100 protein-coding genes, 1 tRNA gene and 2 riboswitches (2 of these 103 cut by a window edge) are annotated in these 115,343 nt (G+C 44.9%); of the genes, 61 read left to right on the top strand and 40 right to left on the bottom strand.

What is annotated here, in order from left to right; all coding sequences use genetic code 11:
- The 16 genes from GZK95_RS05010 to nadA all read left to right on the top strand — a co-directional run.
- Positions 1–760, top strand: partial view of a glycoside hydrolase family 36 protein gene (locus tag GZK95_RS05010; protein WP_075715402.1) — the 3' portion only. Its footprint begins 980 nt before the window's first position; only the last 760 of its 1,740 coding nucleotides appear in the window; the start codon falls outside the window, past its left edge; its stop codon occupies positions 758–760.
- A 90-nt stretch (positions 761–850) separates the two neighbouring features.
- On the top strand, positions 851–1,372 hold the full coding sequence (gene ruvC, locus GZK95_RS05015; protein ID WP_075709171.1) for a crossover junction endodeoxyribonuclease RuvC: 522 nt from the start codon (positions 851–853) through the stop codon (positions 1,370–1,372).
- Positions 1,373–1,600: 228 nt separating this feature from the next.
- Complete coding sequence (gene ruvA / locus GZK95_RS05020) at positions 1,601–2,218, top strand: Holliday junction branch migration protein RuvA (protein WP_075709172.1); 618 nt, start codon at positions 1,601–1,603, stop codon at positions 2,216–2,218.
- A 21-nt stretch (positions 2,219–2,239) separates the two neighbouring features.
- Positions 2,240–3,244, top strand: coding sequence for a Holliday junction branch migration DNA helicase RuvB (gene ruvB / locus GZK95_RS05025; RefSeq protein WP_075715403.1), 1,005 nt, complete (start codon positions 2,240–2,242; stop codon positions 3,242–3,244).
- 532 nt (positions 3,245–3,776) lie between these two features.
- Complete coding sequence (gene cydA / locus GZK95_RS05030) at positions 3,777–5,363, top strand: cytochrome ubiquinol oxidase subunit I (RefSeq protein ID WP_075709174.1); 1,587 nt, start codon at positions 3,777–3,779, stop codon at positions 5,361–5,363.
- A gap of 11 nt (positions 5,364–5,374) precedes the next feature.
- Positions 5,375–6,511 carry a cytochrome d ubiquinol oxidase subunit II gene (cydB, locus tag GZK95_RS05035; protein ID WP_075709175.1) on the top strand — a complete coding sequence of 379 codons (1,137 nt, stop codon included), beginning with the start codon at positions 5,375–5,377 and terminating at the stop codon, positions 6,509–6,511.
- Between the two features lie 12 nt (positions 6,512–6,523).
- Positions 6,524–6,631 (top strand): cytochrome bd-I oxidase subunit CydX, encoded by a 108-nt coding sequence (cydX, locus tag GZK95_RS05040; protein WP_061781641.1) that lies wholly within the window; start codon positions 6,524–6,526, stop codon positions 6,629–6,631.
- Complete coding sequence (gene ybgE / locus GZK95_RS05045; RefSeq protein ID WP_075715404.1) at positions 6,624–6,926, top strand: cyd operon protein YbgE; 303 nt, start codon at positions 6,624–6,626, stop codon at positions 6,924–6,926. The genes cydX and ybgE overlap by 8 nt, the downstream gene beginning before the upstream one ends.
- A gap of 121 nt (positions 6,927–7,047) precedes the next feature.
- The gene (ybgC, locus tag GZK95_RS05050; protein WP_083626252.1) at positions 7,048–7,512 is read left to right on the top strand and encodes a tol-pal system-associated acyl-CoA thioesterase; all 465 of its coding nucleotides are present in this window, start codon (positions 7,048–7,050) and stop codon (positions 7,510–7,512) included.
- Positions 7,502–8,185 carry a protein TolQ gene (tolQ, locus tag GZK95_RS05055; RefSeq protein ID WP_075709177.1) on the top strand — a complete coding sequence of 228 codons (684 nt, stop codon included), beginning with the start codon at positions 7,502–7,504 and terminating at the stop codon, positions 8,183–8,185. Before ybgC ends, tolQ begins: the two co-directional genes overlap by 11 nt.
- Positions 8,186–8,188: 3 nt before the next feature.
- A complete protein-coding gene (gene tolR / locus GZK95_RS05060) occupies positions 8,189–8,632 on the top strand; it encodes a protein TolR (protein WP_075709178.1) in 444 nt (147 codons plus the stop codon).
- Between the two features lie 13 nt (positions 8,633–8,645).
- On the top strand, positions 8,646–9,704 hold the full coding sequence (gene tolA / locus GZK95_RS05065; RefSeq protein WP_075715405.1) for a cell envelope integrity protein TolA: 1,059 nt from the start codon (positions 8,646–8,648) through the stop codon (positions 9,702–9,704).
- Positions 9,705–9,719: 15 nt separating this feature from the next.
- Complete coding sequence (tolB, locus tag GZK95_RS05070; protein ID WP_075709180.1) at positions 9,720–11,072, top strand: Tol-Pal system beta propeller repeat protein TolB; 1,353 nt, start codon at positions 9,720–9,722, stop codon at positions 11,070–11,072.
- Positions 11,073–11,106: 34 nt separating this feature from the next.
- The gene (gene pal, locus GZK95_RS05075; RefSeq protein WP_075709181.1) at positions 11,107–11,622 is read left to right on the top strand and encodes a peptidoglycan-associated lipoprotein Pal; all 516 of its coding nucleotides are present in this window, start codon (positions 11,107–11,109) and stop codon (positions 11,620–11,622) included.
- A 15-nt stretch (positions 11,623–11,637) separates the two neighbouring features.
- A complete protein-coding gene (gene ybgF / locus GZK95_RS05080) occupies positions 11,638–12,405 on the top strand; it encodes a tol-pal system protein YbgF (protein ID WP_075709182.1) in 768 nt (255 codons plus the stop codon).
- Positions 12,406–12,621: 216 nt separating this feature from the next.
- The gene (nadA, locus tag GZK95_RS05085) at positions 12,622–13,683 is read left to right on the top strand and encodes a quinolinate synthase NadA (RefSeq protein ID WP_075709183.1); all 1,062 of its coding nucleotides are present in this window, start codon (positions 12,622–12,624) and stop codon (positions 13,681–13,683) included.
- Between the two features lie 66 nt (positions 13,684–13,749).
- On the opposite strand, the gene GZK95_RS05090 is transcribed toward nadA, so the two are convergent.
- Together GZK95_RS05090 and GZK95_RS05095 are read right to left on the bottom strand one after the other, a co-directional pair.
- Positions 13,750–14,460, bottom strand: coding sequence for a hypothetical protein (locus GZK95_RS05090; RefSeq protein WP_075715406.1), 711 nt, complete (start codon positions 14,458–14,460; stop codon positions 13,750–13,752).
- An 18-nt stretch (positions 14,461–14,478) separates the two neighbouring features.
- Positions 14,479–16,875, bottom strand: coding sequence for a hypothetical protein (locus GZK95_RS05095; RefSeq protein WP_075715407.1), 2,397 nt, complete (start codon positions 16,873–16,875; stop codon positions 14,479–14,481).
- A 274-nt stretch (positions 16,876–17,149) separates the two neighbouring features.
- Between GZK95_RS05095 and GZK95_RS05100 the strand changes: the two genes are divergently transcribed.
- Positions 17,150–18,184 carry a potassium channel protein gene (locus GZK95_RS05100; RefSeq protein WP_075709186.1) on the top strand — a complete coding sequence of 345 codons (1,035 nt, stop codon included), beginning with the start codon at positions 17,150–17,152 and terminating at the stop codon, positions 18,182–18,184.
- 623 nt (positions 18,185–18,807) lie between these two features.
- On the opposite strand, the gene GZK95_RS05105 is transcribed toward GZK95_RS05100, so the two are convergent.
- The gene (locus GZK95_RS05105) at positions 18,808–19,380 is read right to left on the bottom strand and encodes a UPF0149 family protein (protein ID WP_075709656.1); all 573 of its coding nucleotides are present in this window, start codon (positions 19,378–19,380) and stop codon (positions 18,808–18,810) included.
- A gap of 208 nt (positions 19,381–19,588) precedes the next feature.
- Here GZK95_RS05105 and GZK95_RS05110 point away from each other — a divergent pair, with 208 nt between their 5' ends.
- The 10 genes from GZK95_RS05110 to GZK95_RS05155 all read left to right on the top strand — a co-directional run bounded on the left by GZK95_RS05110 (position 19,589) and on the right by GZK95_RS05155 (position 35,121).
- A complete protein-coding gene (locus GZK95_RS05110) occupies positions 19,589–22,000 on the top strand; it encodes a hybrid sensor histidine kinase/response regulator (protein WP_075715408.1) in 2,412 nt (803 codons plus the stop codon).
- Between the two features lie 233 nt (positions 22,001–22,233).
- Complete coding sequence (locus GZK95_RS05115) at positions 22,234–22,686, top strand: L-alanine exporter AlaE (protein WP_075709188.1); 453 nt, start codon at positions 22,234–22,236, stop codon at positions 22,684–22,686.
- A gap of 144 nt (positions 22,687–22,830) precedes the next feature.
- Positions 22,831–22,918, top strand: a tRNA-Ser gene (locus GZK95_RS05120).
- 633 nt (positions 22,919–23,551) lie between these two features.
- Positions 23,552–23,851 (top strand): hypothetical protein, encoded by a 300-nt coding sequence (locus tag GZK95_RS05125; RefSeq protein ID WP_075715409.1) that lies wholly within the window; start codon positions 23,552–23,554, stop codon positions 23,849–23,851.
- Between the two features lie 334 nt (positions 23,852–24,185).
- Positions 24,186–25,775 carry a DNA phosphorothioation-dependent restriction protein DptF gene (gene dptF / locus GZK95_RS05130; RefSeq protein WP_197740168.1) on the top strand — a complete coding sequence of 530 codons (1,590 nt, stop codon included), beginning with the start codon at positions 24,186–24,188 and terminating at the stop codon, positions 25,773–25,775.
- 260 nt (positions 25,776–26,035) lie between these two features.
- The gene (gene dptG / locus GZK95_RS05135; RefSeq protein WP_232061569.1) at positions 26,036–27,130 is read left to right on the top strand and encodes a DNA phosphorothioation-dependent restriction protein DptG; all 1,095 of its coding nucleotides are present in this window, start codon (positions 26,036–26,038) and stop codon (positions 27,128–27,130) included.
- The gene (dptH, locus tag GZK95_RS05140) at positions 27,111–32,315 is read left to right on the top strand and encodes a DNA phosphorothioation-dependent restriction protein DptH (RefSeq protein ID WP_075715411.1); all 5,205 of its coding nucleotides are present in this window, start codon (positions 27,111–27,113) and stop codon (positions 32,313–32,315) included. The genes dptG and dptH overlap by 20 nt, the downstream gene beginning before the upstream one ends.
- A 105-nt stretch (positions 32,316–32,420) precedes the next feature.
- Positions 32,421–33,290, top strand: a complete 870-nt coding sequence (locus GZK95_RS05145) for a phosphorothioated DNA-binding restriction endonuclease (RefSeq protein ID WP_075715412.1) — start codon at positions 32,421–32,423, stop codon at positions 33,288–33,290.
- A gap of 106 nt (positions 33,291–33,396) precedes the next feature.
- Positions 33,397–33,969, top strand: coding sequence for a hypothetical protein (locus GZK95_RS05150; protein ID WP_075715413.1), 573 nt, complete (start codon positions 33,397–33,399; stop codon positions 33,967–33,969).
- 3 nt (positions 33,970–33,972) lie between these two features.
- On the top strand, positions 33,973–35,121 hold the full coding sequence (locus GZK95_RS05155) for a DGQHR domain-containing protein (protein ID WP_151148863.1): 1,149 nt from the start codon (positions 33,973–33,975) through the stop codon (positions 35,119–35,121).
- 34 nt (positions 35,122–35,155) lie between these two features.
- On the opposite strand, the gene dndE is transcribed toward GZK95_RS05155, so the two are convergent.
- From dndE to GZK95_RS05185, 6 genes are all read right to left on the bottom strand, one after another.
- Entirely contained in the window at positions 35,156–35,503 is a 348-nt protein-coding gene (gene dndE / locus GZK95_RS05160; protein ID WP_075713425.1) for a DNA sulfur modification protein DndE, read from the bottom strand.
- Positions 35,503–37,512, bottom strand: coding sequence for a DNA sulfur modification protein DndD (gene dndD / locus GZK95_RS05165; protein WP_075713423.1), 2,010 nt, complete (start codon positions 37,510–37,512; stop codon positions 35,503–35,505). The genes dndE and dndD overlap by 1 nt, the downstream gene beginning before the upstream one ends.
- An 8-nt stretch (positions 37,513–37,520) precedes the next feature.
- Complete coding sequence (locus GZK95_RS05170) at positions 37,521–39,344, bottom strand: DNA phosphorothioation system sulfurtransferase DndC (RefSeq protein WP_075713421.1); 1,824 nt, start codon at positions 39,342–39,344, stop codon at positions 37,521–37,523.
- A complete protein-coding gene (gene dndB, locus GZK95_RS05175; RefSeq protein ID WP_075713419.1) occupies positions 39,341–40,420 on the bottom strand; it encodes a DNA sulfur modification protein DndB in 1,080 nt (359 codons plus the stop codon). Before dndB ends, GZK95_RS05170 begins: the two co-directional genes overlap by 4 nt.
- A 196-nt stretch (positions 40,421–40,616) precedes the next feature.
- Positions 40,617–42,644 (bottom strand): DNA phosphorothioation-associated putative methyltransferase, encoded by a 2,028-nt coding sequence (locus GZK95_RS05180; protein WP_075713417.1) that lies wholly within the window; start codon positions 42,642–42,644, stop codon positions 40,617–40,619.
- 28 nt (positions 42,645–42,672) lie between these two features.
- Complete coding sequence (locus GZK95_RS05185) at positions 42,673–43,200, bottom strand: hypothetical protein (RefSeq protein ID WP_151148862.1); 528 nt, start codon at positions 43,198–43,200, stop codon at positions 42,673–42,675.
- Between the two features lie 370 nt (positions 43,201–43,570).
- On the opposite strand from GZK95_RS05185, the gene yecR reads away from it, so the two are divergent.
- The 3 genes from yecR to GZK95_RS05200 all read left to right on the top strand — a co-directional run bounded on the left by yecR (position 43,571) and on the right by GZK95_RS05200 (position 46,667).
- Positions 43,571–43,888, top strand: coding sequence for a YecR family lipoprotein (yecR, locus tag GZK95_RS05190; RefSeq protein WP_075714434.1), 318 nt, complete (start codon positions 43,571–43,573; stop codon positions 43,886–43,888).
- Positions 43,889–44,513: 625 nt separating this feature from the next.
- Complete coding sequence (locus GZK95_RS05195; protein WP_075709210.1) at positions 44,514–46,133, top strand: methyl-accepting chemotaxis protein; 1,620 nt, start codon at positions 44,514–44,516, stop codon at positions 46,131–46,133.
- A gap of 114 nt (positions 46,134–46,247) precedes the next feature.
- Positions 46,248–46,667 carry a universal stress protein gene (locus GZK95_RS05200; protein ID WP_075709659.1) on the top strand — a complete coding sequence of 140 codons (420 nt, stop codon included), beginning with the start codon at positions 46,248–46,250 and terminating at the stop codon, positions 46,665–46,667.
- Positions 46,668–46,718: 51 nt separating this feature from the next.
- On the opposite strand, the gene GZK95_RS05205 is transcribed toward GZK95_RS05200, so the two are convergent.
- The 4 genes from GZK95_RS05205 to dsdC all read right to left on the bottom strand — a co-directional run bounded on the left by GZK95_RS05205 (position 46,719) and on the right by dsdC (position 50,877).
- Complete coding sequence (locus GZK95_RS05205; RefSeq protein ID WP_075716195.1) at positions 46,719–48,101, bottom strand: tryptophanase; 1,383 nt, start codon at positions 48,099–48,101, stop codon at positions 46,719–46,721.
- 212 nt (positions 48,102–48,313) lie between these two features.
- Complete coding sequence (locus GZK95_RS05210) at positions 48,314–48,637, bottom strand: hypothetical protein (RefSeq protein WP_075716196.1); 324 nt, start codon at positions 48,635–48,637, stop codon at positions 48,314–48,316.
- A 36-nt stretch (positions 48,638–48,673) separates the two neighbouring features.
- Positions 48,674–49,759 carry a hypothetical protein gene (locus GZK95_RS05215; protein ID WP_075716197.1) on the bottom strand — a complete coding sequence of 362 codons (1,086 nt, stop codon included), beginning with the start codon at positions 49,757–49,759 and terminating at the stop codon, positions 48,674–48,676.
- Positions 49,760–49,920: 161 nt separating this feature from the next.
- Entirely contained in the window at positions 49,921–50,877 is a 957-nt protein-coding gene (gene dsdC, locus GZK95_RS05220; RefSeq protein WP_075709214.1) for a DNA-binding transcriptional regulator DsdC, read from the bottom strand.
- Positions 50,878–51,086: 209 nt separating this feature from the next.
- Between dsdC and dsdX the strand changes: the two genes are divergently transcribed.
- The 8 genes from dsdX (at position 51,087) to GZK95_RS22385 (ending at position 61,675) form a co-directional block, all read left to right on the top strand.
- A complete protein-coding gene (gene dsdX, locus GZK95_RS05225; protein WP_075709215.1) occupies positions 51,087–52,424 on the top strand; it encodes a D-serine transporter DsdX in 1,338 nt (445 codons plus the stop codon).
- Between the two features lie 16 nt (positions 52,425–52,440).
- Positions 52,441–53,772, top strand: coding sequence for a D-serine ammonia-lyase (locus GZK95_RS05230; protein ID WP_075716198.1), 1,332 nt, complete (start codon positions 52,441–52,443; stop codon positions 53,770–53,772).
- A gap of 746 nt (positions 53,773–54,518) precedes the next feature.
- The gene (locus GZK95_RS05235) at positions 54,519–56,102 is read left to right on the top strand and encodes an L-lactate permease (protein ID WP_075716199.1); all 1,584 of its coding nucleotides are present in this window, start codon (positions 54,519–54,521) and stop codon (positions 56,100–56,102) included.
- A 97-nt stretch (positions 56,103–56,199) separates the two neighbouring features.
- Positions 56,200–56,919, top strand: coding sequence for a (Fe-S)-binding protein (locus GZK95_RS05240; RefSeq protein WP_075716200.1), 720 nt, complete (start codon positions 56,200–56,202; stop codon positions 56,917–56,919).
- 13 nt (positions 56,920–56,932) lie between these two features.
- Complete coding sequence (locus tag GZK95_RS05245; protein WP_075709219.1) at positions 56,933–58,348, top strand: LutB/LldF family L-lactate oxidation iron-sulfur protein; 1,416 nt, start codon at positions 56,933–56,935, stop codon at positions 58,346–58,348.
- 11 nt (positions 58,349–58,359) lie between these two features.
- Positions 58,360–59,115 (top strand): LutC/YkgG family protein, encoded by a 756-nt coding sequence (locus tag GZK95_RS05250; RefSeq protein WP_075709220.1) that lies wholly within the window; start codon positions 58,360–58,362, stop codon positions 59,113–59,115.
- 196 nt (positions 59,116–59,311) lie between these two features.
- Entirely contained in the window at positions 59,312–60,214 is a 903-nt protein-coding gene (locus GZK95_RS05255) for a LysR family transcriptional regulator (RefSeq protein WP_075716201.1), read from the top strand.
- A gap of 165 nt (positions 60,215–60,379) precedes the next feature.
- Positions 60,380–61,675, top strand: a complete 1,296-nt coding sequence (locus GZK95_RS22385) for a methyl-accepting chemotaxis protein (protein WP_075716202.1) — start codon at positions 60,380–60,382, stop codon at positions 61,673–61,675.
- Between the two features lie 65 nt (positions 61,676–61,740).
- On the opposite strand, the gene GZK95_RS05265 is transcribed toward GZK95_RS22385, so the two are convergent.
- From GZK95_RS05265 to GZK95_RS05325, 13 genes are all read right to left on the bottom strand, one after another.
- Complete coding sequence (locus GZK95_RS05265; protein WP_075709223.1) at positions 61,741–61,989, bottom strand: hypothetical protein; 249 nt, start codon at positions 61,987–61,989, stop codon at positions 61,741–61,743.
- Positions 61,990–62,137: 148 nt separating this feature from the next.
- Entirely contained in the window at positions 62,138–62,593 is a 456-nt protein-coding gene (locus tag GZK95_RS05270; protein ID WP_075716203.1) for a 4Fe-4S binding protein, read from the bottom strand.
- Positions 62,593–63,183: a TorD/DmsD family molecular chaperone gene (locus GZK95_RS05275; RefSeq protein WP_075709225.1), complete on the bottom strand. Its 591-nt coding sequence runs from the start codon at positions 63,181–63,183 to the stop codon at positions 62,593–62,595. Before GZK95_RS05275 ends, GZK95_RS05270 begins: the two co-directional genes overlap by 1 nt.
- A 41-nt stretch (positions 63,184–63,224) precedes the next feature.
- Positions 63,225–63,992: a dimethyl sulfoxide reductase anchor subunit family protein gene (locus GZK95_RS05280; RefSeq protein WP_075716204.1), complete on the bottom strand. Its 768-nt coding sequence runs from the start codon at positions 63,990–63,992 to the stop codon at positions 63,225–63,227.
- On the bottom strand, positions 63,992–64,615 hold the full coding sequence (locus GZK95_RS05285) for a DMSO/selenate family reductase complex B subunit (RefSeq protein ID WP_075709227.1): 624 nt from the start codon (positions 64,613–64,615) through the stop codon (positions 63,992–63,994). Before GZK95_RS05285 ends, GZK95_RS05280 begins: the two co-directional genes overlap by 1 nt.
- A 4-nt stretch (positions 64,616–64,619) precedes the next feature.
- Positions 64,620–67,034, bottom strand: coding sequence for a DMSO/selenate family reductase complex A subunit (locus GZK95_RS05290; protein WP_075716205.1), 2,415 nt, complete (start codon positions 67,032–67,034; stop codon positions 64,620–64,622).
- A gap of 335 nt (positions 67,035–67,369) precedes the next feature.
- Positions 67,370–69,712 (bottom strand): ATP-binding protein, encoded by a 2,343-nt coding sequence (locus GZK95_RS05295; RefSeq protein WP_075716181.1) that lies wholly within the window; start codon positions 69,710–69,712, stop codon positions 67,370–67,372.
- Positions 69,705–70,559, bottom strand: coding sequence for a cytochrome-c peroxidase (locus GZK95_RS05300; protein ID WP_408646686.1), 855 nt, complete (start codon positions 70,557–70,559; stop codon positions 69,705–69,707). The genes GZK95_RS05295 and GZK95_RS05300 overlap by 8 nt, the downstream gene beginning before the upstream one ends.
- Before the next feature lie 286 nt (positions 70,560–70,845).
- A complete protein-coding gene (locus tag GZK95_RS05305; RefSeq protein ID WP_075709229.1) occupies positions 70,846–71,751 on the bottom strand; it encodes a DMT family transporter in 906 nt (301 codons plus the stop codon).
- A gap of 153 nt (positions 71,752–71,904) precedes the next feature.
- Positions 71,905–72,189 carry a DUF1496 domain-containing protein gene (locus GZK95_RS05310; protein ID WP_083626397.1) on the bottom strand — a complete coding sequence of 95 codons (285 nt, stop codon included), beginning with the start codon at positions 72,187–72,189 and terminating at the stop codon, positions 71,905–71,907.
- Positions 72,190–72,191: 2 nt separating this feature from the next.
- Positions 72,192–73,085 (bottom strand): pyridoxal-phosphate dependent enzyme, encoded by an 894-nt coding sequence (locus GZK95_RS05315; protein WP_075716184.1) that lies wholly within the window; start codon positions 73,083–73,085, stop codon positions 72,192–72,194.
- Positions 73,086–73,122: 37 nt separating this feature from the next.
- Positions 73,123–74,400, bottom strand: coding sequence for a sensor histidine kinase (locus tag GZK95_RS05320; RefSeq protein WP_075716185.1), 1,278 nt, complete (start codon positions 74,398–74,400; stop codon positions 73,123–73,125).
- Entirely contained in the window at positions 74,397–75,074 is a 678-nt protein-coding gene (locus tag GZK95_RS05325) for a response regulator transcription factor (RefSeq protein WP_075709233.1), read from the bottom strand. The genes GZK95_RS05320 and GZK95_RS05325 overlap by 4 nt, the downstream gene beginning before the upstream one ends.
- 188 nt (positions 75,075–75,262) lie before the next feature.
- Between GZK95_RS05325 and GZK95_RS05330 the strand changes: the two genes are divergently transcribed.
- From GZK95_RS05330 to fabV, 6 genes are all read left to right on the top strand, one after another.
- The gene (locus GZK95_RS05330; RefSeq protein ID WP_075716186.1) at positions 75,263–76,267 is read left to right on the top strand and encodes a glycosyltransferase family 2 protein; all 1,005 of its coding nucleotides are present in this window, start codon (positions 75,263–75,265) and stop codon (positions 76,265–76,267) included.
- Positions 76,264–77,676: an ArnT family glycosyltransferase gene (locus GZK95_RS05335; protein WP_075716187.1), complete on the top strand. Its 1,413-nt coding sequence runs from the start codon at positions 76,264–76,266 to the stop codon at positions 77,674–77,676. The genes GZK95_RS05330 and GZK95_RS05335 overlap by 4 nt, the downstream gene beginning before the upstream one ends.
- Positions 77,673–78,110: a GtrA family protein gene (locus GZK95_RS05340; protein ID WP_232061570.1), complete on the top strand. Its 438-nt coding sequence runs from the start codon at positions 77,673–77,675 to the stop codon at positions 78,108–78,110. Before GZK95_RS05335 ends, GZK95_RS05340 begins: the two co-directional genes overlap by 4 nt.
- Positions 78,111–78,468: 358 nt before the next feature.
- Positions 78,469–79,095 carry a TetR/AcrR family transcriptional regulator gene (locus GZK95_RS05345; RefSeq protein ID WP_075709237.1) on the top strand — a complete coding sequence of 209 codons (627 nt, stop codon included), beginning with the start codon at positions 78,469–78,471 and terminating at the stop codon, positions 79,093–79,095.
- Positions 79,096–79,154: 59 nt separating this feature from the next.
- On the top strand, positions 79,155–81,440 hold the full coding sequence (locus tag GZK95_RS05350) for an acyl-CoA dehydrogenase (RefSeq protein ID WP_075716189.1): 2,286 nt from the start codon (positions 79,155–79,157) through the stop codon (positions 81,438–81,440).
- Between the two features lie 186 nt (positions 81,441–81,626).
- Positions 81,627–82,829: an enoyl-ACP reductase FabV gene (gene fabV / locus GZK95_RS05355; RefSeq protein WP_075716190.1), complete on the top strand. Its 1,203-nt coding sequence runs from the start codon at positions 81,627–81,629 to the stop codon at positions 82,827–82,829.
- A gap of 92 nt (positions 82,830–82,921) precedes the next feature.
- Here fabV and GZK95_RS05360 read toward each other — a convergent pair whose 3' ends face one another.
- The 8 genes from GZK95_RS05360 to dinG all read right to left on the bottom strand — a co-directional run bounded on the left by GZK95_RS05360 (position 82,922) and on the right by dinG (position 93,672).
- Complete coding sequence (locus tag GZK95_RS05360; protein WP_075716191.1) at positions 82,922–85,840, bottom strand: hypothetical protein; 2,919 nt, start codon at positions 85,838–85,840, stop codon at positions 82,922–82,924.
- 32 nt (positions 85,841–85,872) lie between these two features.
- Positions 85,873–85,952, bottom strand: a riboswitch (cyclic di-GMP riboswitch).
- Between the two features lie 90 nt (positions 85,953–86,042).
- Positions 86,043–87,392 (bottom strand): HlyD family type I secretion periplasmic adaptor subunit, encoded by a 1,350-nt coding sequence (locus GZK95_RS05365; RefSeq protein ID WP_075709241.1) that lies wholly within the window; start codon positions 87,390–87,392, stop codon positions 86,043–86,045.
- Positions 87,385–88,902, bottom strand: coding sequence for an ATP-binding cassette domain-containing protein (locus GZK95_RS05370; RefSeq protein ID WP_225623994.1), 1,518 nt, complete (start codon positions 88,900–88,902; stop codon positions 87,385–87,387). Before GZK95_RS05370 ends, GZK95_RS05365 begins: the two co-directional genes overlap by 8 nt.
- A gap of 328 nt (positions 88,903–89,230) precedes the next feature.
- Complete coding sequence (xthA, locus tag GZK95_RS05375; RefSeq protein WP_075716193.1) at positions 89,231–90,040, bottom strand: exodeoxyribonuclease III; 810 nt, start codon at positions 90,038–90,040, stop codon at positions 89,231–89,233.
- A gap of 28 nt (positions 90,041–90,068) precedes the next feature.
- A complete protein-coding gene (gene rsmS / locus GZK95_RS05380) occupies positions 90,069–90,230 on the bottom strand; it encodes a pleiotropic regulatory protein RsmS (protein ID WP_075709243.1) in 162 nt (53 codons plus the stop codon).
- Position 90,231: 1 nt separating this feature from the next.
- Positions 90,232–90,780 (bottom strand): primosomal replication protein, encoded by a 549-nt coding sequence (locus tag GZK95_RS05385; protein WP_075709244.1) that lies wholly within the window; start codon positions 90,778–90,780, stop codon positions 90,232–90,234.
- The gene (locus tag GZK95_RS05390; protein WP_075714093.1) at positions 90,777–91,556 is read right to left on the bottom strand and encodes a TSUP family transporter; all 780 of its coding nucleotides are present in this window, start codon (positions 91,554–91,556) and stop codon (positions 90,777–90,779) included. The genes GZK95_RS05385 and GZK95_RS05390 overlap by 4 nt, the downstream gene beginning before the upstream one ends.
- 43 nt (positions 91,557–91,599) lie before the next feature.
- On the bottom strand, positions 91,600–93,672 hold the full coding sequence (gene dinG / locus GZK95_RS05395; RefSeq protein WP_075714095.1) for an ATP-dependent DNA helicase DinG: 2,073 nt from the start codon (positions 93,670–93,672) through the stop codon (positions 91,600–91,602).
- Between the two features lie 512 nt (positions 93,673–94,184).
- On the opposite strand from dinG, the gene GZK95_RS05400 reads away from it, so the two are divergent.
- Positions 94,185–95,186 carry a porin gene (locus tag GZK95_RS05400; RefSeq protein WP_075712913.1) on the top strand — a complete coding sequence of 334 codons (1,002 nt, stop codon included), beginning with the start codon at positions 94,185–94,187 and terminating at the stop codon, positions 95,184–95,186.
- 87 nt (positions 95,187–95,273) lie between these two features.
- Positions 95,274–95,939 (top strand): DUF2057 family protein, encoded by a 666-nt coding sequence (locus GZK95_RS05405; protein ID WP_075712915.1) that lies wholly within the window; start codon positions 95,274–95,276, stop codon positions 95,937–95,939.
- A 48-nt stretch (positions 95,940–95,987) separates the two neighbouring features.
- On the opposite strand, the gene bioA is transcribed toward GZK95_RS05405, so the two are convergent.
- Positions 95,988–97,271, bottom strand: a complete 1,284-nt coding sequence (gene bioA / locus GZK95_RS05410) for an adenosylmethionine--8-amino-7-oxononanoate transaminase (protein ID WP_075712917.1) — start codon at positions 97,269–97,271, stop codon at positions 95,988–95,990.
- A gap of 157 nt (positions 97,272–97,428) precedes the next feature.
- On the opposite strand from bioA, the gene bioB reads away from it, so the two are divergent.
- From bioB to bioD, 4 genes are read left to right on the top strand one after another with little or no spacing between them, the layout of a single operon-like run.
- Positions 97,429–98,481: a biotin synthase BioB gene (bioB, locus tag GZK95_RS05415; protein ID WP_075709250.1), complete on the top strand. Its 1,053-nt coding sequence runs from the start codon at positions 97,429–97,431 to the stop codon at positions 98,479–98,481.
- Positions 98,468–99,607 (top strand): 8-amino-7-oxononanoate synthase, encoded by a 1,140-nt coding sequence (bioF, locus tag GZK95_RS05420; RefSeq protein ID WP_075712931.1) that lies wholly within the window; start codon positions 98,468–98,470, stop codon positions 99,605–99,607. Before bioB ends, bioF begins: the two co-directional genes overlap by 14 nt.
- A gap of 3 nt (positions 99,608–99,610) precedes the next feature.
- Complete coding sequence (bioC, locus tag GZK95_RS05425; protein ID WP_075712919.1) at positions 99,611–100,420, top strand: malonyl-ACP O-methyltransferase BioC; 810 nt, start codon at positions 99,611–99,613, stop codon at positions 100,418–100,420.
- Positions 100,417–101,103: a dethiobiotin synthase gene (gene bioD, locus GZK95_RS05430; protein ID WP_075712921.1), complete on the top strand. Its 687-nt coding sequence runs from the start codon at positions 100,417–100,419 to the stop codon at positions 101,101–101,103. The genes bioC and bioD overlap by 4 nt, the downstream gene beginning before the upstream one ends.
- Before the next feature lie 73 nt (positions 101,104–101,176).
- Here bioD and GZK95_RS22075 read toward each other — a convergent pair whose 3' ends face one another.
- On the bottom strand, positions 101,177–101,344 hold the full coding sequence (locus GZK95_RS22075) for a hypothetical protein (RefSeq protein ID WP_167369926.1): 168 nt from the start codon (positions 101,342–101,344) through the stop codon (positions 101,177–101,179).
- 313 nt (positions 101,345–101,657) lie between these two features.
- On the opposite strand from GZK95_RS22075, the gene htpX reads away from it, so the two are divergent.
- The 9 genes from htpX to GZK95_RS05475 all read left to right on the top strand — a co-directional run bounded on the left by htpX (position 101,658) and on the right by GZK95_RS05475 (position 108,824).
- Entirely contained in the window at positions 101,658–102,530 is an 873-nt protein-coding gene (gene htpX, locus GZK95_RS05435; RefSeq protein ID WP_075709253.1) for a protease HtpX, read from the top strand.
- A gap of 185 nt (positions 102,531–102,715) precedes the next feature.
- Positions 102,716–103,135 carry a nuclear transport factor 2 family protein gene (locus tag GZK95_RS05440; RefSeq protein WP_075709254.1) on the top strand — a complete coding sequence of 140 codons (420 nt, stop codon included), beginning with the start codon at positions 102,716–102,718 and terminating at the stop codon, positions 103,133–103,135.
- Positions 103,132–103,857 carry an SDR family NAD(P)-dependent oxidoreductase gene (locus GZK95_RS05445; protein WP_075712923.1) on the top strand — a complete coding sequence of 242 codons (726 nt, stop codon included), beginning with the start codon at positions 103,132–103,134 and terminating at the stop codon, positions 103,855–103,857. Before GZK95_RS05440 ends, GZK95_RS05445 begins: the two co-directional genes overlap by 4 nt.
- A 55-nt stretch (positions 103,858–103,912) precedes the next feature.
- Entirely contained in the window at positions 103,913–105,199 is a 1,287-nt protein-coding gene (locus tag GZK95_RS05450; RefSeq protein ID WP_075712925.1) for an NAD(P)/FAD-dependent oxidoreductase, read from the top strand.
- Entirely contained in the window at positions 105,200–105,964 is a 765-nt protein-coding gene (locus tag GZK95_RS05455; RefSeq protein WP_075712927.1) for a DUF1365 domain-containing protein, read from the top strand.
- Positions 105,965–105,968: 4 nt separating this feature from the next.
- Positions 105,969–107,210 carry an SAM-dependent methyltransferase gene (locus GZK95_RS05460; RefSeq protein ID WP_151148861.1) on the top strand — a complete coding sequence of 414 codons (1,242 nt, stop codon included), beginning with the start codon at positions 105,969–105,971 and terminating at the stop codon, positions 107,208–107,210.
- Between the two features lie 6 nt (positions 107,211–107,216).
- Positions 107,217–107,744 (top strand): DUF2878 domain-containing protein, encoded by a 528-nt coding sequence (locus GZK95_RS05465; protein WP_075713549.1) that lies wholly within the window; start codon positions 107,217–107,219, stop codon positions 107,742–107,744.
- Complete coding sequence (locus tag GZK95_RS05470; protein ID WP_083626107.1) at positions 107,716–108,300, top strand: chalcone isomerase family protein; 585 nt, start codon at positions 107,716–107,718, stop codon at positions 108,298–108,300. Before GZK95_RS05465 ends, GZK95_RS05470 begins: the two co-directional genes overlap by 29 nt.
- A gap of 20 nt (positions 108,301–108,320) precedes the next feature.
- Positions 108,321–108,824, top strand: a complete 504-nt coding sequence (locus tag GZK95_RS05475; protein ID WP_083626109.1) for a DUF3833 domain-containing protein — start codon at positions 108,321–108,323, stop codon at positions 108,822–108,824.
- Between the two features lie 59 nt (positions 108,825–108,883).
- On the opposite strand, the gene purB is transcribed toward GZK95_RS05475, so the two are convergent.
- The 3 genes from purB to mnmA form a co-directional block, all read right to left on the bottom strand.
- On the bottom strand, positions 108,884–110,254 hold the full coding sequence (purB, locus tag GZK95_RS05480) for an adenylosuccinate lyase (RefSeq protein WP_075709261.1): 1,371 nt from the start codon (positions 110,252–110,254) through the stop codon (positions 108,884–108,886).
- Positions 110,255–110,395: 141 nt separating this feature from the next.
- A complete protein-coding gene (hflD, locus tag GZK95_RS05485) occupies positions 110,396–111,013 on the bottom strand; it encodes a high frequency lysogenization protein HflD (protein ID WP_075709262.1) in 618 nt (205 codons plus the stop codon).
- Positions 111,014–111,041: 28 nt separating this feature from the next.
- Complete coding sequence (gene mnmA, locus GZK95_RS05490; protein WP_075713545.1) at positions 111,042–112,163, bottom strand: tRNA 2-thiouridine(34) synthase MnmA; 1,122 nt, start codon at positions 112,161–112,163, stop codon at positions 111,042–111,044.
- A 223-nt stretch (positions 112,164–112,386) separates the two neighbouring features.
- Between mnmA and GZK95_RS05495 the strand changes: the two genes are divergently transcribed.
- Both GZK95_RS05495 and GZK95_RS05500 read left to right on the top strand, forming a co-directional pair.
- Complete coding sequence (locus GZK95_RS05495) at positions 112,387–112,656, top strand: hypothetical protein (RefSeq protein ID WP_075709264.1); 270 nt, start codon at positions 112,387–112,389, stop codon at positions 112,654–112,656.
- A gap of 93 nt (positions 112,657–112,749) precedes the next feature.
- Positions 112,750–114,054 (top strand): inosine/guanosine kinase, encoded by a 1,305-nt coding sequence (locus GZK95_RS05500; RefSeq protein ID WP_075709265.1) that lies wholly within the window; start codon positions 112,750–112,752, stop codon positions 114,052–114,054.
- Positions 114,055–114,150: 96 nt separating this feature from the next.
- Here the strand turns inward: GZK95_RS05500 and GZK95_RS05505 are convergent, their stop codons facing one another.
- Entirely contained in the window at positions 114,151–114,555 is a 405-nt protein-coding gene (locus GZK95_RS05505; RefSeq protein ID WP_075709266.1) for an H-NS family histone-like protein, read from the bottom strand.
- A 670-nt stretch (positions 114,556–115,225) separates the two neighbouring features.
- Positions 115,226–115,343, top strand: a riboswitch (Lysine riboswitch); it runs 66 nt beyond the window's last position.

A 115,343-nucleotide genomic window follows, 5' to 3' on the forward strand; every position in this document is an offset into this window, starting at 1 on the left:
AGAGCACCTATTTGAGGTTATTCGCTTCTTACGTCGTGAACTGGGTATTGAAATGTTCAAAGTCGATGGCGCTTACAGGGGCTGTGTGCAAGGCGAGCGTCAGATAACGGGTATTTCCACTATTGAGGCATACCGTATTGGCCTAGAGGTGATCAATGAAGCTGCCGAGGGTGCCTTTGTGTTATTGAGTCGTGCACCTTTATGGCCGTCACTTGGGCTAGCCGATGGCATGCGAGTTTGCGATCTCGCGGTTAGAGATGCTCGTCAGTTCGAATCCAATACCTTGATGACGCTATTGCGTAGTTGGCAGCATCGGCGATTGTGGCATATTGACCCCGAAAGGTTAGTGCTGACATCACTTGCCAATCAAGGCTGTGAACGACGTTATTACGACTTTCATCGTACCTGTCTGCTTGCCAGTGGCGGACTACTATTTTCCGGTGACCCATTGGATGACATTACTCCCTATGCGCAAGAGTCGATCAAGCGGCTAATCATGCGTTATCGTCATACCCAAGTCGCGGCCTCTTTTTCATCCCTGACGCTCTCTCATGCCATGTTAGCGCTGACACCGCAAAACGATCTGCATTGCTTGTTTAACTATCATCAAACCACGCGTGATGTCATGTTAACGGCTAATCATCCGGTGGATTGGTATGACTACTGGAGTGGAGAAAAACTCAACCATACCGCCACTCAAGCGTTGGAAGTCACACTAAAAGCTGGGATATTTGCTAGGGCGATTGTGACGGTAGGTTAATTGATCGCCTGCGAGCGGTTGCTAAAATTCGCCTTAACTTGTTGGCTGCTATACACTAAGCAGCGATTAAAGACATTGGTTAGGTTTTATATGTCCATTATCTTGGGAATTGACCCAGGCTCACGTATCACAGGTTATGGTGTGATACGTCAACAAGGACGCCACTTGCACTATTTAGGCAGTGGTTGTATCCGCACTTCAGAAAAAGAACTTCCTGGAAGACTTAAGCAAATTTACGCCGGTGTGACCGAGATCATCACTCAGTTTCAACCAGACGTGTTTGCAATTGAGCAGGTGTTTATGGCGCGTAACGCAGACTCGGCATTGAAGCTGGGACAGGCGCGTGGTAGCGCCATCGTGGCCGCTGTTAATGCGGATCTACCGGTACACGAGTACGCCGCAAGATTAATCAAACAGGCGGTGACTGGAACGGGGGGGGCGGATAAGCAGCAGGTTCAGCATATGGTGCAGCAGATGTTAAAACTGCCGGCATGTCCTCAAGCCGATGCAGCCGATGCTCTTGGGGTGGCGATTTGTCACGCCAATACCAACAAAACGCTGATCGCTCTGGCGGGTAAAGCGACCAGTGCGCGACGCGGGCGTTACCGTTAATGGTGTTTGAACCGATTATTGAACCGCAGGAGGTGCCAGATGAACGCCCACAAGGGTGCACCGATGCGCAGCCGACTATCAGTGTGAACTGTTTGGGTTTTGCGCGCGGGATGGTCTGCCCAGATCATCTCGCCATTTGGCAGGATTAACCCACGATAGTTTTCACTGGCTATCCATCCAGTTATTTATTATTATCGCAACAACTATTTATAACTCTAGGTACCGACCGTGATTGGACGTCTTCGTGGCATCTTGCTAGAAAAGCAACCTCCTGAACTCCTGATTGAAGTCAATGGCATTGGCTATGAAGTGCAAATGCCAATGAGCTGTTTTTATGAACTGCCTAACGTTGGCGAAGAAGCGATCATCTATACCCACTTTGTGGTGCGTGAAGATGCTCAACTTCTATACGGCTTCAATACCGTGAAAGAGCGTGCTTTGTTCCGTGAAGTGATTAAAGCCAATGGTGTGGGGCCTAAACTGGGCTTAGGTATTCTCTCTGGCATGACCGCGACCCAGTTTGTCGCGTGTGTTGAGCGTGAAGATATTTCAACCCTAGTTAAATTGCCTGGCGTGGGTAAAAAGACAGCTGAGCGTTTAGTGGTTGAGATGAAAGACCGCCTTAAAGGTTGGAGCGCAGGTGATCTATTTACGCCATTTACTGATGCTGCACCATTGGATAATGGATTGACCCCATCACAAGGCAATGCGGAAGAAGAAGCGGTGAGTGCACTACTTGCATTGGGTTACAAACCAACCCAAGCTTCTAAAGTGGTCTCTCAGGTGCAAAAACCAGGCATGACCAGTGAAGAGCTTATCCGTGAAGCTCTAAAATCCATGGTGTAACCCAGAGTTAAAGAGAACAAGATGATTGAAGCAGACCGCTTAATTGCGCCGGATAACCCAAGTTTTCGTGATGAGGACGTGATTGATCGAGCGATTCGCCCAAAGAAGTTGGCCGATTACCAAGGTCAAGATCATGTTCGTGATCAGATGGAGATCTTCATTAAAGCGGCGAACCTGCGTAGTGAAGCGCTCGACCACCTGTTGATTTTTGGTCCTCCGGGTTTGGGTAAAACCACGTTGGCGAACATTGTTGCTAACGAGATGGGCGTGAACATCCGTACGACATCGGGCCCGGTGCTTGAGAAAGCAGGGGATCTCGCAGCGTTGCTGACAAACCTTGAAGAAAACGACGTCTTGTTCATTGATGAGATTCATCGCCTCAGTCCCATGGTGGAAGAAGTCCTTTATCCGGCAATGGAAGACTACCAACTCGATATTATGATCGGTGAAGGCCCTGCCGCTCGCTCGATCAAAATTGACTTGCCGCCATTTACCCTGATTGGTGCGACTACCCGTGCTGGCTCATTAACGTCGCCATTGCGCGATCGTTTTGGTATTACCCAACGTCTTGAGTATTACAAAGTGGCCGATTTGCAGCATATCGTACAACGTAGTGCGGATTGCCTCGGTCTCTCTATGGAGTCTGAAGGGGCTTTAGAAGTCGCGCGCAGAGCCCGCGGTACACCACGTATCGCTAACCGTTTACTTCGTCGTGTACGTGATTACGCAGAAGTGAAGGCGGATGGTCATATCAGCGCAGATATTGCTGACAAAGCGCTAAACATGCTCGATGTTGACGCAGAAGGCTTTGACTACATGGACCGTAAGCTGCTTCTGGCGATTATGGAGAAGTTTGGCGGTGGTCCAGTTGGTTTAGATAATATGGCGGCGGCAATTGGTGAAGAAAAAGACACCATAGAAGATGTGTTAGAGCCTTATTTGATTCAGCAAGGTTACTTACAACGTACCCCGCGTGGTCGTATAGCGACCGATCGAGCCTATCTTCACTTCGGTATCGACAAGTAAACTATGTTCTCATATCTGTAGTGATTGAGCCCAAGTGTTTGTAATTAAATAAAATAGATTATGAATGTTTGGGCTTTTTAGCGGCTAAAAGAGACTTGACAGCCATTCAATGTGCTCTTCGTCGCACTTTTCTATATTATTCTCATGCTTTTTACGTAGCCATATTTCGGTTCATGTGAATAGCTTGTGTCCAAATTCGCCATACATACATCTCAATTTCATTTTTTTTTAACATCGAACTTTTAGATAACTTGACCTAAATCAAATTGAATGTTTTTTGTCCGTTTTTCACGTTTCTACATTGATGTAGATCAAGACGCGTTGCGCCCATAAACCTTTTGAAACATCCGAGTTTTCGCAGTAATATTAGCAATAGCTATATTAGCTGATGCTTAACAATTAACTAACTATTGCAGTACATATTTATAACAATATGGTGTTTTTGGAAACATTTCTCATGGAAGTTCAACACCTGAGATGCTAAAGCAATGAACGTAAAGCGTGTCTTTCAGCCGACACAATAGGAGTTCCCATGATTGACATAGTTGATCTATCGCGGTTGCAGTTCGCATTAACTGCGATGTATCACTTCCTATTCGTACCATTGACTCTAGGTATGGCATTCTTACTTGCCATTATGGAATCGATGTACGTAATGACCAACAAGCAAATCTACAAGGACATGACCAAGTTCTGGGGTAAGCTGTTTGGTATTAACTTTGCTCTAGGTGTGGCTACCGGCCTTACCATGGAGTTCCAATTTGGTACTAACTGGTCATATTACTCTCACTATGTAGGTGACATTTTTGGTGCACCTCTTGCCATTGAAGCTCTAGTGGCCTTTTTCTTAGAATCCACTTTCGTTGGCCTGTTCTTCTTTGGTTGGGATCGATTGTCGAAACGTCAGCACCTCGTAGTAACTTGGTTGGTTGCTCTAGGTTCTAACTTCTCGGCACTTTGGATTTTGGTGGCAAACGGTTGGATGCAAAACCCTGTGGGTGCTGAGTTCAACTTTGAAACCATGCGTATGGAAATGGTGAGCTTCGCAGAAGTAGTACTAAACCCAGTTGCGCAGGTTAAGTTTGTTCACACTGTTGCGTCAGGCTACACCTGTGGTGCAATGTTCGTACTGGGCATCAGCTCATGGTACCTACTAAAAGGACGTGACGTTGCGTTTGCACGTCGTTCATTTGCTATTGCAGCTTCATTCGGTATGGCGGCTATTCTGTCGACTATCGTTCTAGGTGACGAATCGGGTTACGAGTTAGGTGAAGTGCAAAAAGTGAAGCTAGCAGCGGTTGAAGCTGAATGGCACACTGAGCCAGCACCGGCAGCGTTCACTGTGTTTGGTTTACCAAACCAAGAGACGATGGAAACCGATTTTGCCCTTAAGATCCCTTACGTAATGGGTATCATCGCAACCCGTTCTCTTGACGAGCAAGTAACAGGTCTACGTGACCTACGTGAAGATCACGTGGATCGTATTCGTAACGGTATGTACGCCTACGAGTTGCTAGAGAAACTGCGTGCAGGCGATAAATCTGAAGCCAACATGGCAGCATTTAATGAAGTGAAAGGTGACCTAGGTTACGGCTTGCTTCTAAAACGCTACACAGAAAATGTAGTAGATGCGACAGAGACGCAAATCCAAGCGGCTGCGGATGACTCAATTCCGACAGTTTGGCCACTATTCTGGTCATTCCGTATCATGGTTGCGTGTGGTTTCATCATGCTGTTCGTCTTTGGTGCGGCATTCCTACAGACCTGTCGTCAGAAGATCGAGCAAAAACCATGGATTCTAAAAGCAGCGCTATTTAGTATTCCACTACCATGGATTGCGATCGAAGCAGGTTGGTTCGTTGCTGAATATGGTCGTCAACCATGGGCAGTAGGTGAAATTCTACCGGTTCACGTTGCGGCATCAGCACTGACTGCGGCAGAGATTTGGACATCATTGTTCGCGATTCTTGCGCTGTACACAGCATTCCTTGTTGCGGAAGTGTACCTAATGGTTAAGTTCGCTCGTAAAGGTCCAAGCAGCCTGAAAACAGGTCGCTACCACTTCGAGCAAGAAGCTAACTCTGTAGAAGACAAAGTTAGCCGCCAAGTTGACGCGTAAGGAGAAAGGATATGTTTGATTACGAAATCTTACGACTTATCTGGTGGGTACTGATTGGGGTTCTACTGGTTGGTTTCGCCATTACAGATGGCTTTGATATGGGGGTAGGTGCACTCGTACCTATCATCGGTAAGAACGATACAGAGCGTCGAGTTATGATCAACTCTATCGCTCCACACTGGGACGGTAACCAAGTTTGGCTTATCACTGCTGGTGGTGCGTTATTTGCTGCTTGGCCGTTGGTTTACGCAACGTCGTTCTCTGGTTTCTATTTGGCGATGATCGTGACATTGGCTGCACTATGGTTGCGTCCAATTGGTCTAGATTACCGTTCTAAGATCGAAGACAAACAGTGGCGTCAAACTTGGGATATCTGTATCGCAATCAGTGGCTTTGTTCCACCGCTAATCTTTGGTGTGGCGTTTGGTAACTTGCTACAAGGCGTACCATTCCAACTGAGCGACTTTATGATGCCGACTTACCACGGCTCATTCTTTGGTCTGCTTAACCCATTCGCGATCCTTTGTGGTCTTGTGAGTGTGTTTATGATTCTGATGCAAGGTTCAGCTTGGCTACAGATGAAGACCACTGGTGAAGTGCACGCTCGTGCGCGTATGGTGGCTCAATTAATGGGTCTATTAACTGTGGCAGCATTTGTTGCGGCTGGTTTCTGGATTCAAAACATTGAAGGTTATGTGATCACAAGTGTTATCGACCACAATGCAGCGTCAAACCCTCTAAACAAAGAAGTGGTTCGTGAAGTGGGTGCGTGGATGACTAACTTTGAAACTTACCCATTGATGTGGGCAGCGCCTGCACTGGGTGTGGCTATGCCGCTACTTACTGTTTTGGCATCACGTTTCGAAAAATGTGGTTTCTCATTCCTATTCTCAAGCTTAGGTAATGCAGGTGTGATCCTAACGGCAGGTTTTGCGATGTTCCCATTCGTAATGCCTTCAAGCCTAGTACCTGCTCACAGCTTAACAATGTGGGATGCGACTTCGTCTGAACTAACGTTGAACCTAATGACGGCTGTGGCCGCTGTGATGGTGCCGATTATCCTTGGCTACACTTCTTGGACTTACTACAAGATGTTTGGTCGCTTGGATAACAAGTTCATTGAAGAAAACAAAAACTCACTTTACTAAGGAGCATTCACTATGTGGTATTTCGCATGGATTCTAGGTGTACTACTTGCTTGTGCATTCGGTATCATCAACGCTCTTTGGTTAGAGCACTCTGAAATGATGGACCAAGACAGTGAGTAATCTCGCTGACTTGATGACTAAACTGCATGCCCCACTCGATAGAACTCTATTTAGGGTTCTATCACTGGCGATGGGTTTCTTTCATGTAGCAATGCTCATGTGGGACCCTCACACCTACTCAGAGTCAATTGGTGGATTTAACGCGTTAATTTCACCGTTACTCATTTGGGCAGTTTGCTCAAGTATGGTGTTCGGCTTGTCATTCAAACCAAGAAATTGGTATTGGCAGGTGCTGTTTAGCCCATACATCAGCTTAGGCATTTTAAGTTACTTAACAATCGCTTACGTTTTGTAAAACTGATTGATTAAAAAAACATCAAGAACCTATTGAAAAAGCGCCAGTTTGTTATAGCTGGCGCTTTTTTTTCGTCTAACATCTGAATTCAGTTATCACGTTTTGCGCATAAGTTGTTGGAATGCGTTATAGTATTCGACTAACGACAAGTTTAGCGGGCATTAACGTGGATAGCACACAGGTAGAATTTGAGTGGCCAGTCACCGTCTATTACGAAGATACAGACGCAGGTGGTGTGGTTTATCATTCGAACTATTTGAAATTTTTTGAAAGGGCGCGAACAGAGTTACTTCGCAATGTTGGTGTGTCGCAACAGGCTCTTTTGGAACAAAACATTGGTTTTGTAGTCCGACACATGGAGATTGATTTCTTGCAAGGTGCAAGGCTTGACGACCATCTTATCGTCAAAACCAATATCGCCGAGCTAAAGAAAGCATCGTTAACCTTCTGTCAGGAGATCGTAAATCCTGAGGGTAAAACATTGTGCCGAGCAATGGTTAAGGTAGCATGTATCAATAACGAGAGGATGAGGCCAACCGCAATTCCTCAAGCAATATTTATGGAGTTTTCTCGAAGTGACCGCTGATATCTCAATTCTTGATCTATTTTTGCAAGCCAGCTTGCTAGTAAAAATGGTGATGTTGATTCTGCTTGGTATGTCCATCGTCTCATGGGCGATGATCATTAAGCGTAGTAAAGTACTCTCGCAAGCGGCCAAAGAATCCGAATCTTTTGAAGACAAATTTTGGTCGGGTACCGATCTTTCGGTGATTTACCAAGGTGTCGCTAAGCGCAAAGATGAACTGTCAGGTGCGGAAGAGATCTTCTATTCTGGTTTTACCGAGTTTGCTCGCCTGCGCAAATCAAATGCCAATTCCCCTGATTACATTATGGAAGGCACCGGTCGTGCGATGCGAGTCGCTGTTGCGCGCGAAGTGGATGAGTTAGAAACCAGCTTGCCATTCCTTGCTACCGTTGGTTCTATCAGCCCATATATCGGTCTATTTGGTACCGTATGGGGCATTATGCACGCTTTTATCGCACTAGGTGAAGTGAAGCAGGCAACACTTGCCATGGTTGCGCCTGGTATCGCAGAGGCACTTGTCGCTACTGCGATGGGTCTGTTTGCCGCGATTCCAGCCGTAATGGCATACAACCGCCTGAGCAACAAAGTGTCGAAGCTAGAGCACAACTACGCGACATTCTCAGAAGAGTTCCACAGCATCCTTCACCGCCAAGCGATGGCAGGCAGGGAGTAACGCATGGCGGGTTATCAACCTAAAAAGCGTAAAATGACCGCTGAAATTAACGTTGTACCTTATATCGACGTTATGTTGGTACTGCTGATCATCTTTATGGTGACGTCACCGTTCGTCACTCAAGGCGTCGAAGTTGAGCTGCCGAAAACGGAAGCGGCGGAATCGATGCAAGAGATGGCACAAGATCCCAACACCACTTTTATCATTGTCGAAGTCGACCGCGATGGTAATTTGGGTTTAAGCGTGAACGATGAAGAAGTTATGCGTGGTATTTCTTTGCAAGATCTGATTGTACGAGTGAAGGCAGAGTTGAGCTTAAAGCCGAACTCTCCGGTTGCCGTGGGTGGTGATGCCGCTACCCCATATGCAGAAATTGTATTGATTTTGGATGAGTTGAGCCGAGCAGGTATCGAAAAAGTAGGCCTGTTAACGGACATCAGGGAATAAGTGCGTTCACTTCATGAAAGACACTAAGTCAAACAAAAACAAAATGGGTAAACCGATAGTGATATCGGTTGCCTTGCACGCGTTGCTTGTTGTCGCACTGATCTGGGGTACCGACTTTACCATGTCAAAACCTGAGCCTGTTGGGCGGGTGGTTGAAGCCGTGGCGATTGACCCTGCTTTAGTTCGTCAGCAAGCGCAGCAGATCCGCAACCAGCGTGAAGAAGCGGCGCGTAAAGAACAAGATCGTTTGGATAAACTTCGCCGTGAAAGCGAGCAGCTCGAGAAAAACCGCAAAGCGGAAGAAGAGCGTATTCGTAAACTTAAAGAGCAGCAAGCGCGTGAAGCAAAAGCCGCTCGTGAGGCGGAAAAGCAACGCGTTAAGAAAGAGCAAGAGCGCAAACTTGAAGAAGAGCGCGTACGCAAAGAGAAAGAGCGTGCGGTGAAACTTGAGCAAGAGCGTAAAGCTACAGAAGCGGCAATCGCCAAGGCGGAAAAAGAGCGTCTAGAAAAAGAGGCTGCCGTTGCGAAAGCTGAACAACAACGTATTGAGCGTGAAAAAGCCGCCAAAGCCGCAGAAGAAAAAGCACGTAAAGAGCGTGAAGCGGCGGAGCGAGCAGAGAAAGAACGCATAGCGAAAGAGAAGGCGGCGAAAGAAGCGGCTGAGAAAGCGCGCCAAGAAAAAGAGCGTTTGCAACGTATTGAGCGTAAAGAGCAAGAAGCGGCGCTGAACGATATCTTTGCGGGCTTAGAATCGGAGTCTGAACAAAACAGTGCTGCGCGTGGTCAATATGTTGATAGTGAGATCGCTCGCTTTGCGGCGATCTACACTCAACTTATCAAGCAAAACCTGTTAGTGGAGGACTACTTTCGGGGAAAGTCTTGTCGAGTTAACTTGCGTCTGATTCCGACAGGAGCAGGGGCGATAGTGGGTAACTTCAGCATACTGGAAGGCGACAGCCGAGTTTGCTCGGCAACTAAGCGTGCAGTAGCACAAGTTCAGAGCTTCCCACTGCCCAAAGAAGCAGACGTAGTAAACAAACTGAAAAACATTAACTTAACCGTTGAACTGTAATTAAAGGAATAGCTTGTGTTAAAGCGACTTATTGTAGGACTAGTATTGATTCTTTCTAGTACCGTTCAAGTAGCCAACGCGGCGCTGGAACTGGTCATCACCGACGGTATCGACTCGGCACGTCCGATTGCTATCGTTCCTTTTAAATGGGAAGGCAATGCGCCTCTGCCGCAGGATGTTTCAGCGGTTATTGCATCAGACTTGCAACGCAGTGGTAAGTTTAGCCCGATTGCGACCAGCAAAATGCCGCAAACACCGTACACCGAAGCGGAAGTAAACTTCGATGCATGGACAAGTTTAGGTGTTGATTCACTGCTAACTGGCACCATTACGCAAGATGCCAAAGGCGATTACGTGATTAACTACCAGTTAGTCGACGTGGTACGTGGTCAATTAACTAAAGGGCAAAGCCGTGCGTTAGGTGCCGATGGTGAGTTGGTTTTATCTCGCGATCACGTGCTATTTAACAAGCGTGCGACAGTGCCAAAAAATCGCCTACGTGAATATGCACACCGCATCTCAGACTTGGTGTACGAGCAGTTGACCGGTGAGCGCGGCGCATTCTTAACGCGAATCGCATATGTGGTCGTGAATGACAAAGATTCCTACCCATACCAACTGCGTGTTGCCGATTACGACGGTTACAACGAACGTTTGGTGTTGCGCTCTAAGCAGCCATTGATGTCGCCATCTTGGTCACCAGATGGTAAAGAGTTGGCTTATGTCAGCTTCCAAAATGGTCAAGCTGAAATCTATATCATGAACATCTACACCGGTAAGAGTGAGAAGGTGACGTCATACCCACGTCACAATGGCGCGCCAAAATTTTCTCCGGATGGCAAAAAGTTAGCCTTGGTGCTGTCGAAAACCGGTAGCTTGCAGGTCTATACGCTGGACATCGCAACGAAAAAATTAACCCAAATAACGCGTGGCAGATCAAATAATACAGAACCTTTTTGGTATCCTGATGGAAAATCCTTGATTTTCACTTCGGATCGGGGTGGTAAACCTCAGATTTATCGAGTAAATTTGGCAGACGGTGCCACAAGCCGTATAACTTGGCAGGGCAGTCAAAACCTCGGTGGCCAAATTACGCCAGATGGTCGTTTTTTGGTGATGGTGAATCGCAGCAATTCGGGATTCAATCTTGCTAAGCAAGATCTCGAATCTGGCGCGGTACAAATTTTGACTAAAACGCTGTTGGATGAATCTCCAAGCATTGCGCCGAATGGCGGTATGGTCATCTATAGTTCGATTTACAACAAAACTAACGTGTTATCGATGGTATCTATAGATGGGCGTTTTAAAGCTCGATTACCAGCAACAAATGGTCGCGTCCGTGCTCCTGCGTGGTCACCGTTTTTGTAGCGAGTAAGTATCAATAAGTAAGGAAAACATAACAATGCAACTTAACAAAGTTCTTAAAGGGCTACTAATTGCACTACCAGTTCTAGCGGTTACTGCTTGTAGTTCAAGCGACGATGCTGCAAATGCATCTGGCTCAGAAACTAACAATGGTTCATCAACTACTGTAACGACACCAATTGATCAAAACGGTCAACTGTCTGAGCAAGAGCTGAAAGACCAAGTAATGCAACAGTCAACTATCTACTTTGCGTTTGACAATGCAACTATCTCTAGCGATTACGAGAAAGTACTTGCTTTGCATGCCGCTTACCTAAGCTCAAACCCAGCACTTAAAGTAACTGTTGAAGGCCACGCAGATGAGCGCGGCACGCCTGAGTACAACATCGCACTTGGCGAGCGTCGTGCACAAGCGGTTTCAATGTACCTACAAGCGCTAGGTGTACAGGCTGACCAAATCGCTATCGTTAGCTACGGTGAAGAGAAGCCTCTAGTGCTAGGTCAATCTAACGAAGCTTACGCTAAGAACCGCCGCGCAGTTCTAGTGTACTAATTCGAGGATGACCTCATGTTCAGTAACCTAAAGCATGTTATTTCGCTTACGTTACTGGCAAGTGCAGCGAACCTAGCGTTCGCTGCACCAGCCCCAGTAGCTGATATTGGCGGCAGTACCAGTAGCTCCCGATCTTATTCTTCAAACGAAACCGATATTCAACGTCTAGAGCGCCTACTAGAGAACCGTAACCGTGTTCAGTTGCAAATGCAGCAACAGCTAGATTCTATGGCTCTTGAGATCAGTGATCTTCGTGGTCAAATTGAAAAGAACAACTATGACATGCAGCAAATGTTGCAGCGTCAGCGTGAACTGTTTGTCGAGCTAGACAAAGTTCGCCAAGAGAAAGCCACCGCCGTTGTCCCAGTTGATACGCCAGCGAAGTCTAGCGAGTCAAAAGGAACATTTAGCAGCAATGTTGATGAGCAAACCGCTTATCAAAATGCGGTAGACTTAATTTTGAAAAAACGTGACTACACAGGGGCGATTGCCGCATTTGTGCAGTTCCAAAAAGATTTCCCAGATTCGAGCTTTACGCCAAATTCTCACTACTGGCTAGGGCAACTTTACTTTGCTAAGAAGCAAGATAAAGAAGCGGTGAAGAGTTTTGCCGCCGTGATTGCTTACAAAGACTCGAACAAACGCGCTGATGCGTTAGTTAAGTTGGGCGATATTGCTGAGCGTAATAATAACGCAGCGCAAGCTAAGAAGTATTATCAGCAAGTTGTCGCTGAATACCCGGGCAGCGCATCGGCAAATATTGCGCAAGACAAGCTGAAGTAACCGCAGTTTGCTAGAAGGGGTGCCAAGTGCACCTCTTTTTATTTGCCTTTTTCTCCTACCCAAGCCATTGAGCTATCACAGGCGTCGTTGTTTAGGGGCTATTTGCTTAGTTAGCTGCGGATACTCATACCAAGGTATAACAGGAAAGCTCTTTGATTCTTGAGGTCGATCGGAGTTACAATACTCGGATTAAAGGAAGTTGCGTAGAGCAAAGCAATGAGTCACATTCTAGATAAAATCGATACAGTTTATCCTTTCCCTCCAAAACCAAAACCATTAAGCGATGAAGAGAAGCGCGCGCACATTGAAAACATTAAGCAACTGCTTAAAGCGAAAGATGCTGTGCTTATCGCTCACTACTACACTGACCCTGAAATCCAAGCATTAGCGGAAGAGACCGGTGGTTTTGTTGGTGACTCATTGGAAATGGCTAAGTTTGGTAACCGTCATCCTGCTAGCACTTTAATCATCGCTGGTGTGCGCTTTATGGGTGAGTCAGCGAAAATCTTAACGCCAGAAAAACGCATTCTAATGCCAACACTTGAAGCGGAGTGCTCGCTTGATCTTGGCTGTCCAGCGGATAAGTTCACAGAATTTTGTGATGCGCACCCTGACCACACAGTGGTTGTTTACGCCAATACCTCGGCGGCAGTGAAAGCGCGCGCGGATTGGGTGGTGACTTCAAGTATCGCACTTGAGATTGTTGAGCATCTAGATAGCGAAGACAAACCGATTATTTGGGGGCCTGACCGCCACCTTGGTTCATATATCGCCAACAAAACTGGCGCTGATATGTTGCTATGGCAAGGCGAGTGTGTGGTACACGACGAGTTCTCGGCTGACGCACTACGCAAAATGAAAGGCCTTTATCCAGATGCTGCGATTCTAGTTCACCCTGAATCACCAGCAAGTGTGGTTGAACTTGCAGACGCTGTGGGTTCAACAAGCCAGCTAATTAAGGCGGCGAAAGAGCTACCACAGCAGAAAATGATTGTCGCGACTGACAAAGGTATCTTCTTCAAGATGCAACAGTTAGTGCCAGAGAAAGAGTTGATTGAAGCGCCAACCGCAGGTGCGGGTGCGACATGTCGTAGTTGTGCACATTGCCCGTGGATGGCGATGAATGGCCTGCAAGCGATTGAAAATGCGCTGTCTAACGGTGGTGAGCAACACGAGATTTTTGTTGATGATGCGCTGCGCGTAAAATCACTTATCCCACTCAATCGCATGTTAGATTTTGCTGAGCAGTTAAATATGCAGGTGAAAGGTAACGCCTAAGCCGCAATGACTGCGACCGATGAATAGCAAAAGCCAGCAATCGCTGGCTTTTTTGATCGCGTAAGATCAGCAATCGCTACTTAACGCATTCTGATTACGTTGAAAGTCATCCATATTTCGAAACGAGCGCTGGCTGTGGCGCGCAGAATAGAATTTCAGTTTCATCAGTGAGTCTAAGTTTAGATACTTATCCGCAATGTCGTAATTGACCTCTTCGACCCCCATGGTTTGCCAACGCGCAAGCAGGCTTTGATGGATCAACAAGGTGGAGCGGTGTGGCTTAAGGGCAATACTCACCAAAAGACGCTCGCTCGCTGGGATATCAACAAAGCGCTGTTCAAAGCGCTGCGGGGAGAGTGCCTTATGAAATGATAATGCGCTAAAGTGGGTATGTTGATGTCCTGCTGCGTCGTTTACCTCGGCTTTCGAGCGCGTGATGCCAAGGCGCTGAGTAAACGTCAATTCATCAGCAAGTTCATTGGCGATTAACAGACTTTGACTGCCCCAGCAAAATGACACTTTTGGCATGCGCAGTGGTTGCCCTCCAGTGCGTTGATTGATCGCCTGAGTTTTATTTTGTCCTTCTGGCTCGAAACGCATTAACTCATCACCAAAGTAGAGTTGCGGGCGGTACTTTGTTTCCACAATCGGTTGCCAAGAAAAGTCATACTCGCTAAGCCAAGCGTCTTGATCTCCATCTTCATCGGCATATACATCGCCAAAGGTGATCAACTGTAGGGGTAAGTATTCAGCAAGAATGGTTTGCCTATCGTTCATATTGTTATCCTGTACGCCTTAGTGGCTTTTGATTTTGCGTGCCATTTGGCGTTGGTATTGTTGCCAATAGTCAAGCCAGTCAGGTGTTAAGTCATCAATTTCGATCTCTTGGCGATCATCGAACGAGAGGTTCCCTTCATGCAGACATTGTTCAAAAAACAGATGTTCTAACAGAGTGGCTTGCAACTGTTCGTTGTGGGTTGTATGACGACGGAAGGTTTTTATCCACCCTAGCTTGCTTGGCGCTGGCTCACAGCACAGCAGTTGGACCCAGCGAAGCTGTTGCGCACTGTCTGCGGTCAGTATTTGCGGCAGTATTTTGGGCGCATGTTTAGGGTAGTAGTCTGGTGGTAAATCAAACAGGCTGGTATCGAGCAGATCTTTGCTGAGGCTATGATAGTCCTGAAAGCTGATTTCCCCCTCGATAAAGCGTTGCGCGGCATGACTCAACTGGTCGAGCGCGTGGCTGTTCTCGCTGTCTGAGACCGCAGATATCAGTTGCTCTAACACGATTTTGCGATAGTGAGGCAGCGGTGTGCCAAGCGCAGGGTGTAAGCGATGCACATTGAGGTAGAAGTAATCACGCTCATAAGCGGAGAGCTTGTTGATGGCTTGGTTCCAGCAATCACGTTCGCTTTGGTCAAGATTCACATAACGTTGAATGAGATCTGGCAGTTGGTCGAGATCATATCTGACCGCGAGTCCAATATGGAAAGCGCATTGGTCAATATAAGAGATACCTATATCAAACAAATGCATAAAAAAGGTATTTTGCTGGGCAAGGCTGGCAAAGCCCGCCAGTGATTGGCGGTAGAAATGCGCCATGCTCGCAATGGTGGCCTGCGGCGCTAATGCAGCACTCAGAATTACCACGCGTTTGGCGAAGTCATCTTGATTGACTTTATACAGCCAGTAACAGGTTGCAAGTATTGGTCGAAAGATACCCACAGAGCTAAATAGTGAGTATTTGGGCTGGGTAATACCTAATTGAGCATTGCGTTGTTCGTTCGAGTCACTTTCCAGCTCATGCTGTAACTCTTCTATCAATGTTGGAAGTTGCTCTGCTTGCCCGTGGATTAGCCACGCTTGCAGACGTGCTGAGGTTGGTTGGCTGATTTGCTCAAACTGGGCAAAGACATCTTTGTACAGACCGTGACTGACCCAGCTCAGTAGCGCTTCGGTGTAAGCATCGAAGCGTTGAGCATTGCGGTCAAAATTGAGTAGTATCGCGCCAATAAGGCGGCATACAGTTTGTTCATCTTCTTCATCACGCTGCCATAACTGGTAGTTGTAAGCATGGCGATTTGTGGCAAACGCTTGTTCAATATCTTGATAGTCTTGGTAATCACACAGAGTGTAGTGATCAAGGGAATCAATAATCGAGTTGATTTGATGCTTAGTTTTGGCTGAAATATCGTTCTCTTCTGCAAGGCTTGGCAGGCTAAATCGCTGTTCATACGCCATTGCACTGATACAGGCACTAGCCTGATCTTGCACTAAGACAGAGCGCAGCTCTTTAGGAAGATCTTGTTGGTCAAACAGATGGAAAAATATCTCGACCACTCTCAAGCAGCGTTGTTGATTGAGAAGATTGCGGTTATCGGCCAGTAAAACCTTAAACAATGGTCTTAATATATCGGCAAGATAAGGCAGGATTTCATGTTGCGCTGGAATGCTGTCGTAGTGGCAGCAACGGAGAATATGGCGGTAAAAATCTGGGCTATAGCACTTGGCGTGGTGCAGCACTAATACCGAATCCAGATCAACTAAGTGCGCTTGCAATAGAGTATCGTTTTGATACTCGCCGTCTAATACATAGTTCCACAGAGCTTGTCCATGCGGAAGGTGAGCAATAAATGGCGCAAGATGTTGAAGCGGTAACGCAATATCTTCGTGGCTAGCAATAGGCTCACCGTGACTCTGGGCGTTCTCCTTCGCAAACTGCGCTTCTCGATCTTCTGCTAAGTAGTGGCTAACACCTTGCCAGTGATGCTTATCTTGAAAATCGTTTATTGCCACCTTTTCTGCAGTCGGCAGTAACTCCAATAGTTGCGAGATGTTCCATCTGTAGGTGCTGTGTATATCGCCGATAGCATTGTGCCGAAAGAGTGAGACTTTCGCGTTATACCCTTGTTCACTCAAATGATCACTTAAGTCAAAGGCAAAATAGTTGGCATTGAAGTGATCGCAAAACAGGTAACAGAAGCTCAGGTTTTGCTCAAGGTGGAACCAGTTAGAGGCTTCACAATCGTTGTTTTTCATTACCGAATCAAGCGCGCGCGTTTGAATCTCTGGTTTGGCATCTGTGCAGAGAATGACTAAGCAGGGATCATCATAGCTACCAAACTGGTTTAATACTGCATGAACTTCATCGGGTATTTGGTGTAGGGTCGATGGATTGATTGAATCTATCATTAATTAGCTCATCACTATTTGAGTTTTGCCGAGCGATTATTTCGACTTGTTGGGTCTATTCTGACACTAACTTGTTAAAATTAAAATGGTTTTACTTTTGAGCTCTATGCGGAGAAAGGACTAAATAGCTCGCAGAGACTGCCTGTATGTCGTTAGGGTTTGAGTTAGATCTCATCCCGTCGCACTTTGTTCGCTAAAATCCGCTATCTTTGTAAAAATGCCCGCAATAAAAGGGCATCATTAGCCTGAACTAGTTAATCGAATAGGATGGTATATGGCGTTATGGTTATACCTTAAGCGCAGGTTGCACGCGACGCTGTTTGAGCTTAGTGGTCGCAACTTAGTTTTGCTCTCAGCCGTTTATGTGGTGCTCTCATGGGTGTTGTTGCGTTGGGCGGGCGAAACGGAGTTGACCGATAACCTCTCCACTTTTGTTTACTATCTTATGGTGACGGCTTCCACCGTGGGCTATGGAGATCACTCCCCAGTGACTGATATGGGTAAGTGGGTAGTGGTGGTGTTTGTCATACCGGGTGGTTTGGCACTGTTTGCCTCGATTTTGGGGCGTGTGGCATCGAACCTTGTTGAATATTGGCGCGCGGGCGTATTAGGAAAAAGAAGAGTGAATACAGACAACCATATTTTATTGCTTGGCTGGAACGGGCAACGAACATTACATTTGATTCGCATGTTACAACATGAAGAAGAGGGTAACCGCCCCATTGTGCTTTGTACCCGCTCTGATATTGAGAACCCGCTGCCGGGTGAAATTGGCTTTGTAAAAGTCAGCAGTTATACCGATGGTCAAGAGATGAAGAACGCTCGCATTGAATCGGCTAGCTGCATTATTGTCGATAATCTGGAAGATGATATTACGCTCTCTGCCGCGCTCTACTGCTCCAACATTAATTCACAAGCTCACTTGGTCGCCTATTTCAAAGACGAAGCACTCAGCATGCTGTTGAGCCAGCATTGCCCTAATGCAGAGTGTATTCCGGCCGTTGGTGCTGAGATGCTTGCCAAGGCGGCGGTTGATCCTGGCTCAAGTATTCTTCACCAAGAGCTGCTCGCCTCCACGCGCGGGATGACGCAGTACTCTACTTATTACCCATCCTCTGGTGGTGTGACCTCGGTTGAAGCGGTGTTTATCTTTATGAAAAAACACCATCAAGCGACATTGATTGCCAAAGAGGGAGAGCAAGGAATTGAGCTAAACCCAGATTTGGACGCTGTTATCGAGCCAGGAACTAAGCTGTTTTATATTGCCGATGAGCGAATTGAACAATTTGATTGGGTGAAGATTTCGTAATCAGAGAGGTAAGTTACGATTCCTGATTGCCACTCCACTACTTGCCATTCCTAATAGCTATCCCACTATTTGTCATTCCTGATAGCCGCAGGCGTAGTCAGGAATCTCGCTCTTGGCAACTCTCACCATGTACAAAAAAGGCTTCACCGTAATGAAGCCTTGTCTTTCTGAGCACCCAAACCTTGTCTTTCTGACAACTAAATCATGTTAATCCTTGGCACCTAACCCCTGTCATCCTCGCGAAAGCGGGGATCTCTCTTTTGCTTCAATGTGTTTGCTAGCAGCTATGTCCCGCTTAAAAGTCATCCATCTCTTTCGACCTTGGTGAAAGCGGTCCAATTACTCTTTGCTATGCCAAAGAGTAATCAGAAAGGCATTTTGATATCACTGGTGTTGTCCGGCCGGTTTTAGGCGTTCCCGACGCCGAAAACCTAAAAATTCGTCCTGAATTTTTACCTGATACTCATGAACAATTTGCCATTTCTAATAGTTATCCCACTATTTGTCATTCCTGATAGCCGCAGGCGTAGTCAGGAATCTCGCTCTTGGCGACTTTCACCACGCACAAAAAAGGCTTCACCGTAATGAAGCCTTAGTCTCTTTTATAAGCTTAACTGCAAAGCCTATTCGCCATCTTCGACTAACTGCATGCCGCGCATAGTTAAGCCACATAGCATGGTTGGCATCGCGTTAAAGATCTCTTCAAACTGCTCTAGACCTTCAATGCCTTGCTCTGCCAATGTCGCGATAGACGTTTCTGGATCATAAAGCATGGTCAGTGACAGCAAAACACCACCAAGAAGGGCATTGTCTTGGCTATCTTCTGGCATGATCGCTTCCCAATCATCACGAGAAAGCTGCCAGCCTTGCAACAAACCTTCACAGAAATCGCGAGTTTGCTCTGTAACGATCTCTTCTTCATCCAAAGCGCAGCTTTCAGGCCATTGCCATTGGTTGTTCATTAGCTCTGGACGGTATTGGTTCCACAATGCAATCACTTGCTCGATATAACATTCAAACTGTTCACCGTCGCTAAATGGTGCCACTTCTTCACCACCCCAAAGGAATGGTAACCATTCATGTGGGTCTAGTGAGTGAGGCGCAGCCGCCATGGCAGTCACAAAGCCTTGTGTTTTTGCTTGGTTAATCAGTTTGCCTTCAAGCTCAGGTAGCGAAAGGATTTCTTGTAAAGTCAAAATCAATACCGTTCAGTGTTAAATATTGGGATAGCGATATAGTAACAGCCCATAGTTAACAAAAATAGTTGGCTGGTGGAAATAGATGATAATCCATGGGTTTGTTTCCTTGAACTGGATCTACTCATAACACTCCCAAGCCTCGATATTGTGGTAATTTAGTTATATTGCCTATAATTTCTTATAAACATCAAAAATTCAGTTGGTTATGACTCAAAGCTCATCACTCAAGCGCCAAAGTAAATTTGCCCTTGCCGTCTACCTCGCGTTCGTTATCGCGGTGGTGGGGACGGTGAGCTATTTCGTTGTCGAACCACCGATACGAGATCAACTGATCCGTAATCTAGATTCACGCTCGCAGATCATCTCAAGTGAGATTCAATCCTCGCTAGAAAGTCCACTAGGCATATTGCAAAGCATTGTTAGTGTTGGCAACACAGGTAAGAACCCGCAGCTTCAAGCGGAGATGCTGCAAAGCCTATTTCGCGTTATCGATGGGGTGGCTGTAAGTGGTGGTCTATGGCCCAAACCGGATGCAACCGATGCTAATCAGCCCTATAAGAGCCAGTTCTTTAACCGCGCCAAAGACGGCAAGATAGATCGCATCTATTCATGGGATAACCCAGCAACTGGCGGTTATGATGGCGAGTCTTGGTACACCGAGGTCGTCGATAAGCCAATAGGCACGGTTGTGTGGTCTTCGGTATATATCGACCCATTTACCCATGTGCAGATGATCACCGCCTCTTCACCTTACTATGTCGATAACCAATTTGCGGGTGTCGCAACGGTAGACCTATCACTAGAGAGCCTTGTGGATTACGTAAAGCGCCATGCACAACAGCATGAGCTTGGTGTGCTGATCCGTGATGGCAATGGTGATGTGGTTATCGAACACAATTATAAGATCGTTGAAGGGATCTACATTAGCGAGCAGAAGTTTGGTGATTTTGGTTGGACGATTGATGTGGTGAATGCCAACCGCTTAGTGTCGGACCAAGCGTATGACATTGTCACCAAAGTTGAAATGGGGATTATCCCGATCATGCTTTTGTGTGTGCTGATTGGCTATGTGGTGATCAACCGTTCATTGATTGACCCGATTGCGCATATTGCGCGAGAAGTTGATGACTCCAAGCATGGTGGCCTAATTAACTTAAACTACCGTAACGATGATGAGATTAAACACTTGATCGATGTGTTTAATCAAAAAACGGTGTTCCTCGAGCAAGAAAAGAAAAAAGCATTAGCATCCACCCGAGCCAAAAGTGCTTTCTTAGCCACCATTTCTCATGAAGTGCGTACGCCAATGAATGGCGTGTTAGGTACTGCGCAGATTCTGCTAAAAACCGATTTAACGCCGGAGCAGCGCAAGCATCTAAAAACACTCTATGATTCTGGCGACCATATGATGATGCTACTCAATGAGATCTTAGACTTCTCCAAGATTGAGCAGGGCCATTTGGAGCTTGAGCGAGCGCCATTCCCTCTGGAATCAATTTTGGGCAGTATTAATAGTGTGTACTACACCTTATGTGCTGAAAAAGGACTGAAGTTTGCGATTGAGAGTGACATCAGCAAGTTGCGTTGGTACATCTCCGATAAGGCGCGCTTAAGACAGATCCTGTTTAACCTGCTTAACAACGCGGTTAAGTTTACTTCTCATGGCGCTATTACCGTTAGCTTTGCTGAAGTGGAGATGGAAGGGCGCAACTACCTTAATATTAAAGTGACCGATTCTGGCGTAGGGATTGATAGCTCGGCACTGGATAAAATCTTCAAACCCTTTGTGCAAGCAGAGTCTTCAACTACTCGTCGTTTTGGTGGGACAGGGCTTGGCCTTGCGATTGTGAAGCAAATCAGTGAACTGATGAACGGCGACATCTCAGTGCAGAGCAAGTTGGGCGAGGGCACGACCTTTGATGTTCTGCTAGAGATGGAAATATGCCCGCCAGCGCAAACCGAAGTGCGAGAGCACAAGAAACTCGACTACACAGGTTTGAAAGTGTTGATTGTGGAAGATAACCGCACCAACACCATTATTATTAAGAGCTTTATGGCGGGTAAAGGCTTTGAGTGCCACTGTGTAGGTGATGGTGAGCAAGCGGTAGAAGCGGTGCAAAATAGCCAGTTTGACCTGATTATGATGGACAACCATATGCCACGAAAAGATGGCATAACCGCAACACAAGAGATTCGGGCATTAAGTTGTGCAGGTGCCGATACCTTAATTTTTGGTTGTACCGCGGACCTATTTAAAGAGACCCAAGAGCGGATGATGGCTGCAGGTGTGGACGGCATTGTTTCCAAACCCATTGACGAGAAAGAGCTTGATGATCTGCTCTACCGACACTCAGATAAGCTCTACCAGTTTAAACCTCTGCATGGTAGCCAAACGCGGGTGCCATTTAACGCAGAAGAGCAGTTAGTTTCACTCTATATTGCGGTTGAAGACCGCAAACCAGATGATGCCCATCAGATCTTATCTAAGATGTTTAGCCACTTTGAGCACAATGAAGAGAGTGACGCTGGTGCGTTACTTGCTCCTCTAGTTAAGCAAAAACAACTCCCCTCACAGCAAGAGCTTGATGTACTGACCGTTTTACTAAAAGATGCCTGATTTACTGATAATTTTATAAACGCAGAACCTTCCAATAAATAGCTAATGTCGCCCTAGTGACATTAGCTATTTTCCTTTAAAAACCAGTGGTTTATCCATAACTCTATTTTAAATAAAGTATCAAATTCTAATTAAATAATGATTTAATAGCGGTATTTACTGGCTATTTCTCAAATGATGGCTTTTGATGTTGCACAATTGTTGTTATAACAGATTTATATGTTGAGGTTAGAGTGAAAGTCGCTGGATCATTTAATATTCGAAATGCATTAGCAGATACCTTTGCTATGGTGGTTTTTTGTTTTGTCACTGGCATGCTAATCGAGATAATTATCTCCGGCATGACATTTGAGCAATCGCTGGCTTCACGGATGTTATCTATTCCGGTCAATATTGCGATTGCATGGCCTTACGGCATTTATAGAGATGCGGTATTACGCTTGGGTAACCGTGTATCACCATCAAGTTTTATGAAGAACTTATGTGACTTGGTGGCATACGTTTCATTTCAATCGCCAGCGTACGCCTGCATTTTGTTGGTGGTAGGTGCGACCCCAGAGCAGATCATCACAGCAGTGGCTTCAAACGCGGTGGTATCATGTGTGATGGGTGTGCTTTACGGCCACTTCTTAGATGCTTGTCGTAAATGGTTTAAAGTGCCAGGCTACTACACCCCAGAAATGTAGGTGTACAATCTGTCAGCAAATCAGACAATACGTAACCAATCAAACGCGCATAATAGGATTTTTTAGGGTTTGCACTTGACCTAAACCCATAGAATCATTAAATTAGCGCCTCGTTAGCAAACAATGCTAACCACAATTTGATTCGGTGAGTTGTCCGAGTGGCTGAAGGAGCACGCCTGGAAAGTGTGTATACGGCAACGTATCGAGAGTTCGAATCTCTCACTCACCGCCACATTCTAAGCCCCAGCAGAAATGCTGGGGCTTTTTTTGTTCTACATAAATTAATAATTTATATTCCTTATGACTCGCTAGATTCTTTCCCTATAAGCCTATATCGATGATTGTAAGTAGCGCTTAAAGTAATGTAAGCATACATAGCTGAGATTTGTTCCAGCAGGAAAACTGGGACCAAAAGGGTTATGTTGGCCGACGTACGTAACTCTAGCTCTTGGTAAGTTTTTGATTTTAAAAATAAATATTATCAAAGTAATGCTAAAAAGTCGTCTACTATACTCCTTGTTCAGGCGCTATTTTTATGGAGCGATCGTATGCCAAGTAGAGTCCTTTACAAGGTAACAGCTGCAGATGTTAAGAATTCAAAACCCTAACCTAAGGTGAAATAAATGGGTGAGAATAAAAATGAGAAGGTCGTTTCTAGACGAATAAGCTATGGGTGAATTTGTACCTTTATGTACGTAAATCTGGCTCTAAAAGTTGGGAGTTTAAGTTCATTAATAATAGGGGTAGAACGACATTTATAGGGCGAGGTGGATACTCAGAAATATCATTGTGAGAAGCTAGAAACAGTGCAGAGGTTTGCCGCTTACAAATTCGATAGGGCAAAGACCCTTTAGAAGAGAAAAAAGTGGCTCAAATAGTGAAACAGAATGAATGGAAAAATACATTCAGAGAGTTCTCAAAGGTATTTTTGGACTATGAGTTAAAACGAGGTATCTCTGACAAAACACTTGGTTTAAAGAAAGCGCGAGTTATAAATCATATCAATTCACTCTTTGGAGATATCACGCTATCTCAATTGTCAGCCAGTGTTGCAACTGATGGATTACAGAAGTTCCTAGATTATGATCGATTGTCCCTGATGGCCAAACTTATCGAATTGCTAAATGAAATAATGGAATTTGCGATAACACCTGATGTGTATTAGTTCCGACTAGATCTGACAATTTGAAAAGAAGAGAGTCTGACTGGGGAACAGCATTACTTGCTTTGTAGCCCACAGTTTTGTGAGTCGTGTATGTTTTAGGAAAAGTGCAATAGATGACCTCCTAAATTAATAAAGACGGTGAAAAACTAAGCTGGCACTATTATCGAGAAAAAGATGTGAATTTTTTCAGGGAAATTAGCGGAATATGCACATGTACACATTATATTAGTTTAAAATACAGAGTTATACAGTATTGAGCCTGACTAACAGCGTAAGCCGGCCTGGTTATTACCTGTATTTCTGCCTATCTAACATTTTCATGGGGTTATAACACTTGATTGATTTACGAACCGCACTGAGTGTGATGTCAAAATCGTCGCCATATGCAGTCTCTACAGAGAGAGACGCAGTACTATCTACGGACCTAGATGCTGTAAAAAAGTATCTTTATGTAAGAACTGACATCGAAGACAAATTTGTTAAAGAATTGAAAGAACTATCCTCGACAGATAAGAAATTAATTTTTTTGTGTGGTAGTAGTGGTGATGGAAAGTCTGAAATACTTACAAAGTATAAGAAAGAATATCAAAATAGAGCTGACTTTCATCTTGATGCAACCCACAGTTTCCGTCCGACGGACACCGCAATTCAAACCTTGGACAAACTCTTTTTTGATTTTGAGCGAGGGGGGAGGTCACTAGTCGTTGGTATCAATGTGGGAATGATGGGTAACTACGCAGAGGAAGGTGATGTTATCTCGGTGAGAACATCGATAAAGAACTACCTAGAGCATGAAACAATACCGGATAACCATGTTTACCTCAATTTTGAAGACCACCCTAGGTTCACCCTCGAAGACGAAGGACACAGCTCTCAGTTTGTTAGTGACTTGCTAACTAAAATTACAGCGCAGGAAGATAACCTGATCCGCCAGTACTTTGATAAAGAGCTGCAGTCAACAAGGCCGAACCAACGTTTAATATCCAACTATCAGATCTTGAGCCGACCAGAGGTTCAGGCTGTCATTATTGATGTGCTTTTCAAGGCTAGATTGATAAAAGACCAGTTTCTAACGGCGCGCTCTCTGTTGGATTTTGTCTTTCATTTATTGGCTGGCCCTGGTCTACTTCAAGACAATCTTTTTGCATCTCGAGAAAACGAGCTAACCAGTAAAATCACAGAATTTGACCCGGCTAACGTCCATTCTAAAGGGCTGGATGCCTTCGTTTTGGCCCGCAATCTGAAACTGGAAGACGGCGAATTTGACATTTTCTGTTCTGGGGTAAAGGAGTTAGTGGGTGGCGGCAATATTAGTGCGAGCTCTTATGTAAGGTTGTTTTATTTGCTGCGCCAGACAGATGTAAGTAACAACTACCACCTCCAGTTCGCTAGTGACTTTGATGAGCAGCTCTTATTTCATTACTCGAAACTTTGGCAAACCCATGTGAATTACAGCGGCGAAGTAGCTGAGCGTAAGATGTTGCGCGAGTTTTATCGAGATACTGCAGTCGCAGCCATTCATAAATACATTAACCGAAATGCGCCAGAGTTGAGTCGAGGCGAGTATTTTGTCTCGAGTCACAACGGAGTCCAGCTCGCTGCAGAACTGGATATTCAACCATCATTTGACGACATTCAATGCGATAATGGGCGTTCTATCGGGCATTTTTTAGCTTACTTCAAAATCGGTGATGCGATCATTCCAATGCCAATAAGCATCAACCTTTTGAGTTTGATGCTACGTATTCTTGAGGGTTACATGCCCAATAAACACGATAAGACGACAGTCGTTATGCTTGATGAAGTTACGGCTCACATAGCAGATGTCGCGAGTAAGGCTACATCTCTTTATGTTTTGGATAACGGAAAGAAAATAAAAATCAACAACATCGAAGATGAGTACTTTGAGGTAAGTGGACTATGATAGTGGCGCAGATCAGAGCGGATCTCCCGCAGGCAAGTAAAGATGTAAACCCAAGTAACGCTTTGAGTAGTTACTTTCCGATCCGAACAAGCGATAGGAAAAACAAAGAGATCTTTGACTGGGATACCGTGCTCGGTTTCACAGTCAAAAACGCTTATCGTAAGTACCAAGAGCTAGACGTTGAGGCCTTTAAATCTGGGGTAGAAGCTCGTTTTATTGGTAAGCTAGTTGGAGAAAAATTTTGGCTAGTACTCGATAAAATGTACTTTGAGCGAGAAGGGTTTTACAACATAGCTCCCGAGTTTTTGTTGTTTAAAGCGAATAAAAAACAAGGGGCAACGGCCAGCTCTCGTCTAGGGGACATGTACTCAAGCCTTATGCAGGATTTTCTTCCAACCGAGAAGCTCAACGTATCGATGAACTTTCTCGAGCGAGAGCTTTATGAAGAGTTGAAGGAACAACTAAAAAAACAATCCGGAAATAAGGAATCGAAAAGCAAGAAAAATGAGCAGGTTATTGGAAATAATGAGTACCCGTACCTACCCTTCTTAACCAAGCACTTTCAACAAGACCTTCACTTCTTAGAGGAACATCCCAAGTACCTCCTTTCTAAGTTTACTGATTTTTTGCGTTTGTATGCTGTCCTCTACACATCTCAACTTGCGTTGAATCTAGGTAGCTGGCGAGAAGGTAAACCAGGACCAAAGCGTTGCTACTTCATTTTAGAAAGTGAAAAGGCTAGTGAAGAGCGGACCAATGTGAAAGATTTTGGTTTTGGACAGCTGAACCGAGCAATGCATAATATTTTCCCCTATTTGGCAATGAGCGACAGCCTACAGATACCTAAAGCGCGTAAGCAACCTATCTGGAAACTTGCTCAGCAGCTACAGGAAAGTCCGGAGCTTGCGGAAAAGTTAAGTAATTACGCAGAAGCATTTAATGAGCGCCGTGGCCTTGACCAGAAAATAGTGCAAACAAAAGACCCCTTGGCTGCTTTGGAACAGCTACTCAAGCTATCGAAAGATGAGTTTGGGCGAGGTATGTCCAAGCACTCAATAAATAATGAATATGTCCAGACTATCCAAAGAGAGCTGTGCTCAAATTTCATCTATAGCCGAGGACGTATTGGCAAGGTCTTGGTTATAAATCAAGACTATTTAATGTTACTCACAAATCTTGTGATTGGAAAGCAAGAGAAAATGCGTTTCCACGAGCTGGTTTTAGCATTTGAATCTCGCGGCGTGTTTCTCGATAAGCAAAGTCATGCGGCATTAATCGAGTTTTATGAGCGAATTGGTAATGTGGAAAAAATGAGTGATAGTGGAGACGCAGTATATGTACGTAAAACCATTTGAGGACTTTTTGGTCGAGCTGTTTGTAAGTGATCTTGACTTCGAAAAAGCAGGAGAGAGGTATCACTTTAAATCGCCAGATAGTGCAAACAGCACGCGCCTCTACAAATCGTTTATGAACTTATCAAAGCGAGAAATCAATGCAGCAATCGGGGATGAGCTCATAAGTCTTCCGGTGGTTAATTGTGGAAAAATTAATTTAATACCTGTACTACACAGGGATGAAAAATCTCTCGGCACTAAGACGGCAGAGAGCACAACTAAACACGGGTTTACTGAAAATTTCATTTCAACTTTGCGTGATGCGGTTTCTGGTCAAAATGCTCAATTCAAGGGCTCGGTACTTTTAGTAATTCACAACAGTTCATTAGACACAATTATTAGCGCTTGTGATGATGTGGCTAAAGAAAATTCGGTTTGGCACCCTGAAAAGATTAAAGATGCACTTTACGATATGATCGGCATTGCATCGAAACTTAGGAAAGTATCCGAGTGCCTGCTAGAACAGAGATATAAACAAGTTAATGAAGACGAGTCCACAATGTTTGGCTTCGAGGGATTACACAAGGTCGTACAGGATGGTGATTTGAAGTTTAGCGAGCTCAACTTGCTAGATGACCCTAAAATCCTGGATTGGCAAGATAACCCGAAGCAAATTGAAGAGCGACTGGAGCAAAACCGGAAGCTATACGACCGTATTGATCGGATCACCAAGAATGAAAACGATCCGAATGAGTTGAAGGAGAAGCTCGCAGAAATTGACTTTGGTGATAAATTTATTAGTGAGCACTTTGGCGGCGATGACGCGTTTGGCTGGAAGCAAAGCTTAACCCTTGGAGAGTGTTTTCAAGAACAACAAAAAAACAAGCAAAATCTGCTCGAGCTTGAGCCTGAAATTCTGGACCGAGGTGAACTGATTGCTAAGAGCAAATCAGATACCAAAGCTGGTCAACGAGAGCGCCACCTAATCCTGTTATTGGAAGATGAACAGCAAACCTTCAATCTAGAGCTAAGCTTCTTAAATGGTCGAGTAGAGAAGAAGCAATGCTCGATCCAACATGACTACAACGGCGCCGTTGAGGTTACCGACATCAATAATACAGGGGGTAAGCGCAGCCGAGTTCTATTGGAAGGGACTTACACTGATAGCCCTGTCTTTTTTACCCTGTCATTAAAGCGGGACAAAACTGCCGAGCGCTTTAAATTTAAAGTTCTAGCTATTCGAGCCAGAGATTTCCATGTTGATGCATTTCGTACCAATTTCTTAATCCAGCCCGCAACCACAGCAAAGAAAACACCTCAGGTTGTGCTTCAGACTGGGGACAAAGCCCTTGAGATTGCGGAGCAAGGTTCGAAAGTCTCTTTAGAAAAGATTGGGCAGGAGTTCGACCGCGGTGAAGTCGGAACCGTCGACTTTCAAAAAATCGCGAATGAATCTGATGAGCTTCGTTTCACTGTCAATAACGGTGAAGCATCCCTGACCTTCAATATTGAGGGTCCTGATGCGACCGACTCGTTGAGATTACCTTTGATGCTCGATCAAGAGCGACACGGTAAGCTCTTTACTCGAGATGATTACTTTGGCCTATTCAGAGCAAACTCCAAAGTCGTGCTTGATAATAAAGAGAATTCTCCAGTAGGTCGTCGTTTAACACTGTTGCAATGGGAAGCCCAGCAGGTAGCACAGCGGTTGTTGAGCGGTGAAATTGTCGATGAAAACCCAGAAGGCGAGCAGCTTAGCATCGCAGACCTTGAAGTCAGTTACCCTAATCTGCATATAGCGTATCGTGAACTTTTCGACTACTGCGTGGACAACCGTACCCTGATTAGCTTAGCTGGATGGGGGCCAAAGTTCCGCGATTTAGTAAAAAAGGTCGTCCAGCACTATTACGAGGCGCTAGATACCATTGAAAATGATGTGGTATTGAACGACCAGCAAAAACAGTTGATCAAGATAGGCTTTATCACTGCAGAAGGGCGAGAGTATATCTCACCATTTAGCCCGCTAGTACTTGCTCATTCACTGGAATTAGCTCAAAACATCGAAGCGGATCGTAGTGGTAGCTTTAAAGAGCTACCGCCGGTAACCGTCGCGCGATTGAACGCCCGTGGGTTATTACCTTATCTATATGATGCCCGTAATGGTTTTGCGTTTAGCCAAGAGGATAAAGACAATTCATTCTGGATAGCGCTGATGCCACAGCAGGAAACCAGCTACGCTTTTGTTCGACGATTGGTGAAAGATAAGGTCTCCGAGTTTAAAGAGGCATTCTCTTCACTCTTCTCAGTAGGATCACAATCTACGTTGATCATCAACTCCGTCAATAACCATAAAAACCGTGAGTTGTTCCTAGGTTTGGTCGATTACGTAAAGGGACAAAAGGACAAGGTCTGCCATATCCATGTCAACTTGTATGACGATAAACTGCTCTACAGCGAGTTCGATCGTTTTGCAGAAACCGGCAGTCACGAAGAGTTAAAGGCCCGATATGAAATAGACAAAGGCGGTACCAAAGCACGCGAGCAGGCCGATATGGTGGTCGACTTGCTACGCACTCGAATCACTTACAGCAAGTTCGAAAATGATAAAGTCGATGGTGAGCAAGCCTATGCCCACCTGAGCTTCTTCCTCAATAACAGTAAGGTTGAAGCCCGCGATGTTAACGTTGAAAAACAGCTTAGCGGTGTTTTGTGTCATGGACTTATGGCCGGTGAAGCCTCCGAGTCTGAGGAAGGCAGTTACAACACTGCTTTTGGTTTGCGTGGGGTAGATTGTGCCAACAAACCGCACCTGCAGATAGCGCAAAAGTTGAACAGTCTGATCAAGCCGGCTCGCCGCTCTGGTGAAAAAACCAGTAACGCCAAGTCGATGAGCCTAATGGTTAGCGACAACTTCAAGACGCTGTTAGACCGCTCATATGAGAATTCCATTTGGACTACTATCATCGATCCCAAAGTTACTTTGGATTTTTTTGACGCGTCTAATGATGCCGTGCTTATTCAATACTCAGATAACTACACTAACTCCACCAACTACGATGCAATTACAGTGACTAAGCAAACCGAAGTCTATAAAAAGGTTTTGGAACAAGGTGAAGGCGGCATTATTGAAGAGTTTAATGCTTTCAATGGTGAATGGTTACTGAAGATGGTCGCTGCAACGGGTAACCCAACGGCTATTGCTAACAACCGTAAAGAGAAACGTGGCATTATCGGCGCCTATAAATTCGTGAACTGCTTGCTAGCCCAGTCTGATATCATTTGGGTGCCGATGTCTGTGGCAGAGATGCTGCGCGTCGCCGGCAATATCGGTCTTAAAATGTCGGACGGTGACTTTTCCCGCAAATCACAAGGTTACCAATCTGGCGCTATTTCAGATGATGTCCTATTTGTAGGTTTTAAAGATCAGCAGATGTATTTGTTACCGCTTGAGGTAAAGGCGGGGCAAAAACAGACTCACAGTAAAGGGGTAAAGCAGGCACTTGAACTAAAACGTTACTTGTCTGAAGACATCCTCGGTCGAGATGACTTGGCTGGTAACCTATATCGTGGTTTGTTTATTCGCCAGGTGCTGATGCAGGTGGATAAGTATCAACTTTACGATCTGTACGAAGATAACTACTTCGATGCATTCCTCAATCAACGTGAATGGTGGCTTCAAGGAGACTATGGTCTAGCGGACATTGCAGAGTACCCGAAAGGGTTCTTGGTTTCCTTAGTAGAAAATGACACCTTCATCTGCGAGAGCTTTGAAGAAGTGGATGATATCCTGAAAATAGAACTACCTGTAAGTGATGTTACCAAGTTTATTGCTACGCCATTACAGATGCTCATCAATGACATCCGTCCGGAAAAACTGTGTGCGATACCTGAGCAGTACATCTTGAAAGGACAAACTTCCGGCGTTACGTCGATTTCAATGTCAACAAAGCCAGAGTCAGATACTGCTCACGCTAAGTATGAGCCGGACTTAGATACCGGAGTAGACGCGGTTGCACCGACCACACCAGCCACTGCTGAGCCAAAGCTATTAGTCGATGACCAGCGGTTGGTCAAAAATGGCACTGAGTCGCTTAAAGTACTGATTGGTCACGATGTACGTAACCAAGAACCGATGCTGTGGGAGCCGACCAATACCGCCAAATTTATGAATACTAACACCGGTATCATAGGCACTATGGGTACGGGTAAAACCCAGTTCACTAAATCAGTGATTACTCAGCTTTACCGTAACCAAGCAGACAACGTAAACAGCGCATCAATAGGTATGCTGATTTTCGATTACAAGTCTGATTACGTAGACGATAAGTTCCAGCAAGCGACAGCGGGTAAGAAGTTTAACCTTCATAAACTGCCATATAACCCATTGAGTTTGTTTGGTGATACGCCAATGTTGCCTGTGCATACCGCACGTGGTTTTTCTGAAACCATGGGTAAAGCGTTTGGTTTAGGACAAAAACAGCAACTACGCCTGCGTAAGCTGGTGGGTGAAGCTTATGAGTTGGCTGGTATTCGCAAAGCAGATCCAAGCACTTGGACAAAACCAGCACCAACAATCTCACAGGTGTGGGACTTGTTTATTGAAACTGATCCAGACGAAGATTCGTTATACGCGGCACTTGAAAGCCTATACGAACTAGAGATTTTCGAAGACGACAATACCAAGTGTATGAGCCTTTACGATCTTGTTGATGGAATTACAGTTATTGAGTTGGCAGGTTATCCGTCAGAGATCCAAAACCTCGTAGTAGCATTAACACTGGATTTGTTCTACTCACAAATGCAGAAGAAAGGTAAGCCAGAAGTTCAAGGTGATTTCCGACAAATCACTAAGATGATCTTAGTGGATGAGGCGGATAACTTCATGTCTCAGAACTTCCCAAGCTTACGTAAGATCTTGAAGGAAGGCCGTGAGTATGGTGTTGGTGTGATTCTGTCTACTCAAGACATTACGCACTTCCAAACAGGCGAGAACGACTACTCAAGTTATGTGCTTACATGGGTAGTTCACCGTGTGGCGAAGATTCGCCCGCAAGAGCTTAAAGCCATGTTTGGTGTAAACGAAAAAGCAGAACAAGAGAAGCTAATGGAAACCATCAATAAGCTAGAAAAGCACTACAGCTTATACATCGATGGTGCTAAGAAGATAGTCAAGATGCGAGATAGAGCATTTTGGGAGCTAATGTAGCAAAGCTTTGATTTAAAACGCCCTTTTAGGGCGTTTTTTTACCTTATTAGTACTAATACATTAACTCACATGTATAATTATAGGCATATAATTTGGGTGTTAGTCATGGAACTCATCGATAAAATTCAAACGATCTCACGCTGGCGACGTGGAGATCAACGCGCTCCACATAAACCCTTAATGTTGTTATATGCTTTATCTCAATATAAGCAAGGCCATGAACGCTTGTTCAAGTTTGAGAGTGAAGTAGATAATCAGGTTAAAGAGCTACTGGTTCAGTACGGTCCTTCACGAAAGGCTTATCACCCGGAGTACCCTTTTTGGCGCTTAGCCAATGAAAAGGATCCATTTTGGGAATTAAAAAACGGTGAAGACTGTATCCCTCGTAAAAGTAATACCGACCCTAAAAAGTCGGAGCTCATTAAATATAATGTAATGGCAGGGTTTGACGCTTCCTCATATCAAAGCTTAATTTCTAATCCAGAAATGATAGAAAAGATTGCTTCAAAGCTAATTCAAGACAACTTCCCTGATACGTTACAAGAAGAGTTGTTTGTTCGTTTTGGCTTTGAGGTGGATACCTCGACCAAGCAACGTGACCCCAATTTCCGTAAGAATGTTCTACGAGCTTACAACTATCGATGTGCAGTGTGTGGTTTTGACTTAGCTTTAGATACTGTCCCAGTTGGAATTGAAGCTGCACATATAAAATGGAAGCAATATTCTGGCGTTTGTGAAGTGACGAATGGTGTTGCATTGTGCAGTATTCATCATAAGGCATTAGATAAAGGTGTGATTACATTCAATAGCGAACTGAGGGTTCAAGTATCACCTGCGACTATAGGAGGGGATATGGTCCAACGATTAATTTTTGATTACGAAAGTAAAAAGATTAGTTTGCCCAGAGATGTTTTATTATACCCATCAGATAAAGCAATCGAATGGCACATGAGAGAGGTTTATAAAACGTCATAAATTTTTATTGGAAAATATTTAATTAGTTGTTGGGCTTTTTAATGTTATTGGTACTGTTAATAATTTTTTAATTATACATGAATACTATTTTTATCAGGAAACTGTTTTGGCTTCTAAAGACTTAAAGATTTTATTTGATTACTTGGGTGATAAAGGTGCACAAGCAATAAGAAATATCAATGTGGTAACATATTTTTTATTGGCTGTATGCTGCTTTGGTGGTGCTGGTATTTGGGTCCCGATGTTGGCAAAAGGAAATGATGTAGTGTATCTTTCTGGCGCGAATGTATTCACGTTTACATTTGCTTTACTTGGTTCTCTATTATGTGAACAATTGTTTTTTAGTAAAAAAGACCTAAAAGAAAGAATTGATAATGCTATTGATAGTGGCAGAGTTAATGAGACTTGGGATGAAGAGATGGACAATGAAAAATTGTCATCTTGGGGACTTTTTTTTGGTGTTATTAATGGAGCTTTAGCTGTTGTATCATACAACTATTATCCAAACGAAACATCATGGGTAAATGTTTTTACATTATGTTACTCTTTGCTTTTTTTCTTTCTTGCAACATCTGGAACTATAATTGAGAAAACGGGTGATGATGGCAATGATTGTGCATCAGCTTCAATTAGAAAAGAGTTGCAAAATAGTTCTGGTGAGCCAGGTCGAGGTATTTAGATCATGAATATTCCAGTTTTGAATAAAAATGAGTTTTATGCGATTAAAATTAGTCAACCATATGGTGACTTTTATTCAGTTGTCATTCAATCAGATATCTTACTCAAGCTTTGCCATAGCCGAGAAGCAGAGTATCGTGATGGGTTTATTTCTGGCGCTCAAAGGAAGCAAAGTGAAAGCCAAAAGAAAGATATTGCTAAGTTCATAGAAAGTGAACAAGCATGTTTTCCTAATAACATAATATTATCGGCTAACTATGATGAGCAAGATAACTTGCTAGAGTATGATTATCAATGGAAGTTTGAGCATATTCAAGGTGATCTATATAAGATATTTATACCTGATCTAAATATTAAATCCTGCTCTATTATTGATGGTCAGCATAGACTGAAAGCTTTTGAGTTAACAAAAACATCCCCAATGGCTATTAGTTGTTCAATATTTGATGCTTTAGAACCGCATGCTCAAGCAGAGATATTTGCAACTATTAATTTTAACCAAAGAAAAGTAGATAAGAGCTTAGCATATCAGTTATTTGGTGTGTCTCTAGAACATACAAATAGAAGTAGTTGGTCTCCCGATATGCTTGCTGTTTATTTTTGCAGAAAATTCAGCAAAAGTGGCGGTGTACTTCATCGAAGAATTAATTATAGGATTAAAAATCAAGATGTTGATAGGAGTTGGAATTTTTCGACATCATCATTTGTTGATGGGTTAGTTAAGCTAATAAGTAAAAGGCCAAAACTGGATAGGTATACGATTTATGATCGCACATTGAGTGGTTCTCCAAGTAGACAGAGATTACAGAATGAAGTTGACTGTCCATTACGTCCAATGTATCAAGAGGAAAATGACCTAGCTATTGAGCAAATTCTTACAGCTTACTTTGAAGCAGTGAATAAGCATATTTGGTCTAAAGTGAAAGACAAGTCAGACAATGTATTAGTTTCCAATATAGGTTTATTGTCGCTTTTTGAGGTCTTAGGAAAAGTACTCCTATCAAATGAAATAAACAGAGATCTATTAGAACGATTTGACACTGTTTTTTCTAATGTTGATTATGAAGAGTTCAAAAATAAGGAACTATATCCTGCTTCCACAAAAGGAAAAACAGCGATGGTTGCGGAACTTTTGAAGCAGATTGATATGTAGGGGGAGGGGGCTTGGGAGCCCTACCCCTACATCCTTAAATTGAAGATGATAAATTAATTAATGTTTTATGGTTTCTTAAACTAGCAATCCCATCTTCTACATGTGCTGCCCAAGCTTGTTGGTATTCTTTAGTATCAAGATCAGGGTAGTACATCTTCAACATTAGCTCTGTTACATCACTAGTCTCACCAAGCCAAGTATACTTATCCAACACAAGTGAGCCGTCTAACTTGGCTTCTTGGCCTTGATAACGGAAGTCACTTTCTATTGAACGGAAGAAAGCAATACGTGCCGATACGTTTGGAGTGATACCAGTATAGCCCTTCAACTTTTTAAGCTGCTCTTCAGTAGCGCGAGTCAGGTTCATACGATTAGGTAGCATTACACAGCCTCCTTAGTTGTTTCTCTCCAGAAGTAACCTTCCTTCAAAGTTGAAGACTTAGTTGTACCGTCAAAACAGATTTCGTAAGTGCGAGCAATATCGTCTTGAATAAGACTGGTGTAGTTTCTATCGATTTCTGTATCAGTAGATAGAATCACAACTTGGTGGCTGGCGGTAGGGAAGTAATTTTCTACCAGTTTGTCACGGTGGTGCGAGTCTAAGCGACCTAGTGGTGTATCAATAATAATTGGCAGTTTACGACCCGATGTACGACCTAGTGCTTCTAAAATTGAGATCGCGTAGATCTGTTTTTCGCCCGCAGACATTGCTTTACGATTGATCTTAATGCCGTGTTCATCGATTAACTCAACATCAAACGATGCTGGGTTAATCGAAGCGGATAGCTGCAAGTCTTCTTTACGAGCCAGCTTCTTGTAAGACTGCACAAACTCGTTTTCTAACTGCTTTACGCGAGCTTTAGTTAGCTGCTCCCCAAATTTCTCAAGTAATAAGATTGAGTTTTGAGCATTGCTAATACTCTGATCTTTATGGGATTGATCTTTGTTTTTATCGTGTAGTTTCTGAATCTGACGAGCTGTCTCTAGTGCTTGGCGCAATTCGCGTTTCGCTTCCTCAAGCAAAGCATGATACTCGATAATCAGTTTTTCTTTTTTCTTATCTAATGCGCGTACGTCTGCAAAAAGCTCTTGCACCTGCTCTTGTTCAGGAGCTCGTGCAATATTGTTTGAGGCGTTATCTATTTCTTCTTCTACGTTTTGAAGACGGGCTCGTGCTTCATCGAAACGTGAAAAAGACTCTTGAGATAGATTCGATAGTTGATAGTCAATAGTATTTGCTTGGCGGTCAGAGATATCTAAAAGCAGCTCGGCAGAATCAAATTCACCCACGTGTGCTTTGAAGCTATCCGCAATGGCATTTTGAGCCATCTCTGTATCAAAACTTGGGTACTTTGAACGTAGCGTTTCTAAGAATGAGTCCAGCTCGTTACCAAAGTTTTGTTTCTTTTTAATCTGTTGTTCTTGCTTGATCTGAGTTTGAAGACGCTGCATGGCATTAGGTGCTAGTGCGAATGGAAGACTTGTCTCCATTTCCATGCGAATTTGCTTTTCGAGCTCGACTTTCTCTTTGAGCAAGCTATCTACTTTTTGTTGCTCATCTTCTCGAGTTTTAGCCCAAGCGCCGCCGTTTTGAGATAGCTTGTTTTCTAGACTAAGAATATCTCGCGATGTGAGCTCAATTTGTGCGTCAACGATGTCCGCTTTACCACGAAGTTTCTCTGCATTGCGCTCGTGGCTGATACGTTGCTCATCAAGAGAATCTATTTCCTCTTTTAACGATTGGCTTAGTGCACTAGAGCCTTGTTTCTTCAAGAAGATATTTAAGTCACTCTTGAGTTTTGCGATAACATCTAAGCCCAGTAGACGACGGACAGCAGTCTTTAGCACTGTACCTGACTCATCTTCTGCCAGTTCTGCGATTTTTTCACCGTCGAAAAAGAACAAGTCAGCGATGCCTGTTGGGATCAGTTCGTTCAGGAACCCCTGACACTGCTCGTAGTTGAGCTCTGGGATTCGGAAGCCATCCTTCTCAAGACAAAGGCTATCTTTTTTACCACGCTTCCAACCACGAATGATTTTGTAGGTATTTTCTTCGCCGTTTTGGCTATATTTGAACTCAAGCTCGATCGAGGCGTTATCTTGCACGCCACCATGCCCTACACCTTTGTGAATAAGCTCAGATAGAGCTTCAATATATTCGCCATTGGAAAGGACTTGGCTAAAAGATTGGCGCCCAAATAGAGCTAAACGCACAGCGGTTAGGATCGAAGTTTTACCAGCTCCGTTTAAACCGCCAAAAAGAATAATAGGTCGTTCAGTGCCTTTAATCGGCCCATTTTTACTTAGGCGGGCAGGAGCTGGGCGCAAGTCGATTTCATGAACGCCACGGAACACTCGAAAGTTGTTGAGAGTTAGTCTTGTAATTAACATTTCAGTATTTAAAACTCTTTTTGAAGCTGCTTGTCTAGATCGGCAAGTTGCTCGTTATAGCGCTCGATCTCTTTTTGGTGGATATCAAACTCGGCTTTACTTTGCTGCGAGGCATGCTTTTGCTTGATTTCTTCTAAGCTTCCCCAATCTCGTTTTAATAGCGATGCGATTTTATTGGAAATGCCACTACGACGGCTTAAACCTTCCATTGAGACTTCTAGTTCGATAAGCTTCATGATCATCTCTGGTGCAATATCAAAGTTGTCACAAAGCTCATGAATTAACTGTGCATCATCTTTACCAAAACTCGCGTTGTCGTCATAAACCCAATCAAGGTCGTAACCATAAACATCTTTGAAAATCGTAGGTAAAGAGTCGTCCCAATCTGGTTCATTTGGATCGTGAATCCACTCTTGGCGAATAGCATGAAGTTCAGGGACGGTGATCAGCTCGATCTCTCTTCCTTCAGCTTTAAACTTCTTATCCAGTTCTAGCAACTCGCGCAACCACTGGCGACGATACTTTAGCCAGTATGGACCCGGAGTATAGCGTGACCAAAACCATGCTCTACGCTCTTTTGAGTCCTTGGTATCAACTTGGTAAATAACAGTTTCGACAACAGTTTCACCGTCAAGAATCTCAATCGATAAAGGCTGACTATCAGTATCGTTAATGATACGAAATTCTTGAGTATCATACAGCTCATCACGTTTTTCAGTTTTAATGTACTTAATTGCTGCTTCTGGAGTTTTTATGTCCCAAGGTAATTTTTTGATTTGATCGTGAACTCGCCCAGTTCTTCTCTTAAAGTTTCGATACTCATCTTTGTCTTTGGGTACATTGGTCGCTGCAAGCTGGTTGCGGAACTCCAGAAGGGGAGCCATCCACTCTTCCCCGTTCTGGATCAGGCTTTCCATTGCACGGTCTTTAGTTACGACAGTACATGTCCAGCATCCGAAGCGAGAGTTACCGCATGATGGTGTGGATTCATCTATTACTAATGGGCATTCTCCTTGACCTGATGAATCACGATAGAGATTCCAGAGCTTTAAATTTTTTCCACCCCATGGGTTTCGCCATTCTTCGAGGTCATATTTGTTTACCCAAGATTTAGATATCCCGTTTGGTGTTTGTACCTGCTTTTGGTGACTGAATCGAAGAATTTTCCAAACATCATCAACACCCCAGGTATCGATAGGGGTGAAAATGAATGCATTAGCTAGTGTTGTGTGGCGGGCTAATCTTGAACCGTCAATTTTATGTTTCGCAATGACCTGCGCACGTGATGCACTTTCTTGGCTGCGAGAGCCAAGTACGACAATCACTTCGTCAAATTGTGAGACTTTAGACTTGATAAAGTCGCTCACAGGGTCAATTTTCATTCTTTCTGTACACCAACGGAAAGAGCGTGTTGGTGCCGGATAGCCTTTACCAAGCAAGTTTGCCCAAAACGTTTGATTGTCTTTAGGGACGACTTTATGGCAAGTAATAGGTAGGTTATCGCGCTTCGCACCTTTCTCAATAGCGGCTAATGAGTCTTTGATGTGGTTAACGACTACAGGTGTTTCAACAAGTGTGTCTGAAGATACAACAAAGATTGGTTTTTTACGGTCTTTTGGTTCTAAGCCAAGGAGTGCCAAGTAAACTAACGACATGACAGCTGATGAATCTTTACCACCGCTGTAGCCAATTACCCATGGGCGTTTGTCGGCACAGTAGACACGCTGCACGTCTGCAATGTAGTGGCTTAGTCTGTTATTTGCGAAGTCTTCTGCATTGATAAAGTCTTCGTATTCGGCTAGGTCTTCTGCCAGTTTTAGCTCGTGTATCATGATAACTGCTTCTCTAGAGCTTTTTCTTCTGGGGTTAGTGGTAACCCAAGTTCAATTTTTAGTGCATTGGCAGTAAGTTGAATGTTCTGTGTAGACTTACTTAGCTTGCCGTGGTTCATGCTTCGTCTGATCCATTCCGGATTGGTTTTTAACCAGTTAACTTTGGCTAACTTCTGAAGCTTTTCTTTCCATTGTTTTGGTTCTTGGCATAGTAGGTGTTTACCTAATACGCCAATAGCATGTAGTCCAACGCCATGTGCGTGAATGTACTCTTGGCGAAGTTGTGCTGGTGAGACTTGTTTATCGATCACCATTTGCCAATCTTTTATATGACAAGTTACTTCTTGCCAAAATTCAGCGGCGAGTTGCTTCTCTTCTTCACTGAAGCCATCTTTAGGACCTTTGCTCAAGAGAGCACGAGTTGATTGCTTGATACTACTCAGAGTGAAAAGTTTGTTCGACTTTGGGCTGATATTGGACTTCTCCATTTCAGTCAAGCCGATGAACGGTTGCACCTTAGTTGCTAGTTCACGAGCAAGTTCAGAGCTTTCATCTCTGTGGTCATACAGCGTACCTAAAGATGGGCTAGGTTTAACCGCATACTTGTTTAAATCGGCAAACATCTGTTGGCTACGAGTCAACCCTTCATCAATAAAAAACAACACGGGAATGTTGTCTTGGCCTAGGTCTGGGTTTTCTCGCAGAGCTTCTTCAATTGCCTTACGACGATGTTGTCCGTCATTAATCAAGATTTGTGCATCCATAGGAACTTTTAGAGTTCCTAGATTCGGCGCACCATCATGATCGTCGAAGGAAATATCAACACCCACAGATACTGTCAATGCGGAAAAAACATAATCTTTTGGATTATCAAGAAGGTACTTAACCATTTCAGGAATACGAGTTTTGTTCAACGTTCGCTGTGCTCTTAGCTCAGGAGGAACATCATCTTCGTTATAACTGAAAATTTTCGGGATAATTCTAAGAGGGCACGTCGCAATGTAAAATGGTCGTCCTGCTTGAATACCTCTAACAGCAGGAAAAGAGTAGCAATAGCCTGAATCTTGATTTTGCATAGTTAGCTCTAAGTTATGTTATTTCTCTATGACATAAACCATAGCTCTTACGTCATATTTTGACAAACCAGCTTTCGAGTTTGTTATGTTTTAGTATTATCTATGCGAAAAATTACATAGGTATGCCAAAATAGGTGGGACATTTTACAGGTATTGCTTTAGGATTTCTATCATTAAGGAAGTCATTTATTAATGCTTAGTCGCATGGTACTGAAACGAGGCTAAACCCGCTGATTCTCTTAAGTGTTTTCGACAAAAGAATTTCAAACTCTTTCCTGAACATTTGAGTTTCTTCGTGAGAATCGAACTCCATCAATTTTCCTAATCGTTTATCAAAGCTCAGCTGCTTTTTGTAGCTCTCGTGTCCGTGTTGCATGTAAAGATGCTTGTTCAACAGAGGCGGTCTGCGTTTTTCATCTACATAATCAAAGAAGTCGATGTCTTGCTCTGCCATTTTGATTTTGATGCGCTCAACTAAGAATGGGACTGATTTTTCAAAGTCATCATAGGCTGTGAGTGTGAGCTTGCCTGAAGTGGTGTGAATTTTGATAAGGTCGATTTCTTCGTTTAGCTCACCATACATTTGCAAACCTGCGCCTACGTAAACGCGAAGAAGCAGGGGTAACTCATCAATAAAGTCTCGATGGAAAATCAGTGAATGGTTTTTGTTTAACAGGCTCGCAGGCAGTTTTGAATGTGCTTTTTCGCATTGAGAGTTAATCAACGCAGTATCGGCGATCGCAAACAGTAGTTCTGCGGCAAGGTTGAGCGCGGTTTTATAGTCTTCAAATAGAGCTTTGATGTCACGTTTGAGAGATTCAGGTTGTTGAGTGTAAGGCTTTCTTTTCTCAAACAAACCCATCGCGAAGTAAAGCAACAAATCTTCTTTGCGCCTTTTCTCTGCTTGCTCGAACTCTTTGGTGTTGTACATCTCTTGAAGCAGCGTAAATATCTTCTTATGAGAGCCTAGTAACTCGCGAACCTGTTCTGATTGTTCAAATTCATCATTTGCGGGCACTCGACCTAGCTCTAAACAAGTGTTCCAGAAGGCGTTAAATAGTTCTTGGTTCTGTGTGATAAGCAGTTTGGCTTTGTCTTTTGCTTCAACTGGTTCCGGAGAGGTGAGTTGTTGCCATTTGTGGTGGCGTTTATATTTGCTTTGTAGGTATTGCTGCTCTTCCAGTTTGTCTTTGAATATATAAAAAATACCGGGCGCGACGGTAATGGTATCTTCTTGCAAGCTTCGCTCGATGTAAGCTTTTATCTCAGATTGTGCGTAGTATTTTTGAAATGTGTTCCGTGAGGTGATTACCCCATCTTTATATGGCTTGAACTGAGCTATGTAGTTCTCATTTTCCAACATCACTGAAACCACTAAAAATTTCTCGGTAAGCTCCCATGCACCAAGTAACGCTTCTAGTCGCTCGTCTTGGTCTTCGATGACGTTCAGCACAAAGCCTAAGTTAACAATATCAGAGTTGATTTTATCGTTGTCGGGTTGGAAATTTGGGTCCCAGCCTAGTGCATCCAGTCCGTGTGCTTCCAGCTCTCTTAAGTCATCACCTCGACCGCAACCATAGTCAAAGATGGAGTAGGTGCCTTCTAAGTAGCCATGCTTAACGAGTGACTTCATCGGGGCTGAAAGTTCATGCCTAACAATCGCTGTTTTGTGTCTATCTATTCCTGACTCTTCAGGTTGAATAACGGCTGAACTACGAAATAACCGACCATCAACGAGCTCATAGCCATGACGTGTGATTACATTTTCCCATGAGCGTTTGAATCCAATCAGTCGACTGTTTTCATACAGACCCGCATTTTCACCTTCCTCGGTTAGCGAGGTAAAGTGTTGGTAATATTCACTGTCTGGCAGAACCATAGTCTCTTTGCGATGCAATATAGGTGGATTTTCTGAGTCTTCATAGCTTGTGATTTTATGGCTCAGTTTTGATAGGTCGACGTTTAAACTTTGTTTAAGAGCGGGGTAGGAGTCGGTATAAAAATCAGGATAGTGCAGTAGTGATAAGCGAAACTCTTTCTTAAATAGCTTAACGAGATTCCAGTTATTATCTGCAAGGCTTACTGCTTTTGCAACTGCGGGAATAAATTGCGAGAGAGTGGCGGGTAGAGCGTTAAATGCATCTCTGTGAAGATAAATCGCATCCGGTAACTGTTTACCCACTTTGATGTTTGCAACTAACTGTGCAAATAGCTCGTCGTTCATTCCCGATTCCTAGTAGTGTTTTACAGAATTATAAATCATCGAATAGGGTGCGTGTGGCACTACCTTTTGCACTTTTTGAATTAACTCGAACGCCATCACTGCGTCTTTTGCGAATTAGCGCAAAACGCGTACTTTCTGGACCGACACTGATATGTATTGGTTTATCCTTGCCATAAAAATAGAGTCTATCGAATTGAAGATTGGTACAGATAAATTTGGCAACTTTATCCATTTTGTTTTCGTAGCCTCTAATATAGAAATCACATGAAGCACCATCCCGCTTACAGATGCGATTCCCTCGACTGTTTAACTCCATTGCGGCGTGTTGATCAATCTCTGGAGCCATATCTCCGGGGCTATTCTGAAGGATATAGCGTAGTAATGGATGACTAGTAAATCCGTAAGTGATGGTTACCTCTCCGAGCTTGCTCTCAAGCGGTAACAGTATCTCTTGAATCAACTGACTTAGCATTGCCTTTGACGAGTTATTTGGCTGATTACTTAGTTGGTAGCTAGGATGTTTAGAACGATACCATCCCTCGAGACGTTCTCTCATTTTTATCTCCAGTAAATGGGAGCTCTATATGGGGTGCTTCGCTGCCACATAGCTTAAACGCTTTTCCCAGAGCTTTGGGTGGCATTATCGCGAGCAAAGTAAACCAATTCAAAGGGTTAACTGTAACGTGACAACTTTTATATCAGTGAAGAAGTATCATATCCAGCACAAGCATGACTCATTATATAGATCAATAAAGTAAATAAGAAAACAGCGAGTGTAACCTGTTAGCGTTTGTATCGATGTTCAAACTAAATTGCTCTTCATAAAGCAAGGAGGGGGGTAGTAAGCCGTAAAAATATAAACATGCACATCTGCAAATCTTGTGTAAAATGCGCCACCTTTTTTCGAATCGCTATATAGAACACTGATGAGATTCAAACTAACAGTAGTGCTGGTTGCAGTGGCAACATTGGCTGGTTGTGCTAACCCTGTAAATAAAGACTGGTTTGTTACCCAAGGCAGTAAGAGTGACGCAACGATTATGCTGGCTTATGACGAAGGCTTGTTTCAACAAGCGATTGTCGATGAGCAAGATGCCTTCACGATAGCCAAACAGGGCTGCAAAGCTTGGGGGTTTAAAAACGCCCAAAGTCTCGGCATACCACTTGAGCAATGTGCTCGCCGCGACAAACTATTTGGTTGTGTATCGACACGTTATACGCAAATTTATCAGTGCACTCACTGAGCATTTATGAGGGGCTAATCAGCCCCTTTTTTATATCTAGCGTATATAAAAACCAGCAATATAAGATAAATAAGTTAAATTTTTGTGCTGCTATCATTGATGCATAGTAAAGCGAAATATTAAAGATGAATGAGTATACTCCATTGATTTCAAGTTGCAGAATTCAGAGCCTGAACACTGGTTCGAATTTAAGCAAAGCTGCAAGGTGAAATATCCCTCTATTTTTGGAATTAATATCACATTTAAGTTAGTGGTTTTTATGTATAGGCGAGTTCGTTTTTTGAGCTAGAGGTGGCTCAATATTAAGCGATATTTATAAAATACTTGCTTTAAAAGTAATGATTGATAGAGATTCGCTGAAATCAGTGACTTTCCATTTGATAAAAAATATACAGTATAGCGTGCATAAAAAGTCACCATTAGTAAATCTTCCGCCTGTTTTAAGCATTTCCCTCCAGTTAAATATTCATCATATCTATTATTTATCATTTTGATAGAAATTATTGTTATAAAAATAGTAATGCTATTTCATATTAACCGTTATAGTGCCCGCGCTTTGTAACTATATGTTTCAAGGTGGAAAGTCTATTCATAATTAACAATGATCACTCTCGGGGGAGAGAAAATGTTAAATAATATATCAATTCGATACCTGGTTTTGCTGCCGGCTCTGTTGATGGGGATATGCCTTGCGTCAATGAGTGCGTTTTCGTTCTACAACATTAAAGATAATGTTGAGTCTTTAAACACCAATTTTGTGCAAGTCTTAGATGAAGAAGGATTGATCGCTAAAGTTATCGAAGATACTTATAAGATCCGTCTTATTCTTACCTCATCCTCTTTTGTTCATAATAATAACTATCGCAATGATGTTGATAACTGGCTAACGGGGATTACACAGAATATCAATTATTTGCGTCAAATTGATTCGATCAAAAACCATGCTGATGAAACGCTGAAGCAAATTAATCAATATGCCTACTTCGCTCAAAATTTATACGTTAAAAAAGGTGAGTACGAAAGCGGCGTATTGTCTCAAGCGGATTGGCAACGTTTTGATACAGAAGCGACTGCTGCGGGGAATAATATGGTCACGTCGGTGTTTAAGCTGAGTGATTTTATTAAAAAGTCCGCAGAGCAGCAGATCGAAACTTCTTATCAAAGCTTGGAACGTATGATCGTGATTAGCATTACGCTGTGCTTGACGGTGTTTGCAGTGATTAGTCTTGCGTCTTATTTGCTCTCTAAACAGATCGTAAAACCCATTATTAGTGCACAACAAAATATCAATCTACTCGCTAACGGAAATTTATCGGATATCGATTTAGATTGTAACGGTACGAATGAAGTGTTTGTGCTGAATAACGACTTGCAAAAATCTTGCATTAACCTCTCTTCAACAGTGCAAAGCCTTCTGACAGTCAGTGATGAAGTCGCAGCGGCATCGACGGAGCTATCAACGATCATGGAAGAAGCGGAGAATAATGCACACAAAGAAAATAACGAAGTTCTACTGGTCGCTTCTGCAATTAATGAGCTGTCTAGCACCGCAGATAATGTCCGTGACAACGCCGTTGCAGCGGATGAAAAATCGCGTGAAATTGAGGGCGTCACTGAAAAAGGGGTGATGATCTTTAATCAAAGTTTTGAAGCCAACAAAGATGTCAGCATTAGCTTGGCTGAAATGGCGGATATTGTTCTATCGGTTAAAAATCAATCAGATAAAATTAGCACAGTGATTGATGTTATTCGTTCAATCTCAGAGCAAACAAACTTGTTGGCATTGAATGCAGCGATTGAAGCCGCGCGAGCGGGTGAGTCGGGACGTGGTTTCGCGGTAGTTGCTGACGAAGTGCGTATGCTTGCCAAGAGAACGTCAGATTCAACGGCAGAAATTCAGTCCATTATTGAAGAGCTTCAGCAGCAGTCTGAAAAAGCGAACTTAAGTATGGATACATGCTTAAGCTTGGTGGAACGTAACCAAGAACTTGCGCAAGAAGTTAACTCTGCGCTGCAATCTATCGCAACGTCTATTTCAGAGATCACGGAAATCAACACGCTGGTGGCTACGGCGTCTGAAGAGCAATCTCAAGTGACGATGGAGTTGAACAGCAATATTAATAATATCTCTGAAATTATTAATATTAACGCGGCGGGTATTACTCAAAGTGTTAGCGCTTCTCGCCAACTCTCAGAATTGGCGGAATCACAGAAGCAACAGCTATCATTTTTCACCGTTAGTTAATTAACAAAAAGCGCAGAATATCTGTGCTTTTTTAACAATTCGAGATCTTGAAAACACTATTTCATTACCACTGAGACTATGCTTTGTGATAACAACTTAGCAGAGGGCATTGATATGAAATACAACCATATTCTCGTTGCATTAGATCTTTCGGATGAGAGTAAAATATTGATTGATAGAGCGGTGTTTCTGGCAAAAACTGTCGACGCGCAACTCTCGTTTATTCATGTCGATGGCAATATTGGCGAAGTCTATCCCGACCTGATTGATATTGCGGCTGAGCCTGAGCAGCGCCCGTTGAACTTACATGCTATGGAGTATCTGCATGAATTTCAGGACTACGTTGACTACCCTTTGCAACACTTCTTTGTTGGAACAGGGGATCTCGCCGCTAAGTTGAAGGGAGTCACTGAAGAGAATCAAGTGGATTTGATTATCTGTGGTCACCATCATGATTTTATCAGTCACTTTATTTCGTACTCTCGTCGACTACTGAACAAAGCCACCGTGGATATTTTGGTTGTACCGGTTTAACCAAGAACTTGAGAGAAGGGCGGGAGACGACACTCCCGCCTTTTTCGTTTATTAAACCTGCTCAAAGCGCGCATTAAAGAAGCGCAGCCATTTTGGTTCATAACTAAACTTAAGCCCTTTAATCGCTTCTCTTTGTTGGTGCAGTTGCACAATGTTATTGGCAATCATATCCATATGGGCATAGGTGTAGACTTGGCGAGGAATCGCTAGGCGTACCGTTTCTAAAATAGACTCATCACTGTTAGCAACGCTCGCTCCAGCAGAGACCACACCACGCTCCATCGCGCGAATTCCAGCTTCAATATAGAGGCTGGCCGTTAGGCTTTGCGCTGGCAATTGCTCAGCAGGCAGGTGCGCGCAGAAGCGATTCGCATCAAGGAAAACCGCGTGTCCACCGATGGGTTCAATCACAGGTACTCCTGAGGCTCTTAACTTCTCGCCTAGGTAACGGACTTGTTTTACGCGATGTTCGATATAGTCTTGCTCCATTGAATCACGCAGCGCCACCGCGATGGATTGTCGGATTCCACTAAGCATGGATTGAGTGTCTTGATCCATTGACATTGGCATACCCGAGTAGAGCATGATCATATCGGTTGCTTCTTCAAACAACAGCTCATCGTTAAGACACAGGATCCCGCCACTGCTGACTAAGCACTCTTTGTTGTTACCGTTAATCACGCAGCCATCTGCGTAGCTAAACATAGCCAGCAAGATCTCTTGAATGGATTTATCCGCGTAGCCTGGCTCTTGTTCTTGAATAAAGAAGGCATTTTCAATGCAGTGAGTCGCATCAAAGAAGACTTTTATCTGGTGTTGATCGGCAAGTTGACGAACTGCCTTCATGTTTTCAAGAGAAACTGGCTGTCCGCCGGCAAGATTGACTGTTGCCGCAATGCGAATATAGGCAATTTTATCCGCGCCTTTATCAGCGATCACCGCCTCGAGTTTGCTCAGGTCTAAGTTACCTTTAAATGGGATACTAAGCGCGGTGTTATAGGCTTCAGGGCGGATAACATCAATAAATGAACCACCTTGTCTTTCCATATGGAAGCGGTGCGATGCTGTGCACATGTTGCCTAATACTGACTGACCGCCAGAAATCGTTAAGCCAGCAAGAATACTCTCAGCCCCTTGGCCTCTGGTTGTCGGGATAACATGTTTAAAGCCAAATGAATTGCGAATGGTCTCTTCTAACTCGCACGTGGTGGTATTGGCGGAAGAAGACGGCTCTTTACGCATCATGCTTGCCCATTGTCTTGCATTGAGCGAGCTGGTGCCAGAGTCGGTCAGTAGGTCAAAATAGACGTCTTTGCTTTCAAGCAAAAAGGTATTGTAGCCAGCTTCCGCCATTTTTTGTGCGCGTGTTTCGCGATCACTTTTTGCTACGGGTTCTACCGCTTTAATACGGAATGGTTCTGCTGGGTAAATCATTACGAACTCTCCAATTTATTACTGCATTTTTGGAAATAATTTGGAGGGTATTTTCTATTTTGAACTGAGCGAAACAAGCTACGAGATCATGTATCACGAGATTGAGACGCGGAATATTGATGAACCTTGATCCCGGTCTCATTCCTTAGCGGCTTGGATGAGCGCTTGGCGTTGTCAATACGGGCAAACTGTACGCTATCACGGTCATCCCGTTACACCACCTCACTGATCCCTTTGATGACTTTACCAACCGCTTTAATCGCTTTACTCATTTTTCCTAGCATGCGGTTAACGTTAGCGATGTCTGTTTGGGCTTCTTTGGCGCTGTCGGTGGCCTCTTGCAGCGCTGAGAGTGCGTCGCTCAAATCGGTATCGCTGCCAGTGAGTGTGTCAGACAGCACTAATACCAACTGTCGCTGCAAACGCGAACGTTGCAACATCAGCATAGAAAATTGCGCCTGATCGTTGGCGATCACAGGCAGTACTTTGTTTAGCTCATTGATGGCATCAACAATACTTTGTCTTACTGTGGGCATGGTAAACTCCTTTTACTTAGCAGGCCTTGGGCATTGTTATGATTGGCAATGTAAGAAACCGTCTTCACCTTTAGTGATTTTGCCACTGCAACTCTCGATTAACTTTTTAAAACTGTTTAAGTCTTTGTAGTGCTTGTTGAGTTGCGATACCGACGCGACGATTTCTTTGCTGCTGAAACGGTCTTTATTTACCTGCGCGGTAATTTGGTGATGACTTTGGGCAATTTGTTCAAATGCATTAACCAGTTGCTTATCTTTTAGTGCCGCCGCTTGAATTTCGAGGTAGCGCTGATGAAATTCAGCAATGCTTTTTGCCGCTTTATCATGTTTTAGCGGCTTTTTAACCGAAGCTTGATTGTATTGAATTAAATCGTCAGTTAACGCTGAAAGCTCCATTGTTGCTTTGGTTTGATGCAGTTTAGAGCGATTCAGTTCGCTAACAATTATCGGTACCAGTTTAGTGATCACTCGATCGCCTTGGTTTATCACCTCTTTGAGCGCTGCTCGGCGTTTTTCTTCGGTAATGGCGGAGGCAAACCCCGCGACTGAGGTAGCAATTAAAGATTCGTTTTGCTCAAACTGCGCTTGTTTGCTGGCAATTATCGTCTCACGCTCGGCATGTTGTGCGTAGCTTAGTAACAGATAAGCGTCGTTAAGAGAGCTAACCGAGGAAGTTAATGTAAGTGCACTTTGCTGAATTTCGACTTTAGAAGAGACGTTCGCTAGGTCAGTGAGTGCTTTGGCATACTCCGCCAGTTGTCGATTGGCTTGCAGAATCAACATCTGCTTTCTTCGCTCTGGAGAGGCGGGGTCTACGATTGAGTCGAGGTCAGTTAGCCGTAGTGGAATATTGCACTCAGCCGGATTAACGATGATCTCTCCTTGAATAATTTGTGACGCGCTGCCCGCGCAGACTTGTTCTCGGGATTGGTCTAAGGTGAGATAGGCCAATGAATCAGCTTGGCTTTGCAGCGATAGCGAACTGAGTTCATCTAAGCTGATGTTGATCTCATCGGTGACGTGCCCAATTGAAAGCCCAAACTCGGCGATATTGGTAGTGGGTGTGGTGGAGCAGGCCGTTAGAACAAAAGCACCTGCTACGCTAAGCCATGTCGATTTCATCTTGCATTCCTTTGCCTCAAATGAGGGCTATTAGCTTACCCAATTCAGCAAGACGATTCATGACCAAACTCACACCCATCTACGTAGCCAAATGTAATTTCCTCTATGGTGCAAAGTTGAGGCAGCTAAGAGATAAAGTGCGAGTTTTTCTGCAGCTCAGGTTATTGAGTTGAAGGTTCACTTATCCGTATTTGCTCTTCAAGCCAACCAAGAAACAGTTGCAGTTTTTGAGATGGTGTAGGGTTGGCGCTAACGAGATAATATTTTTGCGCACAAGTTAGAGCAGTATCAGCAAACGGGGTTATCAGTTCACCTGTAAGTAAACGTTTTTTTATCAATGACAAGCGTCCCATGGCGATTCCCGCGTTGTTCATTGCGGCGATAACGGCTAAGTCTGAGCGGTCGAAAGAGATACAAGCAATATCATCAATATCCTCGATACCATGTTGTTGCGCCCATAAAGCCCATTCATCATGGTGTGAGTTGTAGTCCCATGCTTGATTATCATGCAATAAGGTCGCGTGATGAAGGTTTGTCGGATTATCAATAAGATCAAACTGCTGCGCATAGTGATGAGTGCACACAGGAACAATGCGTTCGCCCATCAGCTCTTTGTGCCACATCTTATCGGGCATGTGCTCATCAAAGTAAATTGCGGCGTCGATACCATAGCCTTGAAAGTTAATGTTCTCGTTACCGGTTAAAATTTTCAGCTCTATTAATGGGTATTGCTGCTTGAAAGAGTAGATTCGCGGTACTAGCCAGCACTGAGCAAATGAAGGTCGCGAATAGATAGTGAGTTCTCCAGAAATATCGCCACTACGAACATCCATCACCTCTTGATTTAACTCGTTTAACGTCCTTTTAAGCGCTAAATAAATACGCTCACCTTCTTGGGTTAAAGTGATTTTGCGATGTGAACGAACAAACAAAGCAATCCCCAGTTCATCTTCCAGTTTATTAATGCGGTGCGAAATGGCACTTGGCGTCATACAAAGCTCTTCTGCCGCGAGTGAAAAAGAGCAGTGGCGAGCTGCGACTTCAAACGTATGCAACTTAGAGAGTTGAAAGCTATTGATTCGTTGGTTGCGTGCAAAAATATTGTCTTTGGTATACATCAAACTAACTCAAGGTGAGGTTATGTCGCGGCATGGTAATGCTTTTGCGTGATTTGATGTCATCTAAGAGGGGTTTTATTGACGAATTCTGAGGTGAATCACGTTTTTGTTTTAATCTAGCTCATCTAAAGGTGAGTTTTGATCGTTTGTCAGCCTAGTCGAATGCTTGTTTAATTTATTGCAATTAAAACAACTATATAGGTCTGTACATGGAATCTAACCTCTGGGTCATTGCGACCCTCATAACCAGTATTTTGATGATCGTATTTGCGATCGTTAAATTCAAACTTCACCCGTTTTTAGCCCTGTTACTCGCCAGTTTTTATGTTGGTGGCATGATGGGCATGCAGCCACTAGAAATGGTGAGTGCGATTGAAAGTGGCATTGGCGGCACATTAGGCTTTTTGGCTGTGGTGATTGGGCTTGGCACCATCTTAGGTAAGATGATGGAAGTCTCAGGTGCGGCAGAGCGTATTGGTATCACCCTACAAAAGATTCGTTGGCTATCGCCGGAAGTGATCATGGTACTGATTGGCTTGGTTTGTGGTATTACACTGTTTGTTGAAGTTGGCGTGGTGCTGCTTATCCCTCTTGCATTTTCGATCGCTAAAAAGACCAACACTTCACTGCTTAATTTAGCGATTCCGCTATGTACTGCGCTGATGGCTGTGCACTGTATTGTGCCGCCACACCCAGCGGCTCTGTTTGTGACCAACGAGTTGGGCGCAGATATTGGTTCGGTCATTTTCTATGGTCTGTTGATTGGTTTAGTGGCATCGCTAGTGGGCGGCCCACTGTTCCTTAAAATAATGGGTAAGCGCCTGCCATTTAAAGCCGTGCCGGAAGAGTTTGTTTCACTCGAAGTGAAAGATGAGTCTCAGTTGCCTTCACTTGCTGCAACGCTATTTACCGTGCTGTTGCCAATCGCGCTGATGCTGATGAAAACCGCTGCTGAGCTTAACATGGAGCATGGTACGGCGCTCTACACCACACTTGAGTTTATCGGTAACCCTATCACCGCGATGTTTATTGCAGCCTTTGTTGCTTACTACATGCTAGGCATTAAGCAAAACATGGGTATGGAAGTGCTACTTGAGAAAACCGAAGGTGCGTTCTCTTCTATTGCCAATATCCTGCTGATCATCGGCGCCGGTGGTGCATTTAACGGTGTGCTTAAAGGCAGTGGTTTGGCTGACGTATTGGCACAATTGCTGTCGAATCTCGATATGCATCCTATTTTCTTAGCTTGGCTAGTGGCGATCATTTTGCACGCCGCGGTGGGCTCAGCAACGGTGGCTATGATGGGCGCAACGGCAATTGTTGCTCCGCTACTGCCGCTATATCCGAATGTCAGTCCAGAAATCATTACTCTGGCAATAGGTTCAGGCGCAATTGGTTGTACCATTGTAACCGATTCGCTCTTTTGGTTGGTTAAGCAGTATTGCGGCGCCACGATGTCTGAAATCTTTAAGTACTACACGACAGCGACTTTTATCGCGTCATTTGTTGCCCTTGCCGGCACGTTCCTTCTGTCGTACATGATTTAAACAAAGGTAGAGAATAATGACTACACATAACGTAACAGCACTTGTTGAAGAGTTTCCATTAGTAAAACAGCTGATTGGTTTAGAAGAGGTGGTGTGGTTTAACCCGAATATCACGTCACTAGAAGAAGGTCTACCTTATGTTGGCTTAGGCGCTGATAACATCCAAGACGCCAGTGAGCGGCTACAACGCTTTGCTCCTTACTTGGTTAAAGCATTCCCAGAAACAGCACCATCGCAAGGTATTATTGAATCTCAAGTGGTTGATATTGAGAAGATGAAGGGGCTGCTAGAAGCGCAATACAATACCAAGATTGCGGGTCGTTTGATGCTGAAAAAAGACAGCCACTTGCCTATTTCTGGCTCAATCAAAGCACGCGGCGGTATTTATGAAGTGCTGACACATGCTGAAAAACTAGCGATGGAAGCTGGCTTGCTGAGCAAAGAGGATGACTACAGCAAACTGTTTAGCGAAGAGTTCCGTGACTTCTTCAAACAATACAGCATTGCGGTTGGCTCAACCGGCAACCTTGGTATGTCGATTGGTATCATGAGTGCCAAACTGGGCTTCTCAGTCTCTGTGCATATGTCAGCCGATGCGCGTGAGTGGAAGAAGAACAAGCTGCGTTCGCATGGCGTCAACGTGGTGGAATACGAGCAAGATTACGGTGTGGCAGTCGAGCAGGGGCGTAAAGAAGCGGAGAAAGATCCTAACTGTTTCTTTATTGATGATGAAAACTCGCAGACGCTGTTCTTAGGCTACTCAGTTGCGGGTGAGCGTTTGAAGCAGCAGTTTACTGAGCAAGGCATCAAAGTCGATGCTGAGCACCCGCTGTTTGTTTACCTGCCATGTGGCGTTGGTGGTGGTCCTGGCGGTGTGGCATTTGGTTTGAAGATGGCATTTGGTGACCATGTACACTGTATCTTTGCTGAGCCAACGCATTCACCATGCATGCTACTTGGCGTTCACACTGGTTTGCATGATGAGATTGCGGTACAAGATTTGGGTATTGATAACATCACTGCTGCAGATGGTTTAGCGGTTGGTCGTGCGTCAGGCTTCGTGGGCCGTGCGATGGAGCGCTTACTAGATGGTTACTACACCATTACAGATGAGCGTATGTACCACCATCTTGGCGAGCTTAGTGAAGTGGAAGATATTCGTCTTGAGCCATCGGCGCTGGCTGGCATGTTGGGGGCAGTACATGTCTCAAACAACACGGAGTATCAAGCGCGCTTGGCTTTCACTGAAGAGAAGCTTGCTAACGCTACTCACCTCGTATGGGCAACGGGTGGCGGCATGGTGCCAGAAGCTGAAATGGCGGCGTACTTAGCAAAATCAGGTCGCTAGAATTGATGAACTAAGGGATACCAGTTGGTATCCCTTTTTGCTGCTACCGTGATAGACGTGCCATGTTTGCTCAAGCGCGAATTCATATCAACGCCTCAATGGTGGTCAAGGTGCAGTGCTAATTATTGATCAATGCCCAGACTCTCTGGGTATTTTTATTTCAATCGGAAATATGACCAATTCATAACCAAGCAATATCTATTAATATTTATATTTAAAAGCAATTAATTAATATTCTTTTTTCAATTAATCTCTGCTTGTTCATATTGTTAAATATAAATTGCAAATGTTATTAGTTTTCAATCTGACTTTAATTGTTTCCAATATGGATACAATACGCATCAGGTTATCAAATGTGCTTTTCTTAAGTTGCTGATTTTTAATTGTATGTTTTGGTTTGTTATATTTGGTTGAAGTAAAACATCACAGAAAATGAGGTTTTAAATTTAGGGGTAATTTAATAGTTATAGCGTGAATGTTAAATTTGTCTAAGATGTTGGGCATTACAAAGGTTATCGAATTTACGCACGTTTTGGGCGTAATAATTAAAGAAATAACTATAAGCCGATACCCAAACTGCTTGACGGTGTAGGCAGGCGACAAGTGAGCCAAACTCGACTCCTCGCTGAGCGAAATGATGAGATGTATGAGCTTGAGTCAACACTGCTGTCACTCCAAGTCGGACGGGTATAAGAGCGAACAAGGTCTTGGGACTTTGCCCGCTCAGTGACAACTGGAACAAAAGAATGCTAAATCTTATTATTTCCATCATCCCGATTGTGTTACTCATCTGGATGATGACCAAGAAAAACGCTTTACCGTCGCACATTGCACTACCTCTTACCGCGCTGCTTATTGGCCTGATTCAACTGTTTTACTTTGGTGCCGATAGTACCCACTTAATTGCCAATATCATCGCTGGCTCCCTTTCTGCTATTACCCCCATTTCTATTATTGCTGGCGCTATTCTCCTTAACCGAACTATCGCTATTACTGGTGCTGAAACCGTTATTCGCCATTGGTTGGAAAGCATCAGTCGCAATCAGGTAGCGCAACTGATGATCATTGGTTGGGCTTTCGCCTTTATGATTGAAGGCGCTTCGGGCTTTGGTACTCCTGCCGCGATCGCCGCGCCCATTTTGGTGGGTTTGGGCTTTCCTGCATTGCGCGTAGCGATGCTGGCGTTGGTGATGAACTCTGTGCCAGTGTCATTTGGCGCGGTAGGCACACCGACCTGGTTTGGTTTTGCCGGTTTGGGGCTAGGGGAGTCTGAGCTGCTGAATATTGGTCAGTATTCCGCAATACTGCATACCGTAGCCGCTTTTGTTATTCCATTGATAGCGCTTAGCTTTGTGGTTAATTGGCAGAGCATTAAACGCAACTTTGTCTTTATTCAATTAAGTGTACTCTCTTGTACCGTTCCCTATGTGCTATTTGCGCAGTGGAACTACGAGTTTCCTGCGTTGGTCGGTGGCGCTATCGGTCTTGGTATCTCAGTGGTATTGGCGCGCTATAACGTTGGTATGGAGAAGCGCGCTGAACAAGGGCAGCAGCAAACCACACCAGTCACGTTTGCTCAGGTGGTGAAAGCGATGAGCCCAACGTTGCTGCTAATCGCCATTCTGATTGTCACCCGTATCCAGCAACTTGGAATTAAAGCGCTGTTGACGGATGGAACACCGATGTTCTCAGTTCAGTTGGGTGGGCTAGGCGAGTTTAGCTTAAGTCACGCGCTGATCATCAAATTTGCTGACATCTTAGGTACCAATGCAGCGTGGTCATATAAGACACTTTACGTCCCTGCGCTAATTCCATTTATGCTGGTGGTATTTGTCTCGATTTTTATCTTCAGTATGTCTCGTTCGCAAGTGAAGCAAGTATTCACTGAGACGGGAAGTCGCATCAGAATTCCATTTATTGCCCTCGTGGGCGCGCTGATCATGGTTAAGTTTATGATGATGGGCGGTTCAAACTCTCCAATCATGACAACCGGACGAGCGTTTTCTGACCTGATGGGGACTAACTGGCAGTTCTTTGCCTCATACCTTGGTGCGCTTGGCGCTTTCTTCTCTGGTTCTGCGACGGTGTCAAACCTGACATTTGGTGGCATTCAACAAACTATTGCTCACAACGTCGGGTTGCCTGAACAGCTGGTGTTGGCTTTGCAATCTGTTGGTGGCGCTATGGGTAACATGGTCTGCATTAACAACATTATCGCAGTTTCTACCATTTTGGGTATTTCGAACCAAGAAGGGTACATCATCAAGCGTACTGTAGTGCCGATGATTCTGTATGGTGCAATCGTCGCGGTTGTGAGTTTGGCGCTGTAAGTAAAAAAATTGAAATGGTTAGCGCTCGAATTTACTCAGGGCGCTACGCTTAAATTAATAAATATATCTATAAAAATTCCTTAATCGGAGCAATGTTATGAAGGTAAATTTCTTTGTTACCTGTATCTGCGACACAGTAAAGTCTGAAGTTGCAAAGAAAACAGTTTTACTACTTGAAGAGCTCGGCTGCGAGATTCTATTCCCTAAAATGCAGGGCTGCTGCGGTCAACCTTCGCTAAATAGCGGCTATATCGAGCAAAGTAAGCCAGCGATGAAAAACTTGATTGAAGCGTTTGAGGGGAATGATTATCCCATCGTGACGCCTGCGGGCTCTTGCGCTGCGGCAATCAAAAAATACCCAGAATATCTAGCTGATGAACCACAGTGGGCGGCGCGGGCGCAAAATGTCGCTGACCGCTTGTATGAGCTTACTCAGTTTATCGTTAACCAATTGGGTGTCACGAACGTCGGTGCCCGTCTCAAAGGCCGCGCGGTTTATCATCCGTCATGCAGCTTAATCCGTAAGCTGGGTGTACGTGAAGAACCACTAGCATTGCTTGCGGCGGTAGAAGGCCTTGAAATGGTGCCGATTAAAAACCAAGAAACCTGCTGCGGTTTCGGCGGGACGTTCTCAGTCAAAATGGCTGAAATTTCGGGTGAGATGGTGAAAGAGAAGGTGCAGCACATCAGTGAGGTTGAACCGGACTTTTTGATTGGTGCGGATAGTAGTTGCCTCATCAATATCGGTGGACGCGTTTCTCGTGAAGGCAAGCCTGTCAAAGTGATGCACATCGTTGATGTGTTGTTAAGCCGATAGGAGTGACTGGATTATGTCGATGAAAACCAGCAATGAGAACTTCAAACAACGTATTGATGTTCACATGAAAGATGAGTTCATGCTTAAGTCGGTTGCCAATGCTCAAGAGCGCATGTTTGCCAATCGTCAAATTGCAGCGGACAAACTAGGTAACTGGGAACAGTGGCGTGAGATGGGGATGGATATCCGCAACCATGTGTTGGAGAACCTAGATTACTACCTACATCAACTGAGTGAGAAAGTGCTAGATAATGGTGGTCATGTTTTCTTTGCCAAGACTGCGCAGCAAGCTACGGATTATATTGAAGGTATTATCCAAGCAAAAAATGCTAAGAAGGTAGTGAAGTCGAAATCAATGGTGACTGAAGAGATTGGCCTTAACCAAATGATTCAGCGCAATGATTGTGAAGTGATTGAAACCGACCTAGGTGAGTATATTCTGCAAGTGGATGATTGCGATCCACCGTCACACATTGTTGTGCCTGCTTTACATAAAAACCGCACCCAGATTAAAGATATCTTTAAAGATAAGCTCAATTATCAAGGTAGTGACGACCCAGAGGAAATGACTCGCTTTGTGCGTAATCATATTCGTCACGATTTCTTAGAAGCGGACATTGGTATCACGGGTTGTAACTTTGCAGTCGCTGAATCAGGCACGATTGCATTAGTGACCAATGAAGGCAATGCTCGCTTAGCCACTAGCTTACCTAAAACGCACATTGCTGTAATGGGCATGGAGCGTATGGTGCCAACTTTTGAAGAGTTGGACATCGTGATTAGTTTGCTGTGTCGCAGTGCGGTAGGTTTACCATTGACCGGGTATGTGACAGCGTTGACTGGGCCAAGAGAAGATGACCAAGTTGACGGGCCGGAAGAGTTCCACTTGGTGATTGTTGATAATGGTCGCTCTGAAATCCTCGGCTCGGAATTTCGTGATATTTTACGCTGTGTGCGCTGCGCTGCCTGTGTGAATACCTGCCCAGCTTATCGCCATATTGGCGGTCAATCTTATGGCTCGATTTATTCGGGACCAATTGGCGCGGTGCTTTCTCCATTGCTCGGTGGTTACGATGATTTTAAAGAGCTGCCTTATGCCTGCAGCCTTTGTAAAGCATGTCATGATGTTTGCCCAGTGAAAATACCGCTATCCGATTTACTGCTTAAACATCGCGAAAAAATGGCGCAACAAGGTATTACACCGATGAGTGAACGTGCGGTAGTGAAAGGCTTTACCATTATCAACGCGACCCCAATGGTGTGGAATTTAGGCGTCAAAGTCGGTGCGGTGATGAGCAAAATGCTGATTAAGAACGGCAAAATGCCGTTGAATGTCGGTGCAATTGGTAAGTGGTCACACACTCGTGATCTCCCTCAGGCGGATGGTGAGTCATTCCGCAGTTGGTTTGAATCTCGAGATAAGAAATAGGAGTGATGGCGATGTCGAATACAGTTAACAGAGAACAGCGTTTACATAACCGCTCAGATTTTCTGGCCAATATTGCCCAGCAACTTGGTCGTGACAAACCACTCAACCAAGTGGAGCGTCCTGCGCTGCGCCATACCTGTCACAAAGAGGTGATGGCAAACTTTACTCAAGATGATCTTAAAAACGAACTGGTTCGTTACACCGAAACTTCACTCGGTGCGAAGGCGGTCGTCACGACGAAGGCAGAACTGGAAAACGCGCTAAAACAAGTGTGCTTTGATTACTGCCAAGATGACCAAGGCAATACCCTGGCGGGGGAAACGATTATCTCTGCTTCTCCTGCGTTGCTTGAACTGGTGTCTCCATCTGCGTTAGCTAACGATGAGCACCATGTTCATGTCTGGGATGCTGCTGCGGGATTTGCGGCGAACATTGCTATCGCAGAACGCGCAAAAGTGGGGATTGTCTGGGCAGAACAAGCCTTGGCGGAATCGGGCACTATGGTTTTATATAGCCAAGTGAATCAAGGGCGAGCAGTCAGTTTGTTGCCTGAAGCGTCAGTGTTTGTGGTGGCGAAAAGCCACTTAATGCCTCGCTTAACTCAAGCTACCGCGCTGTTGCATCAAAAAGCGAGCCAAGGCGAGCGAGTGCCATCTTGCGTTAACTTTATCTCCGGTCCTAGTTCGACTGCGGATATTGAATTGATCAAAGTTGTTGGTGTGCATGGCCCAGTGTTCGCTACTTACGTGATTATTGACGATATGTAGTGACGTGATGGTGTCACGCCACCATAGAATTAAGAGTTTGCTCGTTGGGAACACTGTGCCCTTCTCCCCCCGCATATTATGTGGCAAGGGCTAACAGGAAATAGAGCAACAAGGCACACCCTTTGGGCTGTGCCTTTTTTCGTTATATAATCGGCCTCATTCATACCGATTAATTGACTAGTCGTGAGAGCAGGGTATGCCACATATAGATGATCTGGTTCTATTTACTCAAGTGGTTGAGCATGGCTCGTTTAGCCAAGTTGCGCAGGCAAACCACATTACTAAATCTATGGTAAGTAAACGAGTGAGCAAGTTAGAGACCGATTTGGGGACACAGTTGCTCTATCGAACCACTCGTAAGCTTACACTGACCGAGGCGGGAGAAGTGCTGTACTATCGCGCCAAAGACATTAACGCTGCGGCTAAGGCGGCGTTCGATGCTGTTACGGGATACAACGAGAACCTCTCTGGTCACATTCGGATGTCAGTCCCCACTATTTCTGGTGAGCTGTTGCTTGCAGAAGCGATTTCAGATTTTTGCCAACAAAACCCCGGTTTAACGGTCGATATGGCGATGGAGAATGACTTTGTTGATCTTGTCGCTGACAATTACGATCTCGTCATTCGCACCGGTTATTTAGAAGACTCCAGCCTGATTGCTCGTTTTATTTTTAACTCCCACTGGGCGATATGCGCGTCCCCTGAGTACTTAGCAAAACATGGCACGCCTGATATGCCAACCGATTTGCGAAAGCACAATTGCTTAGGTTATACCCATCAAAGTGGTGGAACCTTTGACTGGCAGTTTAAAAACAACAGTGACGTCTACACGGTGAAGGTGAACGGTAACTTCTCTTCCAATAACGCCGCGGCACTGCGAAAGACAGCTTTGGCAGGCAATGGCTTGGCATACCTACCTATGTGTCTAATCTATGATGACATTCAACAGGGAAATCTGGTTGAGGTGCTTGCTCAACATAGTGCGAAAGTCGTGGGTGTCTATGCGGTTTACCCCTATACCAAGAAGCCCGCGAAACGTATCCAAGTTTTGATTGAACATATTCGGCAGCGTTATCTTTCTATGCAGGAGTGCTTTTAAGGATAAACCTCTTGTAATGAGGTGTATCGGTAGCTCAAGCCTCCATTAATCATTGAAAAAGTGAATAAAAAACGATCCACTTTTGCTGAAAATATGATTAAATAGAACAATGTACTGCAAATAGTGCAAATAACAATAATAAATCAATAGGATGAAAGTAGGTTAATGTTTTTCAATAAGAAAAAGGCCGTGGTTAAACCAACGTTTGCTGACAATTTGTACAAAGCAATCTTCAATAATACCGCCTATATAGAGTTTGATACCAATGGCAATATTCTGACAGCGAGTGACAAGTTCTTAAACTGCGTCGGATATAGCTTGGATGAAGTTAAAAATAAGCATCACCGCATGTTTTGTGATAGCCACTATACCCATAGCGCAGAATACGCGGATTTTTGGCGCTCTCTAGCAGCAGGAAAAGCCTTTGATGGCACGTTTACTCGCATCTGCAAAGATGGCAGCTATGTAATTTTATCAGCGACTTACATTCCCGTTATCGACGATCAAGGTCAGGTGGAGCGCGTGTTCAAGGTCGCCAATGACGTGACTAGCATGCACAAGACCGAAGCGCAGAAACAGAGTGTGATTGATGCACTTAACAAATCGATGGCCGTGATTGAATTTTCCATTGATGGGGAAGTGATCAGCGCCAACAAAAATTTCCTCTCTACCCTTAAATATCGTGAAAGCGAAATTGTGGGTCAGCACCATCGAATTTTCTGTTTTGATGAGTTTTACCGAGAAAATCCAGACTTTTGGAATGACCTAAGAGCTGGCAAACATAAGTCAGGGCAGTTCTTACGTAAAGATGCTTTTGGGCAGAATGTTTGGATTGAAGCTACGTATAACCCGATCTTTGATGAGCATGGTGAAGTCTCGAGTGTGATTAAGTTTGCCGCGGATGTGACCGATCAGGTAGAGCGCAATCTTGCCATTTCTCAAGCCGCGGAGGTGGCATACAGCACGTCGGTTGAAACCTCACAAATTGCGCTTGAAGGCTCAAAATTATTGCAAGAGTCGGTTGAGGTTTCGCAGGAAATTAGTGAAAAAGTAGCGGGCGCAGCGGCTAAAGTGGCCGATCTTAACCAACGTTCGCATAATATTTCTCAGATTGTCTCTACCATCAAAGGGATTGCCGAGCAAACCAACTTGCTGGCATTAAATGCGGCGATTGAAGCGGCACGAGCCGGAGAGCAGGGCAGAGGTTTTGCTGTGGTTGCCGATGAAGTGAGAAAGCTAGCGTCTCGCACCGCAGAATCGACGGCGGAAATCACCCATGTAGTTGATGAAAACCAAGATGTGACCACTGACATTACGACATTTATGCAAGAGGTCGCGTCGATTTCAGACCTTGGTAGCGCGAAGATGTCGGAAGTTTCGACCGTGATGGAAGAGATCTACCAAGGGGCGGAAAACGTCTCTAATACAGTGATGCGTTTAAACGAACAGAAGTTGGCTTAAGATAAAACAAAGCCTGTCGCGGTAGCTGGACGGGCTTTGATTGTATTGCTGACCGCTTGCCAATATTAGTGCTTTGGCTGCACGCCGTTGCGCACCATATCTTGGCCGGTTTTAAATACTTCTTCACTAACCCAGCGGCCGAGAATTAATTGGTGTTTGTCATCTAACACGGCGACAAAATGGCGACCATCGGCATTACTGGTTGCAAGTGCTACACCACCCACGTTTTGTAGACCTAGAATGCCACTTTCAACCGCGGTTAAAAAAGCCGCTAACTCGTCTAGGTTCTCAATTACACGTTCGTCTTTAATCATCTTTAAACTCTCTGATTGTTACTCGAGTATCGGTTCCACTCGAATGCTTGGGTAGCGCGTGCAGTTTGCGCTTAAATACGGTGTGCAGTACTTTACTCACCCTGCCACGCAAAATCTATCCCTAATCGACCTTAGAAGAGCAAGATCATCAATCAAGCGTGATGGCAAAGAACTCACAAGCATTTAAGCAATCTCCACAGCCAGTGCAAAGTTCAGCGTCGACGGTTGCAGCGCTACCAGCATTGACGGTGATCGCATTATGTTGGCACGTTTCAACACAAGATTGGCAATATTGAGCTAACTTGTCACTACAACGAAAGTTGATACTGGCTTTGAGCTTCTGGTGGGTTAAAGCGCCCGTGCGACAAGCTTGTACACATTGGTGGCAGTGGTCGCAATCTCCACTTAACACTGGGTAGCCAAGCTCAAGCGTGATGGCATTTGAGGGACAGGCTGAAACGCAGCGCGCGCACTGATCACACAGTTGTAAAAAGTGTACTTCTTCAAGTGCTTGCGGGGGACGCACAAAACCATCAGAAGGCTCATGATAAGTGGGGCGTAAGCGTTCAAACAAGGCGCGTCGTGAAGGATTAAGCTCAGTCATTATTTATACAACTTGATTGGTTCGATATTAAGCCCAATTTCTTCTTTGACTTGGTTGAGAAAGAGTGCGGCTAAGCTGGCTAAATCCGCATAGAATTGGCTGTCAGTATTGCTCGCAAGTAACTCAAGGTATCGGCTACTCCAAGGAAGTAAGTGTACCGATAGAAACTCAATCAAAGCGACTTGATTGCCTTCTTCAATTAGCAATGCCATTGCCCACATCATTAAACCAAAATGGTCGAGTGGTTGATTTTTGATCTCAAAATCGATCCCAACTCGATTAAGAAATTGATAGTACGCCGCAGTCGAGTCTCCCATCACCAAGTTATCACGATTTTGGTAGACCGACCCCCAAGGTGGCGCGAGTAGTGAGCCTTGGCCTTCAAATAGTAATGAAAAGTTATATTTAGTGGCTGAGTAGCGATGCTGCTCAAGTGATGTAATGAGATTATTGACGCTTTCTAACTCTTGCCATTGATAAGCGTGCGCCAGTGACTCAAGGCTATTGAGTGTTGCGAGGTTAATTTCTTCATCGGGTGCGTAATAAAATAGAGCGCCAAGAGCACGTGGTAGTATAGCTAAGTTATTCATTTTTAATACCAAACTAGGGGAGCCATGCTCCCCTTTATTAATTACATTCCGATATGCCAAAGCTCGAAGAAGCCAATTCGTCCCGCGATTTCAGAAGCGGCGACAAACACAACGGCTAAAGAGGCGAACTGCGTATTGCCTTTTTTCATCGAAGATAGGCTGACAATCGCAAGACCTGCGAACGCCAGTTTAAGCATCCAAAACAGTGCGTCCTCACCAAAGATGCTTGGTGAAGAGAGCCCAATGTTTCCGAAGTAACTCGGCATCAAAATGATACCAACCAGCAGGCTAATGAGCGCGGTGTACTTAAACAATCGACTGTCGCAAATGAAGAACACGATGGTCGCGCCCATGATCAGCGCCGTCAATACCATATAAATAGTGGTATAGATATTGTTCCATGCCGTTACACTTTCGATGGTGTAGATGGTTGGAATCGTGTGTACCAGCACGACACCGGCAAAGGTCGAAAACAAGCTGACTGCCTTGACAGTGTTACTGCCTTGGCGGAACTTCATGCAGACAATGGCCGCAAACAGTAAACCACCAAATAAGATGGTAGCGATGATTTCATTACTCATTGGCGATTGACCAATCGCGCCTAACGCGTTGAGTGCTCTCAACGGTTGACCTAGGTGAGTCAAAGAAGCAATACCACCTAAAGCCAGAGCAACGAACGCGCCCCACAATGCTTTCTCATGACCACTGCGCTCCACTTTGCCAATCAGAAAGCCAAAGGTAGAGAGCGTTACAATGCCGACAGCGGTTTGTGCCAGAAAGGTAAAAAAGACCAAAGATAGTTCATGCATTACTTCACCTCCGATGGATTTTGCAGCTCACCTACGTTGGCGGTGTTGGCAACGGCATTGTTGTGCGTGCGAACGATAAGGTTCGGACTGGTGATGCGAGAGTCTGGTAACGGTGCAACATCGCACTGATGACCATACTTGGCGCGTAGCTCGTTGATATCACCAAATTCGATTGCGCGCTGCGGGCATGAGTCAACACAGACGGGGTTTAGTCCTTGTTGCAAGCGGTCTAAACAGCCATCACACTTAGACATGACTTTTTTCTCTTTGTCGTACTGTGGCGCACCGTATGGACAGCGCATTGCGCAGTATCGACAGCCAATGCATTTATCTTGGTCAACTAACACTAGACCATTGTCTTCACGTTTATGCATCGCTTGAGTTGGACAGCCTGCGACACAAATTGGGTCGTCACAGTGGTTACAAGCTACCGAAAGGTAGTAAGCAAAGGTTTGATGAGTCCATGCGCCATCTTGGTCTTTTGCCCATGACCCACCACCATACTCATAAACTCGACGAAATTTCCGACCAACATCAATGTCGTTTTTGTCTTTGCAACTCACTTGGCAAGTCTTGCAACCTGAGCAGCGAGATGAATCAATATAAAAGCCTAATTGTTTCATTTAGTTATGCCTTCTGAATTTCTACTAGGTTGGTGTGTTGTGGGTTGCCTTTGGTGATTGGCGAGAACAGATGACTGGTCAGGTTGTTAATACAGCCGCCAATATCCACGCCATTTTTCATTACCGACCAAGCACCTTGTGGCATTGCGGTCACATCGGGCATCACGCGGTTAGTCACTTTGGCGGCAATCAATATCTTGCCGAACTCATTGAACACATGAACCATATCGCCATTTTTGATCCCACGCTGCTCAGCGTTAATTGGGTTAATCCAAATCTCATCAGGAACGGCTTCGGCAACCACGCCGACATTGGCATAGGTCGAGTGAGTATGACCTTTGGTATGGAAACCGGTCATTTGCAGCGGGTATTGTTGGAATTTTTCTTTATCCATATGCGAGTTAGGTACTGCGACATACTCAGGAATCGCAGTCATATAATCGCCTTGTGGTAATACCCACGTATCGACTCGCTCTTGCACCTTAGTGGCGAAAATTTCGAACTTACCTGATGGCGTAGTGAGTGGATTTGCTGTTGGATCTTGGTAAAAATCAGCAAAAGGAATGCTGTCTTCTTTTTTCGCTCTTTGCTGGTCAATGACACCGCTACCTCGCACTTGGTCAAATGTAGGCAGGTAAGTGCGTTTTGCGCGGATATCATTGTAGTTTTTCACTATCCAATCTGCTTGGGTTCTGCCTTCAGTGAAGGTTGGTTTAATACCTAGGTGCTCAGCGATATCAGCACACACATCATAGGTAGAACGTACTTCCCACATAGGTTCAATGGTGTTTTCCATTGAGATCATAAAGTGGTTGGAGCCCGATGCGTAGGAGTTGTCGACCAAATCTGAGGCTTCAAGATAAGTGGTTTCCGGCAGCAGGATGTCGGCAAACTTGGCTGTTGGAGTCATATGGTTGTCGATAACGACAATAAACTCGCATTTGGTGTCATCTGCTAAGATTTGACGAGTTCGATTTAAATCACCATGCTGGTTGCCAAGTACGTTACCCGCTTGGTTGATCATTAGCTTGATGCCATGTTGCAGTTTGTCTGCCCCTTTCAATCCATGGGTTTGTGGCGTAAAGACCTCAGGGTTAGCAATCGCATCAGTCCAAGAGAATACTGGGATAGCAGTTTTTACTGGGTTGGCAGGGCGTGGTAGGGTTGGCACACCATATTTAGTGGAGTACGCCCAGTTCCCCGTGTTGGTGCCTGCGCGCCCAAAGTGTCCGGAAATTACACATAGGGATTGAATGGCATGCACGCTATGCTCACCATTGTGGTGACGTTGTGCGCCCCAACCTTGAGCGATATAGCAGGCTTTTGCGTTGGCAATTTCTCGGGCTAATTGCACAATGCGCTTGGCTGGAATACCTGTGATACTCGCAGCCCACTGCGGCGTTTTCTCAATACCATCTTTGCCGCTACCCATGATGTAATCTTTGTAGCTGCCATTTTGAGGTGCATTGGCTGGTAGTGTTTCGCGAGTAAAGCCAATGGCATACTTGCGGATCTGCTCTTCATCGAGAAGATCTTCTTTTATCATGGTATGGATAAGCGCCGCGACTAGGGCAGCATCAGTCGTTGGTTTGATCGGTAACCACTCGGCATCATTCACTACGCCCGAATCGGTATAACGCGGATCAATCAATATGACTTTTGCCCCAGACTTTTCTAATGCGCGGCGCATTTCCTCAACCTGACCACCACCAGACATACGAGTTTCTGACAGGTTAAGACTAAATAAGACCACCAAATCTGAATCTTCAATCTCGGTAAAGTGTGTACCCGCATACTTACCCCAAGTAAACGGCGTCATGCCGTTGATTTGCGCGGTTGAGTAGGAGTTAAAGTAGTTTAGATAGCCGCCAGCTTGAGTTAATAAACGTAACCAAGCTTCACGACCTTGGGTATGGTAGTAGGCGCCTGTTGCGTACTGATAGTAAACCGCTTCAGGACCATAAGTGGTATAAGTGCGCTTGAGTTGATCGGCGATGGTCTGGGTGGCTTCTTGCCAACTGATGCGTTCAAATTTTCCTTCGCCCCGTTTGCCGATTCGTTTCATCGGGTACTTTAGGCGATCTGGGTTATAAACGCGGAACTTGTTAGAGCGACCGCGCAAGCAGGGACGAATTTGGTGTTCACCAAAGACGGCGTCATTGTCAGTGTCTGCAGGCTCAACTTGTAGAATCCGCCCATCTTGTACTTTTACTTTTAATGCACAGCGTGAACCGCAGTTGACTAAGCAAGCGCTGTATTTAAATTCAATTGGAGACTCAACAGAGGCGGCACTGGCTTTTTTGCTCATTGGTAAGCTTGCAAGTGAACCAGCGACAGCAGCAGACGCGCTCAACTTACTCGAATACTCGAGCAGTTTCCGGCGGGTGGTTTCTATGTTTAGAAACGGCAAAGTAGCCATAGATATTCCTTCAAAGTGTAATGCGAATTTGTTTCAAACAGGAATGATTTTTATTTTTATGTGTTTGTTCCTAATGGAGTTTTTAATAGGAAAGTGTCATCTGGCTTCAACCCTACCAATGGTGGGGGCATTACTGTAGAGGTCTATTTTTCGATATGTGATCTGGTAAAAATAGATAAAGTAAAGATATAAGATTTGTGATTTTTTTTGCGACGCTTTTCGAAATTTACGATTGGTTTTTTTCGCCCGCTGTGCAGCGACAACTCGGTATTGATTTGAGTTATATAAGATAAGTAATTGTATGATTTTAGTGATGCATTTTTACAATGACGAACTCAACCTTGCTCTTGAGTCGGATGACTTTGAAAGCGGTGTTGCTCGAGTAACCGATGAGCTTGGTGGATATTGACGCACAGTCGATTGATCAATTTCTGCATTGCTTCGACATCGGTCTTTTGCTCGTTTCTGACCTCATTTTCTATTTCTTCAACTAACTCGGCGAGTTTGTTCAGGTGTAGGTTGAACGCGATACCTTTGACTGTGTGGAGTGTATCGGCAAGGTTGGTGAGATCTTTGTCTGCAAAGGCGGTGATAAGCTGGTCGATGTTGATTTCAAAATCATCAATGAGTGACGAAACTAGTTCGTGGTAAAGCTCGTCGTCTTCCCCAACTTCTGCCAATAAGCTGCTTTTTGACAGCTCTTCTTCTGTCAGAGGTAAGTTGGTGCTTGGTTGGCGATGAAGTGAAATTACATTGGAATTTTCCTGTGGCGCTTCTAATCGGTGACTAAAGTTTTGCAGTGCATCGGTGAAACTTGCCCGTTGCAAAGGCTTAGTTAATACGTGGTCTGCGCCCGCGGCAATAAAGTCATCGTGCGCTTCACGAAATACATCGGCCGTGTAGGCAAAAATCAGCGTTTTTAACCCCGCTTCATTGCGTAAGTAACGTGTCGCTTGTACGCCATTCATTTCCGGCATGTGATTATCCATTAAAATTAAGTCGTAGTGCTTTTGTGTTGCCATTTGTGTTGCCACTTTACCATTCTCAGCCACTTCAACGTTGTGCCCTAACTTGGCACAAAAACCTTTCGCGACAATCGCATTCACTCGGTTGTCTTCGGCAAGCAGTATTGTTAGAGGACGTGCGACAGCTTTATCTGGATTCGTAGCGGCGAGCTCTTCTTGCTCAAATTGTGGGGCTTTCTCGATTGGCAGAGTTAAGGTGAAGATAGTGCCTTGGTTTGGCGAACTCTCTAGTTTGATTTCACCATTCATTAGTTCAGTGAGTTTCTTGACGATAGCCAAACCTAAGCCACTGCCACCAAATTGGCGAGTGGTTGAGGTATCTGCTTGTTCAAAGGACTCAAAAACAGCGTCGTGTTTCTCTTTGGCGATACCAATCCCGGTGTCAGCGACCGCTATTACCAATTGATGTGGGTCAGAGTTGCTGGCTTTAAACGCCAGTGAAACGTGACCTTTCGCGGTAAACTTAATCGCATTGCCGGTGAGATTAAATAAGATTTGTCTCAGTCTCGCACTGTCACCCAAATATTGGCTGTGTGGCGGCACGGAATTTTCGACTCTCAATTCTAGGTTTTTCTCTTCTGCGAGGGGTTTGACCGCACTAACCACGGGATCAATAACTTGTTGTAAGGAGAACGGTGCCGATTCCAAAGTCAGCTTGTTTTCGCCAATCTTAGAGAAATCGAGGATATCGTTCAGCACGGTGAGCAGGTGCTGGCCTGAATCTAGGATAATATGAATGTTCTTCTTGGTTGCTGCTTCTTTGGTTTCACTATCAATGATTTGCGCGATTCCCAATACACCGTTCATTGGTGTTCTTAACTCATGGCTCATGGTGGCAAGGAATTGTGACTTGGCCTTTGCGGCATTGAGTGCCTTTTCCGAGGCAATAGCCATATCGTGGTTGAGTTTTCGAAGTTGCACAAAACGTTGATAGGCTTGTAAGGCAATCAGTGAAATCAGTGCAAATACTGCAGCTAAGCAATAAGTAAGTGCATGATTGAGTTCTTGATGTGCTAAAGAACGGAGTTGGGTTTCGGTCGCTTCAATGAATTCATAATTGTGCTCGTTAAGTAAGTCAATTTGGAGCGCGGTTTGCCGCTGTCGCACAAGGTTTAGTTGATTTGCAAACATCTTTATTTGTGGATGAGCAATATGGTCTTGTAATAGGTTCTGATTGAGAAAATCAATAAAATGCCAATCAACGTTACTCTCTTTTATTTTCTTTATTTCTTCATTAAACAAAGAGTTGAGAGAGAGTTGGGCGTATTTATGTGCCACTTGAACCCCAACGAGCATATCCAATTTATCGGTAACCAAGTCTAGGGATTGTTCAAAATGGCGAATTCCCTCGAGGGTTTGTGGTGTTGTTTGGCTGAGCGGATACCACTCGGTAGCCATTGCTTGGTTACTTAACTGTTTCGCCTCTTTTTCAAGTTTGATTATCTGTTGGGTAGTCTGATAGTGAAGGCGAGATTGCTGAGTTTGATAATTGAGAATGTGGTCTCTTAGTTCAAGGAGTTCATGTCCGATTGTGGTTGTCTGCATCGAGAGAGCCTCTGTCATGCGGCTATTTTGATAGCTCATATAAGCGAAGGCGAATAGTGTGAGAGAGGCGATGCAGCAAATCGCGCTGAGAGTGCGGTTTTTATTCACTTTCAAACTCCTCGAGTAGCTTAGGTCTTGGCGCACTTAGCGTGTGGAGAAAAGCTTCGATGTCAGAGATGGTGCTATCATCCATGGTGATGCCTAATTGGCCTTGAGCCATAATTTGAATTGCGCGAGTGAGATCAGCCGTTCTGCCATCATGGAAATAGGGTGGCGTATCTGCCACATTTCTTAAACTCGCGACGCGAAAATAGAACTTGTCTTGGGCGTTATCCGTTACCAAATGTTTACCAGTGTCTTTGTCGGTGTTGAGGTCGGTGAAATAGCCGAACTTTTGGATCATATTGCCGCCAATATTCTTGCCTTGATGGCATTGAACACATCCAACCGCCTGAAAGGTGTCCCATCCCCTAATTTCTTGCGTAGTGAGAGCCGCTAGATCACCGTTGAGGTATTGGTCGAATCGAGCATTTGGTGTCTGAAGTCCGCGCATAAACTCAGCCAAAGCATAGCGAATGTTCTCACTGGTGATATCGAAGTTGTCTATTTGCATAAACAGTTGTTGGTAACGTGAGGAGCGACGGACATATTGCTCTACTTGTTGCCATGTGGAGTCCATCTCGACAGGGTTAGTGATGGGGCCGTTGATTTGCTCCTCAAGGCTATTCGCACTGCCATCCCAGAAAAAACGATAGTTGTTCGCCACATTAAATACCGTTAAAGAGTTTCTTATCCCCTTACCATTGACCCCAGTTGAAACGTTTGTTGTTTCTGCCCCATTGGTCTGCAAATTGTGGCAACTTTCACAACTGACAGCGCGGTTTGAAGAGAGGTTTGGATCGCGAAAAAGCACCCAACCGAGTTTTGCTATTGGTCTGTTTATCTCGGTAGTCATAGGGACAGGTTGGATCCATTGCCAATTGTCCTCAGCCGATGAGTTGTCTTTGTGCGGTTGATCCGCCAAGGCTGTAAAGGGGAGAACCCACAAAAAGGGCAAGTTGCGTAACATGTCATTCCGATAACAATGAAGGGCTTATTATAAATTTAGTTGCATATTTAAAAATGGCAACTTTTGCTAAAACTAGGATGACGTGTTTGTAAAGCGGAAAAAAGTGGCGTTGATCTACTGGTCAAAGTGATGGCTTCGACCAGCAGATAGAGACAATAGCGTGGTTGGCGAGTTAGGCGCGACGGTATTTTTGTGGAATGAGTTTTTTACCAAACACGTTCACTAGAGCACCAGTGACAATCAATCCACCGCCGAGGTAAGTCCAAACTGACGGGATCTCATTGAAGATCATCACACCCAGTAAGGTCGAAAAGACGATCTGCACGTAAGAGTAGCCAGACGCTTTTCCTGCTTCTTGAGTTTGCATCGCTTTTGTCAGACCGTACTGACCAACTTGAGTAAAGACGCCGACCAACACCAACATCAGTGTTATGGCTAGGCTTGGTAGCACAAAGTCTTGCCACATCAACATCGTAGAAATGGGTAAGGCAACCAATGGGAAGTAGAAGATAATCACTGAGCTATCTTCCGTTTGGCTCAGTTTACGAACAATAACATACGCGATAGAACTGCCGAAGGCGCCCAGTAAAGCGATCATGACGCTATGAAGCGGCAACGCATCTGCGGTGATCGAATTCGACATATTCGGTTGCACCATAATTCCAAGACCGAGTAAGCACAAGGCGATGCAAATCATAGTCGCACCTTGGATACGCTCTTTAAGGAATAGGACACCGAGTAGGGCGGTAAAAACAGGGTGAACATATTGCAAGATGGTGGCTTCTGCTAGGGGCAGTGCCGTTACTGCATAATAGACGCACATCAATGCCATCGTTCCGACGGCTCCGCGCAGTAGCAGTAGCTTTTTATTGTTTCCCCAAATTGAAATACCTTTGCGTCTGACATCAAGGTAGCTGAGGATCAGCGAGACAAGCGCCCTTGCGGCCACAATTTCAAAAACGGGAATACCGTGAACGCTGACGTATTTTACGCAAGCAGACATTAGCGCAAATCCGAGTGCTGACAACAGCATAAAGCGCACCCCAACAGGGATGATGTCGTTGATTTTTGTAAGCATGGTTTTTCACTGTGGTAAATTAGGCGCTCATCATACGCCAACTTACTCACAAGGGATAGGGCAGGCCCGAGAGCAACTTACTTCGTTGCGGTAGTTTTACGCCTGTAAACTTAAGCGACTCCCAGAGGCAAGATTCAGTGACCTGAGAATAAACTATGGTTTACTTGTCTGTTCTGTCTGTGGTTTTTCGAAGCTGACCCATTTTACGCGTCCATTCGATTCAAATTGATGGGCATTGTCACAGCGCATCAGGTAGCCACCAACCTCTAATATTGCCCCTTCAGAATAGGCTTGATCTTGGTAGTAGCAAACTCGCTGATTGACGGCTTGACCATCAAAGACAATGGCTGCTCGGTGGTTGGGTGTTGAGTAACTTTTCTCTCCTGCTATCGACGTTAATGGCAATAGAGTAACGAGCATCAATAGTATTCTTTCCATATTCACTCTCCGTATTTGCGCTGGTAGCGCGGCAACATACTGGCATTACCAAGCAAACCACCTTGATGGATATAGATGAGTTTTACATCAAGATGCTCGGTTAGCCAATGATTTAGACATCGCCACATGACGGGATCATAGAGCAGGTCAAATTCGACGCCGGTTTGATGGCGTAATTGTTGCCATATTTGGTAGTCCTGCTGATAGAGCTTACCGAAATGGTGCTTGCTTGATAGTTCGAGGATTTGCGGATGTGAGCGCTCACTCAGTTGAGTAAATTGTTGAGTGAGGTATGCGCTGCCACCGACACAGGCACAGGTGATAACGGGAATATCATGTTGCTGGAGGTATTTATGCAGATAGAGCGCTGTGGTGCCTGTCCCTGATGGGAGAGCAACGACGAAGTTTTGTTTTGGTTGGCTTTCAACCCAGGTTGCGATTTCTTTGCCTAATTGGCTGACACCATACTCTGCTAACTGGCAGCGTCCACCTTCGGGGACAAACAGGCAGCTTTCGTCTGGTTGACGGACAGTTTCTATATATTGAGATGGATGGAGGTTGGACTCTCCAACCGCAATAATCTTAGCGCCCAGTGCTAACGCAGCTTGATAGTTGCCAATAGGTTTTTGCGCTAACCAATGGGGGATATGATCAACATAAAACTCCAGTTGCCACCCTTTGAGATGGGCGAGGGCTGCCATCGAGTAGAGCGAGTTCGCTTGGGGGCTGCCATAGCCAATTAAGGTGCGAACATGTGGGTACTCGCCTTCTAGTAACGCCATAAATTTGCGTGCTTTATTACCAGAGAATTGCGGGTGCAATTGGTCGTCTCGTTTAAGATAAAACGAGAGGTTGTTAAATTGGTGCTCGGTGATCGGAGTGTTGGCCAGTTTCATGTTCGCGACGTCATTAAATAAACTGGCTTATCATACCTTAGTTATCGTGATTTGGCTGGAACTGAATTGCCGCGATGCAACCTCGGGTTGCATGGTTTGTTAGGGTGAATTGCCAGCCATAACGGCGGCTTAAATCTTCAACTATCAGAAGCCCTAGTCCGTGCCCTTGGGGGCTGGCTAACTCGGTCAGTCCAGATCCATCATCAATGATGACAATTTTGTCCTGATCCATTTCAACCGATATTTCGCCTTGTGGCGTAGCGGCAATGGCGTTGCGGATCAAGTTACCAATGACCATGTTCATCACCGGTGCGGCGGCTTTGAGCTTAGGTTGCGAGTGAACGGTGAGCGTGATATCGAGCTGTTTGTCCCTTGCTTGTAAGCTGTTATCCGCCAAAATGGTCTCAAGCTCTTGTTGGTTAATTTCGCGCAGTGGGATGTCATCGACATTGCGCTCGTAACGCACCAGCCCGAGTAGGGCATCGACCATGGTGATCATTTGCTCCGTTGCGTTATCTATTCGTTCAACTTGCCGCTGACTGAACTCAGTTTGCTCCTTACGTGCCAGTAATTTTGTTGCCCCTTTCACCACAGTAAGGGGCGTTCGTAATTCGTGGCTCGCATAGCGGGCAAAGGCTTGCTCACGTTTCAGGGCTAGGTTGAGGTCGGTGCGATATTGATTCAGGCGGTCGGTGAGAATTTGAAATTCTTCGGCCGCTTGGTTGGAAATAGAGAACTCGTGCTCACTGTTGCCACTGTGGCTTTCAAGTTGTTTGGCAATGTCGTTCAGTGGCTCAATCAAGCGGATTGAGAGGCGATAAACCACGGTGCCAAAAATACACATCAGTATCGAGACGATGGTGACGACAATCAAACTGGAGTAGACGATCTCATCGAGATCAAATTCGATATTGTCGATTCTTGATAGTAGGACGATGTCATAGCTCTGGCCGTTTTTGCTGTAAGAGCCTTTGTATACCATGCGTGAAATTGAATGAGGAGCCATCTCCACTTCGCCAAGATAGTGGTCATAGTCGACTAAGAACTGACGATAAGGTTGGGGTACGAGCGACAGGTCGTTGTAAGCATCGGTGAGCACATCGATCTTAATTTTACCGTTTTCACCAGCGATAAAGCGTTCAATGGCGATATCTCGGTCGAGCAAAGCGCGTCTTTCCCCCATCCGGTCTTCGGACCAATGGATTGCCAGCGCAAATACAGTAAAAGCAATAACACCGATTACAACGGAAATGGTGATAAAAAACGCGGCTAAGCTGGTGGTAAGCGACTTAGTACTGCGGATGCTTGCACTCATGATTCAATCTCTAAGCGAAAGCCAATTTTAGGCACAGTCATTAGCAGTGGTTGTTCAAAGGGTTTATCGAGTTGGGTTCTTAACTGATAAATGTGGCTACGGAGCACGTCGTTGTTGGCGTCTGACTCATCCCATAGCTTTTCCGCAATCTCTTGGCGAGTGACAACTTCCGGCGCACGTAGGCATAGCATTTCGAGGATGGTGTAGGTTGTTGGGTTTAATGCCAATGGTTTCTCTGCGCGATAGGCTTTGCGCGTCTTCTGATCAATCGTGATGGGACCTACGGTCAGTTTTGTTGCTGCAATTTTGCCACGGTAGCGGCGAATGAGTGCGTGCATTCTCGCTTCGAGAATTTCAAGATCAAACGGCTTAGTCAAATAGTCGTCCGCGCCATGTTCAAAACCCGCCAGCATATCCTCGCGGTTGTCTAGCGCAGTCAACATCAGCACCGGTGTTGTGTTGCCAGCATCTCGTAGTTTATTGCAAACGGTTAGACCGTCCATTCTGGGTAGCATTAGGTCAAGAATGATCATATCAAACTTACCTTCCAATGCGAGTTGTAGACCGAGTTCGCCGTTGTCGGCGTAATCCAGTTCCATGTCTAAGCATTCAAAATAATCAAACAGGATCCCCGCGACTTCGCGATTGTCTTCAACTAACAATATTTTATGCATTCTTCTACCAACCAAGTCATTCTTGCTGAACCAAGCACCTTGAAGTTACTCGAGTATATAACACCAAAACTGATGTGAAAAAAACGTCGATAACATTCTTTCCACGCCCGCCAACGTAGAGTTGCCCCAACAACGCGCAAAGCTCTCTGGCTTTGGCGCATTTATTCAGAGTTAATGGTGGCGGTATTATGGACTTAATCTCAATCACTCAACAACGTTATGACTCGGCAATTACTTTGTCTGTCATCGTGCCGTATTTTAACGAAGTGGATGTGTTACCACAGTTGCACGCACGATTGACGGCAGTGTTGGATGCGATGCCAGAGCGATGTGAAATCATCTATGTTAACGATGGTAGTGATGACACGAGTTTGCAAGTTGTGGAAGGCTTCCGCTCAACCAGCAGTATTGTTCGTAGTGTTTCACTGAGTCGCAACTTTGGTAAGGAGTCGGCGATGAGCGCCGGGCTGGAATATAGCCGTGGTAAGGCCGTGGTGATTATTGATGCTGATCTGCAAGATCCGCCGGAGTTGATCCCGCAGATGATGGCGAAGTGGAGAGAAGGCTTTGATGTGGTTAACATGCAGCGACGTGAGCGCCACGGTGAAACATGGTTTAAACGCCAGTCCGCAGCGATGTTTTATCGTTTACTCAATGGGTTAACTAAGTCGGCTATTCCTGAAAATGTTGGGGACTTTCGCCTTCTAAGTCGACGGGTGGTTGAACATATCAATCGTATGCCTGAGCGTAACCGATATATGAAAGGAATTTTCGCCTGGCCGGGTTTTCACCAGTACACGATGCAGTTTGACCGTGATGCTCGTTTTTGTGGTGAAACTAAGTGGAACTACTTCAAACTGTTCGGTCTCGCCGTCGATGGTATTACCTCATTTTCCATTCGCCCCTTGCGCCTCGCCACTTTCTTTGGCGCATTGATTGCCAGTGGCGCTTTTGTTTATGGCGTGGTGATCATAGCCCAAACGTTATTGTGGGGTAACGATGTGACCGGGTATCCGTCAATGATGGTGGTGTTACTTGCGCTTGGTGGGATTCAACTGCTCTCTATTGGTGTACTCGGTGAGTATATTGGGCGGATTTTTATTGAGTCGAAACAGCGACCTCTGTTCTTAGTCGATTCTGTCAAAGAAAAGCCAGCCGTTATGATCTTTAACACCATGGAGAAACGCGCGTGAGTTTTAACCGTGTACATTTGTGGGCGATTCTCGGCTCGGTGCTGCTTATTCGCTTAATCTCTCTTGGCGCCTATCCACTGATGGACACAACAGAGGCTCGTTACGGTGAGATGGCAAGAATCATGACCGAAACGGGCAACTGGTTGACTCCTCAGTTTGATTATGGCGTGCCTTTTTGGGGCAAACCGCCGCTCTTTACTTGGATGAGTGCTAGTGGCATTGAATTGTTTGGAACCAATGAGTTCGCGGTTCGATTCCCACATTGGCTTGCCGGCGTACTGGTACTGGTGCTGATGGTGACCTTCGCTCGTAAACTGGGCTTTAGCGGCTTGCTGACTGCTGTGGTGTTGGCAACATGCGCGATCTTTGCCATTTCAGCAGGAGCGGTGATGACCGATATGGCGCTCACATTGGGGATGTCGCTTGCGATGGTTGGTTTTTATCGCTGCTGGCTAGGAAGCCGAGTGTGGGGTTATCTCGGTTTTGTCGGTCTAGCGATAGGGTTGTTGGCAAAAGGCCCCTTGGTGGTGGTTTTGATGGGGATTGCTATCGTGCCGTGGCTTATTCTCCAGCATGGCTTAATCGGCGGCTTTAAAGTGCTGTGGCAACGTTTTCCTATTTTACTTGGTGGCAGTTTAATGCTTGCTATCGCCCTGCCTTGGTACGTGATGGCAGAACGTGCGACGCCAGGATTTCTCGACTATTTTATTGTTGGCGAACATTTTAAGCGTTTTTTGGTTAGTGGTTGGCAAGGCGATCTTTACGGCACCGCCCATGATGAACCGCGCGGCACAATTTGGCTGTTCTGGCTCTACTCAGCGGCGCCTTGGTCGCTAGTGCTGCCGATTTTGCTGTGGAAAAAACGTCACTTGTTATCCATCGTTGCGTCGCAGCAAAAGGGAATCGTCAGTTTTCTTCTTTGCTGGATGGTATCGCCGCTACTGCTGTTTACTCTTTCAGGCAACATTTTACCTGCTTACGTGTTGCCAGGCGCGCCCGCAATTGGTTTGCTGATTGCGATTTTGGTTTCTGATGTCAAAGATGATCCGAAATGGTTCAAGCTATGCGCTGGTGTCATTCCAGTGTTGTTGGTGGTTGCTGTGATTGTGATTAACTTGTGGGTTGGCAATAAAAAAAGTGACAAGGTGATTTTTGCCAAAGTGGATCTGAGTGTACCGACGTTTTATGTTGGTCAAAGGCCGTTTTCTGGACAGTTTTACAGTCAAGGTAAAGCGAGCAAGTTAGAAGTCAACGCCGCTCCGCTAACAATGCCACGTTTTCAACTGATTGGTAAAAAAGATCAAGTTGGTGAAGTGGTGCAAAACCAAGCACTAAACTGTGTGGTGGAATTTACCGCGAGTAGCGAACGTACTTTATATCGCTGTAGCCCTTCTTCTTTGGTGCAATGATGAAGTCGTGGTTAGACAATAAGTTGGTTAAGTTTGCTCTGGTTGGTGGTGTCGGTTTTGTTGCCGACACCTTGGTTTTTGCGATCAGCTTTAAGCTACTACTCATGCCGATTTTATCAGCTCGTCTCGTGGCATTTGTCTGCGCCGCCACTGTGACTTGGCTTGGCAACCGTCTATTTACCTTTTGCACCAGTAGCCAGATTGAACTCTGGTCGTTTTGGGGCACGTTAAAGCAATGGGGTAAGTTTATGTTGAGTGCGAGTCTCTCGGCGATACCGAATTTGTTGCTGTTTAAAGCCATCATCATACTGTTTGGTAGTGAGGGTTTTGTTCCATTTGCCGCGTTAGTCGCCGGTATCTTAGTCGGTATGTTCAGTAACTTTCTCTTAAGTAGCCGCTGGGTGTTTCAACCCAGCCAAGACAAGAGCACCTAGGCGCAACAAATTCACCAATAAAAAAAGCCCAGTACAATTGTGTGCTGGGCTGATACAAACAAAAATTAGGAGTTAATTAGGAAAAAGCAGCGTAAATAAAACAGTCAGTAAGGAAACAGTTTGACGGCCTGTAAAACTATCAATATCAATGTTCTGTTATCTACACTTAGTAAGACCCAGCTTTTCATATTCAGTTCCCAAAAATATTTTATTTTTTTTATTTTCTTTCTTTTCATTTGGTTAGCTGTATTTCTTCGCTTGTTAAGCAATGAGAGCGTGAAAATGTGATGTTAATTGGTTGTTAATGATGTTTGCTGCCTGTATATTTTCAAACAAGTGTTTAATACGAGTGATTGAAATGGCTGCGAAGCATAAGACGAAAGAGAAAATTTTGGATGTTGCTGAGGCTCTGTTTGCCGAGCATGGTTTTAATGATACTTCGCTAAGAACCATTACCAGTAAAGCAGGCGTGAACCTAGCGTCCGTCAACTATCATTTCGGCGATAAGAAAACCTTGGTCAGAGCGGTGTTAAATCGCTATCTCGAAGCGTTTATGCCGGCAGTCTCTGATGCTCTGATTACCCTGAACTTAAACACTGATTTTACGATGAAACAGGTGTTTGAAGCGTTGCGAGAGCCTCTAATGTCATTAAATGATGTCCATCCGAATGGTACCAGCCGATTTATGTTGCTGATTGGACGAGGCTATACCGATGTACAAGGCCACTTACGTTGGTTTATCACCACGCGTTACCAAGACTCGCTTAGCCTGTTTGTCGAATCGGTGTTGAAAGCCAACCCCAACCTCTCGCGAGAAGAGGTGTTTTGGCGACTGCACTTTACGTTAGGCACTTGCGTTTTCACTATGGCTTCCAGTCAGGCGTTGTCAGAAATCGCCCATAACGATTATGGCAAAAAAGTTGATGCCAAATGTGTACTTGATCAATTGATTCCCTACCTTGCTGCTGGGGTTTCAGCAGAATAGCCACAGATAAAAACTATAAATTGAAACCAAGATAGAACCGTGAACAAAAGGAACTGGTTATGAGCTCTCTACGAAGAAAATGGATCAGCGATCCTGCATTTAAGCTGTTTAAAAAGGTACTACCACCGCTCTCTGATACGGAAAGAGAAGCGATGGAAGCGGGGAGTGTCTGGTGGGATGGTGAGTTATTTTCTGGTCATCCAAACTTTACGACGCTGCATCAATACCCCAAACCAACATTGACCGCTGAAGAGCAGTCCTTTATGGATAATCAGCTCGAAACGTTACTGGGGATGTTGGATGATCAAAAGATCAATAAAGAAGATCGCGATCTACCGCAAGAAGTTTGGCAGTACCTACGTAAAGAGCGTTTCTTTTCCTTGATCATTTCAAAGCACTACGGAGGCTTAGAGTTTTCTGCATTAGCGAACTCAACCATCGTCTCACGTATTGCGACACGCAGTATCAGTGCAGCGGTTTCGGTGATGGTACCCAACTCGTTAGGTCCAGGTGAGTTGTTGTCTCATTACGGCACCCAAGAGCAGAAAGATTATTGGTTGCCACGTCTGGCTAACGGCACTGATATTCCTTGCTTTGCTCTCACAGGGCCAGAAGCGGGCTCTGATGCGGGAGGCATACCTGACGAAGGAATTGTCTGCATGGGTGAGCATCAAGGCGAGCAGGTGTTAGGTATTCGAGTTTCTTGGAACAAACGCTATATCACCTTGGCACCGGTTGCTACCGTACTCGGCTTAGCATTTAAGATGAAAGATCCGGATGGCTTGCTCGGGGATAAAGTGGATATTGGTATTAGTTGTGCGCTGATTCCCGCAGACCACCAAGGCGTTGAGATTGGTGAACGGCATGACCCTCTTGGTCTGGCGTTTATGAATGGTCCGACTCGTGGTCAAGATGTTTTTATTCCGATGGACTGGCTAATTGGTGGGCAAGAGTATGCAGGCAAAGGCTGGCCCATGTTGGTGGAGTGCTTGTCTGCAGGGCGGGGGATTTCGTTACCTGCTCTTGGCACTGCGATTGGTCACTTAACATCACGTACCACAGGGGCATATGCCTATGTGCGTAAGCAGTTTGGGATGTCGATTGGTAAATTTGAAGGGGTAGCGGAAGCCATGGGGCGTATTGGTGGCTTGACCTACTTGTTAGAGGCAACCCGTACCTTAACGACCACTTCTTTGGATATGAAAGAGAAGCCTGGGATCGTGACAGCCATTGCTAAGTATCATATGACCGAAATGGCGCGCACCATTCTTAACGATTCGATGGACATCCACGCAGGTCGTGCGATCCAAGATGGCCCAATGAACTACTTGGCGAAACATTACCTCGGTATTCCAGTGGCAATTACGGTGGAAGGGGCCAATATTCTTACCCGCAATTTGATGATTTTTGGTCAAGGTGCCACGCGTTGTCATCCTTATGTGTTGCAAGAGATGGAGGCGGCTGCTAATCCAAATCATGATGAGGCGGCGGCAGAGTTCGATAAGTTGCTGTTTAAGCATATCGGTCACGCAACTAAGAACACGCTGGGTGCATTTGGAGCTGCCTTGACGGGCTCACGCTTTATTAAGGCGAATATGAGTGGTGCAACACAAGGTTATTACCGAGATTTGACTCGCATCAGTCGAGCGCTTGCGGTGAGTGCCGATTTCGCCATGCTGACTTTAGGTGGCGAGTTAAAACGTAAAGAGATGATCTCTGCTCGTTTAGGTGATGGCTTAGCCTACCTATATATGGCTTCAGCGGCATTGAAGAAATATGAAGATGATGGTCGCCAACAAGAAGATCTTAATTATGTCCATTATGCAGTTCAGCACTGTTTGTACCATGCTGCTCAGTCACTACAAGAAGCCTTTAACAACTATCCACAGAAAGGGGTAGGTCGACTACTCAAAGGGTTGGTCTTCCCGCTGGGCAATCACTTTAAGAAACCGAGTGATGAGTTATCCGTGAAATTGGCAGAGAGCCTAATGACACCGGGGGCGCATCGCGACCGCTTAACGCACCTTTGTTATATTGGCGACAAAGCGGATGATAGCGTTGGTTTAATGGAGAATGCATTCCTAGCGATGTACAGCGTGCAAGGTATTGAGCGCAAGCTTTATCGCGCCGCGAAAGAGGGCAAAGTGGCGCGTAAAGGAGTGCTGACTGAACGATTAGCTCAGGCCAAAGCCGCAGGCGTACTTACCGAGCAAGAGATAGAGCAAGTCCTTGCTGCAGACAAGTTGCGTTATCAGGCGATTCAAGTTGACCACTTTAGTCATGACTTTTCTGAAGTGAGAACGCATTCTCAGCAGCAGAAACCTAAGCTTAATAGCGTGGCTTAATAACTATTCAAGTACCTCAAGGCACCCAGTAGGGTGCCTTTTTGTGTTTGCTAAACTCTTATTAGTGCCTCGTTTTTGCTTGAAACAGCTCCAACCACTTACATTTAGCGGCTAATTTGCAAGAAATTTGGTGAGATTTGGCGATGAAACTTTTATCCTAGCCAAGTTTTTTAAAGGAAGTTGAATATGATCATCAAACCTAGAATTCGTGGATTTATCTGTACCACAACACATCCAGTGGGTTGTGAAGCTAACGTAAAAGAACAAATTGCTTACACCAAAGCGCAAGGTCCAATTAAAAACGCACCGAAACGCGTACTAGTTATTGGTTCTTCAAGTGGCTACGGTTTATCTTCTCGTATCGCAGCTGCGTTTGGCGGCGGTGCATCAACCATTGGTGTTTTCTTTGAAAAAGAAGGCACTGAGAAGAAGCCAGGTACTGCAGGTTTCTACAACGCCGCAGCATTTGACAAGCTAGCGAGCGAAGCGGGTCTGTATGCAAAAAGCCTAAATGGCGATGCTTTCTCTAATGAAGCAAAACAGAAAACAATCGATCTGATCAAGCAAGATCTTGGTCAGATTGATATGGTGGTTTACTCATTGGCATCGCCAGTACGTAAATTGCCAGAGAGTGGCGAGCTAATTCGCTCGGCGCTAAAACCAATTGGTCAAACCTACACATCAACAGCGGTAGACACAAACAAAGACGTGATTATCGAAGCCAGTGTTGAGCCAGCAACAGAGCAAGAGATCAAAGATACTGTTACTGTGATGGGCGGTGAAGATTGGGAACTTTGGGTTAACGCTTTAGCTGAAGCTGGCGTACTTGCGGATGGCTGTAAAACAGTCGCGTACAGCTACATCGGTACTGAGCTAACTTGGCCAATCTACTGGGATGGTGCGTTGGGCAAAGCGAAGATGGATTTAGATCGCGCTGCGACAGCATTGAATACTAAGCTAGCGGAGAAGGGCGGCAGCGCAAACGTTGCAGTACTGAAATCTGTTGTGACACAAGCAAGTTCAGCGATCCCTGTTATGCCGCTTTACATTGCGATGGTATTTAAGAAAATGCGCGAAGAAGGCGTACATGAAGGCTGTATGGAACAGATCTTCCGTATGTTTAGTCAGCGTCTTTACAAAGAAGATGGCACGGCGGCAGAAGTGGACGACCATAACCGTCTACGCCTCGATGACTGGGAACTGCGTGAGGACATTCAGCAACACTGTCGCGAACTATGGCCGCAAATTACCAGCGAAAATCTAAAAGAGCTCACTGATTACGTAGAGTACAAAGAAGAGTTCTTGAAGCTGTTTGGCTTTGGTGTTGACGGTGTGGACTACGAAGCGGATGTAAATACTGCAGTTGACGCTGGATTTATCAACATCTAATCCCGCCTAGTATCACAGATAGCGATACTGAGTGAATAATAAAACGGAGCTAATAAGCTCCGTTTTCTATTTTGGCTGCTTAGAAAATGTGGTTACACCACATCGTCCCACTGCACATCGCTGATCACTGAGACCGTATCATTACCATCGACAAAGGTGTAGCTGTAGATATTGCCACTCACACCGACGCTATTTAGCTGCGCTTGAACGGCTGGGTCGGTAATATCTGCAACGGAGAGGGTCTCCATTTTATCAAATGTAAAGTTGGATTGGGTCAACTGTAGCTTCTCAATATCGACAGCGAAGAAAGCGTTACTTGGGGTGCCGTCAATACTCTGCGCGGAGTCTTTGACCGTATCTAAGTCGAGCAGTAGCGTATCCTTGTTGTCACTACCCACGACCATTTCCACATTTTGTAGCTTAGAGTTGCTGGTAACGGCGAAATCTACATCGTGTTCAACACTTTCGGTTGAAAGCTCGTAAGTGCTGTCAAAACTCGCGTTGTGAGCAATCACAACGTCAAAGCCGTTGCCGCCATCAACAAAGTCATTGCCATTATCGAAGATAATATCATGCCCGTCGCCTGCCGCTACGACGTCGAGACCATGGCCGCCAGCTAGCACGTCATTCCCTGTACCGCCAATAAGCAAGTCGTCGGCTTGGTAAGTTTTCACTGTGTTTAGGTAGTAGTCGCTAGAGTCTTGCGCACCAAAGGCATTTTTGTCGAATGTGCCAGACGCCGCTGAGAACTGAATTTCATCGAACTTGGCGTTGCCAGTGTCGCTTGGTGTGATGGTAAAGTCACCATTGTGGTTCCCATTGCCATTTTCCAGCACTTTGATATTGTCTGTTGCAGGATCAATCCCATGAGCAGCCAATGCTTGTGAAGAGATTTCACCCGCAGTGAAGTAACCGCTAGCGATTTCTTTGCCTTGGTCAAATACCGTCCATACCCCCACTTCATGAGTACCATCAAAGCCCTCGTTTGCAAACAAGCGGCTGATTGCGACATCTGCCGCCATGGTGTCGTTATCGACACTAACTGAGAGAACTTCCGATTGACCAGCGGCATCGCCAGCTTGCCCGCTATCTTTAAAGCTAAAACCAATTTGGTTTGCTTGGCCACTTTCAGGGTTGCCTGCGACACCAAATCCACGGCTGGTTATGGTGATATCCGCTTGTGAGCCGTCAGGATTGTAGGCGGTTCCATCTGTGATACGTTCCACGGTGGCTTCTGTGATATCGTTTGCTGGCGCGTAATCACCGAGCAAGATATCGTTGCCTGAGCCACCAATTAGCACATCGTTTCCATATCCACCTTGAATTTTGTCGTCGTTCTCGCCGCCATCAAGCCAATCTGAGCCCTCTTGCTTACCCGCGGTTGAGTCACTTTCTATCACTTTGATCTCGCGAATAAAGTAGTCGCTTGAATCGAGCTTAGCTCCGTTACTGATCTCATACACGCCTTGCGCTGCTGAGAACTCAATTTGGTCAAAGGCGATCCCATTGGTATCATCGAGGGTAATATCAAAAAAGCCGCTTGAGCTTGAACCGTTATCGTTGCTAAGCAATTTGATGTTGTCACTCAGAGACAGTCCGTGGGTTTGAAGCGTTGCATCGTCGAGATCATAGTCGGTGAAGTATCCTGTCGCAATGACAACACCGTTGCTCAAAGCCGTCCATTTACCCACTTCGTTCGCGCCATTGTCTGCTTCATTCGCGTAGAGACGATCAATTGAGATTCGCGCAGCGCTGTGGTCACTGCCTAAATCATAGGTTAATGATTCAGACTCACCTTGACGGGTATTTTCATCGTAGCTAAAGCCGAGCTGTTTAGCGTTGCCTGTTTCAGGGTTTCCATCGACCCCTACTTTATGTTTGGCCCCCCAAACTTTCGCATCGGCTGCGTTAGGGTTATAGGCTTTGGCGTCAAGGAGGTTTATTCCATCAATGCCTTCAAAATCGTATCGGTCATCACCAATCAGTAGGTCGTTGCCGACACCACCCAGCAATACGTCATCATCGTTACCACCGAACAAGCTATCTGAGTTGTTGAGTGAGTTACTCTCCAGTTCAACATACTCAACATCTTTGACAAAGAAATCACTGGAATCGGCAATATCTTTGTTATTGATATATTGACCACTGGCGGCAGAAAACTGAATTTCATCAAATGTGGTAAAGCCGACGTCTTGTGGCTCTATCACAAATAAACCACTTGAGTCGCCATCGCCTTGCTGCAGTACTTTGAGGTTGTCTTGAGCTGGGTCGAGGTTGTAAAACTCCAATGTGGCTTGGTTAAACTCGCCAACAGTAAAGTATCCAGACTCGACCACAACGCCTTCACGAAGTACTGTCCAGATACCGACTTCATTTATGTTTTCTTTGCCAGTGCCATCAGCGGAGCCTTCGTTTTGGAATAACCTTTCGATAGAGACTTTAGCTGCATATGAGTGCTCGCCCAATGAGACCGACAGAACTTCAGATGCCCCTGCGCGATCGCCTGGCTCGCCATCATCCTGATAACTAAAGCCGATTTGACCTGTATTGCCACTCTCACCGGTACCTAATACGCCATATGCGTCATTCTTAACATAGACCTTAGCTTCACTGCCATCAGGGTTATAGGCCTTTGCGAGAGAAAAATCGGCTTTGCTTGCTAGAGTAAAGTCGACATAAAGATGACCAGAACTGTCGGCCGCAAGATGGCGGGTAAAGTCATCACCAAGAAGTACGTCATTACCGCCTTCGCCAAAGACAACATCGTTGCCTTCACCTGCATTGACGATGTCATTTCCTTTCGCCGCTTTTACGATATATTCACCGGATGGCGCGACAATCACATCGTTGTCATCATTGCCATCGATGACATTTCCAATGGCACTAAAAGGGGGAACTATATTGTACAACTCGCCATTGATATCCAGCTTTGGATAGAGACTATCAATACTTGGTTCAACAAGCTCAACTCGATTTTGAGCTTGAGCTAATTTGGCTTGGTTGGTGGTCATTAAGGATTCCTCGATCAATCGTATGATTAATAAGAGGCGGCTCAGCCATCTCATAGTGATGAGATCTGGAGCTTTCCGTCCTTATCTCACGATAAGTTTGGCTTTACTCGTTGTTATCGTCCCCAAACCGTCATTTGAGCAGTTTGAGAGGTTAATGCGGACCATCAGGTTGTTTTATAGCAGGGGTCCTGTCTGCTATGGATTAGTTTTCTCGCATAGCCTTATAGGCGGTAACAAAAAGAGGTGACAGTAAATAGTCTAAGGGTGTTTGTTCTCCCAATAAGATCATCACTTCTGCAGGCATGCCGGGTTGCAGAGTGACGGAGTCGAGCTGAGCTAGGTCACTTTGGTCTAACTCAACTTGGGCGAGATACGCAGAGTTTCCTGAGGCTTTGTCCGTGATTCTGTCGGCTGACAGATGCACCAATTTCCCTTTAACGGGCGGTGTGCGACGAAAATTGTAGGCGGTCAAACGTACTTCGGTTGCCAGACCAATATGGACGACATCGATGTCTTCTGGTTGCACTAATGCCTCGACAATTAATTGATCTTGCTGGGGGACGATTTCCATAATTTTCTGCCCCGCACTGATCACCGATTGAGGAGAAAAGACGCTCAGTCCTACCACGACCCCTGATTGAGGCGCGCGGATCTCGATTCTACTTAGGACCTGCTCGGCATTGAGCATCTCTTCTGATGTTTCGCGAATGGATTTTTCTAACTGCTGGATCTCTTCACCAAGTTGCTTGGCATAAATAAAATCGGCATTGTTATCTTGTAACTTCGCTTCGGACACGGCGCGCTGAGCGCGATGAATTTTGGCGTTTAGTTCAGCAAGGTTACCGCTTAAATTGGTGAACTCACGTTTAAGATCCAGTAAACGAGACTTGGAGGTGTTGCCGGTTTCAAGTAGCTCTTCATGCATTTTGACTTGCTCAGATAGGTAGAGCAGGGCTTGTTGGTCTGACTGGTAACGTTGTTCAAGACCTTGTAAGTCGATGTGCGCTTGAGCCGTTTTTTCTTCGAGCACTTTGTCCTCACCCAAACGCAGTGAGCGCCGTTTGGCAAACAACTGATTTTGTGTGGCAATCACATTTTGCACATGGGGGTCTGATTGGTATTTAAGTAGCCGAGTATCGTAGGCAACAGAGTCGCTGCCGAGCAGTTCAGCCTGAAGCCGGTTGAGGCGCGCGGTTTCACTTTGCCATTTTGCACGCAAACCATACAGTTGCGCTTTGGCTCTGGATGCATTGAGCGTCACGAGCAGTTGACCCTGCGTGACATGCTGTCCATCGCTGATATGAATCGCTTCGACGATGCCGCCTTCTAGATGCTGGACGGGTTTACGCTTGGATTCAACAATAATCACTCCGGGGGCAATTGCGGCACTGGCGAGTTTAGCTTGTGACGACCACCATAGAAACACACTCAATAGAAGTAAGACGATCAACACACCCATTTTGATAACAGCACCACTACCAAAGGTGAGCTTGCGGTGATCGACAAAGTGGATCCCAGATTGGTCAATATGATGAAACTGTCCATTAGCCATACGCTACCGCCTGGTTGATGTTGTAAACTTTGGCTGCTTGCTCAGAGCTATGTGCTGAGGTGATTTCACCGTTCTTTAACTGCACCACCCAATCAACATGCTGGATCAGTTGTGTGTTGTGAGAGACGATCACCACGGCGGTGTGGCTCTGCTTTAACTGGGGCAGTAAGTGGTAAAAAGCGTTGCGTTTGGCGCTATCTAGGTGAGCATCGGGCTCATCCAGGATCAATAATTTGGGTTGATAATAGAGTGCGCGGGCAACCGAAATCCCTTTAAGCAAGCCCATTGGAATGGTGTCGTTATGGCTACCAATTATGGTGTTGTAGCCGTTCGGAAGTGAAATGATATCTTGGTGGATTGCTATTTTCTTCGCTGCACTGATGACTTTGTCATCGTCTAGCTGCGGATCAAAGTGGGCAATGTTTTGTTTTATGGTGCCAGCGACAAAAGAAGTGTGCTGTGGCGCATAACCAATCACGGACTTCAGTTGTGCAGAATCCCATTGAGGGAGGCGAGCCCCGTCGATTTTTATATCACCGGAGTGGGGCTGGTATATATTGGCAAGCAGTTTACAAAGTACACTTTTGCCTGAGCCACTATCGCCCATCACCATCACACTGTTACCGCACTCGAGTTTGAGGCGGATGTTTTTCAGCAGCGGAAGTTTTGCCTGTTCTGGATACCAAGTTAAACCATCAATATGCAGTGCCCCTTTGACTTGGCTAAACTCGGTGGTTTGGGTGTTATTCGGTTGAACGGCAAAGTGAGCGGATATTCGTTGGTGAGCATCAAGCACATTGCGCCAAACTTGCAGTGAGTTTGGCAGTTGCTCTAAAGGTTGCAGTGTTCGAGACATCAGTATTGAACCCGCGATGATACCACCTGCCGTCATACTGTTGTTGACAACTAACCAAGCGCCCAATCCCATGATGGCCATCTGTAAGGTGAACCTTAGACATTTTGCCATCGAAGTGAGGGTGCTGGTGGTGTGACCGAGTTCGAGTTCATGCCAGATTCGTTCAGCAGTAAGATGCTGATATTGCTGGCGTAAACCATGGCTTAAATACTGGGACTGAACCGACTCTGCTTGGTGAACCACTTGCTCATTTGCGGCGCGACAGGCGCTTTCCATCATTTGCGCATGAGCGAACTGTTTCTCTTTACGTTTGTGGATGAAATACGCAAGCCCACCAACCAAACAGATTGATATTAAGGCAAGTGCTCCAATCAATGGATGTAAGCTGAACAGGACTAAAATAAATAGCGGCGTCCAAATAAGATCAAATGGCAGCAAAAATGCAGGGGAAACCATAAATGCTTTAAGCTCTTTTACATCATGCAGTGTTGGCTGTTGCGGTTGAATGGTATTGAGGGCAAATAGATGGCTTGAGAGTAAAGCATCTAAATGGACCGATTTTTTGTAAAGATAGCGGTTGCGTAAAATATCCATCGCCGCTTGGATAACCAGCAAGAAAAATACGATAGCGCTGATCAACAGGAGTGTATCCATACTGCGGCTTGTTAAGACTCGGTCGAAAACCTGTAAGCTATAAATTGGAACGACTAATATTAGAAGGTTAAGAAAAAAACCGGCAAAAATTAGAGTCAGTACAACTCTACGATTAAACGGTGATATTTCGCTCCATTGCGACTGAGTGATATCCATAAATGCCGAGTAATTGCTGTCCAAAAATTGACGCAATCCTAACATTCAAATATTTATAAAAGCGACAGGGTTTTAGCCCGTATTCAGGGAAATGCTGATTTAATGTGTTGAAATGATGATTAAGACTTTGAAATAAAATGGGTTTCTTATTTATAAGAAACCCAAAAGAAAATTATTGTGTGAAAGAAGACCAAATTGGCGCGTGATCAGATGGTTTCTCAATACCACGCAACTCGTAATCAATATCCGCTTCAATACACTTATTCGCTAGACTCTCCGTCGCGAGAACCACGTCAATTCTGAGCCCTCGGTTGTCATCAAAACCGCGTGAGCGATAATCAAACCATGAGAATTTATCATCAGCATTTGGATGTAATTTACGGAAGGTGTCAACGAAGCCCCAATCCAATAGAGTTTGTAACCATTCGCGTTCTTCTGGTTGGAATGAGCATTTGCCCGTTTTTAGCCAACGTTTACGGTTTGCTTCACCAATACCAATATCAAGATCAATCGGGCTGATATTAATGTCGCCCATAACAATTAAGTTGTCTTGATTATTGTGGTATTCATCAAGATATTTCATCAAATCTTGGTAAAACTCGCGCTTATAAGGGTATTTGGTTTCATGGTTAATATTGTCGCCCTGCGGGAAGTAGCCATTGAGAACCGTGGTTTTTTCACCTTGGCTGTTCTCAAAGGTTGCCATGATCATTCGCTTTTGGTGTTCTTCGTTGTCGCTCGGAAAACCTTTTTGAATCGAGACCGGCTCTTGTTTGCAAAGTAGAGCAACGCCATAGTGCGCTTTTTGCCCATGGAAATAGACTTTGTAACCCATGGCTTCAACGTCGGCAATCGGGAAGGCTTCGTCATGGACTTTGATTTCTTGCAAGCCAATTACATCAGGTTGATGTTTGTTGATAAGCGCTTGAAGTTGGTGAAGACGCGCACGTAGACCGTTGATATTAAATGATACGACTTTCATTCGTTCTCCTTATTATTGGCTGACTGCTTTACTGAGCTGCGAGCTTTGCTTCGAGATCACTCTGCACTATTTTGATCGCTTCGAGTGCAGTTTTTGGATCGACCTCGTTGCTTTCTAGTAGATAGATAAGATCGACGGCAAGTTTGATCTCATCTGGTGCCGTTTCTAGGCCTTGCGCCACTGAGTTCATGTTATTGATTTCTCTCTCGGTAGGTGATCTGGTTTTCGAGCTTGTTTTTGGCATCACGGCATCGCTGAAGTCGCTGCTCGGTGGCAAGCAAGGCTTGTTGTGCTTGTTGCTGGGCAAACGGAGGCGCGGAGTTAAGCGCTTGCTGTTTATCAAGTACCATATCCATTAAACGCCGTTCCCACTCCTGATGTTGCGCCAGTTCTTGATAAAGCTTGTTGATTGGCTTTTGAAAGTGGCTGTGATGCTTAGGTTCTTGTTTGCGAATGGATTGGGTGGCCAACTCACGTTGAATCGCACTCAATTGCGAAAAAAGACGCTCTGACAGATATTCGGCTCGGAGCGCAGTTAACTTACCACTCTCTTGCTCACGCATTAAGGTCGTTAAAGTGGCTTGTGCTTCTTTAACGCAGGGCACGAGTAAACGAGAACTCCCGTGAAAAAGACGTTCATCAAACAGTGCTTGGTGATGTTCGCCTCGCGAACGGTCAAGTTCAGCGGCTTGGACTGCTAACTGTTCGAGCGTAGCGATTAGCGGTTTAAATTGGGTCATATTGCGACAAACCATGCGTCATAAGCGAGTTTTATTGCCAAAATACTGACAACGGAAACAAAAATCGGACGGATAAAACCGGCACCAAAGCGAATTGCAGAGTGTGCGCCAACGAAAGCGCCAGCCATTAAGCATACTCCCATGGTTAATCCCAGTACCCAATCGATATGGCCTAAGATAGCAAAGGTAATCAATGAGGTGAAATTACTGGTGAAGTTCATCGCTTTGGCAACGCCAGAGGCCATAAGAATATTGAGCCGATAAAGTGCCATGGTACTGACAGTCCAAAAAGCGCCAGTTCCTGGGCCTGCCACGCCATCATAGAACCCCAGTATTCCACCTTGTAGATACTGTTTTTTACTAAATACAGGGCACGAAACGGGGAGATCGTTGCTGCTATTTTGTGGGGTTTTGTGCCAAACAGAGTAGATTGCCGCCGCTAAAATCACCAAAGGTAGCGCCTTTTCTAACCATTCTGTGCTTATTTGGTCGACAAACAGCGTTCCAAGAGTTGCGCCGATTAACGTTGAGATAAAAGCGCGACGCCAAAACTGCGGTTTGAACAGGCGTTTTCGATAATAGGTAAATGCAGCAGTCGATGACGCGAATGTTGCTGCCAGTTTGTTGGTGCCAAGAGCAATATGCGGGGGCAAGCCGAGAGAAAGTAGGGCGGGCACGGTTAACATTCCGCCACCGCCAGCAACTGCATCAATAAACCCCGCGATGAATGCGACCAGCGCAAGTACCAACAACATGGTTGGTTCTAACATTTCCATTGATTATTCTTCTTGTTCTGGCTGCACTCAAACAGTGAGCTTGTTATTCAATAATGCGCTTAAAAGGCGGTAATGAGTCCAGTAGGGATTGTCCATATCGCTTGGTGACTATGCGTCTATCAAGAATGGTGACTGTACCAGAATCTCTCTCTTTGCGCAGTAGTCTACCGACAGACTGGATCAGTTTTTTGCTCGCCTCGGGTACCGTGATTTGCATAAACGGGTTGCCCCCTTTGTGCTCAATATACTCGGCATGGGCTTGCTCTACTGGAGACGTTGGTACACCAAAAGGTATCTTTGTGATCACCAAGTTTTCCAGTAACTCGCCCGGTAGGTCGAGCCCTTCAGAAAAGCTACCTGTGCCAAAAAGAATGCTGGTTTTACCACATTGCACCAAGGTTTTATGTTTATTTAGAATTTCATTGCGCGATTCTTTACCTTGAACCTGCAGTGCCCAACCTTTTTTGATAAATTTTCCTTCCAGTGCATCGGCGACTTGGTTCATTTGCCAATAGGAAGAGAATAAAACTAAGTTGGCCTGCTTGTCTTTAATTTGATTAGGCAGAATATCAATAAGATATTCCGTAAACTCGCTTGCTTGCGGTTCAAATTTCATTTTAGGTACCCGCAACTCAGCTTGGTTTTGGTAATCAAACGGAGAGGCAAGCGCTAAGAATCGCACTCCATCTTCGGTTTTTTCACTGATCCCCGCTTGCCGGCAGAAAAAACTAAATGAGTTGAGCGCGCGCATTGTCGCGGATACCAGCACTGCGCCAAGACAACGGCTCCAGATCTGTTGATCGAGCTGCCAGCCAACTTCTAATGGAGACACATTGACTGTGAAATCACCTTCACGCTCCGCGCTCACTTCTAACCACCTGGCAAGTGGCGCGCCTTTTTCTCGGGGCGGTTCGGCCATGAGTTGCCATACTTGGGCTAGGTTATCCATTCGTTGAATGTAAAAACCGAGCTCGGCCAATGCGGGTTCTGCAAGTCGCGTGGCAATTTCACCGTCTTTTACTCGTTCGGCAATCAAATCTGCGATCTTGGCGGTTGCTTGTGCTCCTTTGTGCGACATTTGCTTAAGTTGCTTTGATTCTTCCGCTAACCACTCGGGTAAGTCTCCATGCTCAAATCGATAGATTCCCTCACTAAAATGGGCTGGGTCGAAACGAGACGCTAACTGGGTTAATGAAGGGATTAGTTGCTGCACGGAATCTTGTAGCTCGTTGCGAAATCGTGCAACGCGCTTTTCGTCAGCAAGGCTGGCAAATTTGCTGACCGATTGATTGAGTCGCTCCAACCATGCCGCCGCTCCTTTTAAGCTTGCTGCGGCAGAAGAGTGGTCTCGTGCGACATGAGGTAGATGGTGTGCCTCATCAAATACGTAGATAGTGTTTTCGGGCTCAGGGAGAATCACACCGCCACCGAGGTCTGCATCTGCCATCACCAAGCTGTGGTTAGCGATAATGACATCGGCTTTGTCGAGTTCACTACGGGCTTTTTGGAAAGGGCAGCCTCGGTGGGTTGGTAAGCTGTTATTACAACTATGCTTGTCACTGACCACCATTTGCCAAATCTCATCACGGATAGGTTTAGGCCAAGAATCTCGGTCTCCGTCCCACTTTCCTTGCATTAAAGAACGATACATCGTCTCAAGCAGTTCAATGTCTTTGCGTTTTGGCTTGCTTTCAAACAATGCTGCCTGTTGCCCTTCAGCGCCACACGCGCTAGCGAGTTTTTCAGCACAGCAGTACCTTTGTCGCCCTTTCGCCAACAAAAAAGAGAAGTTTAGGTCGGTGATGCGTCTAAATAGAGGTAAATCTTTGTTAATCAACTGCTCTTGCAGAGCAACGGTTGCGGTTGAAATAACCACTTTGCGTTGGCTTAGAAATGCGACCGGAATCGCAGCCATAAGATAAGAAAGCGATTTACCGATGCCGGTTCCCGCTTCCGCGACGATCATGCGATTTTTGCCGTGGTACTCACCACAAAGCGTTTTGGCGATCTCGGCGACCAAATAGTTTTGTGCTCTACGAGGCACAAAATTCTCCAGTTGGGCTTGTAGGTTTTGGTAGCTGTTACGGATTGATTGCTGAATTTTACTGTTGGTCATATGGGCGCCTTACTAACTGAATGCGATAGTAGCACACTTAACTAACTGTTATGTAGTTCACGAAATAGAACGCTTTTAAAATAAATTTCGATCTAGTTCACAAAAAAAAGTTGAACCCTCAAGGAGTTAGAATTTTTTCTAAAGTCGAAAAATATATGACCATGATTTATAATTTATGACGGGATTATATTCTACCAAATGGGTCTAAATGTAATTTTTAAGGATGATTATACTGGTCGTTCAGCCGCTATTGCTTAGTGATGAAAGTGTCAGAGTGTTTAGATATTGCTCGCATTTTGTTTTTATTGTTGTGTAAGTTATTGTTTTTAATTGTTTTTATATTTTTTCATGATGATTTTTTATAAGATTTGACAGCTAGAATAATCTTCTGCAATCTAGCACCGAAATTTGAAAACGGCGGTGTCAAGCGACTCAGTTTGAAACACCTCCAAAAAATATAAAGGGAACCGGATAAGGAATTCCCTAATCTAAGAAAAGGCAGTGGATTAATTATGAAAAAGACTCTAGTAGCTCTTTCAGTACTTGCAGCAGCAACTTCTGCGCAAGCTATCGAAATTTACAACCAAGACGGCGTAACTGTTGGCCTACACGGTGATATCGAAGTTGTTTACATGAACGACTTCCAAGAAAGCTCAATGAAGCAAGAAATCCAAGATGCGGATTTCGGCTTCGACGTACGTTACGCAATCAACGATGAGTTCACTTTCGGTGCATACTGGGAGTTCGACGGTTCTAAGCACACTAACGCTGAAGAAACTAAAAACGGCGATACTTACGTAGCGGTTTACTCAAAAACTTACGGTTCTATCAAGTTTGGTCGTCTATGTACTGCAGTTGATGACCTAGGTATCGGTTCAGACTACCAATACGGTATCAAAACTTACCTAGACAACGTAACTAACGAGTGTGCTGATGAAGGCGTTCGTTACGACTACGACAACGGTACTTTCTACACTACTCTTGGTTTTGTTCAAGACAAACTAAGCACTGAACTAGATGCAAATGGCAACAAGCAAGACGGCACAGAAACAGACTACATGGATGCGCGTGTAGGTTACCGTGTAGCTGACTTCGATCTATCTGCTTTCTACTCAAATACTGACGTTGATGCTGATTACCAAGCATCTCAACCAGCAGACAAGCGTCAAAAAGATCACTCTGGTTACGGTGCTGAAGTTCGCTTCGCTGGTATCGAAAACGTAAACCTAGCAATCGCTTACTACGCATCTAAGTCTGATTTCGACCAAGATGACAACAACGTTGTAGCATTCGCTGCTGACTACTTCATGGACAAGTGGACATTCTCTGCTGGCTACTCAATCGGTGACCACGACGACAATGTAAAAGACCAAGACAACTGGTTCCTAAACGCTGGTTACGGTGTTGCGCCAAATACTACAGTTTACGCTGAGATTGGTGGCGAAGATAAAGACAACGAGCCTAACTACGACAGCGACGTAGCTCTAGCTATCGGTGTTAAAGCTGAGTTCTAATTGAACTTTTGCTAAGATACAAAAAGCCACCTATCGGTGGCTTTTTAAATTCTATTAGTAGTAACATAAATTCTCTAGGAGCGTCCTTTGAAACTAAAACATATCGTTGCGCTAGCAACTGCAGCCTTTGTATTACCTTTACATGCAGCTGAGCTTAGTGCACAGAAAGGTATTTCCATTTTGTTAGTCAATGGGCAAACGGCACAAGAGAAAGTAGGTACTAATCAAGTTACCGACGGTTTTACACAAGCTGTGGTAAAAATGGATGGTAAGATTGGCCATGGCGCCAGCGCAGAAATCTACGAGTCAAAGCCATATGTATTGAACTTCGATGCTAATGGTAGCGATATTGAAGTGAAACTGCCTAAGTTTAACAGCGCAGCGCAAGCTAAACAGGCGTTTGATAGCCAGAAACCGGGTTGGAAAGTGCTGGTTGATGGTAAGAGCGTTGATGTTGAATATGACTTACTGCCAGGTAAAAAAGGTTTTATGCCATATATTGGTATGGAAGACTTAGTTGCTGAGCACAATAAGCAACGCGGTATTTATTTTAAAGAAGGTCAACTTATTGATGCGCCAGTGGCGGTAGAAGTCGCGGCGGTAAGCAGCACATCGTCCGTTACCTCAAGCGCAGCAGTGGCTGAAGCGCCTAAAGTGGCAACCAAAAACGTTGAACAGTTGAAAGCTTGGTACCTGCAAGCGAGTAAAGAAGAACGTAAAGAATTCCGTCGCTGGATGATTGACCAAGAGTAATCATCGAACGATTTAAGAAGGGTTGGCATTGCCAACCCTTTTGCTTAATTAAGAGTAGTTAAAGCAATCAGGGCGGTTAAGCGCACTTTCGATTGCATTTACCAACTGCTTAATATGTGCCGGCTGGCTGATAAAGGGAGGCATCATATAGATAAGCTTTCCAAAAGGTCTAACCCATACCCCTTGCTCGACAAAATGGGCCTGAATGGCCTCCATATTGACAGCTCGCTTGGCTTCAACCACGCCAATCGCGCCCAACCAACGTACGCCTTCCACCAATGGATGCTCTCTGAGCTGCGGTAGCAAGGTGGCAAATTGTTGCTCAATCATATTTGTCTGTTGTTGCCATTGGTTGGTCTCAAGTACTTCCATACTGGCAGTGGCGACGGCGCAAGCTAATGGGTTGCCCATAAAAGTTGGACCGTGCATAAAACATCCCGCCTCTCCACAGCAAACGGTATTCGCTACCTGACTGCTGGCAAGTGTGGCAGATAAGGTCATATAACCGCCCGTGAGCGCTTTACCTAAACATAAAATATCAGGCTCTATTTGCGCATGTTGGTAAGCAAAGAGTTTCCCTGTTCTACCAAACCCTGTTGCAATTTCATCTAGGATCAGTAGTAGCCCATATTGATCACATAGCTGACGCACACCACGTAAAAATTCAGGATGATAGATCCTCATACCGCCAGCGCCTTGGACAATCGGTTCTAATATTACTGCGGCAATTTCGTGGTGATGCTTGGTAATTTTATCCGCAAAATCATCAAGATCACTTGGATCCCACGGTTGCCAAAATCCTGTTTTTGGCGAACTGGCAAAAATATGTTCAGGCAGAAATCCTTTATAGAGAGAGTGCATCGAGTTATCAGGGTCAGTGACTGACATCGCCGCGAATGTATCGCCATGATAACCGTCTCGAAGCGTGAGAAATTTAGCGCGACTTTCCCCTTTAGCATGCCAATACTGTAGCGCCATTTTTAGGCTTACTTCCACCGCGACAGAGCCAGAATCTGCCAAAAAAACATGCTGCAAGTTATCACAGGTCATGTCGATCAGTTTTTTACACAGTGCAATCGCTGGTTGATGAGTGATGCCACCAAACATCACATGGGCGACTTGATCAATTTGCTGATGAGCAGCTTGGTTAAGATGAGGATGGTTGTAGCCATGAATCGCTGACCACCATGATGACATGCCATCAATTAATTGCTCACCAGTGTCGAGCTCAATATTCACCCCATGCGCGCGTGTGACGGGATAACAACTGAGAGGATTGAGAGTAGAGGTATAAGGGTGCCAAATGTGTTGGCGATCAAATTCAAGATCCATGACTGCTCGCTATGGGTTAAAAAATAACCAATCGTAAACTTTTAATTTGTTTTATTGTTGACAGCATATCGCTTGGCTTTAGACTGTCAACAACAAAACGAATAACAAATTAGCTTTGGTGACAAGCCTGAGCATGGATCACATATAAGGAAGACACGTGGAAGTACGTCATAATTGGACTCTGGACGAAGTCAATCAACTGATGCAAAAACCGTTTATGGATCTGTTGTTTGAAGCGCAACTTGTTCATCGTCAATATCAACAACATAACCATGTTCAAGTCAGCACATTGCTTTCAATCAAAACCGGTGCTTGCCCTGAAGATTGCAAATACTGCCCTCAGAGTGCCCGTTATACCACTGATGTTGAGAAAGAGCGTTTGATGGAGGTTGAGCGGGTGCTCGATGCTGCAGTCAAAGCAAAAAATGCTGGCTCGACACGTTTTTGCATGGGGGCTGCATGGAAAAACCCTAAGCAGCGTGACATGCCACACCTAACTCAAATGATTAAAGGGGTGAAAGAGCTCGGTCTAGAAACCTGCATGACACTGGGAATGTTAACCCCAGATCAAGCCAATCAGTTGGCAGAGGCGGGATTAGATTACTATAACCACAATCTTGATACTTCGCCTGAATTTTACGGCAGCATTATTACCACCCGCACCTATCAAGACCGTTTAGACACACTTGCTCATGTTCGTGATGCGGGTATGAAAATTTGTTCAGGCGGTATCATAGGCATGGGCGAGAGCGCCAATGACCGTGCTGGTTTACTGTGTGAGCTTGCCAATCTGCCGACTCATCCAGAAAGTGTGCCAATCAATATGTTGGTTAAAGTCAAAGGGACACCACTTGAAAATGTTGATGACGTCGAACCCTTCGACTTTATCCGCTTAATCGCCATTGCGCGTATTATGATGCCGATGTCGGCTGTTCGTCTGTCCGCAGGTCGTGAGAATATGAATGAGCAAATGCAAACACTTTGCTTTATGGCTGGTGCCAACTCAGTGTTCTACGGATGCAAGTTGTTAACGACGCCAAATCCAGCCGAAGACAAAGATATGCAGTTGTTCAAAACGCTAGGGATTAACAGCCAGCAAGTATCTCAACGCCCAGATGAAATCGAAGAAAACGAGTTACTGGACCGCGTTGTCGAACGAGTTGCCGCTCGTCCAAGTGCCGATGATCTGTTTTATGATGCCAGCGTTTAGTCAGCGAATCGCCGCAAGCTTAATCCACAGGCGCCAGCAAGGGTTAGCACGCCAACTTACCCCGATTGTGCAGGGCAACACAACGGACTTGCATCATCAAGGAAGCGACTACGTCAACTTCTCAAGCAACGATTATTTGGGGCTTGCGAGCGATAAAAACTTATCTAAAGCATGGCAAACAGGGATTGATCGCTATGGTAATGGCAGCGGTGCATCACCGATGGTGACGGGATTTTCCTATGCCCACCGTGATCTAGAAGACAAGCTTTGCCAGTGGTTGGGTTACTCCAGAGCCGTTTTATATAGCTCCGGCTTTGCCGCTAACCAAGCGATGCTATTTGGTTTGCTGGAAAAAAATGATTTGCTGCTGCAAGACCGTTTAAATCACGCCTCGCTAATAGAGGCAGGGATGCTCTCGCCAGCAACAATGAAACGTTTTAGACACAATGACGCTCAGCATTTGGCTCACCTGCTCAGTGATAATACTTTAGTCGTTACTGAAGGGGTGTTTAGCATGGATGGTGACACGGCTCCTCTAATAGATATCGCACAAGCTATTGAAGGCAAGGGGTGGCTTGCGGTCGACGATGCGCACGGTATTGGGGTGCTGGGCAGACAGGGGCGAGGCAGTTGTGATGCCGCTGGTGTAAAGCCCCAACTGCTGGTGGTGACTTTTGGTAAAGCCTTTGGTTTATCTGGGGCGGCAATAATGTGTGACCAAGAGACTGGGGATTACCTAAGTCAGTTTGCTCGTCACCATGTTTACTCAACCGCTATGCCTCCTTCACAAGCGCATGCAGTAGCCGCTGCTATTGAGATGATCGCTTCACAGCAGTGGCGCCGAGACAAGCTCGATGAGCTCTATTATTGTTATGACAAAGCATTGGGTGGCCTACAAGGGTATGTTCATACTCAGACCCCAATTAAGCCATTTATTGTTGGTCAATCAGATCAAACCGTCAGTTTGGCTAACAGTCTCAAAGATGCTGGACTCTGGTTAACCGCCATTCGTCCGCCAACCGTACCGCAAGGGCAAGCTCGCCTCAGAATTACCTTAACAGCAAATCATACGCCTCAACAGATCGCCAAATTAGCGACGGCACTACAAAGCAGGGTGGAGGGATAGAGGATGAATCACGCATTGGCAGAAAATTTTGTCGCGGAGTCAACGGATAAGCAAGCGATATCTGAGGCTTTTGGTCGAGCTGCTCAAACCTATGATCAACATGCCGCCTTTCAGCGCGATGTGGGTCATCGCTTACTCGAATGGCTCCCTTGGGATCTTTCTGGTTGTAAAATCTTGGATTTAGGTTGCGGTACGGGGTATTTCAGTCAGCAATTACTCGCTCGAGGCGCACAAGTGGTGTGTTGCGATCTCTCAACGGCAATGCTGCAGCAGGCTGAAAGCCGCTGTGGTACAGAAAATATTACCTATCAACAAGGTGATGCGGAGTGTTTACCATTTTACGATCACCAGTTTGATTATGTGTTCTCCAGTCTTGCCCTTCAATGGTGTGCCAACCTCGCTGTCCCTTTGGCGGAAATGCGTCGAGTGACGCGCAAAGGGGGACAGGCTATCTTCTCGACATTACTTGAGGGCTCATTAAGCGAATTGAAGCAGGCTTGGGCAAAAGTTGACTCATATCAACACGTCAACGATTTTATAACCGCCAATCAGGTAAAAATTGCGTTAGCGCAAGCCGATTGCAAAAACCATCACTTAGACTTGCCGACCATAACGGTTTGGTACTCTTCTGCGTTCGCATTAATGCGAGACTTAAAAGGGATTGGCGCTAATCATGTGCAGGGTCGTTCATCGGGAATGACTCGTCGTCAATCACTTAAGCACTTAGAACAAGAGTATCAAAATTTTCAGCACAACCATCAGGGGCTAGTACCCGCAACATATCAGGTTTGTTTGGGGAAAATTAATCTATGATCGATGCATTTTTTATTGCTGGTACGGACACCGATGTAGGTAAAACAGTGGCTTCTAAAGCGATTTTAAACGCTTTAAAAGAAAAAGGTTTGAATACCATTGGCTATAAGCCCGTCGCGGCCGGTAGTGAAAAAACAGAACAGGGTATGCGTAACTCAGACGCTCTGTATCTACAGGGCGCGGCAACAGTTGAGGTTGCTTATGAAGACGTAAACCCATATGCGCTTGAGTTACCTGCATCACCGCATATTGCAGCGAAGCGAGAAAACGTCGAAATTGACTATGACGTATTGAGTAATAAGTTGACTCAACATAAAGCTAACGCAGATATTGTATTAGTTGAAGGTGCTGGCGGTTGGCGCGTACCAGTATCTGACAGTGACTGTTTATCAACTTGGGTTCAACGTGAGAAGTTACCTGTGGTTTTGGTTGTTGGGATCAAGTTGGGTTGTTTAAGTCACGCATTGCTGACGCTTGATGCAATTAAAGCTGATGGTCTTGATGTTGTCGGTTGGGTGGCTAACCGAATCAACCCAGGTACCGAACACTACGCCGAGATCATTGATATGCTAGAACAGAAGATTGATGCGCCTAAAATCGGTGAAATCCCTTATGTTCCGAGTGTAAAACGCAAAGAGCTTGCTAAATACATCGATGTTACCCCTCTAGTTGGTGACATTTAAAAAGCGTTATCGCGGATAAGCGGGAACGAAAAAAAGGGCTGCAAACTGCAGCCCTTCTTAATATCAATTCAGACTATTTCTCGTTGTTTAAACCCATCAAAGCTGATTGAGTTTCTACTACGCGCTGTTGCATCGCTTGCTCAGATGAAATGCCGAGCTGCTGCATTGCTTCCTCTTCTGAAATACCTAGGTGACAACACAACAAATCGATTGCCATTTGGTAGTTGTTTGCTTCAACCATGAGCTTCCTGTCCTGACGTTGTTTTCTTTACCTACCAGTAAATCTAGCAGTTTTTTTACACCTAACAATTCGACCAAAGTCTAATTCTTCTTGAGGTGTATCGAGCCAAACCAGCGGGATTGATTGGCTAACATTGAGTCGGATTGAAAACAAATGTATCAATTTGCTTCTATCACTTGAGTTTAATGTGATTCGACTATATCTATGTGCTAGCCTAGACGTGAGTCTCACTGAGTCGACTAACGGCTAGTGGGTATAAAGGCGTTTTTAAAAATGCCACGAAAAATAAAGCTTCCAGTTTCGGAGATAAGTAATGAAACGAGTTATGTTATTCCTAGCAACAAACTTAGCTGTTGTCCTAGTGCTAAGTGTTGTTCTGAATATTGTTTATGCTGTCACGGGTATGCAGCCTGGTAGCCTATCTGGCTTGCTATTAATGGCGGCTGTGTTTGGTTTTGGTGGTTCATTTATCTCTTTGCTGATGTCAAAGAGTATGGCACTGCGTTCAGTGGGTGGTGTGGCGATTGAAAGTCCACGCAACGAAACGGAGCACTGGTTGCTAGAAACGGTTCGCCGCCAATCTGAGCAAGTAGGTATCGGCATGCCAACGGTCGCAATCTATGATTCGGCTGATATTAACGCCTTTGCAACGGGTGCTAAGCGTGATGACTCATTGGTTGCTGTCTCTACCGGGCTACTTCACAATATGACACGTGATGAAGCCGAAGCAGTATTGGCTCATGAAGTGAGTCATATTGCCAATGGTGACATGGTGACTATGACCTTGATGCAAGGTGTGGTGAATACCTTTGTCATCTTCCTATCGCGCTTTATCGCTAACATTGTCTCTTCAAACAGCAGTGACGAAGAGGGTGAGGGCGGCAGCAACATGATGGTCTACTTTGGCGTATCAATGGTACTTGAGTTGGTATTTGGCTTTTTGGCGAGCTTTATTACCATGTGGTACAGCCGCCATCGTGAGTTTTATGCAGATGCAGGCGCTGCGAGTCTCGTAGGTAAAGAAAAAATGATTGCGGCGCTTGAGCGTTTGAAGATGAGTCACGAGTCTCAACTAGAAGGCTCAATGATGGCGTTTGGTATTAATGGCAAGCGTTCAATGACAGAGCTGCTGATGAGCCACCCACCATTGGACAAGCGTATTGCCGCGTTGCGTAATGGGCGATAATCGCGTTTATAAAATCTGATTAATGAATCTAAAAGGCTTGGATGAAAATCCAAGCCTTTTTTGATCCCTTCATACCGAAATGCGTAAGTCTTGGTTAGTTATAAAAATTTGTACAACTTACTGATCTGTTCTAGAGTGAAAGTGTTATACAAAAAATATTTGTGTACAATTAATTGGGGTCAATCATGGATGTAGCGACAGTTGGGTCAGTTTATCAACAATTAAGTAAAGCAAATCTCCATTTGCTTAACGATGTATACCATCAAGATGTCGTGTTTGAAGATGCGGCGCACCGCCTCGAAGGGTGGGGGCAACTAAAACGCTATTTTGATGCGCTATATCGCAACGTGGACAGTTGCCAGTTTAACATCCAAGCTCAGCAGCAGCAGGGAGACAGTGGTTTTATCACTTGGACCATGGAGCTAAGGCACCCTAAATTGCAGCGAGGGCAAACTATTTACGTCAATGGTGTTAGCCATCTGAAGTTTTCTGAAGGTAGGGTCATTTATCATCGTGACTATTTCGACCTTGGCGAAATGCTGTATGAAAACTTACCTCTGCTCGGTTCAATCGTAAAATCGATCAAGGCGAGGTTAGGCGAATGAATACGGTGCTGATTACAGGGGCGACTTCTGGTATCGGCTTGCAGTTGGCTCAGGACTATCTGGCGCAGGGCGATAGGGTTGTTGTATGTGGTCGTAATCCCATCGCGTTGAGCGAGTTTGATAACGTGGGTGACAAAGCTGAGACTCTGCAGTTTGATGTCACCAATACCGCAGCCACTGTCAACGCGTTAGCTGAGATGCGCTCACAACCCAATATCTGGATTTTTAATGCGGGCAACTGTGAGTATGTCGAACAAGGCCTACTAGATGCAGAACTAATTCGACGAGTTTTTGATACTAATTTCATCGGACTGGTTAATTCGTTGCAAGCTGCGCAACCCTTGTTCAAATCCGGCGATCAAGTCGTGGTTGTTGGTTCGATTTCAAGCGAGGTCGCCTTGCCACGAGCTGAAGCCTATGGCGCGTCCAAGGCCGCGGTAAGCTATCTTGCGCGAACATTACAAATGACTCTCGCACCAAAAAACATCAAAGTGTCGGTTGTTTATCCAGGGTTTGTCAAAACGCCCCTAACGGATAGAAATACATTCGAAATGCCGATGATAGTGTCAGCAGAGCAAGCCTCCCGAGCTATCCGGCGCGGCATCGAAAAGCAAAGCGCTTATATTTACTTTCCTGCGCGTTTTACCTCAATCCTTAGGTTGATCGGCGTTTTGCCCTATCGTTGGCAAAACCTACTCACGCAAAAGTTACTCAAGGGATAGCCTCGCAAAGGTTGAATGATTAAAAACTATAATTAACGGACTAAGGATCATCACAATGAAGATAGCGATAATTGGCACAGGAATATCAGGCTTAACGTGTGGTTATTATCTACATCAGCGCCACGACATCACTTTGTTTGAAGCCAATGACTATATTGGCGGGCATACTGCGACGATTGATTTAGAGTTGGACGGACGCACCTATGCGGTAGATACCGGATTTATTGTTTACAACGATCGCACCTACCCCAATTTTATTAAGATGATGAACGAGGTGGGCGTTGAAGGCGTGCCGACACAAATGAGCTTCTCAGTGGCAAATAGAGCCAGTGGGTTGGAATATAACGGCCACACGATTGCCACATTATTCGCCCAGAAACGCAATTGGTTTAAGCCTCGTTTTTACAAATTTATCGCAGAGATACTTCGCTTCAATAAGTTAGTCAAAGAGTTAGCGCAGCAGCAGAACGCGTCGGGCATAGACAGTACACTTGGCGACTTTCTCACTCAGCACCGCTTTAGTGACTTTTTCTGTGACAATTACATTCTCCCGATGGGAGCGGCCATTTGGTCTTCAACCCTTGCTGATATGCGTGCCTTCCCACTCGGTTTCTTCGCTCGATTTTTCTTAAACCATGGCTTGTTGGATGTGGTTAATCGCCCTCAGTGGTATGTGATCAAAGGAGGGTCCAAACAGTATATCCCAGCTTTAACACAGGGGTTTGCTGATCGGATCAAGCTCAACTCGCCCGTGCAGAGTGTAACTCGAGATGGTCAAGGCGTAGTTGTGATGGTCAATGGTTCAGCAGAGAGGTTTGATCAGGTGATCTTTGCTTGTCATAGTGACCAAGCATTAGCATTGCTGGCTGATCCTTCACATCAAGAGCAAGCAGTGCTCTCGTCTTTAACCTATCAAGTTAATCAAGTGGTCTTGCACACGGACACCAAACTTTTGCCGACGCGCAAAGCAGCATGGGCATCATGGAATTATCGGCTTGATGGTTCGGACAGTGAGCAAAGTGCACCGCCTTCTTTGACCTATAACATGAATATCTTACAGCATATTGAGAGCCCACATACGTTCTGTGTTTCTCTCAACTGTGCAGATTTGATTGAGAACAGCAAAATTTTGCGCACATTTAACTATAGCCATCCGGTATTTAACACTGAGTCAATCGCGGCTCAGAAGCAGCGTAGCACCATTAATGGTGAGCAACAGACATGGTTCTGTGGGGCGTATTGGTACAACGGTTTTCATGAAGATGGTGTTCGCAGTGCGCTAGATGTAGTCAAGGCGCTTGAGGAGCAGGCGGTTGATTCCCCAATTAAGGGAGCGGCGTAGATGAAAAGCGCACTCTTGGTTGGCTCGGTCAGACATCGTCGTTTTACACCTGTGAAGCATTCGCTTTCTTACCCGTTATTTATGCCATGCTTAGATCTTGATGAACTAGATTTGGTATTTAGTCATGTTTGGGGATTGGGGGATAAATGGTGGCATTGGGCAAGGTTTCGTCGCGAAGACTATCTTGGTAAAGGTGATCTGAAACGCGCTGTGTTGGACAAAGTATGTGAACTCACGGGCGACAACATTGCCGATGGACGCGTAGAAGCAGTGATTCACTTAAGGTACCTCGGTCTTTACTTCAGCCCCGTCAACTTCTACTACATTTATGATTGTGACAACCAGTGGCGTTACCTATTGGCGGAAGTCAGTAATACCCCTTGGAATGAGCGACATTATTACGTCGTTCCAGCAACAGGTAATGGTCGTTACGAACATGACAAAGCTTTTCATGTCTCTCCTTTCAACCCAGTAGAGCAAAAATATCACTGGATGGTCAAACCCCTGTCTAGTCGTCTACATGTCCATTTGGAGTGCCACAGAGAAGATAAAGAGTTTGACGCGACACTATCGATGCGCAAGCAACCGTTAAGTGAATTTGCTTTAGCGAAGAAACTGATCGTGACTCCGGTGATGGCAGTAAAAGTCACCATAGGGATTTATTGGCATGCTTTAAAACTATGGTGGAAAGGCGCTCCTTTTTACTCTCATCCTAAGTATCGCCAAGATTCAGACCACCAAGAAAAATCAAACAAAGGAGCATAGGAAGATGACAACTCAAACTCTAACCCTTCCAAAGCGACTGTCGTCGATTGAACAAACTGCGAGAAGTGTTGTTTACCGTTGTATGAGTAAAATTTCTGTTGGCGCTTTAACCGTGGTGGAAGAATTTGAAACGGGTAAAGTCGAACATAGGGAAAGCTTTGGTCAAGGCGGCCCTTCGCATCCATCCGCAATGATTATCGTACGTAACCCTGCATTTTATACCCGCCTATTGAAAGGAGGCAGTATTGCGGCTGCGGAGGCTTATATGGATGGATGGTGGGATAGTCCGGATCTGACTGCATTGACGGAGCTTATGGCACGCAACCTTGCAACGTTAGACAACTTAGAGAACAGAACCAGTTTTCTCACCGATGCAATTAATCGCGTCGCCCATTGGTTTAATCGCAACACCTTGGAGAACTCGCAAAAAAATATCCATGCGCATTACGATTTGAGTAACGAGTTATATCAGACGTTTCTTGACGACAATATGCTCTACTCCTCAGGAGTGTTTGCTCAGCAAAACGATTCGTTAGAACAGGCACAGATCAACAAGATGGAACGCCTGTGTCAGCAACTACGCCTGACTGCTGGCGACCGTGTGATGGAAATTGGTACCGGCTGGGGGGGAATGGCCATTTATATGGCGCAGAATTACGGCTGCCATGTCACCACCACCACCATCTCTGATGCCCAATACCAGTTCGCTAAGCAACGGGTCGAAGCGCTAGGGCTAAGCGATAAGATCACTTTACTTAAACAAGATTATCGTCTGCTTGAAGGGCAATTCGATAAGCTGGTTTCGATAGAAATGATAGAAGCGGTGGGCAAGGAATATCTGACCTCTTACATTAAAAAATGCCAATCGCTATTAAAACCTCAAGGGTTGATGGCTATTCAAGCGATTACCATTGCTGACCAGCGATACAAAAGTTACAGCAATAGCGTCGACTTTATCCAAAAATACATTTTCCCCGGTGGCTTCTTGCCCTCCATTACTGCATTAACCCAAACAGCCACTCAAAGCAGTGACTTAGTGCTTCGCGATCTGTTTGATATAGGCGAAGACTACGCAATAACGCTTAACCACTGGTATCAACGCTTCAACGCGAATCTGTCACGAGTTGAAGACCTTGGTTTCGATCAGCGCTTTATTCGTATGTGGAACTACTACTTCTGTTATTGCGAAGGCGGGTTCAAAGCGAAGACTATTAGCACTGTTCATATGACATTTCAGCGTCCTTAATAGCGTATGAGTGAGCTAAAACGCCTTGTCATCGTTTCCACACTGTTCCAACTGGTTTGGTTTCTCGCGGTGCTGGGAAGAGAGTCTTGGCAGTGGCTCACTTTGGTTATTGTGGTGGGGATGCTTTTGATGACTGTGCGTGTTCAAGGCTTTAAATGGTGGCCGTGGCTACTGTTAACCCTGACGGGCGTCACTCTTGATAGCTTGAATGTCTCTTTTGGATTATTGATTTTTGACCACCACTGGTTACCAACGTGGTTGATATTACTCTGGGCTGCTTTTTGCTGGTATGCCTACTTTCTTACCCAAGTCGTGAGCCAATATCCGTTATGGCTCGTATCTATTGTTGGTGGACTCGCTGGCGCGGCAAGTTATCTCGCTGGCTACAAACTGGGTGCAGTGTCACTAGGCGTATCCTTACCTGTGGCAATTGTGTTGTTTTTCATTGAGTGGATAGGAATTGTCCTGCTCTGTATGAAAGTAAACAATGGAAAGGGTAAACAACATGAAGATAGCAACGACACCTTGGCTTAACGCATTGATACTGAGTACCGCTTTGACTGCTTCTTTACCAACCTATTCTTCTGTAGCGCAAGGGAATCAATCCGATTGGCGGCATGTCGACAACTGGCAGAGTTGGCAGCAAGTCGGGCAAGCACAGTTATCAATACTTTTTTTCGATATTTACCAGTCGCGACTGCTGACACCGTCCGGAATTTACCAGCAGCAGTCATTTGATGTGACGCCCCATCCATTAGCGTTAACCATTGAGTATCAACGCAATATCAGCCAAGAGCAGCTGTTAGATGCTACGTTTGAGCAATGGTTGAAGTTGGGTTTTGCCAAGCAAGATGCTAAACGTTGGATTGATCAGCTTTCAGCCATTTTTCCCGATATCAAGTCAGGACAGACGTTAACTTACGTAACCAATGGTTCGACTGGTAAGTTTGTCTACTCTCCGCGGCCTTCACAAAGCCGCCATATCGGTTCAATTTCTGACGAGTCACTCAATGATGCCTTTCTTTCTATTTGGTTATCACCCAAGAGTGAATATGCCGATTTGCGGCAACAACTGATAGGAATGAGATAATGAGAGTGCGATTATTGGCAATGCTGTCCAGCTTACTCGTTTTGGTTGGTTGTGGCTCACAACTTGATGATTATAAGCAAAGTAGCCCGGCATTTGCATTATTTGATTACTTCGAGGGTGAGGTGACGGCGTGGGGTATGGTGCAAGATTTCTCAGGCAACAAAACGCGCAGCTTTGAAGTATCTATAGTGGGTACAGTGGAAGGTGAGAAATTAACGTTGGTTGAAGACTTTGTCTACAGCGATGGCGTTGAAGAGCAGAGAATTTGGCATATCAATAAACTTGCCGATGGTCGTTATCAAGGCACTGCACAAGATATTATTGGCCTTGCCCATGGCGCAGAGCAGGGCAATGCAATGCGGTGGCAATATGATTTTGAGTTGCCATACGAAGGATTGACCATCACAGTCGCGATGGATGACTGGTTATTTCGTCAAGATGAGCGACATCTATTTAATATCACTAAAGTGAAAAAGTTCGGCGTTCAAGTCGCCACCGTAACCATATTCTTTCAAAAACAGTAATTCAGTTTCAACCAAATAAAAAAGCCTCCAATTGGAGGCTTTGTCGTTTTAACAGTGCGTTACAGCTTGTCAGTTAGCTCGATTGCTTGACCGATGTAGTTTGCAGGCGTCATTTCTTTCAGACGTGCTTTCTCGTGCTCAGGGAGCTCAAGACCGTCGATGAAATTACGCATTGCTTCGCCGTCTACACGCTTACCACGAGTTAGCTCTTTTAGCTTCTCGTATGGCTTCTCGATGCCGTAACGACGCATTACCGTTTGTACTGGCTCTGCTAGTACTTCCCAATTTTTGTCTAGCTCAGCAAGCAGTGCCTCGCGGTTTACTTCCAGCTTGCTGATACCTTTAAGCGTAGAAGTGTAAGCGATGATTGCGTAGCCAACACCCACACCAAGGTTACGTAGAACCGTTGAGTCAGTTAGGTCACGTTGCCAGCGAGAAATCGGTAATTTTTGTGCTAGGTGACCGAATACAGCGTTCGCAAGACCTAGGTTACCTTCTGAGTTTTCAAAATCGATTGGGTTAACTTTGTGAGGCATTGTTGAAGAACCGATCTCACCAGCAATGGTTTTTTGCTTGAAGTGGCCTAGTGCAATGTAACCCCAAACGTCACGGTCGAAGTCAATCAGGATAGTATTGAAACGAGCAACAGCGTCGAATAGCTCAGCGATGTAGTCGTGAGGCTCGATTTGAGTTGTGTAAGGGTTCCAAGTTACACCTAGAGACTCAGTGATAAACTCTTCAGAGAACTTATGCCAATCTAGCTCTGGGTAAGCTGAAAGGTGAGCGTTGTAGTTGCCTACTGCGCCGTTGATTTTCGCTAGAATTTCAACATTTTCAATTTGCTTAAATTGACGCTCCATACGGTACGCCACGTTTGCCATTTCTTTCCCCATTGTTGATGGAGAAGCTGGTTGACCGTGCGTACGAGATAGAAGAGGAATATCGCGATATTCCACTGCTAGCGCTTTAATAGCGTCGATAAGATTGCGGATTTCTGGAAGAATCACGTTTTCACGCGCTTCTTTTAGCATTAGAGCGTGCGAGGTGTTGTTGATGTCTTCAGAAGTACATGCAAAGTGGAAGAACTCGTTGACTGCGTGCAGTTCAGGAACGTCTGCTACTTTCTCTTTTAGGAAGTACTCAACCGCTTTTACGTCGTGGTTAGTTGTACGCTCGATCTCTTTGATACGGCGTGCATCTTCTTCAGAGAAGTTTGCAGCAAGGTCGTCTAGGAATTGGTTTGCTTCTGCGCTAAACGCAGGCACTTCTGCAATTTCAGCAGTAGCAGCAAGCTTTTGTAGCCAGCGGATTTCAACGATAGTACGGTACTTTAGTAGACCGTATTCACTGAAAATTTCGCGTAACGCAATTGTCTTGCTTCCGTAACGACCGTCTACTGGTGAAACAGCAGTCAATGCTGACAGTTCCATGATGTTCTCCTGAATTGGGTTTCTAAATTTCGTGAGCTTTATACCAATAACTGTGGCAATTGTCACGAATATTGCGCAAACGTTTGCGCGAAGATTGTTTTACTCGGAAAAAATAAACACGCGGCAGGCCGCGTGTTCAATTTACATTCGAGCGAGTAGAATTTTTGCTTGCTCGACCATCTTTTTACGTCCGAAGATCAGATGTCGGCGCTTACCACCAACTTGTCGCCAAAGCACCGAGCAGCGAATACCTGATAGCAACAATGCACGTACTTTGTGTTGGTTGCTGGTTTGCTGCAATACGGTCGGCGTGCCAGTTACTTGGATGCGTGGGCCAATAGGGCTGACAACATCAAGATAGACACTCGCCAAGTTGCTGATCATTTGCTCGTCGGTTAAGGAGAAATGCTCCACTTGACGTTCAAGCATTTGAATACGATCTCCAAGCTGTGCCATCGCATCATTACGGCTGCTGAGTTTACGCTCAAGCGCCATTAGGCTAATGATATAACGAGTTATTTCGCTTCCCGCAGGGGTGCTATCAATGCCTTCCACTAAGCACTCTAGCCCAAGCTTCAGATCGGCTTCACGACCAAACACATTGAGTGTGCTGCTTGGGTTAGTATTCAGAATCGCTTTCAGTGAAGTTTCAAACGCGTCCGTGTCACAATAACCGTTTTTTGCTGCTTGCTGAACGAGTGCCACAGCTTGGCAAATACCTGCAAAGGCAATAGTGCGGTCATAAAGAGTGTTAGCCACGTAGAGTTACTCCTGATAATACGTCTGATTAAATACGTTGTTCGATGATACCACCACCAAGGCATACATCGCCGAGGTAGAAAACTGCTGATTGACCAGGTGTCACAGCAACTTGTGGTTCGTCGAAAATCACTTTGATCGTGTTGTCATCCACAGGGATGATAGTACACGGAATATCACTTTGACGATAACGTGTTTTCACTGAGCATTGTAACGGTTGATTAATCGCTGTGCGATCGACCCAATGTAATTGTGACGCGATTAACCCATTAGATTTTAAAAGTGGGTGGTCGGCACCTTGTACTGCAATTAATACATTACGTTTCAAATCTTTTTCAGCTACGTACCATGGATCTTCGTTACCGCCACCACCTTTGGTGCCACCAATGTGGAGGCCTTTGCGTTGACCTAGGGTGTGGTACATCAAGCCTTGGTGTTCGCCAATCACTTTACCTTCAGGCGTTTCAATTTTACCCGGTTGAGCAGGTAAGTAACGTGATAAGAAGTCAGTAAATTTGCGTTCGCCGATAAAACAGATACCCGTCGAATCTTTTTTCTTCGCGGTAATTAGATCTTGTTCTTCAGCGATTCTGCGTACTTCCGGTTTTTCTAACTCGCCGACAGGGAATAGGCTGCGAGCCACCTGCTCATGGCTAAGTGTGTACAGGAAGTAGCTTTGATCTTTGTTACCATCCAAACCACGTAGCATCTGTGGTTTCTCACCATTTTCAGGGAACGAACGGCGAACGTAATGACCCATAGCAATGTAGTCGGCATCAAGCACTTCATCGGCATATTCGAGGAAGGCCTTGAACTTGATTTCTTTGTTACACAAGATATCTGGGTTTGGCGTGCGGCCTGCTTTGTACTCCTCTAAGAAGTACTCAAAGACATTGTCCCAATATTCTGCGGCAAAGTTAATTTTGTGCAGATGGATGCCAAGCTTGTCACATACTGCTTGTGCGTCGGCAAGATCTTGCGCCGCAGTACAGTATTCTTCGTTGTCATCTTCTTCCCAGTTCTTCATGAACAAGCCTTCCACTTGATAGCCTTGCTCTTTTAGAAGATACGCAGAAACCGATGAATCTACACCGCCAGACATACCAACGATGACTTTCTTTTGACTGTTGTCAGTACAGTTCTCAGACATTGCTTAACACCACAAAAATTAACTGGGGGCAGATTTTAACAGAAACCCATTCACTGGGACAGATCCGAGATCGAAATCACACTTCGAAATTCGAAGTTTTTCAGTCTGGTCAGGTAAAAATCTGCTGAATTTAATACGACGACTCCTCTATATATGGCATAGTAAGCGAAATTCAACCGTTGATGAGACTATCAACACACTATTTTTTATTTAGGTATGCACGATGAGTGATGAAAACCAAGTTCTTCAAGAATCAGATTTAATTGAGGTGATTGAGAATCAATTGGCCGATGGTAATCCAATCAAAGTAAAAGAAACTTTGATGCGTTTAATGATGACCGGAACAAGCCGAGAAGATGCGATTGCTATGATGGCATGTGCCGTTGCGATTGAAATATTCGATGTTATGAAGAGTGAAGGTGAGTTCAATTTAAAACGCTATTCTGAGCATTTAGATTGCCTACCAGACCTTAGTTTTATGGAAGGTGAGTAGCGAAAACGTTTGCTATACTCCCAGTTATTGCCGCTCTTTATTTCGCGATGTAGAATCCGCACTTCCTGTCACCCCTTAAACAGAACCTAAGTTATGAAATTTCCTGGTCAACGTAAATCAAAGCACTACTTCCCAGTACATGCGCGTGATCCTTTAGTGAGCCAAGCGCAAACAAGCAAGAAAATGTCTCGTACCCACATCATCGGTATTGACCAAACCTTGGTAGACATTGAAGCAAAAGTTGGCTCAGAGCTAATTGAAAAATACGGTTTGAGTAAGGGACACTCGTTAGTTATTGATGATCAAACCGCGGAAGCGCTCTATAACGAGCTGAAAGAAAGTGGTCTTATTACTAATGAATACGCTGGTGGTACGATTGGTAACACACTTCATAACTATTCTGTATTAGCTGACGATAAGTCGACTCTGCTTGGTGTTATGAGCCAAGACATTAAGATCGGTAGCTATGGTTACCGATACTTATGCAACACTTCAAGCCGCATGGATCTTAACTACCTACAAGGTGTTGAGGGTGCGATTGGTCGTTGTTTTGCGCTTATTACTGAAGATGGTGAGCGTACTTTTGCTATCAGCGAAGGTCAAATGAACCAACTCAAGCCAGACAGTATTCCGGAGAAAATCTTCAAGAATGCTTCGGCACTGGTTCTGACTGCTTACCTCGTTCGCTGTAAAGCTGGCGACCCAATGCCTGCGGCAACGATGCGCGCAATTGAGTATGCAAAAAAATACGATGTACCAGTAGTACTGACTTTGGGAACAAAGTTCGTTATTCAAGACGATCCGAAATTCTGGCAAGACTTCCTGCAGCAACACGTGAGTGTGGTAGCAATGAATGAGGATGAAGCGGAAGCTTTAACAGGTGAACATGATCCTTTGGCGGCTTCAGATAAAGCGTTGGATTGGGTTGATCTTGTATTGTGCACGGCAGGACCTGTAGGTCTTTATATGGCTGGCTACAGTGAAGATGAAGCGAAACGTGAAACAACGTTGCCATTATTGCCAGGTTGTATTGCCGAGTTTAACCGTTACGAATTTAGCCGTCCGGCGACCAAAGCACTATGTGAAAACCCAATTAAAGTTTACTCACATATTTCGCCATATATGGGTGGACCTGAAAAAATTAAGAACACTAATGGCGCAGGTGATGCGGCGCTTTCTGCGTTGTTGCATGATATGGCTGCGAATAAATACCACAAAGAAAACGTGCCTAATTCAAGCAAACATGCTTATGCTTTCTTAACTTACTCTTCGTTCTCTCAAGTATGTAAATACTCAAACCGTGCTAGTTATGAAGTACTAGTTCAGCATTCTCCTCGTTTATCACGTGGTCTGCCTGAGCGTGAAGATAGCCTAGAAGAGGCATACTGGGAAAGATAATCATTGAGTTGGAGCCTATGAAAATAGGCTCTTTAATCTTAGTTATGAATAAAAAAAGCTCCCCAATGGGGAGCTTTTTTTATTTCATTTTTTGAATTAGATTAGGAAATCATCTAAAGATTTACCCGCATCTAATTGCGCTTGGATCGCTGATGGTGTGCGACCTTGGCCTGTCCAAGTTTTTTCTTCACCATTGTCAAGGTACTTGTATTTCGCTGGACGAGGCGCACGTTTAGACTTAGTTTTAGATTTAGTTTCACCCGCTAGCGCACTAATTAGTGCATCAACGTCGATACCATCTTTTGCAATTTGCTCTGCAATTGCTGACAACTTAGCTTCTTGCTCAGCAAGGGCTGCGCGTTCTTCTTCTTCTGCTTCTTTACGCTCAGAAACAACAATAGTTAACTTTTCTAGTGCTTCCTCTAATTGCTCAAGAGTTAGTTCACGAGAAAAAGCGCGAAGACTACGAATGTTTAAAAGAGTTTTTGTTAATTCCGACATAACGTCTCACCAATATAATTGTAAGCAACAAAGTAATATTAATATCCTAACTAGAATAATACAATTCAATTATTGTAAATTAAATAAAATAAATAATTAGAAAAGCGAGAATGCGAAACTTTTAAGCTCACATCACATTCTATTGTTAACATAAAGCATGAGCACACTGAATAAACAGCAAGCGCTAAGTATAGTGCTTAGTTTCATAACTTCCAGTTAATTTATGAAATAATACCGACTTCATTGATTATCCCCACTTAAGCCTTTATCTCAGAAATAGGGAATAGTTTAAATTGGTATAACTGATTTTTAATTGACCTCCCATAAATGAGACGTATTGTCGAGTAATAACAAGTTAAGTGTTGTATGCAATCACATCGTTATGAGAATTGCCTCCGGCATGATTGTATTAAAACAAATCAAAACCAACAGCGGGGTAGCTATATTTTCATTTGGTTGGATTTATCTCAAGGTGCTTGGTTCAACGAGGGGAGTGTGTTACCAAATAGCCTATCTTGAAACCATTTGTGTATACGCAAATCACTCGAGTATATAATTTCTAGTTAGATGTATTGTAAAAGTGAATCAGATAAGTACAATGACCGTTACCTAATGCACTGCATTGGTTAATGCTAAGTTAACATCTTTGTTATATGGCTTAATCTTTGGTCAGTGCGGTAGAGGCGCGGGAAGAATCAGTAACGTTTGTTGGGGTGATGCCAATGAGCAAGCGTAAAAGGTCTTATCCGCCGAAGTGAACTGGCATATCAAAGCCACTCGCTGGGGTT

The organism is Vibrio panuliri (assembly GCF_009938205.1).
In the GTDB taxonomy this organism is placed as follows: domain Bacteria; phylum Pseudomonadota; class Gammaproteobacteria; order Enterobacterales; family Vibrionaceae; genus Vibrio; species Vibrio panuliri.

Excerpts from the sequence above, each read along its gene's own strand:
- GZK95_RS05385 (WP_075709244.1), bottom strand. The coding sequence starts at position 90,780 with ATGACCCAATTTAAACCGCTAATCGCTACGCTCGAACAGTTAGCAGTC.
- GZK95_RS05270 (WP_075716203.1), bottom strand. The coding sequence starts at position 62,593 with ATGACTGAGCTTAATCCTTCACGACGCGCCTTGTTTGAACGCTTACGC.
- GZK95_RS05210 (WP_075716196.1), bottom strand. The coding sequence starts at position 48,637 with ATGCCCACAGTAAGACAAAGTATTGTTGATGCCATCAATGAGCTAAAC.
- GZK95_RS05350 (WP_075716189.1), top strand. The coding sequence starts at position 79,155 with ATGAGCTCTCTACGAAGAAAATGGATCAGCGATCCTGCATTTAAGCTG.
- tolA (WP_075715405.1), top strand. The coding sequence starts at position 8,646 with ATGAAAGACACTAAGTCAAACAAAAACAAAATGGGTAAACCGATAGTG.
- GZK95_RS05280 (WP_075716204.1), bottom strand. The coding sequence starts at position 63,992 with ATGCATGAACTATCTTTGGTCTTTTTTACCTTTCTGGCACAAACCGCT.
- GZK95_RS05275 (WP_075709225.1), bottom strand. The coding sequence starts at position 63,183 with ATGAATAACTTAGCTATACTACCACGTGCTCTTGGCGCTCTATTTTAT.
- bioC (WP_075712919.1), top strand. The coding sequence starts at position 99,611 with ATGAATCACGCATTGGCAGAAAATTTTGTCGCGGAGTCAACGGATAAG.
- GZK95_RS05245 (WP_075709219.1), top strand. The coding sequence starts at position 56,933 with ATGTCGATGAAAACCAGCAATGAGAACTTCAAACAACGTATTGATGTT.
- dsdC (WP_075709214.1), bottom strand. The coding sequence starts at position 50,877 with ATGTATACCAAAGACAATATTTTTGCACGCAACCAACGAATCAATAGC.
- ruvB (WP_075715403.1), top strand. The coding sequence starts at position 2,240 with ATGATTGAAGCAGACCGCTTAATTGCGCCGGATAACCCAAGTTTTCGT.
- cydX (WP_061781641.1), top strand. The coding sequence starts at position 6,524 with ATGTGGTATTTCGCATGGATTCTAGGTGTACTACTTGCTTGTGCATTC.
- GZK95_RS05450 (WP_075712925.1), top strand. The coding sequence starts at position 103,913 with ATGAAGATAGCGATAATTGGCACAGGAATATCAGGCTTAACGTGTGGT.
- bioD (WP_075712921.1), top strand. The coding sequence starts at position 100,417 with ATGATCGATGCATTTTTTATTGCTGGTACGGACACCGATGTAGGTAAA.
- GZK95_RS05200 (WP_075709659.1), top strand. The coding sequence starts at position 46,248 with ATGAAATACAACCATATTCTCGTTGCATTAGATCTTTCGGATGAGAGT.
- GZK95_RS05460 (WP_151148861.1), top strand. The coding sequence starts at position 105,969 with ATGACAACTCAAACTCTAACCCTTCCAAAGCGACTGTCGTCGATTGAA.
- purB (WP_075709261.1), bottom strand. The coding sequence starts at position 110,254 with ATGGAACTGTCAGCATTGACTGCTGTTTCACCAGTAGACGGTCGTTAC.
- GZK95_RS05265 (WP_075709223.1), bottom strand. The coding sequence starts at position 61,989 with ATGATTAAAGACGAACGTGTAATTGAGAACCTAGACGAGTTAGCGGCT.
- GZK95_RS05330 (WP_075716186.1), top strand. The coding sequence starts at position 75,263 with ATGGACTTAATCTCAATCACTCAACAACGTTATGACTCGGCAATTACT.
- dinG (WP_075714095.1), bottom strand. The coding sequence starts at position 93,672 with ATGACCAACAGTAAAATTCAGCAATCAATCCGTAACAGCTACCAAAAC.
- dndD (WP_075713423.1), bottom strand. The coding sequence starts at position 37,512 with ATGTTAATTACAAGACTAACTCTCAACAACTTTCGAGTGTTCCGTGGC.
- GZK95_RS05320 (WP_075716185.1), bottom strand. The coding sequence starts at position 74,400 with ATGAGTGCAAGCATCCGCAGTACTAAGTCGCTTACCACCAGCTTAGCC.
- fabV (WP_075716190.1), top strand. The coding sequence starts at position 81,627 with ATGATCATCAAACCTAGAATTCGTGGATTTATCTGTACCACAACACAT.
- GZK95_RS05090 (WP_075715406.1), bottom strand. The coding sequence starts at position 14,460 with ATGAACGATAGGCAAACCATTCTTGCTGAATACTTACCCCTACAGTTG.
- GZK95_RS05205 (WP_075716195.1), bottom strand. The coding sequence starts at position 48,101 with ATGATTTACCCAGCAGAACCATTCCGTATTAAAGCGGTAGAACCCGTA.
- cydB (WP_075709175.1), top strand. The coding sequence starts at position 5,375 with ATGTTTGATTACGAAATCTTACGACTTATCTGGTGGGTACTGATTGGG.
- GZK95_RS05465 (WP_075713549.1), top strand. The coding sequence starts at position 107,217 with ATGAGTGAGCTAAAACGCCTTGTCATCGTTTCCACACTGTTCCAACTG.
- GZK95_RS05370 (WP_225623994.1), bottom strand. The coding sequence starts at position 88,902 with ATGGATACACTCCTGTTGATCAGCGCTATCGTATTTTTCTTGCTGGTT.
- GZK95_RS05230 (WP_075716198.1), top strand. The coding sequence starts at position 52,441 with ATGACTACACATAACGTAACAGCACTTGTTGAAGAGTTTCCATTAGTA.
- pal (WP_075709181.1), top strand. The coding sequence starts at position 11,107 with ATGCAACTTAACAAAGTTCTTAAAGGGCTACTAATTGCACTACCAGTT.
- GZK95_RS05340 (WP_232061570.1), top strand. The coding sequence starts at position 77,673 with ATGATGAAGTCGTGGTTAGACAATAAGTTGGTTAAGTTTGCTCTGGTT.
- GZK95_RS05100 (WP_075709186.1), top strand. The coding sequence starts at position 17,150 with ATGGCGTTATGGTTATACCTTAAGCGCAGGTTGCACGCGACGCTGTTT.
- GZK95_RS05390 (WP_075714093.1), bottom strand. The coding sequence starts at position 91,556 with ATGGAAATGTTAGAACCAACCATGTTGTTGGTACTTGCGCTGGTCGCA.
- GZK95_RS05195 (WP_075709210.1), top strand. The coding sequence starts at position 44,514 with ATGTTAAATAATATATCAATTCGATACCTGGTTTTGCTGCCGGCTCTG.
- rsmS (WP_075709243.1), bottom strand. The coding sequence starts at position 90,230 with ATGAACTCAGTGGCGCAAGGCCTAGAAACGGCACCAGATGAGATCAAA.
- GZK95_RS05305 (WP_075709229.1), bottom strand. The coding sequence starts at position 71,751 with ATGCTTACAAAAATCAACGACATCATCCCTGTTGGGGTGCGCTTTATG.
- GZK95_RS05170 (WP_075713421.1), bottom strand. The coding sequence starts at position 39,344 with ATGATACACGAGCTAAAACTGGCAGAAGACCTAGCCGAATACGAAGAC.
- GZK95_RS05455 (WP_075712927.1), top strand. The coding sequence starts at position 105,200 with ATGAAAAGCGCACTCTTGGTTGGCTCGGTCAGACATCGTCGTTTTACA.
- GZK95_RS05505 (WP_075709266.1), bottom strand. The coding sequence starts at position 114,555 with ATGTCGGAATTAACAAAAACTCTTTTAAACATTCGTAGTCTTCGCGCT.
- GZK95_RS05155 (WP_151148863.1), top strand. The coding sequence starts at position 33,973 with ATGAATATTCCAGTTTTGAATAAAAATGAGTTTTATGCGATTAAAATT.
- GZK95_RS05345 (WP_075709237.1), top strand. The coding sequence starts at position 78,469 with ATGGCTGCGAAGCATAAGACGAAAGAGAAAATTTTGGATGTTGCTGAG.
- xthA (WP_075716193.1), bottom strand. The coding sequence starts at position 90,040 with ATGAAAGTCGTATCATTTAATATCAACGGTCTACGTGCGCGTCTTCAC.
- dndE (WP_075713425.1), bottom strand. The coding sequence starts at position 35,503 with ATGCTACCTAATCGTATGAACCTGACTCGCGCTACTGAAGAGCAGCTT.
- GZK95_RS05250 (WP_075709220.1), top strand. The coding sequence starts at position 58,360 with ATGTCGAATACAGTTAACAGAGAACAGCGTTTACATAACCGCTCAGAT.
- GZK95_RS22075 (WP_167369926.1), bottom strand. The coding sequence starts at position 101,344 with ATGGTTGAAGCAAACAACTACCAAATGGCAATCGATTTGTTGTGTTGT.
- ybgF (WP_075709182.1), top strand. The coding sequence starts at position 11,638 with ATGTTCAGTAACCTAAAGCATGTTATTTCGCTTACGTTACTGGCAAGT.
- GZK95_RS05110 (WP_075715408.1), top strand. The coding sequence starts at position 19,589 with ATGACTCAAAGCTCATCACTCAAGCGCCAAAGTAAATTTGCCCTTGCC.
- bioF (WP_075712931.1), top strand. The coding sequence starts at position 98,468 with ATGCCAGCGTTTAGTCAGCGAATCGCCGCAAGCTTAATCCACAGGCGC.
- GZK95_RS05470 (WP_083626107.1), top strand. The coding sequence starts at position 107,716 with ATGAAGATAGCAACGACACCTTGGCTTAACGCATTGATACTGAGTACC.
- ybgC (WP_083626252.1), top strand. The coding sequence starts at position 7,048 with ATGCGTTATAGTATTCGACTAACGACAAGTTTAGCGGGCATTAACGTG.
- mnmA (WP_075713545.1), bottom strand. The coding sequence starts at position 112,163 with ATGTCTGAGAACTGTACTGACAACAGTCAAAAGAAAGTCATCGTTGGT.
- GZK95_RS05310 (WP_083626397.1), bottom strand. The coding sequence starts at position 72,189 with ATGGAAAGAATACTATTGATGCTCGTTACTCTATTGCCATTAACGTCG.
- GZK95_RS05180 (WP_075713417.1), bottom strand. The coding sequence starts at position 42,644 with ATGAACGACGAGCTATTTGCACAGTTAGTTGCAAACATCAAAGTGGGT.
- htpX (WP_075709253.1), top strand. The coding sequence starts at position 101,658 with ATGAAACGAGTTATGTTATTCCTAGCAACAAACTTAGCTGTTGTCCTA.
- GZK95_RS05365 (WP_075709241.1), bottom strand. The coding sequence starts at position 87,392 with ATGGCTAATGGACAGTTTCATCATATTGACCAATCTGGGATCCACTTT.
- GZK95_RS05475 (WP_083626109.1), top strand. The coding sequence starts at position 108,321 with ATGCTGTCCAGCTTACTCGTTTTGGTTGGTTGTGGCTCACAACTTGAT.
- GZK95_RS05360 (WP_075716191.1), bottom strand. The coding sequence starts at position 85,840 with ATGACCACCAACCAAGCCAAATTAGCTCAAGCTCAAAATCGAGTTGAG.
- GZK95_RS05400 (WP_075712913.1), top strand. The coding sequence starts at position 94,185 with ATGAAAAAGACTCTAGTAGCTCTTTCAGTACTTGCAGCAGCAACTTCT.
- bioA (WP_075712917.1), bottom strand. The coding sequence starts at position 97,271 with ATGGATCTTGAATTTGATCGCCAACACATTTGGCACCCTTATACCTCT.
- nadA (WP_075709183.1), top strand. The coding sequence starts at position 12,622 with ATGAGTCACATTCTAGATAAAATCGATACAGTTTATCCTTTCCCTCCA.
- GZK95_RS05440 (WP_075709254.1), top strand. The coding sequence starts at position 102,716 with ATGGATGTAGCGACAGTTGGGTCAGTTTATCAACAATTAAGTAAAGCA.
- GZK95_RS05185 (WP_151148862.1), bottom strand. The coding sequence starts at position 43,200 with ATGAGAGAACGTCTCGAGGGATGGTATCGTTCTAAACATCCTAGCTAC.
- GZK95_RS05235 (WP_075716199.1), top strand. The coding sequence starts at position 54,519 with ATGCTAAATCTTATTATTTCCATCATCCCGATTGTGTTACTCATCTGG.
- GZK95_RS05095 (WP_075715407.1), bottom strand. The coding sequence starts at position 16,875 with ATGATAGATTCAATCAATCCATCGACCCTACACCAAATACCCGATGAA.
- GZK95_RS05300 (WP_408646686.1), bottom strand. The coding sequence starts at position 70,559 with ATGACTACCGAGATAAACAGACCAATAGCAAAACTCGGTTGGGTGCTT.
- GZK95_RS05315 (WP_075716184.1), bottom strand. The coding sequence starts at position 73,085 with ATGAAACTGGCCAACACTCCGATCACCGAGCACCAATTTAACAACCTC.
- GZK95_RS05500 (WP_075709265.1), top strand. The coding sequence starts at position 112,750 with ATGAAATTTCCTGGTCAACGTAAATCAAAGCACTACTTCCCAGTACAT.
- dndB (WP_075713419.1), bottom strand. The coding sequence starts at position 40,420 with ATGCAAAATCAAGATTCAGGCTATTGCTACTCTTTTCCTGCTGTTAGA.
- GZK95_RS05285 (WP_075709227.1), bottom strand. The coding sequence starts at position 64,615 with ATGAAACAATTAGGCTTTTATATTGATTCATCTCGCTGCTCAGGTTGC.
- yecR (WP_075714434.1), top strand. The coding sequence starts at position 43,571 with ATGAGATTCAAACTAACAGTAGTGCTGGTTGCAGTGGCAACATTGGCT.
- dptG (WP_232061569.1), top strand. The coding sequence starts at position 26,036 with ATGTACTTTGAGCGAGAAGGGTTTTACAACATAGCTCCCGAGTTTTTG.
- GZK95_RS05495 (WP_075709264.1), top strand. The coding sequence starts at position 112,387 with ATGAGTGATGAAAACCAAGTTCTTCAAGAATCAGATTTAATTGAGGTG.
- GZK95_RS05255 (WP_075716201.1), top strand. The coding sequence starts at position 59,312 with ATGCCACATATAGATGATCTGGTTCTATTTACTCAAGTGGTTGAGCAT.
- ruvC (WP_075709171.1), top strand. The coding sequence starts at position 851 with ATGTCCATTATCTTGGGAATTGACCCAGGCTCACGTATCACAGGTTAT.
- GZK95_RS05240 (WP_075716200.1), top strand. The coding sequence starts at position 56,200 with ATGAAGGTAAATTTCTTTGTTACCTGTATCTGCGACACAGTAAAGTCT.
- GZK95_RS05290 (WP_075716205.1), bottom strand. The coding sequence starts at position 67,034 with ATGGCTACTTTGCCGTTTCTAAACATAGAAACCACCCGCCGGAAACTG.
- dptH (WP_075715411.1), top strand. The coding sequence starts at position 27,111 with ATGTACGTAAAACCATTTGAGGACTTTTTGGTCGAGCTGTTTGTAAGT.
- cydA (WP_075709174.1), top strand. The coding sequence starts at position 3,777 with ATGATTGACATAGTTGATCTATCGCGGTTGCAGTTCGCATTAACTGCG.
- GZK95_RS22385 (WP_075716202.1), top strand. The coding sequence starts at position 60,380 with ATGTTTTTCAATAAGAAAAAGGCCGTGGTTAAACCAACGTTTGCTGAC.
- GZK95_RS05325 (WP_075709233.1), bottom strand. The coding sequence starts at position 75,074 with ATGCATAAAATATTGTTAGTTGAAGACAATCGCGAAGTCGCGGGGATC.
- tolR (WP_075709178.1), top strand. The coding sequence starts at position 8,189 with ATGGCGGGTTATCAACCTAAAAAGCGTAAAATGACCGCTGAAATTAAC.
- GZK95_RS05145 (WP_075715412.1), top strand. The coding sequence starts at position 32,421 with ATGGAACTCATCGATAAAATTCAAACGATCTCACGCTGGCGACGTGGA.
- GZK95_RS05215 (WP_075716197.1), bottom strand. The coding sequence starts at position 49,759 with ATGAAATCGACATGGCTTAGCGTAGCAGGTGCTTTTGTTCTAACGGCC.
- GZK95_RS05445 (WP_075712923.1), top strand. The coding sequence starts at position 103,132 with ATGAATACGGTGCTGATTACAGGGGCGACTTCTGGTATCGGCTTGCAG.
- dsdX (WP_075709215.1), top strand. The coding sequence starts at position 51,087 with ATGGAATCTAACCTCTGGGTCATTGCGACCCTCATAACCAGTATTTTG.